Source organism: Mesorhizobium sp. WSM4833 (assembly GCF_055811095.1).
This window is the reverse complement of sequence record NZ_JBVVQG010000001.1, coordinates 66200-177403: the sequence shown is the minus strand read 5'-3', so window position 1 is coordinate 177403 and position 111204 is coordinate 66200. Positions and strand designations below refer to the sequence as shown.

The window sequence follows — 111204 nt, the reverse complement described above, 5'->3', positions numbered from 1 at the left end:
CCGAAGATTTCACAGACCCGCCCGTCAGGGCGCCGAACGGAGGATAGCATGCTTCAGAAAACCAGCCATTTCATGCGGCAGGCCAATCTCATCAATGGCGAATGGGTGCAGGCCGACAGCGGCCAGACGGTCGACGTCAACAACCCTGCCACCGGTCTCAAGATCGGCACCGTGCCGAAGTCGGGCAAGGCCGAGACCCGCCGCGCCATCGAAGCCGCCGCGGAAGCTTTCAAGACCTGGCGCAAGACGACCGCGCTCGAGCGCTCGAAGCTGCTGCGCAAGCTGCACGACGCGATGATGGACAATCAGGACGTACTGGCCGAACTGCTGACCATCGAGCAGGGCAAGTCGCTGTTCGAATCGAAAGGGGAGATCGGCTCGGCCGCGTCCTACATATTGTGGTTCGCCGAGGAAGGTCGCCGCACCTATGGCGACGTCGTGCCGTCGCCATGGGCGGACCGCCGCATCCTGGTGACCAAGGAGCCGGTTGGCGTCATCGCCGCCATCACGCCGTGGAATTTTCCGTCCTCGATGCTGGCCCGCAAGCTCGGCCCGGCGCTCGCCGCCGGCTGCACCGCCGTGGTCAAGCCTGCGTCGCAGACGCCGTATTCGGGTCTCGCCTGGGGCGCGCTCGCAGAGGAAGTCGGTTTCCCCAAGGGCGTCGTCAACATCCTGACCGGTTCGGCCAGCGAGATCGGCGACGAGATCTGCGCCAATCCGCTGGTGTCGAAGATCACTTTCACCGGCTCGACCGAGGTCGGCAAGCTTCTCATCCAGAAGTCGTCGGTCACCGTCAAGAAGGTGTCGATGGAACTCGGCGGCAACGCGCCGTTCATCGTTTTCGACGACGCCGACCTCGAGCGTGCCGTCGCCGGCGCCATCACCGCCAAGTACCGCAATTCCGGCCAGACCTGCGTTTGCACCAACCGCTTCCTTGTCCAGGCAGGTGTCTATGACAAGTTCGTCGAGAAGCTCGCTGCCGCCAGCAACGCGCTGAAGGTCGGCTCCGGCCTCGAGGACGGTGTGCAGCAGGGGCCGCTGATCGACGAGAAGGCGGTCGAGAAGGTCGAGGAACTGATCGCCGACGCCACATCAAAGGGCGGCAAGATCGTTGCCGGCGGCAAGCGCCATGCGCTCGGCGGTTCGTTCTTCCAGCCGACGGTCATCGCCAACGCGACACCCAAGATGCGCTTCATGAAGGAAGAGATCTTTGGCCCGGTCGCACCGGTGTTCAAGTTCGAGACCGAAGAGGAAGCCGTCGCCCTCGCCAACGACACCGAATTCGGCCTTGCCTGCTACTTCTACACCGGTGACCTCGGCCGCGCCTTCCGAGTGATGGAAGGGCTGAAATACGGTATGGTCGGGGTCAATGAAGGCCTCATCACCACGCCGGAAGCGCCGTTCGGCGGCGTCAAGGAATCCGGCCTCGGCAAAGAAGGCGGGCATCAGGGCATCGAGGATTATCTCGACACCAAATATGTCTGCATCGGCGGCCTCGGCCTCTGATAGGCTATCCCTGAGATGGGGAGGCCGATGGCCTGCCCATCTCTCATGGAAAAACCAGCCGAAGTCTTCTGGATCAACTGGCATTTACGGGCATGGCGATGAAGGACGGCGAGGTTTTCGGCACGACGCAGGCTGGCGAGCAGGTGCGTCGCTTCACGATCAGGGGCGGCGGCATCACAGCCAACATCATCGGTCTGGGCGCGATCATCCAGGATTTGCGCCTGACCGGGCACGATGCTCCGCTGGTGCTCGGCTACGACAGTCTGGAAGGCTACGAGACGGATACGGCCTTCTTCGGTGCGGTCGTCGGCCGCTATGCCAACCGCATCCGCGACGGCCGCTTCACCATTGGCGGCAGCCGCTACCAGACCGAGCAAAACTTCCTCGACAAGCATACGCTGCATGGCGGCTCGCAAGGTTACTCCCACCGGGCGTGGACGGTTTCCTTGCATGGCAGGGATTTCGTCACGCTGACGCTGCACGATCCCGACGGCACGATGGGTTTTCCCGGCGCGCTCGACGTCACCTGCACCTACCGGCTGAAGATCCCCGGCACGCTCAGCGTCGAGCTGACCGCCACCTGCGAGGAGCCGACGCTGTGCAATCTCACCCAGCATTCCTATTTCAACCTGGATGATGGCGGCGCAGGCGACATTCTCGACCACAGGATGATGCTGAATGCCGGCGCCTACCTGCCGGTCGATGGCGACATGATCCCCACAGGCGTGGTCAAGCCGGTTGACGGCACGCCATTCGATTTCCGCCAGGCGCGGCCGCTGCGCATGGAAACCGAGGGTGATCAACTGCCCTACGACCAGAATTTCTGCCTTGCTTCGGCACGCGGGCCGCTCAAGCAGGCGGCATGGACGCAAGGCGCCAGTTCCGGTGTCGAGATGGAGGTCTGGACCACCGAGCCCGGCGTCCAGCTCTATACCGGCCAGTATGTGACGCCGCGCACCGGGCTGGAAGCGCGGAACTACAAGGCCTTTTGCGGCTTCTGCCTGGAGCCGCAGATTTGGCCGGACGCGCCGAACCGGCCTTATTTCCCGCAAGCAACGCTGTGGCCGGGCGCGATCTACCACCACGTCACGGAATACAGGTTCCGCCTGCCCTAGTTTTTCCGACCTTAGCCTTCGAAAGCCGCCCGCAGCGTCTCGAACGGCGCCAGCGCGCCGCGCACTTGCACCACGGCGGCGGCGACACGATGCGCACGGCGCGCGGCTTCCTGCGGGTCGTGGCCGGCAAGACGAGCCGCAAGATAGCCGCCGTTGAACGAATCGCCGGCGCCGGTCGTATCGGCGGGGGCAACGACATGGATCGCCGGGACTTCGCGTAGTGTTTCTCCTTGGGCAATCAGGGCGGGCTGCTCGCCGTTCTTGACGACGACCTCGCTAACCAGTTGCCTGAGTCGCTCTGCGGTCGCTTGCGGTGTTGCATCGCCAAACAGCATCTGCTCGTCGGGGAAAGTCGGCAATGCGATGTCGGTGGCGGCAAGGGCTTCGACGATCGCTGCCTGTGCATCCTCGCGATTGCGCCAAAGCCGCGGCCGGTAGTTGGGATCGAAGGCGACAAGTGAACCGGCCGAGCGCGCCTTGGCGACGGCCGCCAGCAATACGGCGCGCGCGGCCTCATCCAGAATTGCCAAAGTGATTCCGGAAAAATAGACAAGCGCCTGATTTACCAGGTTTTTCGACAATGCAGCTGGGTCTGAGGCGAGCTGCCGCGCGGCGGCGTCGCCGCGCCAGTAGGTGAAGGAACGCTCGGCCCCGGTCAGCGTGATGGCATAGAGGCCAGGCCGTGCGCCCGCTATGATCGGGCTGGAGCCGATGCCGATGCCGTTCTGGCCTAAGAAATCGATCTGGGCTTGCGAGAACGGATCGTCGCCGAAGGCCGAGACATAGGTTGCCGGCCGCTCAGTGCTCAGCGCGTGCAGCGCCCACAGCGTGTTGAACGTGTCGCCGGCAAAGCCCATGCGCCAGTTCGGTCCGGTCTGGCCCGACAGTTCGAGCATGCATTCGCCGATCGAGGCGACGCCGGTTCCCGCCATCTACAATCCTCCAGTGCTTCCCGGTGCTGTAGCTTTTTGCCATCGGCAGCGCCATGCTTGGCAAGCAGGGTTTTTTCCGCCACAGCGTTTTCCCACAGGCTGGCGGGATGCGATCCGTTCGGCAGAGCGTTGTCTGCAGAAGAGGAACCGGTTTGGCATCGATATGGCGTTATCTTCTGGCGGGTCTTGGTCTGGCTGCCTTGCTGGTCGGCATTCTCGCGGTCGTCTTCCTGACGGCGCCGCGTTCGTCGCTGCCAGCCGGCCCGGATGTCGCGCGGACGAAGAAAACCGACAACGGGCTGTACGTGGCGAGTTTCGTGCCGGAACGGGGCGTGGTGCGGCAGGGCGAACTGGAATCCTGGCTGCTGACCCTGAAAACAAAGACAGGGGCTTCGGTGGAGCGCGCCGCGATCGCCATCTCCGGCGGCATGCCGCAACACAATCACGGCCTGCCGACCAGCCCGCAGGTCACCGATTACCTGGGCGAAGGCCGTTACCGCATCGAGGGGCTGAAATTCACCATGAGCGGCTGGTGGCAACTTCGTTTCGCCATCTCATCCGGCGCCGGCTCCGATACCGTACTGTTCAACGTGGTGCTGTGAGCGATCGATGAAGCGCCTTTTCCGCTTTCTGGCGCTGATGGTCGCCGTCGTCCTCGTGGGCTGCGGCAAGCCTGATTTTTCCGACGCAGAAAAGAAGACTATCGCTTCGCTGGCGCTGTCGTCGCTGCCGGCGCTCAAGGCCGACACCACCAATCGTTTTGCCGACGTGCCGGCCGCCGCCGCACTCGGCTCGACGCTGTTCTTCGATCAGGGCATGAGCGGTGACGGGTCGGTATCCTGTTCGACCTGCCACAAGATCGACCGCCAGTTCCAGGACGACCTGCCGCAGGCGGTCGGCGTCGGCCACACCAACCGGCGCACCATGCCGCTGGCCGGCGTGGCGCACGATCCCTGGTTCTTCTGGGATGGCCGTCGCGACAGCCTGTGGGCGCAAGCGTTGACGCCGCTCGAAAATCCGCTGGAGCAGGCGGGAAACCGCGCTGCCTACGCGCATTACATCAAGGCGCGCTTCGGCGAGCGCTATGAGCGCATTTTTGGGCCGCTGCCCGATTTTTCCGGCATGCCGTTGAATGCCAGCCCACTTGGAAACGATGCCGAGAAAGCAGCCTGGAATGCCATGAGCAGCGCGCAGCGCGACGCCATCAACGGTGTCTTCGTCAATATCGGCAAGGCGATTGCCGCCTTCGAACGCTCGATAGCGCCCATGCCCGCGCGCTTCGACCGCTTTGCGCTGGACCTCGCCACCGGTGCCGAGCCGAAGGGCGATGCTGTCTTTTCCAAACAAGAAATCCTTGGGCTTAAACTGTTCATCGGCAAGGCCAATTGCGTGACCTGTCACAACGGCCCGCGCTTCACCGACAACAGCTTTCACAACACCGGCGTGCCGCCTGTTGCGGGCCTGCCGCCGGATCGCGGCCGCATCGATGCCGTGCACCAAGTCGAGGCCGACCCGTTCAACTGCCTTGGCGCCTATCGGGACGGCGACGTTGCCGCCTGCGGCGAACTGCGCTTCATGGTCAAGAATGCGCCACAACTCATCCGCGCCTACAAGACGCCGTCTCTGCGCGGTGCGGCAACGCGACCGCCCTATATGCATGCCGGGCAGTTTTCGTCGCTCGACGAGGTCGTGGCGCATTATGCGAAGGCCGCGCCCAGCGTCGAAGGGGTATCAGAGGTTCACCCGTTGGAGCTTTCAGACCGAGAACGCGCTGCTCTGGTGGCGTTCTTGAAGACGCTTTCGGAGTGATCTACCGATCCTTCACGGTCTCCATCGCCACAAAGGTCGAGGTCTGGGCGACATGGGGCAGGGCCGAGATGCGCTCGCCGAGGACGCGGCGGTAGGCGGCGATGTCCCTGGTGCGGACTTTCAGCAGATAATCGAAGCTCGACGCCATCATGTGGCACTGTTCGATCTCCGGCACAGCCTGTACGGACCGGTTGAAGGCGTCGAGCGCGGCGGATCTGGTGTCGGACAATTTCACCTGGACGAATGCAACATGGCCTTCGCCCATGCGCTCGCGGTCGACGATCGCCTGGTAGCCTCTGATATAGCCGTCCTTCTCAAGCCGCTTCACCCGCGCCTGCACCGGCGTCTTCGACAGGCCGACCTTTGCGGCCAGTTCTGACATGGAAAGCCGGCCATCGCTTGCAAGTGCGGCCAGGATATTCCGATCTATGCGGTCCAATTGGTCTTCTGCCATCGAAATTGCAGTCCAAATGTCAATTATATGCCGCTATGATAGATCAAATGACCTACAATGTCGATTTCTTTGGACCGGCCGAAATTTTGCACTTGTGCTAGCTTGCGCCATTCGGTCCGGTGACCGCCGGCCCGATCCCCTTTGCTCGATCCACGGGACCGCCATGCCAGCGCTCGATGCCATCCGCCAGCAGATCCGCGCCAACTACCTGCCCGACGAAGACGAGGCCGTGAAGCGGCTTGCCGAGGCGACGGGGCTCTCCGGGAAAGACCGCAAGGCGATCTCGGCTCGCGCCGCCGATCTGGTGCGCGCGGTGCGCGGCTCGTCGGATCCAAGGCTGATGGAAGTCTTCCTCTCCGCGTACGGTCTCTCCACCAAGGAAGGCGTGGCGCTGATGTGCCTGGCCGAGGCCCTGCTGCGCGTGCCCGATACCGAGACGATGGACGACCTCATCGCCGACAAGATCGCGCCGCACGACTGGTCGGCGCATTCGGGCGGTTCGAGCTCCATCTTCGTCAACGCCTCGACCTGGGCGCTGATGCTGACCGGCCGCGTCCTCGACGAAGGCGAGGGCGGCATCGAGGGCACGCTGCGTTCTATGGTGCGGCGGCTGGGCGAGCCGGTCATCCGCAAGGCGGTGGCCGCCGCCATGCGCGAGATGGGCGAGCAGTTCGTGCTCGGCCGCACCATCACTGAAGCCGTCAAGCGCGGCCGGCCGATGACCCAGAAGGGTTATCTCTATTCCTTCGACATGCTGGGCGAGGCGGCCCGCACCGAGGCCGACGCCTTGCGCTATCACAAGGCCTATGCCGACGCGATTTCGTCGCTCGATTCCGGCTCCAACGGTCCTGATATCAGGCAGAACCACGGCATCTCGGTCAAGCTTTCGGCACTGCATCCGCGCTACGAGGTGGCGCAGAAGGAAGAGATGCTGCCTGTGATGGCCGAGCGGCTTTTGTCGCTGGCGCTGGCCGCGCGCCACTCGCGCATGGGTCTCAACATCGATGCCGAGGAGGCCGACCGCCTCGATCTATCGCTCGACGTCATCGAGCGGGTGCTGGCCGAGCCGGAACTTGCCGGCTGGAACGGGTTTGGCGTGGTGGTGCAGGCGTATGGGCCACGCGCGGCCTTCGCCATCGACTGGCTCTATGCGCTGGCCAAAAAATACGACCGCAACATCATGGTTCGGCTGGTCAAGGGCGCCTATTGGGACACCGAGATCAAGCGGGGGCAGACGTTGGGACTCACCGGCTATCCCGTCTTCACCCGCAAGGCCAACACCGACGTCTCCTACATGGCTTGCGCCAAGAAGCTGCTTGGCATGACCGACCGCATCTACCCGCAGTTCGCCACCCACAATGCCCACACCGTCGCCGCCATCCTGTCGATGGCTGATAATAACCGCGATTCCTTCGAGTTCCAGCGCCTGCACGGCATGGGCGAGGCGCTGCACGAGACGGTGCGACGGTCCGAAGGCACGCGCTGCCGGATCTATGCGCCGGTCGGTGCGCATTCCGATCTGCTGGCCTATCTGGTGCGCCGGCTGCTGGAGAACGGCGCCAACTCCTCCTTCGTGCACCAGCTGACCGATGAGGATGTCGAGCCGGAGGACATTGCGCGCGATCCGCTCGAGACGGTCGAACGCCAGGGTCCGGCAGCCAATCCGGCGATTGCCCGGCCTTCCCAGATTTTTGGAGCCGGGCGTCGCAATTCGAAAGGATTCGACATCACCGACACGGTGACGCTGGCGGCGATCGACAAGGCCAGGGCGGCCTTCGCCGGGCCGGATCGCTGGCATGCCAAGCCGATTACGGGGGCCGCCGGCTATGGCAAGCAGCGTCCGATCGTCAACCCGGCAAAGCCTTCCGAAGTGGTCGGCACGGTCAGCGAAGCAGCTGCCAAGCAAGTTGCGACCGCCGTGCGCTTTGCGGTGGAAGCGCAACCGGCCTGGGCGAAGCGTCCCGTCGCCGAGCGCGCCGCCATCCTCAACCGTGCCGCCGATCTCTATGAGGCGAATGCCGTCGAGTTCTTTGCACTCGCCACCCGCGAGGCCGGCAAATCGCTGGCCGACGGCGTCGCCGAGGTGCGTGAAGCCGTCGACTTCCTGCGCTACTACGCCACCGAGGCGGGCAATGCGGAGACGGGCACGCAAGCGCGCGGCGCCATCGTCTGCATTTCGCCGTGGAATTTCCCGCTCGCCATCTTCACCGGCCAGATCGCGGCAGCGCTCGTTACCGGCAATTCGGTGATCGCCAAGCCGGCCGAGCAGACGCCGCTGATCGCCTTCCGCGCCGTCGAACTGCTGCGCGAGGCCGGCGTGCCGGAAGACGTCATCCAGTTGCTCCCTGGCGACGGCCCATCGGTCGGCGGGCCGCTCACCGCCGATCCGCGCATCGCTGGCGTCTGCTTCACAGGTTCGACCGAGGTTGCCAAGCTGATCGAGAAGCAGCTGGCCGAGACGGCCGCGCCCGACGCCATGCTGATCGCCGAGACCGGCGGCCTCAACGCCATGATCGTCGATTCCACCGCGCTGCCCGAACAGGCGGTGCGCGATATCCTCGCCTCCGCCTTCCAGAGTGCCGGCCAGCGCTGCTCGGCGCTGCGCGTACTCTACGTGCAGAAGGACGTCGAGAAGAAGATGCTGGAGATGCTGAAGGGCGCCATGGAGGCGCTCAACGTCGGCGATCCCTGGCGGATTTCGACCGATGTCGGCCCGGTTATCGACGACGAGGCGCAAAGCTCGATCCGCGAGTATTGCACGAAGATGGGCCTGCAGGGCAGGCTGATCGCCAAGCTCGAGGCGCCCAGGGAAGGTCGCTTCGTCGCGCCGCATGTCTTCCGGGTCAAGGGTATCGAGGACATGGAGCGCGAGGTGTTCGGGCCGGTGCTGCATGTCGCCAGTTTCGACGCCGACCAGATCGACGCCGTCATCGCCGCCATCAACCGCAAGGGTTATGGCCTGACCTTCGGCCTGCACACCCGCATCGAGGGCCGCGTGCAGCATTTCGTCGATGGCATCCATGCCGGCAACATCTATGTCAACCGCAACCAGATCGGCGCCGTCGTCGGTTCGCAGCCGTTTGGCGGCGAGGGGCTTTCCGGCACCGGGCCGAAGGCCGGCGGTCCGCACTATCTCCGCCGCTTCCGCAAGGGGCCGGAGGCCGGCACCCATGTGCAGGATGGCCACAAGGTCACGGCGACCGAGCTTGCCGACAATCTGCCTGATCCCACACTTGGCGGCTGGTCGACGCGTCCGGACCGAATCGCCATTCTGAGGAAGCATCTGCGCGGCAAGGGTGCTGCGGCCATTGGTGCGGCCGCCGGCATCGATTTCGGCCAGGTCGACCTGCCCGGGCCGACCGGCGAAGCCAACACGCTCTCGCTGTCGCCACGTGGACGGGTGCTGTGCCTCGGTCCCGATGGTGATACGCTGCTGGCGCAGACGATCCAGGCGCTCGCCGCCGGCAACGCCGTGCTGGCCGTTGCGCCGGGTGCACCGGCAGCCCTTTCCGCTCTGACCGGCAAGGGCCTCCCGCTGGCCGCCCTCGACGGGCGGCCTGATCCGGTCGAGGCACGCTCGCTGCGCGTCGATATCGTTGCTTTTTCCGGCACACCAGAGGCCGCGCGCATCGTGCGCAGGGTTATCGCTGATCGCTCAGGCCCGATCGTGCCGCTGGTCAGCGAAGTGTTGAACCCGGCGGCTTATGCACATGAGCGGGCCGTCTGCGTCGACACCACCGCCGCGGGCGGCAATGCGAGCTTGCTGGCCGGAGCCTGACTCCGGCCGGTCGTTAGAGCCATTCACCGTTTCGTGGAAACGGTGAATGGCTCTATCTCTTTCGGTTTATGCATGTCGTTGTCCCAAAACGGGACCACTTTTGGGCGACATGCATTACGCGCCTTCGACGACCGAAAAACCCTCGAACTGGGGGTGGCCGAGATAGTGGACCTTCGTCGTGCCGACATTCCTGTGGGCGGCGCGGAAATTCTCGGACTTGGTCCAGGCGATGAAATCATCGTGGCTCGCCCACACCGTGTGCGATGCAAACAGCGTGTAGCCTTCGGTCTCGTTGACCGGGCCTCGCAGCAGGTGGAATTCGCGGAACCCCTTCATCTCCGCAAGGCTGGAATCGCGGTTCTTCCACACGGCCTCGAAATCGTTCTCCGAGCCGGTCTGCACCTTGAAGCGGTTCATGGCGATGTACATGGTGGTTTCCTCTCACAGGGATGTTGATGATTTGCGGCCGCAGCGTTTTGTTCTGCGCACATTCAAAATGGGCCGATTTCGGTTTCGAACTCCAAACTTGCGCTTGCTGCCTGTGGTGGAATCGAAGGGAAGGGGGCCGCTTTGCGGATAATGCCAAGCGCCGCCTGATCGAAAGCCGCCGACCCTGAGGTCTCCAGGATGCGCAACTTATTTATGTTGCCCTTCCTGCCTATGACGAATTTAACAACCGCATTGTTGCGTGCTGCCAGTTGTAGGGACGGCGGCAGAGTGCGATTGACGCTGCCGAGCTTTCTAAAGACATCGCCGCGGTAGTTATCTTCCGCGGCAGTGCCTGCCTCGTTTTGCCTTTTGCCCTTGCTGGCCGCTTGCGCCGACAGGTCCTGGCCATCCGCCGTGCCGCGCTTTTCATCCGCCGTCTTTGAAGGGGCAGCTGCCGGACTGGGCCTCGCGCTGGGGATCGGCGGCTGTTCTGGAACGGCGACAGCCGGTTGCGGGCTGGGCACCAGTGCAACGTTTATTGCCGTCGGGTCCTTGTCCAGCGCGCTGCCGACCACGTTGGTGCCCGACTGATCACTGCCTTCCGGCTGCTCGGCATTCTGGGAACTCGAAATCCCCGAAGGCGAGATCAGAAAAGCCGCCGCCACGGCGGCGTGGAGCGCGCAGGAGACGACGATCGCCGCCGTCCATTTGCGGTTCCAGGCCGATGGCCGCGGCAGCGCGAGCGGCTCGGTTGGCTCTATCGCCAGCTCGGCGCCGGCTTCGGGGAGGGGGCTGATATCCTGCATGTCTCGCCGCGAGACCTGCAGCGACAAGAGCAGAATTGTCAAATCAAGATCGTTCGCTCGCAGCGGCAGTCGGCAGTGGCCGGCAGCTGGCCACGCCGCTTTGTTTTGCAGGAATGCGGGATGCAGTCCCACCTCAGACGCCGAAGGCGATATCGGTCTTGGTGTCCGTCTTCAGCTTTCGCATGCAGGCGTTCGGTTCGACGCCGGTACCGGTGCATTCGGTCGCGCTGTTGATCAGCACGCGGCTGACTTTCGAGCACTCGGTGCCGGCCAGATCGAAACGCGTCACCTTGGTCTTGCCGGCCGGCAATTCCTTGAAATCGAGCACGGTCAGCCGGTCGACGACGCCTGCCTCGTTGAACAAGGCGATCTCGAAGGCAGCCTTGCCGAGATTGTTGTTGACCACGAACGTCAGGCGGCAACCCTTGTCGGAAGGTTGCGCACCATTGAGTTCCAGGGTGAGCGCGGGGACCGGCGCGGACTCTTGCGCCCACGCCGAAACCATCGCAAGCGACATCGCCAGCATCGAGGTCAGCAGACGAAGGGGTGTCGTCAAGCTCGTCATGGCAATCAGCCTCCAAACCGCATCGTTGCCGCCAGCTTCAGCGTTATGCCGGGCTCGTAGGCCGCGAAAACCGGCTGCGGCGGCTGGCCGGCCGTGGTCAGGTTGAGCGGGTTGGCGTATTTGACATCGAACAGATTGTCGGCGCGGAAATCAATCTTCAAATTGTCCGTCGCCTGGTAGCTGGCAAAGGCATTGACCAGCGTGTAGTCCTCGGCGATCGGATTGCCCTTGGGCTTGCCATTGTATTGCACTTCGCCGCCGACGGTCAGCTTGTCCTCGAGGAAGCGCAAGCCGAGCTGCGCGGTGACCTGGGATGATGGGATCGTGGCGAGATCCGCTTCCACACCCTTGTAGGAAATGGTGTGACCATTGGTGATTGAAGCCGAGAGCCCGGCATAGCCCCATCCGGCATCATAGACGCCCTCCAGTTCGAAGCCGTCGATCTTGGCCTTGGCAAAATTCTGGTACTGGAAGCATATCGGGATACCGGGTCCGCTCGGGCAACCGGCTGTCGGGTCAAACCGCGACAGGGTAACGCCATCGATGTAATCTTCGACATCATTGTTGAAATACGCTGCCTTGATGCGCAGCGCATCGCCGGCTTCGAGGATGTCGTTCTGCTTGTAGTTGACGCCGAATTCGACGGTCTTTCCAGTCTCCGGCCGCAGATTGGGATTGGGCAGGAACGGAAAGCTGACGCCTGCCGGATGATTGCCGCTGATCAGCGTCTCGGTGATCGATGGCGAGCGATAGCCCTCGGCATAGGTGCCATAAAACTGAAGGCCGGCAAGGCCTGCGGATTCGAACGGGGAGACGCCGACGGTGATGCGCGGCGACAACCGGTCCCCCGACGTTTCGTGTGTGTCATCCTTGAGGCTGTAGTTGTCGTAACGCAGCCCGGCGATGACTTCGAGCCACTGCCAGGTGAGCTTGTCCTGGACATAGGCGCCCGAAACGTTGCGCTTGCCCGAAGGCGTGTAGAAACTGTCGCCACCAGCCGCGCCGCCTGTCTTGACATTGTCGCCGGCCCAGTCGCCGCCATAGGCCAGCTCGTGCGCGATCCCACTCGTCTCGAACCGGGACGTGTTCCAGAGGTCGATGCTGGTCGTGCCGATGTCGAATGTCGACGTCGAGCCAGCCGGCAAGACAACGGGAAGGCCGGTGACCGGATCAAAGCGGTTTTGCGGGACAAGGCTGGTCAGATCGAGGTTGGTCTTGTTGTAGGAGGTGTTGATGTGGAGATCGAGCCAGCTCTTGTCCTCATCCGTGATGTTGTAGCGCGCCGTGAAGGTGTTCGACTTCAGGTCGACGTCATTGACCGGCGCACCGCCGCTGATCTCGTTCCAGCCATCGCTTGAGCCGACCCAGCCGAGCTTCAGTTCGCTGTTGTCGGTCGGGCGTATGCTGGTCTTGAGCAGTCCGCTCAGCACGTCGAAGCCGGTGCCCTTGACGGTGTCGCCGCCGCCATCCTTGTAGTCGTCATAGTCGCGGTAGACGATGTTGCCCAGCACGTCCCAATTCTCGTTAATGCGGTAGGCGCCGGATGCACTTGTGGTCCAGCCCTTGCCGTTGCTCTCATAGCGTCCCGTGACGGAACCGGCCCATGTCTCGTCAGGCTTGAGGAAATCCTCGGCATCCTTGGTGTCGAAGAAGACGACGCCGCCGATGGCGCCCGAGCCGTAGGTGTTGGCTACAGGACCACGGATAACATCCACGGATTTGACGAGTTCGGGGTCGATGTAGAAGGTCGACTGCGTGCCGTGGTCGGAGCGCTGGAAATTCTGTCGTGCGCCGTCGACGATGACTGCGACGCGACCGAAATCCTGCAGGCCGCGGATGTTGATGCTGGTGCTGACGCGCCTGGCGTCGGCCTGCGCCGCGACACCGGGCACGCCGAGCAGCATCTCATTGGGCGTCGTCGCCATGCGGCGGTCGAGCTGTTCCTGGCCGACATGGCTGGCCGATGCCAGCGATTCGATCGCCGTCTCGCCGGTGCGGCTGATGACGAGGATCTTGTCGAGCAGCGTTGCTCCCGCTGGTGCTGCCTTTTCCTCTTCAGCCTTCTTCGTTTGATCTGTCGTCTGCGCCGCCTGCTGGGCGTTGGCCAGTTGCGCCGATAAGGCAATCGCCGCCACACTTGCCAGCAATGCCGCCGCGCCGTTCGCCGCCGACCGGCCGCGCCATTCCCAAGTCACAAACCCCATGCCCCAACTCCAAAGTCCAGGTTTCATGCTGGCTGGCCCGGGGCTGGCTGGCATTTTTGATCGTCGCGACGTCTTAAATGTTGACTCATTTAATCCGGTATTGCACTGACTAGTAAACATGATTATTCAAGTCAAGAAATGAATCGGATTACGCAACGCCTAGCCAGACGCCCGGCACAGGAAAGGGATCGATCCAGATGAACACCCACAATCCCAACGATTTTCGCTATCGCGTCCGCCGTTCCGACGATGCCTCCCCCCGTTTCGACCGGGTTCCGCTGGCGGTACGAACCCTTTCCAGCAACACCCTGTTCCAGGGCGAGCACGAGATAGGCATCGAGCATCACGGTGCACTCTACCGGCTGAAGATCACCCGCCAGGGCAAGCTCATTCTCAACAAGTAAGACAAGGCAACAGGGACCGAGACATGGATCAGCGCGTAAAATCCGCCCCGCATGAAATCCGGCGGGCACGGACAGACAATCCGAAGACGCGCGAGCGTGATCTGGCTGCCCATCTCGGCATTTCGGAAGCCGAACTGGTCGCGGCGCATTGCGGCGACGGCGTCGTCCGCATCGAGCCGCGCGTCAACGATCTTCTGACCGGCCTCGAGGCCGTCGGCGAGGTCATGGCGCTGACCCGCAATGAAAGCGCGGTGCACGAGAAGATCGGCGTCTATGACAAGGTCGTCACCGGCACCCACAATGCCATGGTGCTTGGCGAAAACATCGACTTGCGCATCTTCCCGAAGGTCTGGGCACACGGCTTTGCCGTCGAGAAGCGCGACGGCGACGAAATCCGCCGCAGCCTCCAGTTCTTCGATGCGGCAGGCGAGGCCGTGCACAAGGTGCATCTGCGGCCGGCCTCCAGCCTCTATGCCTATCAGAAGCTGGTCGCCGCGCTCGAATCGTCCAACCAGGAACCGACGGTCGACATCTCGGGGCCACTCCCCGATGACGAGATCCATGGCGACGAAGCGGCCGCCAATCTCGACGATCTGCGTGACCGCTGGAGCCGGCTGACCGACGTGCACCAGTTCTTTGGTATGCTGAAGACGCTGAAACTAAGCCGCCGGCAGGCGGTGCGCCTGGTTGGGCAGGACTATGCCTGGCAGCTCGACAATGAGGCGGTCCGGGCCATGTTTCATCATGCCGCGGAGGGCGAGATGCCGATCATGTGCTTTGTGGGAAACCGCGGCTGCATCCAGATCCATTCCGGTCCGATCAAGTCGATCAAGCCGATGGGACCATGGATCAACGTGCTGGACGAAACCTTCCACCTGCATCTGCGCACCGACCACATCCACGAGGTCTGGGCCGTGCGCAAGCCGACCAAGGACGGTCATGTCACCTCGCTCGAGGTCTATGACGCCGACGGCAAGATGATCATCCAGTTCTTCGGCAAGCGTCATGAAGGCGAAAGCGAGCGGGACGACTGGCGCTTCCTGGCGGAAAACCTGCCGCGCATCCCAAGCCCGACCGCAGCCTGAGAAAAAATGCTATGAGTGTTTTCCCAAGATTGTCGGCTGTGCGCGAATTTATTTTGGGGCCGGTGATCGGTCTCTCCATGGCTGCTATCGCACTGCAACCCGCCAGCGCCGCGGAAGGCACGGCCGTGTTTGCCGATCCTTCAAAGATCGTGGCCATTGGCGGCTCGATCACCGAGATCGTCTATGCTCTCGGCCAGGAAAAGCATCTGGTGGCACGCGATTCCACCAGCCGGTTCCCAAAGGCGGCGCTTGAGCTGCCCGATGTCGGCTATATGCGCGCGCTGTCGCCGGAGGGTGTGCTGTCGGTCGATCCGACCGGCATCCTGGCGCTGCATGGCAGCGGCCCCAAGGAAGCAGTCGATGTCTTGAAGAAGACGAGCGTGCCGTTCATCGAGGTGCCCGAGCACTACAGCCACGAAGGCATTCTCGAGAAGGTCCGCATCGTCGGCAAGGCGCTCGGCGTCGACGCCAAGGCCGAGGTGCTGGCCAAGGAGCTCGATGCCAAGCTCACGGCCGCCGAGAAGCAGACGGCCTCGATCAAGGAGCGCAAGCGCATCCTTTTCGTGCTGTCGATACAGGGTGGCAAGATTCTGGCGGCCGGCAGCGAGACCGCCGCCGACGGCATGGTCAAGCTGGCCGGCGGCGTCAACGCGGTCGAGGGCTTTTCCGGCTACAAGCAGATGTCCGACGAGGCGATCATAACCGCCAGGCCTGACGTGATCTTGATGATGAGCAATGCCGGGCCTCCGGTTTCGGACAACGAACTGTTCGGCAATCCGTCGATCGCCTCCACGCCGGCCGGAACGGCGCACAAGCTGATCCGCATCGACGGCGCCTATCTGCTCGGCTTCGGGCCGCGCACGGCTGATGCCATCCACGACCTCGCTGTCTCGCTTTATGGCGGGCAGGTCACGGACTGAGCAGGCAGATCATGGTCGATCGATCGATCGCCGGCCCGGTGATGGCAAGCGTATCCGAAGGCGACCGGTCGGGCCGCGCCCGCATCGTCATCCTTCTGCTGTGCCTGGGGCTCGCGGCTGCCGTTTTTCTGTCGCTGACATCGGGGGCTTCGGACGCATCGGCCGCCAACGTCATCGGGGGCTGGCTGTTCGGCGCAGTGCCTGACGACGCCGCGTTGAGCGCCCGCGACAGCCTGATCGTCTATGACATCCGCCTGCCGCGCGTCATCCTCGGCATGATGGTCGGCGCGGCGCTCGCCGTCTCCGGCGCGGTCATGCAGGGGCTGTTCCGCAATCCGCTGGCGGACCCCGGCCTGATCGGCGTCTCGGCCGGCTCCAGCCTCGGCGCGGTTGCCGTCATCGTGCTCGGCGCGACGATATTGGCTCCGGTGACAGCCTTACTCGGCACGCTTGCCCTGCCGCTGGCGGCCTTCTGTGGCGGGCTTGCCACCACGCTGGTGCTTTATCAGGTCGCGACGCGGCGGGGGCAAACCTCGGTTGCCACAATGCTGCTCGCGGGCATCGCGCTGGCGGCGCTCGCCATGGCGCTGACCGGCATCCTTATCTTCATGGCCGACGATCGCCAGTTGCGCGACCTGACCTTCTGGCAACTCGGATCGCTCGGTGGTGCGACCTGGGCGAAGATCGCGTCGGTAGGGCCGATCATCGTCCTGGCGCTGGCGGCGATGCCGTTCCTGGCACGCGGCCTCAACGCGCTGGCGCTTGGCGAGGCGACCGCCGGTCATCTCGGCATTCCGGTGCAGCGGCTGAAATACACGGCCATCGTCGGCGTCTCCGCCGCGGTCGGCGCATCCGTCGCCGTCAGCGGCGGCATCGGCTTCGTCGGCATCGTGGTGCCGCATCTGCTGCGCCTGCTGATTGGTCCGGACAATCGCTATCTGCTGCCGGCGTCGGCGCTGCTCGGCGCCTCGCTGCTGCTTCTGGCCGATGCGGTCGCACGCACCATCGTTGCGCCGGCCGAACTGCCGATAGGCATCGTCACCGCGATAGCGGGCGCGCCGTTCTTCCTTTGGATCCTGCTGCGCAAGCGCGGCGTGGTTGATTTGTGAGGCTTGATGATCGAGGCAAAGGATGTTTCGGTTGATATCGCCGGCAAGCCTATCGTCAGTGGTGTCGATTTCCACGCGCGGCCCGGCGAGATCGCCGCCGTCGTCGGCCCCAATGGTTCGGGCAAGACGACCTTCCTCAAAGCGCTCTCCGGCGAGCTCGCCTATACCGGCCGCGTTGCCCTCAACGGCCGAGATCTCTCGACGATGAAGCCGGCCGAGGCAGCCGTCCATCGCGCGGTGCTGCCGCAGGCGACGACGCTGTCGTTCCCGTTCACCGTGCGGGAAGTGGTCAAGCTTGGTCTTGTCGGCGGCCGTTCGGGCGCCTTGCCGGGCGAGGATGCGCGGCTGCCGGAACGGGCACTGGCGCGTGTCGATCTCGACGGCTTTGCCGGCCGTTTCTACCAGGAGCTTTCGGGCGGGGAGCAACAGCGCGTTCAGTTGGCGCGCGTGCTGTGCCAGGTCTGGGCGCCGGTGCTCGACGGCAAGCCGCGCTTTCTGTTCCTCGACGAGCCAGTGTCCAGCCTCGACATCAAGCACCAGCTGATCATCATGAACATTGCCCGCGACTTCGCCAGGAGGGGCGGTGGCGTGGTCGCCATCCTGCATGACCTCAATCTGACGGCCATGTATGCGGAGCGGATCTTCGTCATGCATCGCGGCCGGCTGGCCGCCGCCGGATCGCCGCGGGACGTGCTGAGCGATGATCTGATCGAGAAAGTGTTCGACTGCCGGCTCAGGGTCGGCGTGCTGCCGGCGGGCAATATGCCGTTCGTGCTGCCCCAGTCGGCGGTCTATTGATATTCAGGTGAGGCCGGGCCTGCGAATGGCGGTTTCCTGCGCTTCTCCCGCCAATTGTCGAAGTCGGCGCCGCCCCTCATTGCCCTGCCGGGCATTTCTCTCCGTAGAACGGGGAGAAATACGCTAGGCAGCCGGGGCGCGGCGCTCCATCAGCATGTCGATGCCGAGCAGGTTGCGCACATTCGGCCGCGCCGCTACCAGATCGGCGATCGTATAGCGGGCGAGCACTGCGAAAAACGCATTCAGGGCCTCGCGCAGTGCCGAGTTCAGCGCGCAGTTGTCGACGAGCGGGCATTCGGCGGCATCGTTCTCGAAGCATTCGGCCATGGCGAAGCTCTCTTCCGTCACGCGCACGACATCGAACAGGCTGATGGCTTCGGCCGCCCGGCCAAGCTTGACGCCGCCATTCCTGCCACGCACGGTCTGGACGAGGCCGTGCTCGACCAGCGGCTGCAGGATCTTGAACAGGAAAAGCTCCGATACAGAATAGGCGGCCGCGATCTCGGGAATACGGCTCAATCGGTCGTCATTTGCCGCGCAATACATCAAGATGCGCATGGCATAGTTGGTCTGGCGCGTAAGCCGCATATTGTCCTCACAAGGCACTGGGGCGGTGCAACCCACGCCAGATCTGGAAATTTTGCTGATGCGGCTTTGACCCGAAATTCCGGATTCGCCACATTGGCCCAGGCGGAATATGGCCTATACCTTGGAATAATTCCAGACTAGCTTGGCGCGATAGATGAATTTTCTCCTCAACTTTGTGTGCGCAGCCGGGCAAGATGCCGGGCGAAACCGGCTGTCGCGGGTATTTCGGCCGTCGGAACACTAGATAGGCTGAGATCGACGAGGAGCGGCTCACCCATGTCACAATCGGCTTCGCCCTTGACGCCGGTCCGTTTCGATGCCGAAGCGGATGCCAAGCTTTCCGCGTTGCGGCGGACGAAATTCCTCGCGGCGGCCGCGCTGGCGCTTTGCGTACTGGTGTTTGCGCTCGCCAAATCGTTCGAGCACATCCATGCGTGGCTCGGCTTCGTCGCTGCCTTTGCCGAGGCGGCGACCATCGGCGGCCTCGCCGACTGGTACGCGGTGGTGGCGCTGTTTCGAAGGCCGCTGGGGCTGCCGATCCCGCACACCGCCATTATCCCCGAGAACCAGAACCGCATCGCCGACAATCTCGGCCGCTTCATCGAGGTCAACTTTCTGGCGCCCGAACCGGTGCGTGAAAAGCTTGCCGAGGTCGATTTCTCGGCACTCGTCGCCGATTGGCTGGCCGATACGGAGCGCGCCGCCGGCCTGTCGCGCTTCATCGTGCGGCTGGTGCCGCAGACGCTTGCGGCGATAGAGCAATCCGGCCTGCGCGGCTTCGTCACCAGCCGCATGCTCGAACAGATCGAAAAGGTGCCGCTGGCGCCGCTGGCCGCCGAACTGCTCTCGGCGCTTACCGATGATCGCCGCCATCAGAAATTGTTCGACGAATTCACCAAGGTGATCGGGCGGTTCCTCAATGACGAAAAAGCGCTGGCAACGATGCGCGAAAAAATCCGCGAGGAACTGCCGTCGCTGTTCAACCTGTTCCGCGCCGACGCCTATCTCCTGAAGAAGATCGTCGCCTCGGCGGGCTCGCTGCTCGACGAAGTGAGGGCCGATCCCGACCACCCGATGCGCGCCGAATTCGACGGCTTCGCCCAAGGCTTCATCGATAAGCTGAGGACATCGAAACAATACGCCAAACGGGCCGAAAAGCTGAAGCGCGACTTCCTGGGCCGGCCGGAGGTCAAGGGATTGGCCGGCGACATGTGGGCAAGCCTCAGCCAGTTCATCGAGCAGGATGCCAAGGCGCCGAATTCGGTCATCCGTGCGCACCTCGCCAACATGTTCGTCGAGGTCGGCCGGCATCTTGCCGGCGATGCGCAGATCCGGGCCGACATGAACCAGGGGTTCGTGGTGGCGCTGGCGTCGTTCGTGGAGAGCCAGAAGGCCGGCGTGTCGACATTCATCGCCGACCAGGTCAAACGCTGGGACCTCGCGCAACTGACGCGGCTGATCGAGATGAACATCGGCCGGGACCTGCAGTACATCCGCTTCAACGGCATGATCATCGGCGGCCTCGCCGGTGTCGTGCTCTATGTGGCCGAGCGGCTGTTCCTCGTGAATTGATGCGCGGCCAGACTGGCGCTCATTCCTCCGCGTCCGAATGGACTCACGGCACGCGAGTGTTATTCTCCATCCGAGGGTGCCCGCATCCGCGGCAAAGGGGAGCAAACAAGCATGGCAAAACAACCGGAATCCGATTCCTTCATGGACATGTTCGGCAGGTTCGGCCGCGACCTGAAGGTGCCGAATGTCGATGTCGAGGCGATCCTCGCCCATCATCGCAAGAACCTCGAAGCGCTGGAGAAATCGGCACGAGCCGGTGCCGCCGGCGCCACCTCGCTGTTGTCCCGGCAGCGCGAGATGCTGCAGGATACGCTGCGCGAGGTCACCGATATGGCGCAAAGCTACAGGGCGCCGGGCAATCCGCAGGAACTGATGGCCAAACAGACGGAGTTTGCCAGAAAGTCCTTCGAGGCCGCGTTGAAAAATGCCGGCGAAGTGGCTGAACTGGTCAAGAAATCCGGTGCCGAATCGGTCGACATCCTGCGCACCCGCATCAAGGAGGCGATGGAGGAAATCCGCGCCGGCTACGAGAAGAAGTAGCGGATGTGGCCGGGACCGGTTCATGGCTGCCGGCCGCCCTGAAGCCCGGAAAGCCCGAGTTGGCCTGCGACTGCGCCGGCGGCGTGGCTCGATTGCGGCCGAGATCGACGGAACGGATTCGCGTAGAGCGAATTGACAGAGGCCGTCAGTTCGTGGTCCGGAGGCTCTGGAAGCGATCGGGAAACCAGGAATGAACGAAATACGGCCTAAAACGCCGCCTACCTACGAGCAGTTGAGGACGATGGCCGGGCTGGAACTCGGCGTGTCGGAGTGGACGACGGTCGACCAGAACCGCATCGATCAGTTCGCTGAATGCACCGGCGACCATCAATGGATTCATGTCGACCCTGAAAGGGCGCGGCGGCAAAGCCCGTTCCGCACGACGATCGCGCATGGCTATCTGACGCTGTCGATCATCGGCGCGCTGGCGCTCGGCATGGGCATCGTGCCCGAGAATACGCAGGCCGCCTTCAATTATGGCTTCGACAAAGTACGCTTCCTGGCGCCGGTCAGGGTCGGCGCCCGCATCAGACTGCGCATCACGCTGCTGTCCATGGAGGACAGGGGCCCGGGCCAGTATCTGATGAAGGCGGCCAACACGGTCGAGATCGAAGGCGAGGAAAAGCCTGCCTTGACGGCGGAAACGCTGGTCATGCTCTATGAACGCCGCAAGCGGGCAGGTGCCTGAGCCTGTTTGGAATTCTACTCTCTGAGCGGTGTGCGCGTCACGAAGCCCTGGATTCTGCGCGGCCTGTGGCGCGGGCCGAGAGCAGTGCGAGGAACAGCGCAGCCAGCGCCAGCACCGTCGCCGTCTGAAAGGTGACCTGCATTCCCCGGGCGGCGGCCTCGGAACTCAGAAGACCAATGCCTTCGTGCCCTTCGGCCGATGCGACGGCGAATATAGCGCCCATCAACGAGGCGCCGGTGATGAGCCCGAGATTGCGCGAAAGGTTGAGCAGACCGGAGACGACGCCGCGCTGACCCGCGTCAACGCCGGTCATGACGGCTGCATTGTTCGACGTCTGGAACAGCGCGTAGCCGATGCAGGTGACGGTGATCGCAACGACATAGCCGGCAATGCCGAATCTGGTCACGGCGAGCGACAGCAGGAACGTGCCTGTCGTGAGGCTGAGCAGGCCTGCGACCATCATCCTATGAGCGCCGAAGCGGTCGGTCAGGCGTCCGGCCACCAACGCCGACAAGGTCGAGACGAGCGGGCCGGTCGACAGCACCACACCCACCATTGCAGCATCTAGCCCGAGCCCGCGCGACAGGTAGAACGGAGCCACCACCAGCGTCGCCATCATCACCGTGGCGACGACGAGGCTCATGGCGAGACTGGCACTCAGCTGAAGATCGCGGAAGCTGGCAAGCCGGATCAAGGGGTTTTTCACTCTCGCCTGCGCGGCGGCGAAAAGAAAAACGCCGGTGCCGGCGGCGATCAGCAGGCCGATGTTGAGCGTGCCGAAATTGCCTCTGCCCAGCGTCATCGCCAGCGCATAGGCGGCCAACGTCAGGGCCAGCAGGGCGGTGCCCACGACATCGAACGTGCCTCGGTCGAGCCGCGCGGTTTTATTGCGTGCCGGCAGGGCACGCCAGGCAAGAACGAAGGTGAGCACTCCCAGCGGGACATTGACGAGGAAGATTGCCCGCCAGCCGAAGCCGGTGATCAAAAGGCCGCCGAGCGAGGGGCCAAGTGTCGTGCCGATCGCGGACATGGCGCCGAGCAGGCCCATGGCGCCGCCGATTCTGTCTTTGGTCACGGTTTCGGCGACGAAGGCCAGCGTCAGCGCCATCATCAGCGCTGCGCCAAGTCCCTGCACGGCGCGTGCGGCAATCAGCAGCCAGAGTGTCGGCGCCAGGCCGCAGAGCACCGATGCGGACGTGAACAGCGCGATGCCCCCAAGCAGCAACGGTCGGCGCCCGAACATGTCGGCCAGCCGGCCGGCGCTGACGATCAGTGTGGTGATGGCGAGGAGATAGGCCAGAACAATCCATTGCACGGCCTGGAACGTCGCGCCGAAATTCTGCATCAGCGACGGCAGCCCGACGCTGGCAATGCTGGTTCCCAGCGACGACAGCAGTGTGGCGAGCGACAGGCTTGCCAACGCCCAGCCGGCGGATTGCATCCGTGGTGGCGCCGATGTCAGCGCGTCCGGATTTTGCTCAGCGATTGCCACGGCGATCTCCTTCCATCAGTCCCACAACCGGAACTGCTGGAGATCTAGTTCCTTGGCCAATGTGGCGGAAGGCGCAGCATTTGCATCTTATTCGTGCGTTTGGCGCCATATCATGTCATGATCTGCCGATGACATCACCCGATCTCAACTTACTGTTCCCTCTCGACGTCCTGCTGACCGAAGGCAGCGTGGCGCGCGCCGCCAGCCGCCTACGCCTCAGCCCTTCGGCGATGAGCCGCACGCTGGCGCGACTGCGCCAGGCGACGGGCGATCCGCTGCTGGTTCGCGCCGGTCGAGGCCTTGTGGCTACGCCGCGTGCGGAAGAACTGCGACAGCAGGTAGGCCCTGTCGTCCAGGATGCGGAGGCGATCCTGCGCCCTGCCACCTTGCTCGATCTCCCGAACCTGGACAGGGTCTTCACGCTGCGCACCAATGAGAGCTTCGTCGAAGAGTTCGCACCTCGTCTCGTTGCCCGTATCCAGGCCGATGCGCCCGGCGTGCGGCTGCGCTTTGCACCGAAGTCCGACCGGGACGTCATGTCGCTGCGCGACGCGGCGATCGATCTGGACATAGGCGTCGCTGGCGAGACCGGCCCGGAGGTGCGCATCCAGGCGTTGCTTCGCGACCGCTTCATCGGCGCTGTGCGAACGGGCCATCCCTTGACCGAGGGCGCGGTGACGCCTGAGCGCTATGCCGCAGGCCGACACATCAGCGTTTCACGGCGTGGCCGCGAGAAAGGGCCGATCGACGAGGCTTTGAACCGGCTCGGGCTGCGGCGGACCGTCGTGTGCATGGTTTCCGGTTTCTCGGCAGCCCTTGCCATGGCCCGCACATCAGACCTGATCGCCAGCGTTCCGGAGCGGCATACCGAGGGCGCACGCGCCGGCATGCGCAGTTTTCCCCTGCCGGTTGCCACCGCGGAAGTCACCATCTCCATGCTCTGGCATCCGCGCCTCGATGCCGATCCGGCGCAACGCTGGTTGCGCGACTGTGTGCGGGAGGTGTGTGCGGCGTCGCGCTAACAACGATGAGAAGCCTGCGCCAACCGCCCAGGCTTCTCATCTGTCCAGTCTATTCGGTTTGGCGTTTCTGCAAATGCCTCAGTGCGCTTAGTGTGAGCGTCGCCATGACCGAACAGTAGGCGACCAGCGGCCACGCCGTGTCTCCGCCGAGCAGGACGACGAACAACGTGCCGAAGATGCCGACGACAAGGCTCTGGATGCAGAAGTAGAGTGCGACTGCGGTTCCCGCGACATCGCCAAACGCCTCGAGTGCACCGTTTGCGGTGACTGAGACAATGAAGACGATACCCACGGCAACGACCCACATCGGCAAGATAAATGTCGCGAAGGACGGCTGTGCGAACAGTTGCCCCACTGCCAATAGCGCTGCGCCGAACAGCAGCATCGCCATGCCTCTGATGGCACCGCCGGCGATGCCCCAGCTTGCAATGAACCTTCTGGCGAAGCGGGTGGTGACGATCATCACCAGCGCCGCGGTGGCGAAGGCTAGACTGAAGCCGAACTGTGAAAAGCCGGCGCGATCCATGAGCACCCGTGGCGCAGTCGAAAAGAACACGAAGAAGGCGCCCATGGCGGCACTGAATGCAAGCGTGTAGGTCCAGAAGGCAAGACTGGAGAGAATGGGTCGAAGCGCCATTCGCCTGGTATCGCCATTCGAGGGGCGGGTTTCGTGCCATTTCGGCCATGCGTTGAGGGTAGCTGCCGTGGCCAGGACTCCGAGCGTCAGGAAGATCGCCCGCCAGCCGAAATTGTCGGCAATCAACGCACCGGCAACCGGCCCCAACGCCGGCACGAAAGCCAACATCGAGCTGAACAGGCCGTAAATGACGGCACTTTCGGGTCTTTGCGCATAGACGTCGCGAACCGTTGCGAAGGTTGCAACGAGAATGGCGGACGCACCAATGGCCTGCACGACGCGCAGGACGACGAAGACAGCGGCCTGCGAGGTGCTGGCGAGCAGAAAGGAAGCGCCTGAAAACAAAAGCGCGCCACCGATCAGCACCGGGCGCCTGCCGATCCTGTCGGAAATCGGGCCGAAGACGACTTGGCCGAGCCCAAGACAGATCATGTAGAGGCTCAGCGTCAGCTGGATGACATCAGGCGATGTCTCGAGGATTCCCGGCATCGCCGGGACAATCGGGAGGTAGATGTCCATGGCCAGCGAGGCCAGGATGTCGAAGGGCGCCATCAGCACCATGGCTGCTGGCAGGGAAGTGGTCCATGTCGGGTTTTTTGGAAGAGGCATGATTGAACATCCGCTCAAATGGCTACATTTGGCGGCGATCTGCCGTTCTCACTGAAGATGGGAAATGACGGGCCGCCGCAACAACGAAGTGCTGTTGCGGCCTACTTGTCTGCTGACTTGCTGGTTCCCATAACCGCTATCCCGGAAAATGACGGCGCAGACATTCTCTCGAGTGCGCTCGCGTTTCCCTAGCAGCCGAAGGTTGCCCAGGCAACAGGATCAGCTTGATGCGCGTCAACGCGCCATCGCCGCCTCGAGCACCCTGAAAATCCGCTCGTCCGCGCATTGGGCAACGTTGAAGCGCAGGAAACGGCCAGCCGTTCCGGACAGGCTGAATGCGTTGCCGGGCGCCAGCACGATGTTGTCGGCCAGAGAGCGGCGGGCGACTTCGGCCGCATCGACGCCGTCCGGCAGGCTGCACCACAGGAAGAGGCCAGCCGGCTGGTCGATCCACGGCGTGATGGCGATCGCTTTCAGGTGGGCGGCCGTCTCGCCCATGGCGCGCGCAAGCTTCGCGCGCAGCAAATCCATGTGCTTGCGGTAGCTGCCGTCCTTCAGCAACGTCAGCACCAGTTCGGCCGCGAGCCGGCCACCGCCGAAGGTCGTGGCGATCTTGAGGTCGGTCAGGGGCTCGATCCAGTCGCGCGGTGCGGCGATGAAGCCGCAGCGAACCGATGCCGACAGTGTCTTGGAGAAGCTGCCGATATGGACAACGCGGTTGAGACCATCGAACGCCGCCAGCCTGGGGGCGGGCGCATGTTCGAAATCGGCGAAGATGTCGTCCTCGACAATGGTCAATTGCGATTGATCGGCGAGTTTCAGCAGCCGGTGCGCGGTGACTGGCGACAGCACCGCGCCGGTCGGATTGTGGATGCCGGAATTGGTGATGTAGAGGCGTGGCCGATGCTCGGCCAACGCCTGCGCGAACAGATCGATATCCGGCCCCGACGGCGTGTAGGGAACGCTGACGACCTTAGCCCGGTGAGCGCGCAACAGGGCGTGGAAGTTGAAGTAGCAGGGGTCGTCGACCAGCACGGTGTCGCCGGGCTCGATCAGGAACCGGCACAGGAGGTCGATGGCCTGCGTGCCTGATTCCGTCAGCATGATCTGCTCGGGCGAGGCCTCGATGCCATGCCCGGCCATGCGCCGCGCCAGCAATTGCCGCAGCGGTGGCAGGCCGAGCGGCGTGCCGTAATCGGCCAGTGCGACATCGTCGGCACGCGCCACCGTGCGCAGTGCCCGGCGCAGCCCTGCCTGTGGCATCCATGAAGCGGGCAGCCAGCCGCAGCCGGGCTTCAGCATGTCATCGCCGGCCTCCAGGGACTGGCGCGAGATCCAGAGCGGATCGACGGCGCGGTCGAGGCGGGGGCCGATTTCGGCCAGCGACAGCGGCGCCAGCGATCCGGCGGCATAGAAGCCGGAGCCCGGCCGCGAGCGGATCGCGCCTTCGGCGGCGAGCCGCTCATAGGCTTCGACCACGGTGGATTTGGACACTCGCATGGATTTGGCAAAGGCGCGGATCGACGGCAATTGCCCTCCCGGCGTCAGGCTGCGCGCCGCGATCCGCTGGCGGATCGTCGCCATGACGCCTTCGACCAGCGTACCGCCGCTCTCGCTTCCTGTAGTCTGCTTGTCCATCCGTACTGCTCTGCTGACCATGACAGTTTTGCATAATTGTACCGCATTGTCTCTGGCGATACTACCGGCTCCGCGCGATACGGAGCCGACAAACGGAGCATACGATGGACAAGACCGCGAGTGGCTGGATGAATGGATTCATCGGCGTGTTGATCTTCAGCGGCTCGCTGCCGGCAACGCGCGTGGCGGTCAGGGAATTCGATCCGACATTCCTGACCTCGGCCCGGGCGGCGATTGCCGGACTGCTTGGCCTTGCGCTGCTGCTCCTGTTTCGGCAGAAACGCCCGGAGCGCGGCGATCTGCTGTCGCTGGTGATCGTGGCACTTGGCGTGGTTGTCGGCTTTCCCTTGCTGACCGCGCTGGCGCTGAAGCACGTCACCACGGCCCATTCCATTATCTTCGTCGGCCTGCTGCCGCTGGCCACTGCGATATTCGGCGTGCTGCGCGGCGGCGATCGGCCGCGCCCGGCGTTCTGGTTGTTTTCATGCATAGGCAGTGCGCTGGTCGCGGGCTTTGCGCTGACGCAGGGCGTGACTGCCTCGCCGGTCGGCGACGGTCTGATGCTGGCTGCCATCATCGCTTGCGGCCTCGGCTATGCCGAGGGCGCCGCGCTGTCGCGCAGGCTCGGCGGCTGGCAAGTGATCTGCTGGGCGCTGGTGCTGTCGCTCCCGGTCATGCTGGTGCTGACGCTGATGACCATGCCGCCGTCGTTCGACGGCGTCGGCGTCAGTGCGTGGATGGGGCTTGCCTATGTCTCGTTGTTCAGCATGCTGATCGGCTTCGTGTTCTGGTATCGCGGGCTGGCGCAAGGCGGCATCGCCGCGGTTGGACAGTTGCAGCTGCTGCAGCCATTTTTCGGGCTGGCACTGGCAGCGACGCTGCTGCACGAGCAGGTCAGCCCGCTGATGGTGGTCGTTACGCTTGGCGTCGTGCTTTGCGTCGTAGGCGCCAAGCGATTCGCGAAGCAGGAATTGCCACGACGCGCGATTGCCTGACGACGGTGCCGTCCTCGCCTAAAACTTCGTCACCACCCCAATACCAATGCCCTCGAAGCCGCCCATCGCCATCAGGGCCGCAGGCGCCTCGTCGAGGCTGATCCTCTTGCCGACCAGCAGTTCGGGCTTCAGCTTGCCGTTGCGGATCATGTCCATCATCGCCTGGTAGCGGTAGGCCTGCATGCCGTGGCTGCCGAGGATTTCGAGCTCGAAGGCGATCACCTTGTCCATCGGCACCTGCGGCCGGGCATGCTCGCCCAGCATCAGGCCGACCTGCACATGGCGGCCGCGCCGGCGCAGATTGGATATCGAATTGAACGAGGTGGTGGGGTGGCCGAGCGCGTCCATCGACATATGCGCGCCGCCATTGGTGATCTGCTTGACCGCCTTGACCACGTTCGGCGTTGTAGATGCATTGATGGTGGCGACGGCGCCGATCTTTTTGGCGAAATCCAGTTTCTCGTCGGTGAGATCGATGGCGATGACATTGGCGCCCATGGCGCTGGCAATCATAATCGCCGACAGGCCGACGCCGCCGCAGCCATGCACCGCGACCCATTCGCCCGGCTTCACTCGGCCCTGGTCGACAATGGCTCGAAACGAAGTGACGAAGCGGCAGCCGAGGCTGGCGGCGGTGGCGAATTCCATCTCGTCGGGCAGGCGCACAAGATTGGTGTCGGCATGTTCGATGGCGACATATTCGGCAAACGAGCCCCAGCCGGTGAAGCCAGGCTGTGTCTGGTGCTCGCAGACCTGGTGATTGCCCGAATTACACTCGAAGCAGCGGCCGCAGCCGACGGCGAACGGCACTGTGACGCGCTCGCCGGCCTTCCAGCGCGTGACCTGCTTGCCCGCGGCGACGACGATGCCGGCAAGTTCGTGGCCCGGCACGTGCGGCAGCGTGATGCCTTCGTCATGACCCATCCAGCCATGCCAGTCGCTGCGGCACAGACCGGTCGCCTCGACCTTGATGACGACGCCATCGGCTGCCGGCTTCGGATCAGGAATGGTCTGGATCCTCGGCGCTTCGCCGAATTTCTCGAAGACGACGGCTTTCATCGATAACTCCAAATAATTTCACGGACCACGCGCATCGAAGCGCGAAGATAGCCGATTCCTTGGCGCGGCGAGTCCGAAATTGATGCTGTCGATCAGGCCTGGGACGCGGGAGCCGTGTCGAGCAGCGGCTGCCAGGCTCGGAACCAGTCGTCGGCCTCGGCGTCCCATGGCCAGATGCCTTCAGTCGTCGGAAAAATCAGCTGCACGACACGGAAATCCGGGCCGTCGTAGAACCAGAGATCCCAGCCGAAATGCTCGGGGTAGTGCTCGATATGAACAGCGCCGAACTGGCAGTCGAAGTCTTTGACGAAGCCGGACGTTCGCTGTCCTGGTTCGAAAACCTCGCCTGAGTGGACCCGTCTGCAATACTCGTTGATGATGGACTGCGAGATTTCAGGCCTCAGACCTATCACGACCAATTCTGGAGCCCCGAAATTGTGCTCGATACCGACTGAATAGGCGAAGGGCGCCAGGTCGCCTTCCTCCAGCACGTACAGGATATGGCAGCCATAGGCCTCGATGTCGGCAAGCGCCTTTACTTCCTCTGGATCGGTGGCTTCTCTATTCGGCATCGATCTGGTTCTGGGGCGCCGCTTTCTGGAAGGCCGGCAGCGCCATGCAGGCGGCGTTGATGCGCGCGATCGTCGGGTAGGGCGTCAGATCGACGCCAAAGCGGGCATTGCTGGCAATCTGTGCGGCGAGGCAGATGTCAGCCAGACCCGGCGCGTCGCCATGGCAGAATGTTCCGGTCTCCGCCGACAAGGCCAGGATCTTTTCAAGCGGCTGAAAGCCCTCGTTCACCCAGTGGCGGAACCAGTTGACGACGTCCTCGTCGCCGGCGCCGAACAGCGTGCGCAGCGAGGTCAGCACGCGCAGATTGTTCACCGGGTGGATGTCGCAGGCGATCATCTGCGCCAGCATTCTGACCCGTGCCCGACCGGCCGCATCCCCTGGCAATAGCGGTGGTTCCGGGCTGGTCTCGTCGAGGAATTCGATGATCGCCAGCGATTGCGTCAGCAGCGTGCCGTCGCCGAGCACCAGCGCCGGCACCAGCCCTTGCGGATTGACCGCGAGATAGGCTGGTTCGAGGTGCTCGCCATGGCGCAGATGATGCGGGATGTAGTCGTAGCTCAGCCCCTTCATCTCCAGCGCGATCCGCACCCGGTAGGAGGTGGAGGAGCGATAGTAGTTGTGCAGGACGAGTTTGCTCATGCGCTCACTTCGGCTGGCCGATGGTCACTTCGATGGTGCCGATGCCGTCGACGCCGCCGGTCATCGTGTCGCCGGGGCCAACCGCGCCGACGCCTGCCGGCGTACCGGTGAAGATCAGGTCGCCGGGCTCGAGCTCCATCGCCTCGCTGCAGATCGACACGATATCCGGTATCGGCCAGATCAGTTCGGCGAGGTCGGCATCCTGCCCGACCTTGCCGTTGACGGCGAGCCAGATGCGGCCCTTCTGTGGGTGGCCGGATTCGTGCGCTTGCACCAACGGGCTGCAAGGGGCGGAGCGGTCGAAGGCCTTCGACCAGTCCCAGGGCCGGGCGGCCTTCTTGGCCTCGTCCTGCAGGTCGCGGCGGGTGAGGTCGATGCCGACACCATAGCCCCAGACATGGTCCAGCGCCTTGTCGCGGGGAATGCGGAAGCCGGCTTTGCCGATCGCGGCCACCAGTTCGATCTCGTGGTGCAGATTGGCCGTCAGCGGCGGGTAGGGGATAGCGGTGCCGGAATCGACCACCGCGTCGGCCGGCTTGGTGAAGAAGAAGGGCGGATCACGCTCGTCATTGCCGAATTCGCGGGCATGCGCCGCGTAGTTGCGGCCGACGCAGTAGATACGGCGCACCGCAAAACGATCGGACGAGCCGGCAACGGCCACCGATGCGGTTGCGGGCAGGGGAAGGACGAATTCTGTCATCAAGGGTCTCTGCTTGGTTGCCGGAACATTCGACCGATTTGGGGGCCTGGACAAGGCGATTTGGTCGAGAAAGTGCCGGCGGCACTTTCCGCCGGAGATGGCGATATACTATTTGGCAATAATCTGGCCATGGTGGAGAGGTTATTCTAATCGCTCACGAACTGAAATGAACCCCATGACCGCAACCCACGATCGCGCCCGGTTCCTGATCATCGACGACCATCCGCTGTTTCGTGAGGCGCTGCACAGCGCCGTGCAGATGGCCTATCCGGAAGTCGACACGGTGGAGGCGCGCTCGATCACCGAGGCGCTCGATCTTCTGGCCGATGCCAAGCCGTTCGACCTCGCGCTTCTCGACCTCTCGATGCCCGACGTGCACGGTTTTGACGGCCTGCTGCAACTCCGGACCCGCTATCCGCGCCTGCCCGTGGTGATCGTCTCTGGTTACGAGGAGCCGAAGATCATTTCCGAAGCGCTGTCCTATGGCGCTGCCGGCTTCATCCCGAAATCGGCGCGCAAGAGCGACCTCGCCGCAGCCATCCGCTCGGTGATGGAAGGCGCGATCTATGTGCCGGAGACCTATGAAGGCCGGCCGCCGGATGCCGACAGCGCCGACCGCGCCGACATGGTGCAGCGCCTGTCGACACTGACGCCGCAACAGCTGCGCGTGCTGCAGATGCTGCGCCAGGGCCTGCTCAACAAGCAGATCGCCTACGAGCTGCAGGTGGGAGAGACCACGGTGAAAGCGCATGTCTCGGAAATCCTGCGCAAGCTCAATGTCTACAGCCGCACGCAAGCGGTGATCGAGGTGTCGAAGCTGGACAATGCGGAGTTGTTTCGCGATCAGGCTGGGTTTTGAGGGCGGGCGTCCACCGTCATGGCTCATGACAGCGAAAGTCTCATCAGCGGGCGGGCCGCATCGCGGTGCGCGATGGCTTGGAAACCTGCGCTCTCGAAGGTCGACACGTAGCCGCTACCCGTTGCGCTCGGCGACTTGCCGCCATCGAGCGGCATCGCCTCGATCGCCTTCGCGCCATGTCGTCTTGCGTGAGCGATGCTCGCCTCGATCAGCGTTCGCGTCATCCCGCGGCGACGATAGCCCTTGCGGACGTAGAAGCAGGAGATGAACCATGTCTCTTCCCTGCGATCTTCTGCCCCGATCCATCTTTTCTTCAGGTAAGGCACGGCTTCGATGGGCGTGATTTGGCACCACCCGACGGCCATTTCTCCATCGAAGGCCAAAAGGCCCTGAGGCACATCGCCCGATAGCGCCGCTTGCTGAAATTCGTGCCGATTCCGATCGGGCGGCTGCTTTCGGTAAGCCGGGCCGATCCTGCCATACATGCACCAGCAACGACCGACAGGCCCGCTCGCCGAAAACAGATCCACGAGTGCCGGCCAATTCTGTCGAGAAAGCGGTTCGACTCGAAAGCTCATTGCCCACAAACGCCGACAGTCGCCATCGGGTTCGGTTGCCGCGCAGCAATGTCCGCTTTCTCGTCCATCGCGACGGCGCCGAAGCGGAGCTGTTTCGCGATCAGGCCGGGTTTTGGGTTCGCCCAAAGCGATGGTCAAGCGAGCGTGGTTAAAAGTGCACTGTCACCGCAATTCGCAATTGCCAGAAAGTCAGTCCATTTTTCGGTTCGAAAGTGCGTTAAAAACATTGTTGTAGACGTTGCTAATTTCCCAGCCCCTACTCTCAAAATAACTCTCAACAACCTCAAGGACCCAATTCGCGAACTCAGGTCCGTCCATCCACCTTTTCCTCACTACAAGACCCCAGAGTAGAAAAATAAATCTACGGTCGTATGAATATTCGTGGGATATCTTCCGGGAAAATAAATCAACGAATTCGCCGTATTTTTCCTTAGAATCCTCATCAAATTCAGATTTCAAGTTTGAACGTATGAAATCCAAAAATACAGAGTATCTCAATCTTTCTACTTCAGATATGCCAATATCGATTGCCGCGAGAATTTCTGCGACAGTTTCTCTGACAACGATCTCGATAGGAAATTTACCTACTATATCTACTATATCCAATTTTTGTTTTCCCGTTACGACCCATCGCCGGCTTAATATTTGACGCCCAGAGAATTCATCACGCTGCGACACGATGAACACGGTCCCATTTGCGCCCCTGTCGGTCCAGGCAGGGTCCTGCCGATGGATGCGGTACCTACCGACAGGTTCTGGGGGTTTTCTCCTGCATTCATTGCTTTTGATATAGCGTCAATTTCGCCGCAACAGCCATGCGCTTGTGATTTTTGTGTCACATTTGCGAACGCCTCGTCCACTGTCGAATTTGTTGATCGCTGAACCCCAAGTTTTTCAGCGGCCCGCAAACTTAGTCCTGGATAGGCAGCGCCGGTTTCGGACGATACCGCGAATGATGCCGCTCCCTGCTTAACCCCCAAAGATTCGGCAGAGAGCGCCGCTTTTGACGCAAGTGTTTTGGCTATCGTCAACTCAGAAACGGTAGCGAGCGCCTTAACCCCAAGCCCGCCTGGTATGACGCCAAAACGCCATCAGCTGTATCGGCTCTTCCTGATCTGCTAAGGTTGTATTTTCCCAAGGCCTTTCGGGTAACTTCCGGTGAAGCGCCATCTAATACGCTGAGGTCACCGTCGGCGTTTCGGAGAGCTGACGCCAGCCTGTCCGCTTGCTTGTCCTGTTCACGGGCTTGCTTCTCTGCCGCCGCTCTGTCCTTGGCGACTTGCGCGGATGATGGTGTGCTAGCGACGTGCCCGTTGTTGTCGGCGTTATTGACCGGATCGTTCTGGGCATACGCATACCGGTTGGTGCCGACGCCTGCTTTGGTCGGATCCCAGTCATCCGGTGAAATAAACCGCCCCAGCACCGGGTCCATGTACCGAGCATTGAGATACAGCAGGCCGGTCTCGGGATCGAAGCGTTCGCCGATGTAGTTCTTCTGCGTCTGGAAGCCGGTGTTGAGGCTTTCGCCATAGGTGGCGTAGCTGGTGGCGTCGACGACGGTGCCCGACATGTCGGTGACTTGGCGCACCGAGGCGAGATGTTCGCGGTGCAGGAAGTATTTGGTGGTGCCGACGACCTTGATGTCGGGATGCGGATAGCGCGTGTAGATCTCCGCGCCCGGTGTTGCCGGATTGATCTCGACATTGGCGTCGGGATAGAGCGTCGTGGCGAAACTCGATGACTTCTTGGCCCGCGCACCATCAGGTCCATAGGCGAAATTGACGGTGTTGGAGGCGCGGGTGACCGTCTTGAGGCGATTGGCCTCGTCCCACACAAAGGTGCGGCAGAAGGCGTCATAGGTAAAGGTTTTGACGAGACCATTCGGGTCTGTCTTCGTTTCCGGCAGGCCGCACACGGCATTGTAGGTGGTGGTCGAAACAAAGCGCGCGTCGGCGACCTGTCCGCCGGAGGACGCGCTCCTTTCAAGACGATCGGAATAGCGCGTGAGAAGTGATCAGGCCAGCAAATGCGCCAGCAGCGCCCTTAGTTGGGCCGGCTTCAGCGGCTTGCGCATCAGTTCGATGCCGCCGGAGCGGGCGGCTTTGGCGACCGCTTCCGAACTGTCGGCGGTGACGATCAGCGCCGGCACGGCGCGGCCGAGATAGTCGCGGACCTCGGCGATGGTCGTGGTACCGAGATCGCCGCCGTCGAGATGCTGGTCGGCAATGACGATGTCGGGCACCCAGTCGGTGTCGCCAAGCATGTCGAGCGCATCGTCGGTCGAGGTCGCGGCCCGCACCAGGCATTGCCAGCGTTCGAGCAGGAAGGTCATGGCCTGCAGCACTTCGATATCGTTCTCGACCAGCAGCACCTTGGTGCCGAACAGGCCATAGCCGCGCGGCCGTTCCATGTCGGCAACGCTGGCGATGGCATCGGCTGGCGCACCGATGCCGACGGGTACATCGATGTGGAAGATCGTGCCGCGTCCGACCTTCGACGAGAATGTCACGGGATGACCGAGCGCGCTGGCCATGCGGCGCACGATGGCGAGCCCGAGCCCGAGACCGCCACCGTCCAGTTCGGCATTGGCCGGCGAGGTGCCGCGGTGGAACTCCTCGAACACCGCCTCGCGCTGGTCGTCGGGAATGCCGCAGCCCGTGTCGGCGACGTCGATGCGGATGGTGTCGCCGCGATGCCTGGTGCCGACAAGCACGCCGCCCGAGCGTGTATAGCCCAGCGCGTTGGAGAGAATGTTCTGCAGGATACGGCGCAGCAGCGTGCGGTCGGAGCGGACCACGGCATGGACCGGCCGGAATTTCAGCGACAGGCCTTTCATCTCCGCCACCGGCAGGAAATCCGAGCGGAGCGACGAGAACAGCGCCTCCAGGCTGACGTCGCTTATGTCGGGCTGCACCACGCCGGCATCGAGCTTGGAGATGTCGAGCAGGGTTCGCAGCAGGTCCTCCATCGTCTCCAGCGAGCGCTCGACCTGCCGCACCAGTTTCTTGCCCTCGTCGCTGGTCTGAACTTCGGCGAGGGCCGAAACCGAAAGGTGGGCGGCATTCAGCGGCTGCAGCACGTCGTGACTGGCAGCGGCGAGGAAACGGGTTTTTGACAGGTTCGCCAGTTCGGCGTTTTCCTTGGCGGCACTGAGGTCAATGTTCGACTGCTCCAGCCGCCGCAAGGTCGAGTGAAGTTCCTCGGTACGTGTACGCACCCGGTTTTCCAGCGAGATCGTGGTCTGGAACAGCGAAAAGGCGTTGCCTTGCTGGTCCATCGAGCGCTCGACGCGGCTGACCAGTGCCGCGTTGATCTTCTTCAGCTTTTCAAGATCGTTTATGTCCCTCAGCGGCATCTCGTTGCGCCGTCCTATTCCGCCGCCTGGCGCTCGCCGAAGGCGATGCCGGTGAAAGTCTGGTTCAGATGCATCGACCGGTACTGTTCGCCATAGGTGCCGAAGCCGATGACATTGTTGACCCGGTAGAGTTCCGAGATCTCGCGAAACACCTGCCGATTGCGTGCGTCCAGCCGGCGCAGCACGCAGTCGAAGCCGAGGATCATGTCGATACCGCCAAGCCTCTCCTCGACGTCGCGCAGGGCGGCGCGCGTCGATTCGACCATGTCCTTGGGCTGAGCGATCGACAGCACGACGCCATCGTCTATGGCGCAGAAGAACGACAGCGAGCCGTCGGCATGCATCTTCTGGATCGACCGGCAATAATATTGTCCGCCCACCTTCACCACCACGGGATGCGAGGCGAAGCTCAGTGGCGTCAGCATCTGCGCGACGATACCGACGGACGCGGCATATTCCTGCGCCGCATTGGTGGCGTTGAACTCGCGCACGATGCGGTGATCTGGATCGGAAGCCGTCACCACCAGTTTCTCATCGGTGGGAACGAAATTGTCGGTCTTGAAGACATGGAAGGGAATTTCGGTCGATATCAGCACGATGATGGCGCTGTCGGAGGTGACCTTGCCGTTCGAGATCAGGCGCGTCGTCTCGAATTTCAGATCGTCGCCGGCGGAGCCGCCAAGCAGCGGAATGTCATCGAGGCCCCAGTGGATGGCTGAACTCACCGCTTCTTCGGCATAGGAGAGCCCGTCGATGAAGCAGAGCGCGAAAGTGCCTTTGGTCCGATCGCAACCGAGGCGTGCGCGCAGCGATCGCCGCAGGGTCTCGACCTCGCCGGTGATCCTGTCCATACCCGACGAGGACAGATTTTCGACCATCACGCTGACGGCGGTAAACGCGGGGGACGGAAGCAGCATGGCCAGCACATGACCATCCTCGAGACCTTGCGGCGTGATCTCGCCGGCAGTCGAGCAGCCGGCGTGGTGGAGCGCCGGCGCGTGGGTCATGAGCGCCTGGGAAAGGGCGCTGGCTTCGACCAGGCTCTGGGAAAAGAACAGCAGGGCAAAGCCCGCGTCTATGGCGGCTGCTTCCAGTGCGATCGCCTTGGCGAACGCCTCCATGTCGGGCTCGTCCGTGGTGAGCGCCGACAGGCCGCATGCATAGCGCGTCTGTGAATTGGCCAGCGATGTTCTCCGCATTTCCTCCGACGCTTTTTGTGCGCGGCTGTTTTAAATGCTTCTGGCGCGCGGGCGTCGACCGACATTGTTGCCTTCAATCGGCGGTTTGGCAATGGGGCCACCGGCACCGCATGTTTGGGCGCGGCCATGACCGAAAGTACAATGTGCCGCGTTTGCGACGTGCTGTTTTTTGTCCGATGTGCGGTGTACCAATAACGCATGGCCGATGCGCCAACGCCGCGTTGGCAACGTGATGACCAAGGTTGATACCCAGGGAGGGACCATGTCGGACGTTTCGTTGATGGTGAACGGAAAGCGGGTCAGCGGTGCTGCCGAGGACCGAACACTTCTGGTTCACTTCCTGCGGGAAAATCTCGGCCTTACCGGCACGCATGTCGGTTGCGACACCTCGCAATGCGGTGCCTGCGTCGTCCACGTCGACGGCAAGGCGGTCAAATCCTGTACGATGCTCGCGGTGCAGGCCTCCGGCTCGACCGTGTTGACGATCGAGGGCCTGGCCAATGGCGCCGACCTGCATCCGGTGCAGGCCGCCTTCAAGGAACATCACGGGCTGCAGTGCGGCTTCTGCACGCCGGGCATGATCATGACGGCGACCGACATGATCGGTCGCCACCCCGAAGGGCTCGACGAGGCGACGGTGCGTGCCGAGCTCGACGGCAACATCTGCCGCTGCACCGGCTACCACAACATCGTCAAGGCGATCCTCGCCGCATCGACGACGATGAAGGGGTCGAAGGGTAAGGCGAAACAAGCGGCTTGAACGAGGCAGTAGGGCAATAAGGCAGTAGGGCAGTAGGGAATCGGAGCCAATTTTTCCCTACTGCCGTACTGCCCTACTCACCTACTCCCCTACAATCTCGGGAGGAATTTCTGATGGGCATTGAAGGTGTTGGCGCTCGGGTCGCGCGCAAGGAAGACAAACGATTCATCACGGGCGCCGGCCGCTATGTCGACGACATGGTGGTTCCCGGCATGAAGCACGCCGCCTTCGTGCGCAGTCCGCACGCGCATGCGCAGATCAAGAAGATCGATGTGAAGAAGGCCCAAGGCATGCCCGGCGTCATCGGCGTGCTGACCGGCAAGGAACTCAAGGCCGATGGCATCGGCAATCTCATCTGCGGCTGGATGATCCACTCCAAGGACGGCTCGCCGATGAAGATGGGGGCATGGTCGCCACTCGCCTTCGACCGGGTCCGTTATGTCGGTGACGCCGTCGTCATTGTCGTCGCCGAGACCAAGGGGCACGCGCGTGACGCCGCCGAGGCGGTCGAGATCACCTACAAGGAGTTGAAGGCCGTCGTCGACGCCTCCAAGGCGATGGACAAGGGTGCGCCGCAGATCCACCCCGAAGCGGACAACAATCTGATCTTCGACTGGGACATCGGCAATGCCGACGACACGGAAGCGGCCTTCGGGAAGGCAGCCCATGTGGTCAAGATGGACATCATCAACAACCGGCTGGTGCCTAACGCCATGGAGCCGCGCGCCGCACTTGGCCATTACGACAAGGCCGAGGATCACTACACCTGCTGGACGACCTCGCAGAACCCGCATGTGGCGCGGCTGGTGATGAGCGCCTTCTACAATGTCGCGCCGGAAAACAAGCTGCGCGTGATCGCGCCCGATGTCGGCGGCGGTTTCGGCTCGAAGATCTACATCTATCCCGAAGAGATCGTCTGCCTGTGGGCGTCGAAGAAGACCGGCGTGCCGGTCAAATGGGTGGCTGACCGGACCGAGAGTTTTCTGACCGACGCGCATGGCCGCGACCATCACACCCATGCTGAAATGGCCTTCGACAAGGACCACAGGATCCTCGGCCTGAAGGTCGAAACCCAGGCCAATCTCGGCGCCTATATGTCGCTGTTTTCGTCGGCGACGCCTACCTACCTCTATGCGACGCTGCTGTCGGGCCAGTACAATATCCCGGCCATCCACGCCAATGTGAAGGCGATCTATACCAACACCGCGCCCGTCGATGCGTATCGCGGGGCAGGGCGGCCGGAAGCGACCTTCGTCATGGAGCGCATGATGGAGACGGCGGCCCGCCAGTTCGGCGTCTCGCCGGCCGAGCTGCGGCGCAAGAACTTCGTCACAGCGTTTCCGCATCAGACGCCGGTCATCATGTGCTATGATGCCGGCGACTATGCCGCTTCGCTCGATGCGGCAATGAAGGCGTCGGATTATGCCGGCTTTGCCAAGCGCAAGGCCGCCGCCGCCAAGAAGGGGCTGCTGCGCGGCATTGGCATGAGCTGCTACATCGAAGCCTGCGGCATCGCGCCGTCTGCTGCCGTCGGCTCGCTCGGCGCCGGTGTCGGCCTTTGGGAATCGGCGGAAGTGCGCGTCAACGCGGTCGGCACGATCGAGGTGCTGACTGGCTCGCACAGCCACGGCCAGGGCCATGAGACGACCTTCGCGCAACTGGTCAACGAGCGCTTCGGCGTGCCGCTCGATTCGGTCTCGATCGTGCATGGCGACACCGACAAGGTGCAGATGGGCATGGGCACCTATGGCTCGCGCTCGGGTGCAGTCGGCATGTCGGCCATCGTCAAGGCCCTCGACAAGGTCGAGGCCAAGGCCAAGAAGATCGCGGCACACCTGCTCGAAGCCGACGAAGGCGATATCGTCATCGAGAATGGCGCGCTGAAGGTCGCCGGCACCGACAAGAACGTGCCGTGGTTCCAGATGGCGCTGGCCGCCTACACTGCCCACAACCTGCCGGGCGGCATGGAGCCCGGGCTGAAGGAGACGGCGTTCTACGATCCGTCGAATTTCACCTTCCCGGCGGGCTGCTATATCTGCGAGGTCGAGGTCGACCCGGAAACCGGCGTCACCGAGATCGTCCAGTTCGTCGCTGCCGACGATTTCGGCAACATCATCAACCCGATGATCGTCGAGGGCCAGGTGCATGGCGGGCTGGCGCAAGGCATCGGCCAGGCGCTGCTCGAAGGCGCCCATTATGACAATAGCGGCCAGCTTTTGACCGCGAGCTACATGGACTACACCATGCCGCGCGCCGGCGATCTGCCGTCGTTCAAGGTCTCGACCTCGAACACGCCATGCCCGGGCAATCCGTTGGGGATCAAGGGCTGCGGCGAGGCCGGCGCCATCGGTTCGCCGCCGGCGGTGATCAACGCCCTCACCGACGCCATCGGCAGCAACGATCTTGCCATGCCGGCTTCGCCGTCCACCGTCTGGGCCGCGATCCGCGCGACGAAACACTGAAAGCGAATAGCGAATAGGGAGTAGCGAATAGGGAAGAGAAGGCGGTGCGACTGGATAGATCCTATTCGCTATTCGCTACTCCCTATTCGCCCATTCACCCAAGGGAGAATTCCATGTACGCAGTCAACTATCACCGCGCCGCCTCGGTCGCCGATGCTGCCAAGCTGGTCAAGACAGGCGACGCCAAGCTGCTTTCGGGCGGTATGACGCTGATCCCGGCGATGAAGACGCGGCTTGCCGCGCCGTCGGACCTTGTCGACCTGTCGCGGATCGCGGAGCTGCAGGGCGTCAAGGTGTCGGGCAAGACCGTCACCATCGGCGCCGCCACCACGCATCACGCCGTTGCCAATGACGAGAAGCTGAAGAAGGCCTGTCCGGCGCTTGCCCATCTGGCGTCACTGATCGGCGATCCGGCGGTGCGCCACAAGGGGACGATCGGCGGCTCGATCGCCAACAACGACCCGGCGGCCGATTATCCGGCGGCGCTGCTGGCGCTGGGCGCCACCATTATCACCAACAAGCGCGAGATCGCTGCCGACAAATTCTTCAAGGGTCTGTTCGAGACCTCGTTGAAGGAAGGCGAGATCGTCACCGCGGTCACCTTCACCGCGCCGGCCAAGGCGGCCTATGAAAAGTTCCGCAATCCGGCATCGCGCTACGCCATCGTCGGCGTGTTCGTTGCCAAGGGCAAGGATGGCGTCAGCGTCGCCGTCACTGGAGCCGGCGATGACGGCGTCTTCCGCTCGAAGGAGATCGAGGCAGCATTGGCCAAGAATTTCGCGGCCTCGGCACTGGAAGGTGTGAAAGTGCCGGCGAAGAATCTGATGACCGACATCCATGCCTCGGCCGATTATCGCGCCAATCTGATCGCGGTGATGGCCAAGCGCGCGGTTGCGGCAGCCAACGCCTGAGAAACTGTTTGGAAACTCTACTCCGGCGGCCATCTGATGGCGTTTTCTGTGCTTCCGGTGCTCACGTACCAAAAGTACGCTCCGCTCCGGTTCTCGAAACCACCACCATATGACTCGCCAGGGCGAGTTTCGAAACAGTTTCTAATACGATCAGTCGCAGACAAGGCAAGGGGCCTCCGTGACCCCTTTTTCTCGTGCGGCGGCCTGCATCCGTTCAGTTGCTGATGGATCGCTGCCGCACTGCTTGAAGCAAATCCCCGCCGAGCCGGAGGCCGGACCTGATCCGGCAGCAATCTCGCACTTGCACAAATTCATATTGCACTGCAATATGGACTGGGCGGGAATGCGAGCTGGGTTCGAAATGTACCGTCGTACCCTTCGCATACCTATTGCGAGAGGATCGGCATGACCGACATTTCCGCGACGCATGTCGTTCCGTCCCGATCCGCCGCCGACAGATCAACCAGAACAAGACTGGCCTATCTCGACGGCTGGCGCGGGCTTTCGATCGCGCTGGTTCTGATCGGCCATTTCTTTCCGGTTCCGGGAATCAATCTTGGCGTGCTGGGCGTCGAATTCTTCTTCGTGCTCAGCGGCCGGCTGATGGGCGAGATCCTGTTCATCGAACGCTACCCGCTGAAAAAATTCTTCAAACGCCGCTTCTCCCGCATCTATCCGGCTCTTCTGGTCTTCGTAGTCGTCGCGATGATCGCGCTCTCCGGCACGTTCCTCGCCTTCAAATGGAAGGCCGCGCTGACGGCGCTGACATTCACCTACAATTATGCCGGCATTCTCGTGGCTCGGGCAGGGGCGCTCGACCATATCTGGTCGCTCTGCATCGAGGAGCACGCCTACATCATCCTGGCGCTGATCAGCGTCATCGTCTCAAGTCGCTCTCGCGTGGTCGTGCTGCTCCTGGCGCTGGCCTTGCTGGCCATGGCCAATGGCGCGGTTTCGTACTGGGTCTTGGGGATGGACTACGAAACCACTTATTGGCGCACGGATGTGCACATCGCGTCGATCCTGCTGTCGGCTTCGATCTGCCTGCTCAAGGCCGACGGCAGGCTGCCGGCGTTTTTGAGAGGCAAGCATGTGGCCCTGGTGGCGACGGTCTGTGCCGTTGTCCTGTTCCTGGATCGGGTGCCGACGCCGATGCACTATCTCTTCGCGGTGCCGCTGCTGGCTCTGGCCGTCAACGCACTCGATTTCAGCCCACGGTATTTTTCCGGATTGCTGTCGTCCTGGCCGATGGCGACGCTGGGGCTGTGGTCGTACTCGCTCTATTTATGGCAGCAGCCGTTCTACAAATTCGTCTATGAGCAAGGCAGCGCGCCGATACCGATGCTGGCCGCGGTCTTCGCTTGCGCGGCCTGCAGCTACTACCTCATAGAGCGCCCGGCGCGCGAATGGCTCAACCGTAACTGGTGAATGCCGTCGTGCCCGGCCAGATGATCGTGAGTGCAGGAGGAGGGATCGCGCTTCATAAGCAGACAGTCAATTAATTGTTTCTAATTTAACTTTCGGGAAAGCAATGACCTGCTTTCCGATCTAGGCCAGTCTCATTAGACATTGGTCTTATGGCAGGCATTCCTTATTGCCTCACCGGCTTACCGCCTAGTTTGTTCGCAGGACACATCTGAGAAGATGGTTCGAAGACGCATCTGGGAGGATGGAATGGATACGACCGGGGAAAGGGTGGGCGGCTGGCTCGACCGCTCACGCACCGTCGCCGAGCCTGGCTTCAGCAGGTGGATGGTGCCGCCGGCGGCGCTCTGCATCCACCTTTGCATCGGCCAGGCCTATGCGTTCAGCGTTTTCAACTTGCCGATGTCTAAGCTGATCGGCATCACCGACTCGGCGCCCGACGACTGGAAATTGACCGGCCTCGGCTGGATTTTCTCGATCGCGATCCTGTTCCTGGGCATTGCGGCGGCGTTCGGCGGTGGCTGGCTGGATCGCGTTGGTCCGCGCAAAGCCATGGTCGCTTCTGCCTGCTGTTTCGGCGGCGGCTTCATAGTCTCGGCGCTCGGCGTCTATCTGCACCAATTGTGGATCATCTATCTCGGCTACGGCGTGCTGGGCGGCATCGGTCTCGGCCTCGGCTATATCTCGCCGGTCAAGACGCTGATCACCTGGTTTCCGGACCGGCCGGGCATGGCAACCGGCATGGCGATCATGGGCTTCGGCGGCGGCGCCTTCATCGCCTCGCCGCTGTCGGTTTATCTGATGAAGCTGTTTTCGACGCCTGAGCACATCGGCGTCGCCGAAACCTTCCTGGTGCTGGGCATCGTGTATTTCGTCTTCATGCTGATCGGCGCCGTTATCGTCAGGGTGCCGCCGGAGGGCTGGAGGCCTGCCGGATGGACGCCGCCGGCGGCACAGAATGCGATGGTGACGACGTCCAATGTCCATCTCGACGATGCGTTGAAGACGCCGCAGTTCTGGCTGCTGTGGGGCGTGCTGTGCCTTAATGTGACGGCAGGGATCGGCGTGCTCGGCCAGGCCTCGGCGATGAGCCAGGAGATGTTTCCGGGACGCATCACGCCTGCCGCTGCCGCCGGCTTCGTCGGCCTGCTGTCGATCTTCAACATGCTCGGCCGCTTCTTCTGGGCCTCGACCAGCGATTATATCGGCCGCAAGACAACTTATGCCATCTTCTTCGCGCTGGGCGTCGTCCTCTATGCGGCGGTGCCGTGGACCGGCCAGACCGGCAGCGTTTTCCTGTTCGTGCTGTTCTACGGGATCATCCTCAGCATGTATGGCGGCGGCTTCGCCACCATTCCCGCTTACCTGCGCGACGTCTTCGGCGTGCGTTACGTCGGCGCCATCCACGGCCGATTGCTGACCGCGTGGTCGGTGGCGGGCGTGCTTGGCCCGGTGCTGGTGAATTATATCAGGCAGTACCAGATCGACAGCGGCGTTGCGAAGGCCGACGCCTACACGGTCACCATGTACATCATGGCCGGCCTGCTGGTTGTCGGCCTCCTGCTCAACCTGATGATGCGGCCCGTCAATGCGCGCTTCCACATGAAGACCGAACCAGCGGTGGCTTAGAGTCAGTTCCATCCCGATAGAATCGGGATGGGCTCTATCTTATTGTTTGAGCATGATCTTTTCCGAAAACCGGAGTCCACTTTCGGGATCAGCTCTGAGGAGACCGACCATGGCGCAAGACAACGAGAATTCGATCAAACTCACGCTGGCCTGGCTGCTGGTCGGCATCCCGTTGGTCTGGGGGTTCTGGATGACGCTGGTGAGTGCGACAGCCCTGTTCCAGTAGTCCTCGTCTTCGTGCGCGGATCTGCCTGGTCTGTCAGGCGCTGATCTGCCTGACGTAATAGCGCACCGCTTTCTTGCCGCCATGGATGACGGCGTCGCCGGCCTCGACGAAGCCGAGCGCGGCGTGAAAGGCATCCGAGGCGGGGTTCGGCGGGGCGGTGTTGACTTCGCAGGTGACCAGCGTGTGGCCGGCGCGCTCAACATGGCCGAACAGGTCCTGATAGAGCCGGCGGGCGTGGCCGCGGCCGCGTGCGTGCGCCGCCACGACGACCCGGTCGACATAGACGAAGCGCTCATAGCGTTCGCGGAACCACAGGAAATTCGGGCTGTCGTAGCGGGCGTCCTGGTCGAAGGTCATGATGAAGGCTTCGAGATCGCCGATGCGCCTGGTGTAAAATGCTTCGCCAAGCAGGAAGGACAGCCGCTCAGCCTCCAGCCACGACAGTTCGGCGGCATGCTCGTTGTTGAGCGCCAGGATCGCCGCTTCGTCTTGGGCCGATACACGGGCTATCGGGGCAGGGCTCGAGGTCATGCCTTGGCTGCCGCGATCGTTGCCGCTACCAGCGCTGTGTCGGTCAGCGTGTTGCGGTACTCGCGATCGAGATCGGAACCACCCATGCCGACATGGGGATTGCGGTAGTCCATGGCACTCGGCACATCCTTTAGGGCGGCAAAATGCATTTCGGACAGGCCGGTTCTGCTGCGCACTTCGGCAATGTTGTGCACATCCAGTCCGCCGCAGCCGAGGATGACGATGCGGTCGCCGGCCTGCCGCACCAGATCCGCCAACAGCGGCAAGCCTTCGATGGCAGTGTCACGCTGGCCGCTGGTCAGCACGCGGCCGACCTTGCTGCGGATCAGCGATTCGAGCGCCTCGGCCGGCTCGCGCGTCATGTCGAAGGCGCGTGGCAGGTGACGTTCAAGGGGCCGGCGGCCTGCGTCAGTTCGCTCATGCGCGCCTCGTCCATGGTGCCATCGGCGTTCAGGCAGCCAAACACCACGCCGGGCACGCCGAGTTCGCGCAGTGCCGAGACATCTGCCAGCATCGAGGCATATTCGGTCTCACTGTAGAGAAAATCGCCGCCGCGCGGCCGCACCATGACATGAAACGGCACGTTTGCCTGCTCGATGGCGGCGCGGATCGTGCCGAGGCTTGGCGTAATCCCGCCTTCGACGAGGCTGGCGCACAGTTCGACCCGGTCGGCGCCGGCGGCTTGCGCCGCGAGAAGGCCGTCAATGCCTTCGACACAGATTTCGATCAGCGGCAGGCGGAGAGCTTTGGTCAAGGGGCGATCCATTCCATGATTTCCCGGCCAGCCCTACCACCGCGCCGGTTGCTGCGAAAGCGCGAACAGACTTTCGCGCCGGGCACGGACTTCGCGGTTATTGGCGCAATTCCGTGTTCTTGGCGCCTTGCTCGACCTGATCGATCACCAGAAGCTTCACCTCGATATCACCGATATTGGTGGCCTGATGCCACTGGCCGATCATTTCGATGATGAAATCGCCGGCCTTGTAGGTGTTGCTGTCGCCGGTCTCGACATTGGTGACCTTCAGCGTGCCGGCCTGGACATAGGCATAGCGCGGGAAAGGGTGCCTGTGGACCGGCAAGGTCGCGCCCGGCGCGATGTCGTAGGTCGAGACCAGCACCTGCACGTTCTTCTGCGGCAGCGTGATCGGTTGGCCGGACGCGGTCGTCGTGCGCGACGCAAGAGGGGTCACGACGACAGGCGTGCCGCTGCTGTCCAGCGCGTGGGCCGGGTTCGCGGAAAAGGCTGCCGCGAGCAGCAGTCCGGACATCAAAATTTTTCGCATGATTCGCATCCACCCCTGGCGTCAACATCGCGCAGTGGCCACCAGCACGCAAGGCAGCGCCTTGGGCACCTGCCTGCCGGCCAAAAATATTTTTGTCGCCCCTCTTGAAGGAAAAAAACACGATTACCAGATCGTTTTCCGTCGAGGCTTCGGCTCGACATACTGGCGTCGCAGCGACGCTGCGACAGCCTCGTAATCCATGTTGCTTCACGGAGGATATGGCTATGAGAAGCTCTGATTATACCCCTCTTTACCGCACAACGGTCGGCTTCGACCGTCTCTTCGATATGCTCGAAAAAAGCGTACGCTCCGACTGGCCTCCCTACAATATCGAGAAGACCGGCGAGAACGACTATCGCATTACGATGGCTATCGCCGGCTTCGCTCTCGATGAGGTCGAACTCATGCAGAACGGCCCCGAATTGTCTGTCGTCGGCCAAAGGAAACCCGACCAGGAAAATCGGGAGGTCCTTCATCGCGGCTTGGCGACGGGCAACTTCAAGCAGGTGTTCAAACTTGCCGACCACGTAAAGGTCAAGGCGGCCAACCTCGAGAATGGCTTGCTGTCAGTGGACCTGGTCCGCGAAGTGCCCGAGGAACTCAAGCCTCGGCGCATTGAGATAGGGTCCGAAGCCAAAGCGGTTTCGCTCGAGCAACCCGGCAAGAAGCAGTTGATCGACTCGGATGCGGAGCCTCAACGCGAGGTCGCCTGATTCCCTGGACCTAAATCTACGGTCCGCCTCCCGGTTCGGCCGGGAGGCACAGATCGCGGAGAATGGAGATGAGAACCGACACTTACAGTTTTCACCAACCTGAACCGAAAAATCTTGCCGCGGAATCCGCCGGATTGCGGACAGATGATGTGCTGAACGAGGAGACGATGACGATCGGTGCAAAGCGGGCTTTGCTCGCTTTCTGGGCTTCCGACGTTCATGCGGTTCCTGACAATCCCGCGTTGCGGCAATTGGACAACGGCGCCATCGTGGAAGTCAGCGACATACTTCGCGCCCTCCGCCTTCTGGACGAAACCGGGCGGGAACCGCGTGTTTCAAAGGAGTCGGGAACCGTCAGCCTGTCTTTCGACCGACGCCGCAAGAAGAGCCGGCTCGGTTGGATGCGGCGCCCCTGGCGAGATGACGATGATGATCCGCCGCCAATCCCGGCCTTTGCGACGGTGCCGCCCGGGCGTGGAGGCGGCGGCATGTTGGCCGAGCCGGAGCATGCAATCGCATGATGACCCAAGCCAGCAACAACCCACCTGCGGAATGGAGGATCACATGAGTTACAGGACGTTCGACCGACCGGTCCTGGTCAAGAATGGCGAGTTCGTTCAAGAAATAGGGTGCCTCGACGATGCGTTCGACTTCTTTGAGGAGTGGCCAAGGGAACGGCGAGGTCCGATTTTCGAAACGGCCTTTCGAGCTTGCCAGCGTGCTCACGACGGCCAGGTTCCGCTGACGGTGGCGCGCGATGCCGTCGCCGGCTTCGCAAGATCCGTCAAAATCTTGCAGGACCCGCTTGCCCAATTCCCTTGGATGGACGGCACAAGGTCAGGTCGTGGTGGGGTAATCGCTTAGCCTTGATAAGGGGCGGCCCCATCAGGATGGTCCGGCTGCATGGTCGTCGTTTCCGCATCGCTACAAGGTGAGCTGCCCTGCCAGCTCACCTTTGGCGGGCGGTTGTTGTTCGCGCCGTTAGTACGGTTTTTTGGCGGGCGCGTCCGCGTCGCCATCAGCGGCATGCGACACTATCGCAGATTATGCCACGGCCCTCAGCGGAGGCTCCGCCATTGTCCCCAGGCCGTCGCATTCCGTGCAGGCCCCCGTTTTTCCGGGGCAGCCACCCCGATGGGTTCCCTGCGGGCAGCAGTGCCCGTTTGACGCATACCATTTGGAGCAGTCGAAAATCCTGCCGCTGCCATGACAGCGCAGGCATTCCATATTCGATGAAGTCATACCCAATTCTTGCCCAACCCAAACGCACTCGCCCCATGCCGCAAGTAACAGGAATCATTGCGCTTTCAAGCACACTGCCCTGACTTAAATTGGGGGGATCGACGGATGGCCGGCATCGATGGCGAACTATCGTTGCGCCGTAATTACGTTGCTCGTGAAAATCTTGCTCGTCACAAGCCGGGTTGGGCATTGGTCGGCACCAGCAGGCTGCGCCGCCTTGTCCGGTTCCTTGTCGGCAGTGACAGCGACTACGTCGCCGGGCTGCGCGTTGGCGGCCTGTGTGGCCGTGGACGCGAAGAGGACCGTCTGAGTGATGAGAGCCGAAACCGCGGCAACCTGAACCAGCACGGCGGCAAGGGCGATCTTCTTGAGCATGCGAGAAAACGCTTTTTGGCGCTCCCGGTTCCCCCATTCAGGTTTTCGGCTTGCTGCGGGAACAAGGGACCGGCAGTGCGGTTAACTCGATTATGCCGAGCAAGATCAAAGAACCACCATCGAAGCCCGAACCGGAGAAGCTACCTGTCCGACGTCGGGACAAAGAAGCCCCGCCAGAGCTTGAACATGTCGACCCGCCACCACGAGATGTGCGAGAGGCACCGGCACCCAACCCGAACGGTGACAAGAGATGAAATCCTGATGAGATCGCGGTGAAGAGATCGCCGTGATCGAAGCGCGCTGCATAGCGGCGCCAGGTCAAGTTGAGGATCAACCTGCGGCTGCCTGCGGTTTTCCAGACATGCCATAGATCAGCCCCTATGGGCGACCTGACCGTCTCAACGCTTTGAAGAATTTGGCTCCCCGGGCCGGATTCGAACCAGCGACCAACCGGTTAACAGCCGGTTGCTCTACCACTGAGCTACCGGGGAACGGAGGCTCTTATGTGAGTGGCGCAGCCTATAGCTGCCCTTTTCGGCTTTGCAAAGAAGCTTTTCACATTTTTCCGAGGCTTTTTCGCGCAGGCCTTTCTCGCAATCGTCGAAGGATGCCCTCATATTAGCCGTCTTGGCAGGGATATGGAACCGAAAGCGCGGCGGCGGCTTTGGTTTGAGCATGCTTGCGAACGATCGAAACGGGTCAATCTTTCGAGACGATGACAGCACAAGACAACCAGATGCCGGCGCGCAAAATCTCCGTTTTCGGGCGCGAGTTCAAAATGCCGCGCTCGCGCGGGCTCAGAATCACGATCGGCATCCTGCTGACCATCGGTGGCATCCTCGGTTTCCTGCCGATCCTCGGCTTCTGGATGGTTCCGCTCGGATTGCTGGTGCTGTCCTATGAATTCGCCATGGTCCGCCGTCACCGGCGTCGCTTTGTCGTCTGGTGGGAACGGCGTCGCCGGCCCGATTGACCGCCGATAGCGCAAGGTGGTGTTTCAGTGGGCGGCCTGCTCTTCCAGTGCCTCACGGATCTGCTTGAGAACAGCCGCGGCCGAGGCAAGCCTTGCCCTGTCATGCGGCGACAGGATGCGTTTCTTCTCCCATCAGGCTATGCTTAACTGTCCGCTAATAAAGCGGTCCGATGATTTGCCGGACGCCGTCCGGACTGACGCGAGGAAACCGTTCGGAATGCAAGGTGGCCGCTTGACGGCATTTTCGCCGCAACCTATTGGAACCGGGTGGAACGCCGGGAGCAATGAGGCCTCGTGGCGGAGTGGTTACGCAGAGGACTGCAAATCCTTGCACCCCGGTTCGATTCCGGGCGAGGCCTCCAATGCCCGGGCCCCCGCGCGGCAGCGCAGGGGCCTGAAGTTCCTGACACAATGGACCGCGGTTCTGGCGCGGCAAGCGGACTGGTTGGGACATGAGCGCTGATTTCTCCGAACTACGCGTCAAGATGGTCGACGGCCAGGTCCGCACCACAGATGTGACCAGCGCGCCGCTGCTCGATGCAATGCTTGTCGTCCCAAGAGAGATGTTTGTCGGCGCCGCCCAGCGCGATCTCGCCTATATCGACGAGGACATCCGCATTGCAGCCGGCGCGGACGGTTCGCGCTACCTGATGGAAGCGTCGCCGTTGGCCAAGCTTATCCAGCTGGCCGAGATCAACCCGACCGATTCGGTGCTCGATGTCGGTTGCGGAACGGGCTACGCCTCGGCCATCCTGTCGCGGCTGGCCGGGTCCGTAGTGGCGCTCGAAAACGATTCGGCGCTGGCGGAAACCGCCAGATCGACGCTTTCGTCGCTTGGCTGCGGCAATGTGACCGTCGTCCAGGGCGCGTTGCCGCAGGGGCATGCCGCCAAGGCGCCTTATGATGTTATCTTTATCGGTGGCAGTGTCGCGGAAGTGCCGGCCCCGTTGCTCGACCAGCTTGCCGAAGGCGGCCGACTCGTCGCCGTCGAAGGGCAGGGCAATTCCGGCGTGGCCCGTCTCTTTTTCAAGGCCGGGGGGGTTGTAACCGGAAGACGTGCATTTAATGCGGCAATTAAGCCACTACCGGGGTTTGAACGCATTCGTGCTTTCGAATTCTGAATGATTTGGCCTTGCAGCAGAGGCTTTGTCATGGTCGCTTGCATTTGAACGATCGCTGCTGATGCCAAACTGGGGGCACTTTGGGGGTGAGCAGCAGGGAACACGAACACGCGGCGCCGGCTGATCTATGAGAGAAGCAGGCGCGGCGCGGTTCCCATGGAAAACGAATGAGGGTTTAACCGTGCCGTCTTTACGCAAGTCACTTTTCACCGCCGTCCTCGTTTCGGCGACCATGCTGTCCCCACTGGCCGCTTCAGCCGAAACCATCTCCGGCGCGCTTGCAAAGGCCTACCAGTACAATTCTTCACTGAATTCGGCCCGTGCCGGCGTTCGCGTCACCGATGAGGGGGTCGCCATCGCCAAGTCGGGCTACCGCCCGGTTGTCACCGGCTCGGCGGATATCGATTATTCGAGCAGCCATCTCAACGGCACCAATTCAAGCGTGCGGCTGACCACCGGCAATTTTGGCGTTCAGATCGACCAGACGCTGTTCGACGGCTTTCAGACCAGGAACAATGTTGCTGCCGCTGAAGCGCAGGTCCGGGCCTCGGTCGAAAGCCTGCGCAACACTGAAGAGGGCATCCTGTTCAGCGCGGCGCAAGCGTATATGAACGTCATTCGCGACCGGCAGGTCGCCGTGCTGACCGAGCAGAACCTGCAGTTCCTGACCGAGACGGCGCGCGCGGCGCGTTCGCGTTTCGAAGTTGGTGAAGGCACACGCACCGATGTCGCCCAGGCCGACGCCTCACGCGCCGCCGCCGTGGCATCGCTGAGTGCTGCCCGGGCGCAGGCGCTGGCAAGTGCGGCGCTCTATCGCCAGATCGTCGGCGACGAGCCGGGCAAGCTCAAGGGCGCTTCGCCGGTGGCAAAGCTGTTGCCGTCGAGCCTCGCCGCCGCCGTCGGGGTGGCCTCGAACGAGCATCCGGCCATCCTTGCCACGCAGCATCTGGTCGACGCCGCCGCGTTTTCGGTGAAGTCGGCCGAAGGCGCGCTGTTGCCGCAGCTGTCGGCTTCCGCCGGCGTTTCGAGCGCCTATCGCAATACCTCGCCTTTGCCAGGCGTCGGTTCGCAGGATGGCACGACCAATTCGGCCAGTGTCGGGGCAACGCTGACCATCCCGATCTATTCAGGTGGCCGCACCTCGGCGATCGTGCGCCAGAACAAGGAATCACTCAGCCAGGCCCGCATCCAGGTCGACGTCAGCCGCGACCAGGTGCGCCAGGCCGTAACCGCCGCCTGGACCGAGTACACCGCCGCGCAGCAGCAGCTGACGGCCAACAGGCAAGTGATCGAAGCCGCGAAGCTGGCACTGAACGGTGTCATCGAAGAGCGCAATGTCGGCCAGCGCACCACGCTCGACGTCCTCAATGCGCAGGCGACGGTCATCACCGCCCAGATCAACCAAGCCGGTTACGAACACGATGTGGTGGTGGCGAGCTACGCCATCCTGCAGGCGACCGGCCGTCTGTCCGTCGACCGCCTTGGCTTGCAGGTAGCGAAATACAAGCCTGAAGAGCACTACAACGCGGTCAAGGACAAGTGGTACGGACTGCGCACGCCGGACGGCCGCTGAGGCGTTCGGCCTGAACTGGCCGTGTTCCCGGTTTGAGCAGGATCTTTCGCGCTGCGGCTCTCGGGTTCAGATGGCGCTAATCTGTTGAAATCCCACAAGTCCCCAGATTGGGGATTCTCGTGCGGCGATCCGTCGGTTACGCTGTGGCCATGATTCGATCCGGCTCTGCCGGAGCGGAAAACCCAACAGGGGTCACAAGGGCGGCGGATGTGACGATGGCAACGGCAAGCAGCGCACAGCGCGAACCTTCCATGGAAGAGATACTGGCTTCCATCAGGCGGATCATCGAGGACAGCGACGGCGGCCGCAAGCAGCCGGGCGACGCCGATGAGCTGAGCCAGGATCTGGAGCGCGCGTCGAGCGCCTATGCAGCCCCCGACGTGGAAGCTTTTCGTGCCGACCTGCATGCCGCCCCCGAGGGCAGGAAGCCTGTCACGCTGGCGGAAGTCCAGTCACAGCTGCCGCCGGCCGAGCCGGTGGTGGCGCGCATGGAAACGCCGGTGCGCCCCGATCCCAGCCCGGCAAGGCCATCGATGACACTCGCCGAGGTCAGCGCCGGCGTTGCAGCGGAGCCAATCACGGCTGAAGCGCCAATATCGCGTCCTGTCGCCGATGCTTCCATCGCCGATTGGCGTCGCGAGATCGCCGCGGTTGGCGAGCAGGCGAGGGCGGCGGTGCCAGACCGGAGCGAAGCCCGCAAGACGGCTGCCCAGCCGTCGATGGAGGCTCCAGGGGATGAACCGACCGCGAAACCGGCTACCGAGCCGTCTCGTCCGGATGCAAGCGTGGTGCGGCCGGTGGCGGCCAGCGACGCGCCGCGTCCGGCGATCGTTTCCGAGCACACCGGCCGTCAGGTCGCGGCTGCCTTTGGCGAGCTTTCCGACGCGTTTGCCAGCCGCAGCAAGAAGACATTCGACGAGATGGCCGAAGAGATGCTGCGGCCGATGCTGCAGGATTGGCTCGACAACAATCTGCCGACACTGGTCGAAAGGCTGGTGCGCGAGGAGATCGAGCGCGTGGCGCGCGGGGCGCAGTAGTTCCCCATGCCGATTGCCCAGAGGAAACGGCGCCTTCGTGGCGCCGTTTCTTTTGGTGAAGTCGTTGTCGGCAGGACGACGGATCGCTTTGCGTTGAAATGACTGAGGCCGCGCCTATCTGGTTGTGAGGGTCCGAGACAGCCCTTGCGGTTGACTTGGCCAAAACCTTCCGATTTACACCGGACCAGCAAAACTCCCGACAGCGCGGACCATTTTCCCATGCTTGAAAAGACCTACGACGCCAAAACCGTCGAGCCGAAGATCGCCAAAGTCTGGGAAGAGGCCGACGCGTTTCGCGCCGGTGCCGGGGCCGAGGAGGGGGCGGAGGCCTTCACCATCGTCATCCCGCCGCCGAACGTCACCGGCTCACTGCATATGGGACACGCGCTCAACAACACGCTGCAGGATATATTGGTGCGCTTCGAGCGCATGCGCGGCAAGAACGTCTTGTGGCAGCCGGGCATGGACCATGCCGGCATTGCCACGCAGATGGTGGTCGAGCGGCAGCTGATGGAAAAGCAGATCCATCGCCGCGACCTGACCCGCGAACAGTTCATCGAGAAAGTGTGGGAGTGGAAGGCCGAATCCGGCGGTGCCATCTTCAACCAGTTGAAGCGGCTCGGCGCCTCGGCCGACTGGTCACGCGAACGCTTCACCATGGACGAAGGCCTGTCCAAGGCGGTGCTCGAAGTGTTCGTCACGCTCTACAAGGAAGGGCTGATCTACAAGGACAAGCGTCTTGTGAACTGGGACCCCAAGCTGCTCACCGCGATCTCCGATCTCGAGGTCGAGCAGCAGGAGGTCAATGGCAATCTCTGGCACTTCCGCTACCCCGTCGAAGGCAAGGTCTTCGACCCGGAAAACCCGAAAACCTTCATCACGGTGGCGACGACGCGCCCGGAGACGATGCTGGGCGATACGGCCGTCGCGGTGCATCCCGACGACGAGCGCTTCCGGCATCTTGTCGGCAAGAACATCGTCCTGCCGATCGTCGGCCGCAGGATTCCCGTGGTGGCGGATGAGTATTCCGATCCGGAAAAAGGTTCGGGCGCGGTCAAGATCACGCCGGCGCACGACTTCAACGATTTCGAGGTCGGCAAGCGCCACAAGCTGCCGGCGATCAATATCCTGACCACGGAGGCGGCGGTAAGTCTCAGGGACAATGAGGATTTCCTTGCCGGTCTCGAGGTGACGCCGGAGCGCCAGGCGGTCTGGGACGAACTCGACGGCCTCGATCGCTTCGTCGCGCGTAAGAAGATCGTCGAGCTGATGGAAGAGGGCGGCTTCCTCGAAAAGGTCGAGCCGCATCGCCACGCGGTGCCGCATGGCGATCGCGGCGGCGTGCCGATCGAGCCATTCCTGACCGAGCAATGGTATGCCAATGCGGCGGAGCTGGCCAAACCGGCGATCGCTTCAGTGCGCGAAGGTGGCACGAACTTCGTGCCGAAGAACTGGGAAAAGACCTATTTCGACTGGATGGAGAACATCCAGCCCTGGTGCATCTCGCGCCAGCTCTGGTGGGGCCACCAGATTCCGGCCTGGTACGGGCCGGACGGGCGCGTCTTCGTCGAGAAGACCGAGGAAGAGGCGCTGAGCGCCGCGATCGAATTCTATCTGGCGCTGGAAGGACCGTGGAAGGCCTGGGTCGAGGACAAGCTGGAGAACTTCAAGCCGGGCGAGATCCTGACCCGTGACGGGGACGTGCTGGACACCTGGTTCTCGTCGGCGCTGTGGCCGTTCTCGACGCTGGGTTGGCCCGATGAGACTCCCGAGCTGAAGACCTACTACCAGACCGACGTGCTGGTGACAGGCTTCGACATCATCTTCTTCTGGGTCGCCCGCATGATGATGATGGGCCTGCACTTCATGGACGAGGAGCCGTTCCACACCGTCTATGTCCATGCGCTGGTGCGCGATAAGAACGGCGCCAAGATGTCGAAGTCGAAAGGCAACGTCATCGATCCGCTCGACCTGATCGACGAATACGGCGCCGATGCGCTGCGCTTCACGCTGACGGTGATGGCGGCGCAGGGCCGCGACGTGAAGCTCGATCCGGCGCGCATCGCCGGCTATCGCAATTTCGGCACCAAGCTGTGGAACGCGACGCGTTTTGCCGAGATGAACGAGGTCGCGCGCAATGACGATTTCTGGCTCAACGACGCCAAACTGGCGGTCAACCGCTGGATCCTCACCGAGCTGACGCGGGCGGCGCGCGAGATCACGGACGGCATCACCTCATACCGCTTCAACGAGGCGGCGGGTGCCGCCTACCGCTTCGTCTGGAACCTGTTCTGCGACTGGTATCTGGAACTGTTGAAGCCGGTGTTCATGGGCACCGACGAGGCGGCCAAGGCCGAAAGCCGAGCCTGTGTCGCCTTCGTGCTCGACGAGATCTACAAGCTGCTGCATCCGATGATGCCGTTCATGACCGAGGAACTGTGGGCGCAGACCGCTGGCGAAGGCAAGCAACGCCCCTCGCTGCTGTGCCATGCCGCGTGGCCGTCGCCGGATTTCGAAGACGCCGAGGCCGCCGCGGACATCAATTGGCTGGTCGACCTCGTCTCCGGCATCCGCTCCGTGCGTTCGGAGATGAACGTGCCGCCGGCAGCCATCGCACCGCTCGTCGTGGTCGGCGCCAACGATGTGACACGCGAGCGCCTCGTTCGCGAGGATTCGGCGATCAAGCGGCTGGCGCGGGTCGGCGACATCTCGCTTGCCGATGTCGCGCCCAAGGGTTCGGCGCAGATCGTGCTCAACGAGGCGACGATCTGCCTGCCGCTTGGCAGCCTGATCGACCTCGCCGCCGAGGCTGCACGGTTGCAGAAGGAACTGGCCAAGGTGACCGAGGAGATCGCACGCCTGCACAAGAAACTGTCGAACGAGAGGTTCGTGGCCAGCGCGCCGGCCGAGATCGTCGATGCCGAGCGTGAAAAGCTCGCCGAATACCGCGATGCACAGGACAAGCTGTCGATCGCGTTGGCCAGGGTTCGCGACGCCGGTTGAGGATAGATTCGCGAGACTTTAGACCCCTCTAAAATGCTGGTTTTCAGCCTCGAAAATCAGCATTCCGTTGCGTTAATATTGACGTAAACGGAAGTTTTAGCCCCATTGTTGCCATAATGTAACAATGGGGCTCCTGGAGCCCAAAAAAGGCCTGTTTTCGAGCCTTTTTGGATGGTTCTCCCTGTTTTTTGAGAGCCGCTCAGCCTTCACAGACCATTTTTCGGCCTTGCCGCACCCGGTTGCATTTCCTCGAAAATGCGGCTGGCCAGTGTGTACATGTACGCCCGCGAATTCGTTGTTGCACCGTTAACCTGAATTGGTTCTAGCTTGGTGCACTCGAATTCGGGGGAGGACATTTCATGACTATTCTGCGACTGAAGGCGCTGCTGGGGGCGGGCTGCTTTTCGCTGGCTTTGATCGGGACGGCGATGAATCCGGCACATGCCGGCGGCCTGGAGCGTGCTGGCTACGATATCGACCTGTTGTTCGATCCGGCTCCGTTCGCGACCGAAGCGGAAGCGACCTATGTGATGCCGGATCGCAAGTACAAGAATGCGCGCGGTCCGGGCGGAGCCGATCTCGGTTTGGGCACCTCGGCCGACGGAGCCGAAGGCTATTGGGTTCCGCGCATTGGAGCTAAGGTCCAAGTTGTTCAAGGCGTCGACTGCATGGTCGACTATTCGCAGCCCTGGGGTGCACATACGGCGCCGGGAAATGCGTGGAACGGTGCGTTTTCGAATATCGAAACCGATATCAAGAGCGACAACTACGCGGCTACCTGCTCCTACAAGATGGACGCCGGCAAGGGCCAGCTTCGGTTCATAGGCGGCGTTTTCTACCAGAAGATCTATGGCTTCAAGGAGAACTACACAGATATCGGCTTCGGCACGATGGTCGGTCGTGTCGATCTGGAGGCAGATGGCTGGGGCTGGCGTGCGGGCGTCGCTTATGAAATTCCAGATATCGCGCTGCGCGCCAGCCTTGTCTACAATTCACAAGTGAAGCTCGACAATATCTCCGGTACTCTGAACATCGGCGGCATCGTATCTGTACCGATTTACGGTGCGGAGGAGTCAATGCCGGATTCACTCGAATTGAAACTGCAGTCGGGCATCGCACCCGGCTGGCTCGCTTTCGGTTCGATCAAGTGGGTCAATTGGAGCGTCCTGCAAAGCGTTCCGATCTGTGCCCAAGGTACACCTTCCTCATTCTGCGTAACGAATGGTCTGGGCCAACTAACTTCACTCGACTTGATGTATCGTGATGGCTGGACTGTCACGGGCGGTATCGGCCACAAGTTCAATGATCAGTGGAGTGCCGCCGGGCAGCTTTCCTGGGATCGTGGCACGTCGCATGGTTATGGTGCACAGACCGATACCTGGACGCTGGGTGGTGGCGTTGCCTATACGCCCACGCCGAATATCGAGGTTCGTCTGGCAGGCGCGGTCGGTGTGCTGACCAGCGGCCACTCAGGGGAGTTGGCTGGCGAGAACGGCTACATCGCGGGCACCGATGACAGCTATGACTTCGGCAACGATCTGGTCACGGCAATTTCTGGCGGTATCAAGATCAAGTTCTAACCTGTTGAGAATTTTACAAAAAGGCCGGGCAATACCCGGCCTTTTTCATTTGGGCGGCTCTTGCCCGTGCGCCATTCCTATAGGCCGCGTGCACATAAGCCGCGCTGTTGCCGCCCTCCTGCTATTGTGACGTTTTGGCAACAGTTTCTGAACAACCCCTGCGCTGGAAGCCGGGCTGAGGAAATTGCCCATTTCCCGCCATAAACCCGGCGCACCTCGATCTTGTCTCGGGACACGCGCCAAAAGGCTCGGCGAGGGGGCAGGCCGCTCCGCCCCATTTGCAGGGAAGATGGGGCAAGGAAGAGTATGGACGCCAAAGTCATCTCCAAGGCTAAGCTCCCTAGCCGCTATGTGACCGTCGGTCCGGCGCGTGCGCCGCATCGTTCCTATCTCTATGCCATGGGTTTGTCGGCGGCCGAGATTGCGCAGCCGCTGGTCGGGGTCGCCTCCTGCTGGAACGAGGCGGCGCCCTGCAACATTTCGCTGATGCGCCAGGCGCAGGTGGTCAAGAAGGGCGTCGCGGCCGCCAGCGGCACGCCGCGCGAATTCTGCACCATCACCGTCACCGATGGCATCGCCATGGGTCACCAGGGCATGAAGTCGTCGTTGGTGTCGCGCGAGGTCATCGCCGATTCGGTCGAGCTCACCATGCGCGGCCATTGCTATGACGCGCTGGTTGGGCTCGCCGGCTGCGACAAGTCGCTGCCCGGCATGATGATGGCCATGGTGCGGCTCAACGTGCCGTCGATCTTCATCTATGGCGGTTCGATCCTGCCCGGCAGCTATCGCGGCCGCCAGATCACCGTGCAGGATGTTTTCGAGGCGGTCGGCCAGCACTCAGTCGGCACGATCAGCGATGACGAACTGCTTGAGATCGAGCAGGTCGCGTGTCCCTCGGCCGGTTCCTGCGGCGCCCAGTTCACCGCCAACACCATGGCGACCGTCGCCGAGGCGATCGGCCTGGCGCTGCCCTATTCCTGCGGCGCGCCGGCACCCTATGAAATGCGCGACCGGTTCAATTTCGCCTCGGGCGAAAAGATCATGGAGCTGATCGCCAGAAATATCCGGCCGCGCGACATCGTCACGCTGAAGGCGCTGGAGAATGCGGCGACCGTGGTCTCGGCTACCGGCGGTTCGACCAACGCGGCACTGCATCTGCCGGCGATCGCGCACGAGGCCGGCATCAAGTTCGACCTGTTCGACGTGGCCAAGATCTTCGAGAAGACGCCTTACATCGCCGACCTCAAGCCGGGCGGCAAATATGTCGCCAAGGACATGTTCGAGGCCGGCGGCATTCCGCTGCTGATGAAGACCCTGCTCGATCACGGCTATCTGCATGGCGATTGCATGACGGTGACTGGCCGCACTTTGGCCGAAAACATGCAGCACGTTGTCTGGAATGAGCATCAGGATGTGGTCCGCCCGGCCAACAGACCCATTACCCAAACCGGCGGTGTCGTGGGCTTGAAGGGAAACCTGGCCCCCGAAGGCGCGATCGTGAAGGTCGCCGGCATGGCGGAGTTGAAATTCTCCGGTCCGGCCCGCTGCTTCGATTCGGAAGAGGAATGTTTCGAGGCGGTGACGCATCGCAACTACAGGGAAGGCGAGGTTCTCGTCATTCGCTACGAAGGACCGCGCGGCGGCCCCGGCATGCGCGAAATGCTGTCGACGACGGCAGCACTTTACGGCCAGGGCATGGGCGGCAAGGTGGCGCTGATCACCGACGGGCGCTTCTCGGGCGCGACGCGCGGTTTCTGCATCGGCCATGTCGGCCCCGAAGCAGCCGTGGGTGGCCCGATCGGACTGCTCAGGGATGGTGACGTGATCTCGATCGACGCGGTGAACGGCACGATCGATGTGGCGTTGTCCGATAGCGAACTGGCGGCGAGGGCAAAGACATGGAAGGCGCGCGCGACCGATTATCAGTCGGGCGCGATGTGGAAATATGCACAGACGGTAGGGCCGGCGCGCGATGGCGCGGTGACCCATCCGGGCGGTGCGAAAGAAACACACTGTTATGCGGACATCTGAGTTGTTGAGGTCATCTGTCTTTTCGGCACTGGTCGTGGCCGCCACGTTTGGCGCGACCTTTGGCGCCGTCGGCCAGGCCATGGCCTTCGACGACAAGGTGTTCGACGACAAGACCGGGGTGAAGCCGCAATCGAGCCCCTGGGCGGTCTTCCAGTTCGGCTTCTCCGCCTACAAGAACGGCCACAAGGAGCAGGCTGCCGAGGCCTACAAATACGCCGCCGAAAACGGCCAGATCGGCGCCACCTGGAAGCTTGCCCGCATGTATGCCGAGGGCGACGGCGTGGCGCGCGACGACTATGAGGCGTTCAAGTTCTTCTCCGAGATCGTCGACCAGGATGTCGAGCCCGGCTCGCCCGAGGAAAGCTATGTCTCCGATGCGCTGGTGGCGCTTGGCGACTATTTGCGCACGGGCATTCCCGGCAGCCCGGTCACCGAGAACGAGGTGGCGGCCCAGGAATACTACATGCGCGCGGCTGCCAACTACCGTAACCCGAACGCACAGTTCGAGATGGGGCAGATGTTCCTGAAGGGCGAGGGCGGGGTGAAGGCCAGTGTCAAGCAGGCCGGGCGCTGGTTCCAACTCGCCGCCGAGAAAGGCCATGCCGGCGCCCAGGCGACGCTGGGCCATCTGTTGTTCCAGAGCGGCAAGATCGTTCGCGGCCTGGCGATGATGACGGCAGCGCTCGAACGCGCTTCGCCGGCTGACCAGCCCTGGATCCGCGGCATGCAGGAAGAGGCATTTGCCACCGCCGGCGAGGCCGACCGTCGCACCGCCATCTCGCTGGCCGATGATATCCTCACCAAGGGCAACAACGCGGACCAGTAGTTTTGCTGGCGGCTGAACTGCCGATCTCCCCCACGAAGCGGGAGATTGGCTCAGTTCGCGATCGGCTCCGTCGGCACCATGCTGGGCGCCGGCGTCGAGATCGGCGTGACATGGGGGTGTGGCGCCAGCGTGTTTTCCGGGCAGCTATCCCCGATCTTCGTCCACGAGGTGTTGTTGAGCACCATATCGCAGCGGGCCAGATGGCTCTGCTCGGCCACCGTCAGGCAGGCGACCTGACCGATCTGGTAGGATTTTCCATTGGCCAGGCATTCCTGGTCGGCAAATGCCGTACCAGGAACGGCCATGGCAAATGCCAGGCCAATGGGACAAAGATGAAATCGTGTGCTCATGGAACCCCAGCCGCCATGCTGGTCTGCAATGAACGGCGCGAAATGTGGCGATATGAGGGTTCAGCGCAGACGGGCCCGGCGAGGGTTCTCTCAAGCCGGCTGAAGCGCGAGATCGATCGCCACCGGGACATGGTCGGACGGTTTTTCCCAAGCGCGCACATGCTTTTCGATAGAGGCCGATGAGAATCGGTTGGCGGCTTCCGGCGACAAAAGCAGGTGGTCGATACGGATGCCGTTGTTCTTCTGCCAAGCGCCGGCCTGATAGTCCCAGAACGTATAAGTGTCGCGCGCGTCGGTGACCGCGCGCACCGCCTCGGTGAAACCAAGATTGAGCAGCCGACGGAAGGCCTGTCGCGTCTGCGGCTGGAACAGGGCGTCGCCCAGCCAATTCTCCGGAAACCGCGCGTCGATCGGCTCGGGAATGACGTTGTAGTCGCCGGCGAGCACCAGAGCCTCCTCAAGTCTCAGCCGTTCTTCGGCCCAGCGCTCAAGCCGCGCCATCCAGGACAGCTTGTAAGGAAACTTCTTCTCGTCATCGATCGGATTGCCGTTCGGCAGATAGAGCGAGGCGACACGCAAGGCGCCCTTGTCGGTTGAGAAAACGCCTTCGATGAAACGCGCCTGTTCATCGGCATCGTCGCCGGGCAGGCCCCTGATCACCTCGTCGAAGCGCAGCTTCGACAACAGCGCGACGCCGTTGAAACCCTTTTGGCCATGGGTTTCGACATTGTAGCCAAGCGCCTCGATCTCGGCGCGCGGGAACTGCTCGTCGACCGTCTTGATCTCCTGCAGGCAGACGATGTCGGGTGCGCTCTCGGTCAGCCAATGGGTCAGGTTGCCGATGCGGGCGCGGACACCGTTGATGTTCCAGGTGACGATTTTCATGGCGGTCTCGATGCTGTTCAGTTGGGCTCTTGCGGCGGATGGCGTTCGACGAGGCCGATCGTATTGCCAGCCGGGTCCTTTAGGAAGGCCATCCATTCGCTTTCCCCCGCTGGACCGAACTGGCCGTCCGTGTCGCGATGGACAAGCGTTGGCGGCGCGGTGAAAGGCACGCGGGCGGCAGCAGCCGAGGCATGGAACTGATCAAGGCCCGATATGTCGAGATAGACGGTTCCGGCCGGTACGCCGTCGGTGAACAGCAGCCTGATTTCTCCGGCCATGATGAAGGCGATGCCCGGCGGATCGAAGCGTGCATGGACAGCCATGCCCAGCACGTCGCGCCAGAAAGCCAGCGTCACGTCGAGGTCACGACCAGCCGACAGCGCGATCTGACGGACCGCACCGATGGCAGGCATTCTATATGGAGAAACTCGTGCCGCAGCCGCAGGAGGCGACGGCGTTCGGATTGCGGATCTGGAACGACTGGCCCATCAGATCGTCAACGAAATCGATCACAGAGCCGCCCATATAGACCAGCGACAAATCGTCGATCAGCACGGTGGCGCCGTCCTTCTCGATGGCTACGTCGTCGTCGTTGCGCGTATCGACCAGATCGAACTTGTAGGAAAAGCCCGAGCAGCCGCCGCCTTCGACCGAAACGCGCAGCGCCGTCTTGCCGGCTTCGTTCGAGACAATCCTGGCGATCCGCTTGGCGGCGGCCTCGGTCATATCGACTTTCATGGCAGTCTTGGCATCAGCGCCCATGGGCGTCACCTTGCTTTCGGTTTCACATGATAGGTATGAAGCGCGAGGGGCCAAGTCAACCTGGCTAAGTCAAACGCGGCAGCATCAGCCATGACCAGTGAGTTGGGCGACATCGGATTCGGCTATCGGCCACGCGCCGCCTATGCCTGCGATCCGGCAAACTCGCGCGGACGGCTGTTCGACGAGGTGGAGAGCCCGACCCGCACGCCATTCCAGCGGGACCGTGACCGTATCATCCATTCGACGGCCTTCCGGCGGCTGAAGCACAAGACGCAGGTCTTCATCGCCCATGAAGGCGACCACTATCGCACCCGGCTGACCCATTCGATCGAAGTGGCGCAGATAGCGCGCGCCCTGGCACGGGCGCTGCGCGGCGACGAGGATCTGGCCGAGGCGGTGGCGCTGGTGCATGATTTCGGCCACACGCCCTTCGGCCACACCGGCGAGGACGCGCTCAACGAGAAGATGGCCGCCTGGGGCGGCTTCGACCACAACGCCCAATCGCTACGCATCGTGACAAGGCTGGAGGCGCGCTACGCCGAATTCGACGGGCTCAACCTGACCTGGGAAACGCTGGAAGGCCTGGTCAAGCACAATGGGCCGCTGACGGATGCCAACGGCAAGGGTCTGAAAGGGCCGGTGCCACAGGCGATCCGTGATTATTCGCAACTGCACGATCTCGAACTTGACCGGTTCGCCGGCATCGAGGCGCAATGCGCGGCGATCGCCGACGATATCGCCTACAACACGCATGACATCGACGACGGGTTGAGGGCAGGGCTCTTGACGCTGGACATGCTGGAGACGGTTTCGCTGCCGGGAACGATCCTGAAAGGCGTGCGCGAACGCTATCCCTCCCTCGATGCCGTGCGCACCGGCCACGAACTGATGCGGCGGCAGATAACGGCCATGGTCGAAGACGTGATCAGGTCGACGACCGCCAATCTCGATCGCATCAGGCCGCCGAGCGCCGATGCAGTGAGGGCAGCTGGCGAGACGATGGTGGTTTTCTCGGCCGAAATGGCTGCCCTGGAGAAGGAACTGAAGGCCTTTCTGTACAAGCACCTCTACCGGCACGCGGAGGTTATGCGGGTGCGCGCGGATGCCGAGCAGATCGTCAAGGATCTGTTCGACGCCTATTTCGCCGATCCGCGCGCCATGCCGGACGGCTGGCGCGAGGGGCTGGATCGGGCCGATGATCGCATCAAGGCGCGCAGCGTCGCCGACTTCCTGGCGGGTATGACCGACACCTACGCGCTCAAGGAACACCGGCGTTTGTTTGACCATACGCCTGAATTGGGCTAGGGCGGGCTCGATTTTGCCGGCCAACGGGCCGGATTCGCTGCAAAGCCGCCAGAGCCAGACCCCAGAGTCAGACAAATGAACATCTTCGCCGATTTCACCGCGCGAATCATAAAAGCCGTCGAAGCGCTTGATTTGAAAGACAAAGACGGCATTTCGCCTGACCTGTCGCGCATTGCCGTGGAGCCGCCGCGCGACGCCAGCCATGGCGACCTGGCGACCAATGCGGCAATGGTGCTGGCCAAGCCGACCGGCCAGAACCCGCGCGCGCTGGCCGAAAGACTGGCGCAGGCGCTGCGCGACGACAAGGATGTCGCGGCAACAGAGGTGGCCGGCCCCGGTTTCGTCAATCTCAGGCTGAAGGACGGCTTCTGGCAGACACATCTGACCGCACTGCTCGGCGAGGGCCGCAACTATGGCCGCTCGACGGTTGGCGGCGGCAGGAAGACCAATGTCGAATATGTCTCGGCCAATCCGACCGGACCGATGCATGTCGGCCATTGCCGGGGTGCTGTCGTCGGCGACGCACTTGCCAATCTGATGGCCTTCGCCGGTTACGACGTGACCAAGGAATACGTCATCAACGACGCCGGCTCGCAGATCGACGTGCTCGGCCGTTCCGCATTCCTGCGTTACCGCGAAGCGCTGGGTGACGACATCGGCGAGATTCCGGCCGGGCTTTATCCGGGCGATTACCTGGTGCCAGTCGGCCAGGCGCTGGTCGCGGAATTCGGCCGCTCGCTTCTGCAGATGCCCGATGACGAGGCGCTCGCCATCGTCAAGGACCGCACCATCGATGCGATGATGGCGATGATCCGCGAGGACCTGGCGATGCTCAACGTGCATCACGACGTGTTCTTCTCCGAGCGCACGCTGCACGCCGACAATGCCAGGAAGATCCGCTCCGCGATCAACGATCTGACGCTGAAGGGCCATATCTACAAGGGCAAGCTGCCGCCGCCCAAGGGCGAGAAACCCGACGATTGGGAGGACCGCGAGCAGACGCTGTTCCGCTCGACCGCGGTCGGCGACGACATGGACCGGGCGCTGGTCAAGTCGGACGGCTCATTCACCTATTTCGCCGCCGACGTTGCCTATCTCAAGGACAAGGTCGATCGCGGCTTCGTCGACCTGATCTACGTGCTCGGCGCCGACCATGGCGGCTACGTCAAGCGGCTGGAAGCCCTGGCGCGGGCGATTGCCGGCGAAGAGGTCAAGCTCACCGTGCTGCTTTGCAATCTGGTCAAGCTGTTTCGCGAGGGCGAACCGGTGCGTATGTCGAAGCGGTCGGGCGATTTCGTGACGCTGCGCGAAGTGGTGGAGGAGGTGGGCCGCGACGCGATCCGCTTCATGATGCTCTATCGCAAGAACGATGCGCCGCTGGATTTCGATTTCGCCAAGGTGACCGAGCAGTCCAAGGACAATCCGGTGTTCTATGTCCAGTACGCCTCGGCGCGCTGTCATTCGGTGTTCCGGCAGGCGAGCGAGCAACTGGGCGAAGCCAATTTCGACCGCAACAGCCTGGCATCCGCCGCGGCATTGCTGACCGACGAGGGCGAGATCGGCCTGATCCGCAAGCTTGCCGAATACCCGCGGCTGATCGAGTCCGCCGCCCTTGCGCTCGAGCCGCATCGGCTGGCATTTTACCTCTATGATCTGGCTTCCAGCTTCCACGGGCACTGGAACCGTGGCACGGATAATCCGGACTTACGTTTTGTTAAGGTTAACGACCGACAATTGACGCATGCCAGACTAGGGCTGGTGCAGGCTGTTTCGGACGTTTTGACGTCCGGCCTGACGTTGATCGGGGCCGCCGCGCCCACTGAAATGCGTTAGGTTTGACTAAATAACCTGTCACCTTTTGCCCACATTGCGCTGGTAAGGGCCAACCCTACGCGACGTCCATGGCGTCCGAATGAGTGCGAGTTCGGGAACAATAATGGCAGACAGAACCCAGCTGAGAGTAGCCGACAACAACGACATCGCTGAGGATGATCCGTTCGCGGAACTGACCAGGATCATGGGATTCGACCCGCGCCAGCCGGTCAGGCCGCAATCGCCCGCCCAGCCGCAGGCCCCAGCCGCCGATCACGGGCTCGAAGAGGGCGATTTCGATATCGATCTCGAGAAAGAAATGATGGGCGAGTTCGGCGCTGACGACAGCGACGCCGCTCCGGTTGTCCAGGCTCATGAGCCGACTTTCGTGCATGAGCCGGCATTCGAAGCGGCTGACGCCGGCGCGATGGACGACGAGCTTTCGGTGTCGCTCGACGACGATTTCGAACTGGACATGGCTGAGATCGACGACCACGTCGCCGGCGCCAGCCATGCGGTCGCCGCTGAGGCCGTGCCGTCCGTCGAGCCCGCTTTCGCGTCCGATATTGGCGTTGCCGTCGCCGGTTCGCTCGAGGACGTGTCCCCCTTCGAGGACGATCAGTCGATGGCGGACGAGCTTGCCGCCTCGCTCGACCAGGACCTTCGGATCGATGAGGAAGCCGAAGAGGCCCTGTACAGCGTTGCCGATACGCCCGCTTCTGTCGAGCCGGTTGCCTCCGATGACGAATTCGACGATGCGGTGGCAATGTCGCTTGAAGACGAGCTGATGCTCGACGACCATTCGGCGGCGGAACAGTCATTCATGGCCGCAGATCCCCTCGAGCATGCCATGCCGGAGCAGGCGGCGGCGCTTGACGGCCAGGCAATCTCCGACGAGAGCTTTGCTGGCCTCGACGATGCCATGGCCGATGTCGACATGGATTTCGACGTTCGCGCGGATGAGCCGATCGCCTTCGACGAGCCGGAAGCGCATGAAGTGCTTGCCGATGCTGCGGACTCAACAAGCGAGATTTCCAGCCCTGAAGGCCTGTCGGACGATGCCTTCGACCTGAACTTTGAAGATTCGTTCGCCGAAACGGTCGAAGAGCCGGTCGCCGAAGTTGCTGCCGCTACGATCCAGCCGGCGGCGCCAGAAGCCAATGTCGCGCCGGCGGTGCACGCCCCGATTGCGGACGAACGGAGCCTGGAAGACGAGTTGAATGCGCTGCTGGGCGCCATGACTTCCCGAACGGCGCCGGCGGCCAGCGAGTCGGTCACGGCTCAGCCGGCTGTCGCTGCCCCGCCGCCTGTTGCCGAGCCTGCCGAGGAACCGGCCGACCTTGTCGGCGACCTCGACTGGGATCTTGACGAAACCACGCCTGAGCAGAATCGACATGTTGGCACGGCCCAAGCGGCCGACGCGGATATTGACGATCTTATGCTTGATGAACTCCAGGATCCGAACTCGGACACCATTGGCGATGTCGATTTCGACGATGATGCGTTGGACGCGGCTTTGGCCCAGGGCCTTGATCCGCGTGACGAAGCCGCTCCCCGGGACAATTCGGCGGATTCTTTCGATTGGCTTGCGGAGCGTTCCCAACCGACAGAGCCGACGCGTTCGTGGAGCCGCGTGACGCCGGTTCCGCAGCAGCCGTCATTCAGCACGCAGCCTACGTTTAGCGCTCAGCCGGCCGCTTCGGTGGCATCATCCATGGCCGCAGCGCCGGCAGTCGCCGCCATGACGTCCTATGGTTCGTCCGAGCCGGTCGAAACCTTGGCTCCCGCTGCCCCAGTATCGGCGCCGCAATCGCGCCAGCCGGCGCGTTACGAAGACATGCCCGATGTCGAGACGGTCGATGTGCCCGAGCGTGTCGTGGCGCTGGCGGACGATCTCGATATCCCCGAACTGCACTTCGAGGAAGACCAGCCGGCGTCGCCTGGCTATGACGATCTCGATGCCGAGTTCTCCAGCCTTCTCTCCGAGATGAACGCGGTGGAGGTCGCTGCCGCTCCCACAGGCAACGCGGCCGGCGCGTCTTACGATGATGGCTCCTATGCCGCGGGCTTCAAGCCGGGCTATGACAGCCTCAAGCCGGGCTATGACGGGGTCAAGCCGAGCTATGACGGGGTCAAGCCGGGCTATGATGGGATCAAGTCGGGCTATGAGCCGGAAGCGCGAACCTATGCGGCGCGGCCGATGGAAATGTCTGCCCGCGCGGCGCCGCCCACGGGTTATGCCGACGCCTCGGGCTACGACCTCGACAACCTGCCGGGGAGCCAGCCGGCTTCCCAAGCCGATGATTTCACCGTCGATGAACTCGACTACGATCCCGAACTCGACGAGGAGATGGCTGTTCCGGGTCTCGGCGAGCGTGAGGCCGCAAGGCCGTCGCGCGGACGCGGCCTGTTCATCGCCGCGATTGTCGGCGCGGTCGCGGTCGCGGGCGGTCTCGGTGCCTTTGCGCTGTCCTTTGGCGGCAAGGGCGGCAGCGAAGCGCCCGTCATCGTCAAGGCCGACAACGCGCCGATCAAGGTCAAGCCGGAGAATCCGGGCGGCGCCGTGGTGCCCAACCAGGACAACAAGGTCTACGACGCGGTCAGGGGCGCCAAGCCCGCCGAGCCGGTCCAGGAAAAGCTGGTCACCAACACCGAAGAGCCGGTGGACGTGCAGGCGAAGGACCCGGCCCGCGCCATCGATCTTTCGCCGGACCAGAATGCAGCCGGCGCTGGAACCGATGTCGGCAATGCCGCGCCGATGGCCGGCGCTGCTTTGGCCGACAATACGGCGCCAGCTCCCAAGTCCGAGGACCGCATCGCGCAGGTGCTGCAGGATGCAGACAAGGGTACAAATGCCGATGTCGTCGCCATTGCACCGCGCAAGGTGAGGACTATGGTGGTCAAGTCGGACGGTTCGCTGGTGCCGCGTGAAGATCCGGCGGCGCCCGCCGCTCCGCAAGTGGCCGCTACCGAGCCGGTCGATCCGGCGCCGCAGCATGTCGCCCCGGCGGCGCAAGCCGATGCCGACCAGACCGGTACCGTGGCGCCTGCCGCCGCCCAGGCGGACGACGAGCCGGCCCTCAAGCCGGTGGCCAAGCCGAAGGCCGAGGCCAAGGCCCAATCGGCCAACACGCCGGCAAAGGTTCCGCTCGCGCCGCAGCGTCCGTCCGACCAGCCGGTCGATGTCGTCGGCGAGGTCAAGCCCGATCAGGTTGCGTCCATCGATCCGGCATCGACCGCGGCCGGCGGTGGCTCGTGGTCGATGCAGATCGCCTCGCAGCCGACCGTCGAAAGCGCCCAGTCCAGCTATCAGGATCTGCAGCGCCGCTATGGCAGCGTGCTTGCCGGGCGTACCGCCAACATCGTCAAGGCCGAGATCGCCGGCAAAGGCACGTTCTACCGCGTGCGCGTTCCGGCCCAGTCACGCAATGACGCGATCAATTTGTGCACCAGCTACAAGGCCGCCGGCGGCAACTGCTTCGTCTCGCGCTAAAGCCGGAGCCAACCGATTGAAAGCCGGCGCGGTCCACCGCGCCGGCTTTTTTCATGGGGAAAGCAGATCCGGCGTTGCCCTGGATGAATCCCTGGCGATTCCCTTTGATCGCACAAAGCCCTAAACTGCCGACATGACCGAATCAAAATCCATGATCCTCGGCTGCGCCGGGAAATCGCTCACCCGCGAAGAAATCAATTTCTATCGCAATGAATGCCCGTGGGCCTTCATCCTGTTTGCGCGCAACATCGGCGAGACCGAACAGATCCGCGATCTGGTCGCCGAGATGCGAGACTGCATAGGGCGTCCGGACGCGCTGGTGTTCATCGATCAGGAAGGCGGCCGTGTGCAGCGCTTGCGGCCGCCGCTGGCGCCGAACTATCCAGCCGGCGGCGCGCTGGGCGCGCTGTGGCGCGACGATCATGATGCCGGCGCCCGCGCGGCCTGGCTGATGGCGCGGCTGCATGCTTTCGACCTGTTACGCTACGGCATCACAGCCGATTGCCTGCCGGTGCTCGACGTGCCGATCGAAGGCGCCAGCGATGTCATCGGCGCGCGTGCCTACGGCAAGGACCCGCGACCCGTGATCGAGCTCGGCCGCGCAGCCGCGGAAGGGCTGATATCGGGCGGCGTGCTGCCGGTCATGAAGCATATTCCGGGCCATGGACGTGCCTTTGCCGACACGCATTTTGAACTGCCAGTGGTCAATGCCTCGCTCAGTGATCTGCAGCGGCATGATTTCGCCCCGTTCAAGGAGCTTAGCCACCTGCCGATGGCGATGACAGCGCATGTCGTCTACAGCGCGATCGACCCGAACAATCCGGCGACCACCTCCGGCAAGGTCATCGACGAGATCATCCGGCGCGAAATCGGCTTCGACGGACTGCTGATGAGCGACGACACATCGATGAAGGCACTTTCTGGGGATTTCCCGACAAAGGCGGCCTCGATCCTTGCGGCGGGCTGCGATCTGGTCCTTCACTGCAACGGCGTTTTCGAGGAGATGGCCGGCATCGCATCGCGCACCACTGGGCTTGAGGGCACGTCGCTGGAGCGCGCCAAGCGGGCGCTGACCTATATAAAGGACCGTGACACGGTCGAAGAAACCGAAATACGCGCCGAATTCGCCACCTACTTCGATGCGGTGGCATAGCAAGGGAAAGTGACAGGCAGTGGCGGAGACATTGGAAAGCAAGGCCGCGAAGGCCGCACCGATGGACCGTCTGTGGGCCGAAAATGACGATTCACGCGTCACCGGCGACCCGTCGCTGGTCGTCGACGTGGCCGGCTTCGAAGGTCCGCTCGATCTTCTGCTGCATCTTGCCCGCACCCAGAAAGTCGATCTGGCGCGCATTTCGATCCTGGCGCTGGTCGAGCAATATCTGACCTTTGTCGAGACGGCGAGGGCGCTCAGGCTGGAGCTTGCCGCCGACTATCTGGTGATGGCGGCATGGCTGGCCTTCCTCAAGTCCAAGCTCCTGATCCCCAAGCAGCCAGGCGACGAGGGCGAAAGCGGCGAGGAACTGGCGGCGGTGCTGCAGTTCCGACTGAAGCGGCTGGAAGCCATGCGCGACGCCTCGGCGCGTCTGGTCAACCGCAACCGGCTCGGCCGCGACGTGTTCGCGCGCGGCATGCCGGAAATGGTCATCATCGAAAAGCGCAACGCCTATTCTGCCTCGCTCTACGATCTCTTGACCGCCTATGCCCAGCAGCGCCAGAAGCAGGCGATCAACAATGTGACCATCGCCAGGCGCGGTGTCTGGTCGCTCAAGGACGCGCGCGACATCCTGACCCGCCTTGTGGGAGCCGTGAGCGACTGGACGACGATGGAGAGTTTTCTGATCGCGTACATGACCAGTCCCGAGGAGCGGCGCACGGCGATCGCGAGCTCGTTCGCTGCCACGCTGGAACTGGTGCGCGAAGGCAAGATGGATGTACGGCAGGATCAGACGTTCGCGCCGATCTACCTGCGCGGCCGAACGCAGACAATCAAGGCAGTCGAGGTGGCATCATGAGCGAACGCGCCAACGCTTCGGTTGTCCCGTTCAAGATCGGCGATGAACCCGAAGAGGGCCCGCTTTCCCAGGATCCGGCCGAGCAGCAGCTACAAAACCCGGCCGAACGGCTGCATCTGGCCGAGGCTGTGCGCATGGCCGAGGCGATCGTGTTCGCCAGCGCCGAACCCGTCAGCGAAAAGCAGCTTGCGGCACGCCTGCCGGACGGCATCAACATCGCCCTGGCCATGGCCGAACTGCAGCAGATCTATGCGCGGCGCGGCGTCAATCTGGTGCGTGTCGGCGATGCCTGGGCGTTCCGCACCGCCGGCGACCTGGCTTTCCTGATGAGCAGGGATACCGTCCAGCAAAGGAAGCTCTCCCGCGCGGCTCTCGAAGTGCTGGCGATCATTGCCTATCACCAGCCGGTGACGCGTGCCGAGATCGAGGACATCCGCGGCGTCGAAACCTCGAAAGGCACGCTCGACACGCTGCTGGAAACGGAATGGGTGCGCATGCGCGGCCGGCGAAAGACACCCGGACGCCCGGTCACCTACGGCACCACGGAGACCTTCCTCGACCATTTCGCGCTGGAAGAGATCCGCGATCTTCCCGGCATGGAGGAACTGAAGGGGGCCGGCCTGCTTTCGGGCCGCATGCCGTCGAATTTCTCCATTCCGCAGCCTCCGGCCGATCCCGATGCATTGACCGACGACGAGGATGCGCTGACCGATATCGATCTCGAGGAACTCGGCCTGCTGACGCCGCGCGTCACGGAAGATTGACTGGCATTGGCGGCCGATCTGTCGAGGATGCGCGGATTCGTAGCGGGGCCGCCGCGTCGAAAATGCGTGACATCCGCCACCCTTTCATAAACTCTGTCGCAGTTGTGTTTGAATCCCAACGCGAAAACGCATAGATCATCGCCAGGGAAAACATTCGAGAGAGATTTGCTATGGGTTCATTTTCGATTTGGCACTGGATGATCGTGCTGGTGATCGTGCTTTTGGTGTTCGGCCGCGGCAAGATTCCCGAGCTGATGGGCGACATGGCCAAGGGCATCAAGAGCTTCAAGAAGGGCATGGCCGACGACGACGTTGCCGAAGACAAGCGCACCGTCGAACATCGTGCCGACGAGACCGTTGCGGCCGCGAAGGAAAAGGCCAGCAAGAGCTGAGCCCAAAGGTTCTAGTCGGAACAGAGTGTCATGTTTGAAGTCGGCTGGACCGAAATGCTGGTCATCGCGATCGTCATGATCGTGGTCGTCGGGCCCAAGGATTTGCCCAATATGCTGCGCACCTTCGGTCGCACGACGGCGAAGCTGCGCGCCATGGCATCCGATTTCCAGAAACAGTTCAACGAGGCGCTGAAGGAAGCCGAGCTCGACGACGTCAAGAAGTCCGTCGACGAGCTCAGGGGCATGAGCCCGATGGCCGAGATCAGGAAGCAGCTCAATCCGTTCGAACAGGCCGCGGCCGACGTTCGCTCCGGCGTCGACGCGGCGATGAAGCCGAAGCCGGTAGCCGATCCGGCAACGCCAGCCGCTTCGACCCCGCAGGCGGCCGAGCCGCTGAAGAACGGTGCAACGACCATGCCCGGCGTCAACGGACCGGAAGCAGCGCCGGCAGCGCCGATTTTCCCGGCGATGACCGACGAATCGGTGGTGACGTCATCAGTGCCGACGACACCCGTCGTGGCGCCGAAGGCGTCCACGGCGAAGAAGGCAGCCAAGCCTGCACCGTCAAGGGCGACGCCGGCTATAAAGGCTTCGGCAAATGGCGCTAAAGCTCCTGCAAAAACGGTCACCGCTAAGGCCACGCCTGCGCCCAAGGTGCCAGCGAAGCCCGCGACGGCGGCAATGCCTGAAACGCCCAGGGCCAAGACGCCCGCTGCGGCCAAGGTGATCGCGTCCAAGACCGTAGCGACCAAGACGGGGGCGAAAATCGAACCGAAACCTGCTGCGGCCAAGAAGCCGGCGGCCAAGAAGACGGCTGGAGCCGCCAAGTGAGCGTTTCGGACACCGAAAAGGACGAGATCGAGAAATCGTCGGCGCCGCTGATGGAGCATCTGATCGAGCTGCGCCGGCGGCTGATCTGGTCGCTGGGCGGTTTCTTCGTTGCCTTCCTGGTCTGTTTCTTCTTCGCCAAGAAGCTGTTCAACCTTCTGGTCGTCCCGTTCAAATGGGCGACGCAGTGGGCAGGCCTCGATCCGCACAAGGTCGAGTTGATCTACACGGCGCCGCAGGAATTCTTCTTCACGCAGGTCAAGCTCGCCATGTTCGGCGGCATGGTGATCGCCTTTCCGCTGATCGCCACGCAGATCTACAAATTCATCGCGCCCGGCCTCTACAAGAACGAGCGCAACGCCTTCCTGCCGTTCCTGATCGCGTCGCCAATCCTGTTCCTGATGGGTGCGTCGCTGGTCTATTTCTTCTTCACGCCGATGGTGATGTGGTTCTTCCTCGCCATGCAGCAGGCCGGCACCGACGATCAGGTGCAGATTTCGCTGCTGCCAAAGGTGTCGGAATATCTCAGCCTGATCATGACGCTGATCTTCTCCTTCGGCCTGGTGTTCCAACTGCCGGTGGTGACCAGCCTGATGACACGCGTCGGCATGCTGTCGTCCAAGGGGCTGGCCGAGAAGCGCAAATGGGCGATCGTCATCGCCTTCGTCGTCGCGGCGGTGCTGACGCCGCCCGATCCGATGAGCCAGATCGGCCTCGCCATTCCGACCATCCTTCTCTACGAGGTCTCCATCTGGGCTGCCCGGCTGATCGAGCGCGATCAGGAAAAGCAGCGCGTGGCACGCGAGAAGCAGGACGCGGCGGAAGAGGTCGCCGAGAAGAAGCCGGCGGACGCGTCCTCCACCTGAACGGCGCCGCCGCGTCTGGTCAGCCTCGATAGGAATTTTTTCTTGACCTGGTGAGGGCAGCTATGCTATGATTCTCGGTATGGTGCCGACTTGCGCCAGCGACCCGCCGTAGAGGCGGGTTTTTCATTTCAGGCTCTCCTCCGCCCTCAGCCGAAAGCGCGTCAAAGCGTGATCGCATGCTTGCGTTCCCCATGCCCCATCTTGCATCGATCGAGGATGCGGTTTACGCCCTCTGGAACGCATCGCACTGAAAGCGATGCGTTTCAGTTTTGTTTGAAGCATGTCGTTGTCCCAAACCGCTGCGCACTTTGGGCGACATGCTACCCCGGAGCGTTCAAACCATGCTTGACATCAAATGGATTCGCGACAACCCGAAGGCCCTTGTCGAGGCGCTGGTGAAGCGCTCGTGGTCGGCTGACGAGGCGCAGTCCACGGTCGGCGGGCTGATCGCCTCGGACGAGGCGCGGCGCGAACACGTTACCGAGCTACAGACCAAGCAGGAGCGCCGCAATGCCGCGTCGAAGGAGATCGGTAACGCCATGCGTTCGGGCGATGCCGCCCTGGCCGAGACGCTGAAAGCCGAAGTCGGCGAGATCAAGGTCTTCATCCAGAACGGCGAGGCGCGCGAACGCGAGCTCGACAAGGCGCTGAACGACGCGCTGGCGGTGCTGCCCAACGTACCGTTCGACGACGTGCCTGTCGGCAAGGACGAGCACGACAATGTCGTCAAGCACATCGTCGGCAAGGTACCGACGCGGCCGAACTGGGTGAAGGAGCACTTCGAGATCGGCGAAGCGCTCGGCATGATGGATTTCGAGCGCGCGGCAAAGCTGTCGGGCTCGCGCTTTACGGTGCTGAAAAACGGACTGGCGCGGATGGAACGCGCGCTCGGCCAGTTCATGCTGGACCTGCATACGACCGAACACGGCTACGAAGAAGTGATCCCGCCGTTGATGGTCAAGGACGATGTTTTGTTCGGCACCAACCAATTGCCGAAGTTCGAGGAAGATCTGTTCTTCACGCCGCACGGGGAGGGCAGGCTTGGCCTGATTCCCACCGCCGAGGTCCCACTCACCAACCTTGTGCGTGAGGAAATCACCGCGCATGAAAAACTGCCGCTGCGCTACACCGCGCTGACACCGTGCTTCCGTTCGGAAGCGGGCTCGGCCGGGCGCGACACGCGCGGCATGCTGCGCCAGCATCAGTTCTACAAGGTCGAGCTGGTGTCGATCACCGATCAGGAATCCTCACTTGCCGAGCATGAGCGGATGACGCAATGCGCCGAGGAAGTGCTGAAGCGGCTCGGCCTGCCGTTCCGCACCATGACGCTCTGCACCGGCGACATGGGTTTTGGCGCACGCAAGACCTATGACATCGAGGTCTGGCTGCCCGGCCAGAACGCCTATCGCGAAATCTCGTCCTGCTCGGTGTGCGGCGATTTCCAGGCACGCCGCATGGACGCCCGCTACAAGGACAAGGACGGCAAGGGCAACCGCTTCGTCCACACGCTCAACGGCTCGGGCACAGCCGTTGGCCGCGCGCTCATCGCCGTCATCGAAAACTACCAGAACGAGGATGGCAGCGTAACCATTCCTGAAGTGCTGCGGCCTTACATGGGCGGTCTGGAAAAGATCGAAGCGAAATAATGCGTATCCTCCTGACCAATGACGACGGCATTCATGCCGAGGGCCTGGCGTCGCTCGAACGCGTCGCACGTACGCTGTCCGACGATGTCTGGGTGGTGGCGCCCGAGCAAGACCAGTCCGGCTATGCGCATTCGCTGTCGATCTCGGAGCCGCTGCGGCTGCGCAAGATTGGCGAGAAGCATTTTGCCGTGCGCGGCACGCCGACCGATTGCGTCATCATGGGCGTCAAGAAGATCCTGCCTGGCGCACCCGACCTGATCCTGTCCGGCATCAATTCGGGCGCCAACATCGCCGACGATGTCACCTATTCCGGCACCGTCGCCGGCGCCATGGAGGGCGCGCTGCTCGGCATTCGCTCGATCGCGCTCAGCCAGGGGTACAGCTATGTCGGCGAAGATCGCGTCGTGCCCTACGAGACGACGGAGGCGCTGGCGCCGGCGCTGCTGAAGAAACTTGTCGCGACGCCATTGCCCGACGGCGTGCTGCTCAACGTCAATTTTCCCAACTGCACGCCCGAGGAAGTCGCAGGCACGGTGGTCACCTCGCAGGGCAAGCTCGTGCACTCCCTGTGGGTCGACGAGCGCCGTGACGGGCGCGGCCTGCCTTACTACTGGCTGCGTTTCGGCCGCGAGCCGGTCGAAGGCAAGCAAGGCACCGACCTCTACGCCTTGCGCAACCGGCTGGTGTCGGTGACGCCGCTGCAGCTCGACCTTACCGCCCATGAAATCCGTGACCAACTGAGCAAGGCGCTCGCATGAACCAGGGCCTCCCGATCGACGACCGCGAAGGTTTTGCCGCCTTTCTGCTGCGTCTGCGCGGCCGGGGGACTGTGCCGAAGGCGCTGATCGCGGCCTTCGAGGCGACGCCGCGGCGCGGCTTCCTGGCGGCCCAGTTCCATCAGATCGCCTGGTCGGACCGCATGCTGCCGATCGAATGCGGCGAGGCGATCGAAGGCGCCGACATGCAGGCGGCGGTGATCGCCGCACTTACCATCGAGCAGGGCAACCGCGTGCTCGAGATCGGCACCGGCTCGGGCTACACCTCGGCGGTGATGTCGCGGCTGGCCGCTCGGGTCATCACCACCGATCGCTACAAGACGCTCGCCGAGCAGGCGCGGCAGCGCTTCGAGGCGCTCGGCATCGGCAATGTGATCGTGCGCCACGCCGATGGTTCCGGCGGGCTGCCGAATGAAGGGCCATTTGACCGCATCGTCGCCTGGGCCGCCTTCGACAGCCTGCCGCGTTTCCTGCTCGACCAGTTGTCGAGCGGCGGTATCGTCATCGCTCCGATCGGCCCCGAAGAGGGCGAACAGGTGCTGGCCAAGCTGACCAAGGTCGGCAGCCGCTTCGAGCGTGAAGACATCGGCCTCGTTCGCCTGCAGCCGATCCTGCGCGGTGTTGCCGCTATTATCTAGCGCGGATGTCGATGTTCGGCCGCGTCGTGCGCCCGTCTTCGACCCCGGCTGGCCTGACCCGAAATCTTCGCACGGCTCGCTCTCTAATATTTTAAGAAAAATTGCGTCGGATTCCATGAGGTTAACCGTCGAGTAACATTAACGCGCTTTAATCATGCCTAGTTTGTACCGGGTATGTGCGGGTTAGTGCGATGCAACTCAGTGTTTTGAAGACAAACGGTCGCAATCTGGCGCGAGGCTGCGCCATTCTGATGGTCGCGGGTGCTGCTGCGGGGTGCAGTTCCCAGGTTTCGCGGTTCAATGGCGTCGACGACGTCTTTACATCCTCGACCAACAATCAGCGCGCCATCATCAACAAGCAGGATGCCGTACAGCAGCCCTATCCGGGCGATGTCGCCGCCGCTCCGATCGATGGCAGCCATACACAATCGGTCAGCCGCTCCAGCCTCGAGCCGGTCTCGACGCGGCCGCTGCCGCCGCCCGTTGCCCAAGCGCAGCAGGCGCCGGCATCGAAGCCGGTGCGCACCGCATTGGCCCCGGCACCGCATGTCGACAGGACCACGACCGGCACCGTCGCTCCGGCGGCGTCGCCTTTCAAGGTTTCGCAACCTGACGAACCCCGCGTGGCTGCTTCCGGCACTCCGCATGCAACCGAGATCGTCGTCAGGGACGGCGAAACGATCGGCGGCCTGGCGCAGCGGTACAAGGTGCCGTCCGACGTGATCATGAAGGTCAACGGGCTGAGCGCGACCAAGGGGCTGAAGACCGGCCAGAAGCTGGTCATCCCGGCCTATGCCTATTCCAGCAAAGGCGAGGCGAAGGTCGCGGATGCCAAGCCGGCGAAAGACGGCAAGCACAACCTGCCGGCCACTGCGCCGGACAAGGTCGCCGTTCTGCCGCAGCAGCCGAAGCCTAAGGAAGGCAAGTCCGCCGCTCAGGTCGACGCGTCGGCCGCAGCAAACCAGCCCAAGGAGCCCAAGCCGCAGGTTGCCAAGACGACCGGCGCTGCCGGGACCTACACGGTCCAGTCGGGCGACACGATGTCTTCGATTGCCAGGAAGACCGGCGTCGGCGTCGTTGCTCTAAAGCAGGCCAACGGGATGAAGGACGGACTGCTCAAGATCGGCCAGACCCTGAAGGTGCCGGCCGGCGGAACCGCGACCGTCGCCGCTGCCAAGCCGGCCAAGGTCGATCCGGTGACGACGGCCACCACGCAGCCCGCGGCAAAGACCACGCCGTCTGAAACGCTGGCGTCCTACACGCCGCCGAAAAAGGATTCGAAGGTCATCCAGCAGGCCGAGGCCGACGATGCCGTCGCGCCAGACGCCACCGGCATCGGCAAGATGCGCTGGCCGGTGCGCGGCCGCGTGATTTCCGGTTTCGGCTCGGGCAAGGACGGCGTCGATATCGCCGTGCCGACGGGCACGCCAGTCAAGGCGGCCGAGAACGGCGTCGTCATCTATGCCGGCGACGGCCTCAAGGAATTCGGCAACACGGTCCTGGTGCGCCACGAGAACGGCCTGGTCACCGTCTACGGCCACGCCAGCTCGATCGAGGTGCAGCGCGGCCAGAAGGTCAAGCGCGGCCAGGAGATCGCGCTGTCGGGCATGAGCGGCACGACGGACTCGCCGAAGCTGCACTTCGAAGTGCGCAAGAATTCGGCGCCAGTCGATCCCTCCGGTTATCTCGAATAGTCGGGGCTGTTTCGAATAGAAGAAAAAAAGCAATTTGCGGGCCGTCTGACCTCCAGTCCGGCCCGCCGGCTCAGCCCGTTCCGAAAGGAGCGGGCTTTTTCAGTTCCGGTGCGACGCGCCAGTCTTCAAGCTTCAAAGATGGTCGCGCAGAGTGTCGGCGATCATGACGCCAAGGCTGCTGGCCTTGACGCCGAGAAGCGTCTCCGCGTCGGAGGAATCGACCAGCAAGGGTTTGTCGAAGAGGTAGCTCATCTCGATAAGCTCATGCATGCCCAATGCTTCCATTTCGGAGATGGAATAGGAGCGTGTTCCTGGAATTTCACGGTGAAGCATTGCCGCGGTCGCCCGGATGAGTTCCCGGGATGGGGCGTGTTGCGATGGAACATGGAACGCCCGTCCCCATTCGCCCGTGTAGCGCGAGGCAGCGACCAGTGTCCTGGCCACGTCCTTCGTGAAGGACCAGGCGTGAGTTGCGTCGAGGTCGCCAATGAAAGCCGTCGGTTTCCCTTCGATTATGGAGGGCAGCGCGACCAGTGAGAAAGAGCTGATCGCGCCATGTCCAAGATAATCGCTGGACCGCACTTCGACGGCCGGCACGTCCGCACGGACCGCCCGCTGCCACATGATCGTCCGCGCGGTTCCTTTCTTCGAAGTCGGATCCAGAGACAGGTCGGAGTGAAGCGGGCTTTCGGCATCTTTGCCATAGCCATAGAGGTTTCCGAGCACCACAAGCTTCGCTCCGACCGCTTCGGCAGCCCGCACGGTGCCGTCGATGATTGGGAAAAAGTCGGTCGGCCAGCGGTGATAGGCAGCCATGGCGCACATGAAGATCGCGTCGGCGTTTCGGCTGATACGCGCCAGTTCCGCGGCATTGGTGGCGTCGGACTGCACGGTCCGGACGTTTTGCAGCGCGTTCGAACCGACACTCCGGCTCGTCAAGACAACATCATGGCCTTCTTCGCCCAGAAGCCGCGCGGTCTCGCGACCAACCGGGCCTGCTCCCACAACAACATAGAAACTCATGGCATAACCTCTCATCCAAGTTTTATGGAGAGGCGTAGGTACATAGCCACGGCATTGAAAATCGCGCGGGAATTGCCAAGTCTTGAACAGGTTTTGCCATGAATCGAGAAAGCATGCTCTCGCAAGTCGCCCCGGCCCGATCCCCGTCCGACGTAACATTGGCCTCCCGGCATGTCGAAGCCGGGGTCCATCGTCTGCTCCGGGCGCCACACCATCGCATCATGGTGCATGCAAGTGCCGCGACGCGCTCCTACTGCCATGAGGTTCGACGATATTTCGTCAGGCGCGCCGGCGATATCGACCTGGTGCCCGCCGGTCAGGAGGGTGGGTTCGAGGCTGAGACCCCGTTCGACACGATCGAGATCGCGTTACAACCGGCCTTGATGGAAAGGGTGGCAGCCGAACTTGGCGGCAAGGCGCGCGCATTGCCGCTCGGCACACGTCACCTGCTTCGTGACCAGCGCATCGAACACCTCGCGCGAGCACTGGAGAGCGATCTCAATGCGAAGGCGCCGGGCGGGTCGTTGTTTGTCGACAGCATCGGCGCCGCGCTCGCTGTGAGGCTGCTTGGCCTCGATGAACCTGATATCGATCGCGCGAACCGGTTGTCGGATACTCAGCTCAAGCGCGTGCTGGAGCATATCGAGGTTGCGCTGCACGAGCCTCTCTCGATCCATCGACTGAGCCGGGTTGCCGGCGCCAGCAGTTCGCACTTGCGGACATGGTTCAAGGCGGCGACCGGCTTCACCCTGCACCGCTACGTGCTACGGCGTCGCGTCGAACGCGCACGCGTCCTGCTGCAGCAAGGCGATCTCAGCACAAGCGAAGTGGCGGAATTGACGGGCTTCGCGCACCAGTCACATCTGGCGCATTGGATGCGGCGTGAGATCGGCCAAACGCCGCGTGATTTGCGGCGGTCGCAGCCGCCCAAATGATCTTGTCATCGGATGGCGTTGGCGACGCTATCCAACGCATCAGTCCTTCAGCGGTTTGCCGAGCCGGCCAGCCAAATCCTGGGTGAACTGCCAGGCGACGCGGCCCGAGCGGCTGCCGCGGGTGGTCGCCCATTCCAGTGCTTCGGCGCGCAGCGTGTCGGGATCGATTGTCAGCCCGTGATGGCGGACGTAGCCATCGATCATGTCGAGATACTCGTCCTGCGAACATTTGTGGAAGCCGAGCCATAGCCCGAACCGGTCGGACAGCGACACCTTTTCCTCGACCGCTTCGGACGGGTTGATCGCGGTCGAGCGTTCATTGTCGATCATGTCGCGGGGCAACAGATGGCGGCGGTTCGAGGTGGCGTAGAAGATGACATTGGCTGGACGGCCCTCGACGCCGCCTTCGAGCGCTGCCTTGAGCGATTTGTAGGAGGTGTCGTCATGGTCGAAGGAGAGGTCGTCGCAAAACAGGATGAAGCGGAAGGGCGCCGCCTTCAGCAGACCCATCAGCTTCGGCAGCGTGTCGATGTCCTCGCGGTGGATTTCGATCAGCTTCAACGGCAGGTCGGACCTGGCCTTGGCGTTGATTTCCGCATGCACGGCCTTGACCAGCGACGATTTGCCCATGCCGCGCGCGCCCCACAACAACACATTGTTGGCCGGGTAGCCGGCAGCGAAGCGTTCGGTGTTGTCGACAAGGATGTCGCGGACACGGTCGACGCCACGGATCAGTCCGATGTCGACGCGGTTAACCCTGTGCACCGGTTCCAGATAGCCCGGATCGGCCTGCCAAACGAAGCAATCGGCCTCGCGGAGGTCGGTTTGAGGCACCGGCGGCGGAGCGAGGCGGCTCACTGCTTCGATCAGCCGGTCGAGTTTCTGGTTCAGGGCCTCAATGCTGCTGTCGGTCATGTCTGTCTTTTGTTTTCGCGTTTTTGATGTCTTGGGGCGTGAAGCTGCCCGATTCCGCCTGATACAAAACCGGTTGCAACCTTTTGTTCGAGCGTGATCTTTTCGCGATCATGCTCTAACACGGCTCAACAGGCCGGAAAAGCAGCCGATTTGGCCGGCCGCGCAGTTGCATTGACAACTTTACCGACTATATTCCGGCCAAATTTCAAGGGGCCGCCAGATTGGCGGCTGTTTTCAAAATTCAGGAGTACCTCGATGTTCGTGACACCGGCATACGCCCAAGGCGTCGGCGCTTCTCCCGACATGTTCATCAGCATTTTGCCGTTTGTCCTGATTTTCGTGATCATGTATTTTCTGATCATCCGGCCGCAGCGCACGCAGCTGAAGAAGCGCGGCGAGATGCTGGCCGCGGTCCGTCGCGGCGACACGGTCGTCACCGGCGGCGGCTTCGTCGGCAAGGTGACCAAGGTGATCGACGACAACGAGCTCGAGGTCGACCTCGGCAATGGCTTGAAGGTGACGGCGCTGCGCTCGACGATCGCCGATGTGCGCGTCAAGGGCGAGCCGGTGGCCAACCAGAACGCCAAGAAATAATCCAATTTTAGGCGGAGCGATCCGCGGACACGCTCTGACGGACGACGCCATATGTTGTATTTCTCGCGCTTCAAGATGATCCTGATCTGGGTGGCCGTGGCCATCACGGTGATCCTCGCCGCGCCCAACCTGTTCTCCGCCAGCACGCTGGCGCAGCTGCCCAACTGGGTGCCGAAGCGGCAGATGACGCTCGGCCTCGACCTGCAGGGTGGTTCGCACATCTTGCTGGAAATGAACCAGAACGATCTGATCAAGGACCGGCTGGAGACGACGCGCGACGAAATCCGCACGCTGCTGCGCGACGCCAAGATTGGCTATACCGGCCTTGCCGGCACCGGGCGGACCCTGCAGGTTCGCATTACCGATCCCGCCCAGATCGATGCCGCCAAGACGGCGCTGAAGACGCTGACCGATCCGGTCGCCGCCGGCCTGTTCACCGGCGGTTCCGTGCAGGAAATGACGCTCGACGATTCCGAGCCCGGCCTGCTCAAGTTCAACGTCACCGATGCCGGCATTAAATACCGCACGTCGACCGCGCTGACGCAGTCGATCGAGGTGGTCGAACGCCGCGTCAACGAACTCGGCACGACCGAACCCATCGTGCAGCGGCAGGGTGACGACCGTATCCTTGTCCAGGTGCCGGGTCTTCAGGACCCGCAAAGGCTGAAGGAAATCCTCGGCCAGACCGCCAAGCTGACCTTCCAGATGGTCGACCAGTCGATGCCGGTGCAGGACGCGCTCAACGGCCGTCCGCCTGCCGGCTCGTCGGTGCTGTATTCGCAGGACGATCCGCCGGTTCCGTATCTGATCGAGAACCGCGTCATCGTCTCGGGCGAAAACCTCGTCGATGCGCAGGCGACCTACAATTCGCAGAACAACGAGCCGGTGGTGTCGTTCCGCTTCGATTCGAAGGGGGCGGCGCGCTTCGGCCAGGCCACGGCGCAAAATGTCGGCAAGCTGTTCGCCATCATCCTCGACAACCAGGTGATTTCGGCGCCGCAGATCCGCGAGCCGATCCTCGGCGGCACCGGCCAAATCTCCGGCAATTTCACCGCCCAGAGCGCCAACGATCTCGCCGTGCTGCTGCGCGCCGGCGCACTGCCGGCGACGTTGACGGTGATCGAAGAACGTACAGTGGGTCCGGGCCTTGGCCAGGATTCGATCCATGCCGGCAAGGTCGCCGGCATCATCGGTTCTATCCTCGTCGTTGCCTTCATGTTCGTCGCCTACGGCTTCCTCGGCTTCCTCGCCAACATCGCGCTGGCGGTGCACGTGGCGATGATCGTCGGCGTGCTCTCGCTGCTTGGCGCGACGCTGACCTTGCCTGGTATCGCCGGTATCGTGCTGACCATCGGCATGGCGGTCGATTCCAACGTGCTGATCTACGAGCGCATCCGCGAGGAGCGGCGCGCCGGCCGCTCGGTCATCCAGGCGATCGATACCGGTTTCACCAAGGCGCTGGCGACCATCGTCGATTCCAACATCACCTCCCTGATCGCCACCGTGGTCCTGTTCTATCTTGGTACCGGTCCGGTGAAGGGCTTTGCCATCACCTATGCCATCGGCATCCTGACGACCGTCTTCACCGCCTTCACCTTCACCCGTCTGCTGGTCTCGATCTGGCTGCGCCGGGCTCGCCCGAAGGAATTGCCGAAGGCGCCGGTGACCTTCGTTCCGCCCGGCACCAAGATCCCCTTCATGGGCATCCGTCGCTGGACGTTCACGCTGTCCAGCGCACTTTCGATCCTGTCGGTGGTGCTGTTCATGACCGTCGGCATCAACTACGGCATCGATTTCAAGGGCGGTTCGCTGATCGAAGTGCAGGCCAAGAGCGGCAATGCCGATCTCGCCGACCTCCGCGCGCGGCTGACCGAACTCAACATCGGTGAAGTCCAGGTGCAGCAGTTCGGTACGCCGAACGACGTGCTGATCCGCGTCGGGACGCAGGATGGTGGCGAAAATGCCGAGCAGACCGTCATCGACAAGGTGCGCGGCGAGCTGCAGGATAATTATGACTTCCGCCGCGTCGAAGTGGTGGGACCGACCGTGTCCGGCGAGCTCGCCAAGCAAGGCACGATCGCCATGCTGATCGCGCTGCTCGGCATCCTGATCTATGTCTGGTTCCGCTTCGAATGGCAGTTCGCGGTCGGCGCCATTGTGGCGACGGTGCACGATGTGGTCATGACGCTCGGCTTCTTCGTCATCTCCGGGCTGGAGTTCAACCAGTCGTCACTGGCGGCGATCCTGACGATCATCGGCTATTCGCTGAACGATACGATCGTGGTCTATGACCGTGTCCGAGAGGATCTGCGAAAATACAAGCGCATGCCGCTGCCGCAACTCCTGAACAACGCCATCAACGAGACGCTGTCGAGAACGACGCTGACCTCGGTGACGACGATCCTGGCGCTGCTGGCGCTGGTTCTGTTCGGTGGCGAGGTGATCCGCTCGTTCACCATGGCCATGCTGTTCGGCGTGATCTTCGGCACCTATTCGTCGATCTTCATCGCCGCACCGCTGCTGATCCTGTTCAAGCTGCGGCCGCAGGCTTCAGCCGACGAGGAGAAGCCGGTCAATGGCGGCAAGGCGGTCGCGACCTGACGCGCCCCCCCGAAGAGGTTTAACGGTGACCAGCAAAGGCATCGTCATCCGCGAGGCGCATTTCCCGGGCCGCGCGCCGATCGAAGCCTACGGCAATGGCGGATTCCGCTTTGCCGACATGTCGCATCGCGGTTCGCTGCTCTGTCTGCCATCCGGCATCCATGGCTGGGAGCCGGTGGATCCCTTGGCGCTGACGGTGGCGGATTTTGACAGGCTGCTGTCCGAGGCCGACAAGATCGAGATCCTGCTGGTCGGCATGGGCAGGGATCTTCGGCCGTTGCCCGCTGCATTGCGGGCCGCGCTGAAGGCCGCCGGCATTGCATCCGACCCGATGTCGACGGGTGCCGCGGTGCGGACCTACAATGTCCTTCTGGCGGAAGAGCGCGCCGTGGCCGCCGCGCTCATTGCCGTCGATTGATATGCCTCGAAGCGCTGAAATCGTCATGGACGCGGTGCGTGCCGCCGACCATGATCGCTATCTGACCGCGCTCTACGCGCCGGACGGCAAGCGCTACGCGCTGTTTTCGCTCTACGCCTTCAACGCGGAGATATCAGGTATTCGCGATCGCATCCATGAGGCGCTACCGGGCGAGGTGCGGCTGCAATGGTGGCGCGATGTCATTGCCGCCGGCGGCGAGGCCGGCGCCGGCCATCCCACTGCCGAAGCCGTGAACGCTACGATAGCGACATTCGGCCTGCCGAAGCCGGCCTTCGAGAACATGCTCGATGCGCGCATCTTCGACCTCTACGACGACCCGATGCCGTCGCGCACCGATCTGGAAGGCTATTGCGGCGAGACGGCCGCAGCACTCATCCAGCTTGCGGCGATGGTGCTCGACCCCGGCGAGGCGCCGCGCTTTGCCGAACTGGCGGGCAGGGCAGGCTGCGCACAGGCGATGACCGGCCTGCTGCTGCTGTTGCCGCTGCACCGCCAGCGCGGACAATGTTTTGTCCCGGCCGACATTCTGGCGGCAGCGGGATCGTCGCCGGAAGAATTCGTCACCGGCGACGGCGGACCCGGCGCCAAACGCGCGGTGGCGGCGATGATGGCGCTGGCACGGGAACATCTTTCCGCCTTCGAGCAAGGCGCACCGGCTCTCCCGGTCTCGCTGCGCCCGGCATTCCTGCCACTTGCCCTGTCACGCGCCTATCTCGGCAAGATGGAGAATGGCTCGCCGCTCGAAGGCGTGGCGCGGCTGTCGGCCTTGCGCCGGCATTGGCTGCTGCTGCGTCGTGCGAGCAGGGGCTGGCCTGCTCTTTGACGTAAACGTCAATCATGTTAAGACGTCCCCGCGCCAAACTGTTGCCGAAGACAACAGACCGGCTCGGAGGAGATGAATGAGCTTACCCATATTGGTGGCGATCGTTACCTTCGGCATCGCACTGTCGGTTGCGGCGGTGCATTTCACCGGCGGCAGCAAGACGGCGACGCTCAGTGGCACCGATCAGGCAGTGAGCCGATTCGCCGAGGATTTTCCCGACGAGATCGTGGCGGCGGTCCGCCTGACAGCAGATGCCGGGACCGCGTTCCTGGATATCGGGCGAGGGCGCTTCGGGATCGTTCACAGCGTAGGCGACTGCTTCTTGACCCGCATCGTCACGCCTCAAGATGTCACGATTTTGGACGCTGGAGACGGGAATACGGTCTCGCTGCGGCTCGCCGATTTCACCTGGAAGGGCGGCCGCTTCCGCTTTGCCAGCGCAACGGATGCGCAAGGCTTGCTGAAGGCGCTTGAGCCGCAGAGTTTCGGCGGAGAGGCGGCATGATGGACGACTACAATTTTCCGCAGGTCACTCAACTGGCCATCCCGTTCTTCGTTGTCGCGATCCTGATCGAGCTTTGGTTGGTGCGCACCGGCCGTGCCAAGGGTTCGTTCGAAACGCGCGACACATTGACCAGCCTGATGATGGGTACCGGCAATGTCGTTGCCGGGCTGCTGCTTGGCGTCGTGTCCTACTGGGCGTTGCTGTGGCTCTGGCAGTTCCGCGTCTTCAATCTCGGCCTGTCGATCTGGATTTTTCTGGTGGCCTTCCTGCTCGATGATCTGCGCTACTATTTCTATCACCGCATCGCGCACCGGGTGCGCTGGGTTTGGGCCGAACACGTCAACCACCATTCCAGCCAGCACTACAATCTGTCGACAGCGCTGCGGCAGAGCTGGACGGGCCTGTTCACCTTCATGTTCATGCTGCAGGCGCCGCTGGTGCTGCTCGGCTTCCACCCGGCGGTGATTGCCTTCACCTTCGGCTTCAATTTGGTCTGGCAATTCTGGATCCACACCGAGACCATCGGCAAGATGTGGGGCTGGTTCGAGTTCGTCTTCAACACGCCCTCACACCACCGCGTCCACCACGCCACCAATCCGCGCTATCTCGACGCCAACTATGCCGGCACGCTGATCATCTGGGACCGGATGTTCGGCACGTTCGTCGGGGAACTGGAGGAGGACAGGCCGCGCTACGGCATCGTCAGGAATCTCGGCACCTTCAATCCGCTGAAGGTGGCTTTTCACGAGTGGATCGGCATGTTCCGGGATGCCTTTGCGCCGGGTCTTTCGCTCAGCGATCGCCTGAACTATCTGATCAAGCCGCCCGGCTGGAGCCATGACGGCTCGCGCGAAACCTCGGAGAGTTTGAAGGCGGCCTATGTCAGGCGAAATCCGGGTGAGGCGGGAAAGCCGGGATTGCCGATGGCTGGTGTCGAGCCGGCTGAATAATATCGCCTCAGGATGGTTCGTTCGACCCGCCGTCGCGCATCAGCGTCTCATAGTCGCGACCGCCATAGAAGATGTTGACGATGCGGATGACATCGTTCTCGGTCAGGTGGTGATGACGGCGGAATGCTCGGAATGGGACGGGTCGTAATCCCCGAACGATATCGTCGCGCGAGCGACCGCCACGAGGCGCATTGCCGATACTCTGGCAGCGCTCTTCTATCCGATCCACGAAACCGTTGGCGATGTTTTCGCTGCCGCTGCTCTCAAGGATGTAGGCGCCAATTGCTTCAAGATCGGAGATCGCGCTTTCGCTAAGAACGACGGCGGGACGCTGGATCATCGCTCTCCCTCGTCAGTTGCGAAATCCGGCTCTTTACCCGGTCGATCGCCTCATCGAGCGGAACAGCGGGTCTTTTGTCTTCGATCGACGCCTTCACCCGCGCCCTGATGGACGCCATGCGTTCAGCGTGCTCTTCCTCCTCGCGCTGGAAGGCAGGGCGGCGCGGATGACTTCACTGGCCGAACCGAAGGAGCCGTCTTCGACTTTGTCCCGGATCATGGGGTCCAATCAGAACGCGAAGCTGTTTATTCCGCCGCTTCGGCCGTTTCCGGTTGCGCCGGAAGTCCCAGCCAGTGCCGGCAATCGGCGCGTGCGCGCGATGTGATGGCGTGCCGCTTGGCAACGGTCTTGTCCTTGCCGCGCATGCGTTTGCCCTCGGCCTTCGGAGCTTCGATGGGTGGGAACAGGCCGAAATTGACATTCATCGGCTGGAATGAGCGCTTTCCCGGCTCGTCATCGGAGACAATATGACCGCCGGTGATGTGGTTGAGCAGAGCGCCGAAGGCCGTGGTCAGCGGCGGCAGGGACGGAGCAAGGCCGAGCCGCTCCGCTGCGGCGAAGCGGCCGGCGAGCAGGCCGATGGCCGCACTTTCGACATAGCCTTCGCAGCCGGTGATCTGGCCGGCGAAACGCAGGCCGGGCCGCGACTTCAGTTGCAGCGAAGCGTCGAGCAAGGTCGGCGAGTTGATGTAGGTGTTGCGGTGCAGGCCGCCGAGACGGGCGAAATCAGCGTTTTCGAGACCCGGTATGGTGCGGAAGATGCGCACCTGCTCGGCATGCTTCAACTTGGTCTGGAAACCGACCATGTTGTAGAGCGTGCCCAGCGCATTGTCCTGCCGCAACTGGACGACGGCATAGGCCTTTACCGTCGGATTGTGGGCATTGGTCAGCCCCATCGGCTTCATAGGCCCGTAGCGTAGCGTCTCGACACCGCGCTCGGCCATGATTTCGATCGGCAGGCAGCCGTCGAAATAGGGCGTGCCTTCCCATTGCTTGAATTCGGTTTTCTGGCCGTCGACCAGCGCTTGCACGAAGGCAAGGTACTGGTCCTTGTCCATCGGACAATTGATGTAGTCCTTGCCGGTGCCGCCTGGCCCGACCTTGTCGTAGCGCGACTGGAACCAGCAGGTATTCATGTCGATCGTGTCGAAATGGATGATCGGCGCAATGGCGTCGAAGAAGGCGAGCGCATCGGCGCCGGTCGCTTCCGCGATCGACTGGGCAAGCCCGGGGGCGGTCAACGGACCCGTGGCAACGATCGCCTGGTCCCAATCCGTCGGCGGCAGACCTGGCACTTCCTCGCGCTGGATGGTGATCAGCGGGTGTGCTTCGAGTTTTTTCGTCACGGCATCGGCGAATCCGTCGCGATCGACGGCCAGCGCGCCGCCGGCCGGAACCTGGTTGGCGTCGCCGGCGCTCATGATCAACGAGCCGGCCAGCCGCATTTCGGCGTGCAACAGGCCGACCGCGTTGTTGTCGGCGTCGTCGGAGCGGAAGGAATTGGAACAGACGAGCTCGGCCAGGCTATCGGTCTTGTGCGCATCGGTGCCACGAACGGGCCGCATTTCATGCAGGATGACGGGCACGCCGGCTTGCGCTGCCTGCCAGGCGGCTTCGGAACCGGCGAGGCCGCCCCCGATGATGTGGATTGGGTTTTTGCTCATGAGCGCCGGAATAATCGCTTGGTGCGGCGATTGCAATTGCCGTGCGCGGTGCGGGGCAAACAGCTGCTGATGGGAGCGCCTCCTGAAAACAACAACACCCGCCGGGGGAGGAGGTCCGGCGGGTGTCGTTTTTGGGGTCGACCTTCGGGAGGAGGTGAAGGCCGGCCATATTCGTCATCGCCGGGGAGGAGGTCGGCTTTGACGAAATTCCTTTCGCCATTTTTAGAAGGGGCGAAACCTCTGGAGCAAAATTCGTCTTGCCCCTGGGAAACAGCGCCCGCCGCGGGAGGAGGTGCGGCGGGCGCCGTTTTTGTGGCCGACCCTCGGGAGGAGGTGAAGGTCGGGCCGATTCGTCATCGCCGGGGAGGAGGTCGGCTTTGACGAAAACTCTTTCGCTGTTTGAAAAGGAGCGAAACCTTTGGGGCAAAATTCGATTTGCCGGGAAACAACGCCCGCCGCGGGAGGAGGTGCGGCGGGCGCCGTTTTGGTGGTCAACCCTTGGGAGGAGGTAAGGGGTGACCGTATTCGTCAAGATCGGGGAGGAGGTCGACCCTGGCGAAATTCTGTCTAGATCGCCTGGCGGGCGATGATCTTGATTTCGTCGCGGACGATACCGAGATCATGCAGCTGGCGGTTCGAAAGGCGACCCAGCTCGGTAACCGTCTCGCGATAAACGCGCCAGTTACGATAGTTGCGGATCAGGTTCATTGTCGTTCTCTTTTTCAAAACTGGTTCGGACCATTCGCGGTCCGAAGAATTAGACCGCCTTGCGAGCGACGTAAGGAATGTCGCTGCGGCTGATGCCGAGGTCGGTCAGTTCACGGTTGCTCAGGCGGCTCAGCTCGGACACGGTGTCCCTGTAGCGGCGCCAGTTGCGGTAGTTGCGGATCAGGTTCATGGTAGTTCTCGTTTCGTCTTTCTTGCGGATCATTCCGTTTGTGTACGAACTATAAATAGGCGGACCCATATCGATTTAAAAGCGCTATGGCTGCATGGCAGCAATGCAAATTGTGCAATGCAGCATTAACGCGCGTTCACGGACCTGACACAAAGAAACCCGAATCGAAAAATGCCTTAGCGCCAACGGCTTGACCGGATCGGCTGCAAAAAAGACCAAACTGGGGGGAGAAGCAGCATGGCGAGCTATTCGTCGCGGGTCAGGGCGGATATCGCGCGCTGGCAGCAGGCCGGCATGATCGACCCCGCGACGGCCGATTCGCTGGCGCGCGATGTCGAGGCCAACGAGCGCAAGTCGCTGAGCTTCGGCTCGATCCTGGCTATGATGGCCGCCTTGCTGTTCGGCGCCGCCATCCTGATTTTCGTCGCCGCCAATTGGGACGCGATCCCGAGGCTGGCGCGCGTGGGGGCGCTGTTTGCCGTCATCCTTGGCGGCTATGTCGGCGGCGCGGTGCTGAAGGCCCGCGACCATGCGGCAATCGGGGAAGCGCTGTGGATCGTGGCGGCCGCGGCTTTCGGCGGCTCGATCGCGCTGATCGGCCAGATGTATCATCTCTCGGGCGACGAGGCCTCGGCTCTGGTGACCTGGGGCGCCGGCACGGCGCTGGCGGCGGTTGCGCTGCGATCGAACCCGCTGACGGTGGCTTCGGTCGGCATCGCCGATGCCTGGCTGTTCCTCAAAGGCTTCGACTATTACAGCCGCAGCGATTTTCCGCACGGCTTCGTCGTGATGGCGATCGTGCTGTTTGCCGTCTCGTTCTGGACCCGCAGCCAGGCCGCGCGCCACCTGATTATCCTGTCGGTGCTGTTCTATCTCATGCTGCTGGTCACCAACCACGACACGCTGCAGGTGGCGATCCCGCTGGTCGTCGCCTCGGCGCTGCTGTTCGCGGCCTCGGTCTTCGCGCCTGGCCCGGTCGACCGGGTCGTGCAACTCGGCGGCCGCTTGCCCTTGCACGCGCTGCTCGGCTTCCTCACCGGCCTCGCAATGATCCAGTTCGAACTCGCCGACGAGAGCACCTACAACAGCGGTTTTGCCCTCGCTTCGGCGATCGCGCTGGTCGGTGTTGTCGCCGCGATTGTGCTGGCAGGACGGGAGAGCCGTGGGCTACGCTGGCTTGCCTATCTCGGCTTCGCCTTCGAACTCGCCATCATCTATGTCGTGACCCTGCAATCGATGCTCGATACGGCCGGTTTCTTCCTGGCCGCCGCGGTGCTGCTCGGCATCCTCGCGATCGTCATCATCCGCGTGGAAAAACGCATGAAGGGCCCAGACGCCAAGGGAGCCACGGCATGATCACCGGGAAAAGGCTTGTCATCTCGGCGCTGGTGCTGGCGCTCGTCCAGATAGGCTTCCTGAGCTGGATCATCGCCGGCCGGGCGGCGATCCTGCGCAACGGCAAGGAAGTGCTGCTGAAGATCGAACCCGTCGATCCGCGCGACCTTCTGCGCGGCGACTATATTATCCTGGGCTACGAGATTTCGCGCATAGCGGTGAAAATGATCGCCAACATTCCGCCCGACAAATTTTCAAGCGACGATACGTCGATTGTGGTGCGCCTGAAGAAGGGCGCCGACGGCTATTGGCAGCCGACGGCCGCCTGGTTCGGCAAGGCGCCAACGATGGCAACCGCCGACGAGGCCGATATTCTAGGCCACATCGCCGAAGGCTGGGACCTTCGCGGCGAAGAGGCGACCATCGCGCCGGACTATGGCATCGAGCGTTTCTATCTGCCGGAAGGCGAGGGGATGGCGATCCAGAACGACATGCGGGTGCGGCCATTCGGCATCCGTCTTGCGCTCGCCGGCGACGGCACCGCGCAGATCAAGGCGCTGGTCGACGGCGACAAGACGCTGTTCGAGGAACCACTCTACTAGGTCCCTTATTTCCGATGGTGTGAAGCATGCCAGTTAGCCTGTCGACGCGTGACGACATCAACCTTGACACTGTCTTCCGCGTCGCCTGGAAGAAGGACACGGTGGAGATCAGCGAGAAGGCCTTGCAGCGCATCGCCGAATGCCGCGCCTCGTTTCTGAAGCTGATTGAATCCGATCCGCCACCGGTCATCTATGGCGTCACAACCGCCATGGGGGAATTGGCAAGCCGAAAGCTCGAACCTGACGAGCGTGATCGCCATGCGCGCATCAAGGCGTTTGCCGCCGCCACCTCGTTCGGCGATCCCTTGCCGGATCGCGTGGTCAGGGCGATCGCGCTTGCCCGTCTGACAAACTTCATCGAGGGCAACGCCGCCACCACGCCGCGCATCGCGCTAGCCGTGGCCGCGATGCTCGACGGTGAGCCGATGCCTGTCGTGCCGGCCTCCGGCCAGGGCGGCGCCGGTGAGATCCTGGCGCTCTATCCCTTGTTTGCAGAACTTTCGACGCGCTTCGACCTCGAGGTCAAGGAACGCGGCTCGCTCATCAACGGCTCGCCCTGCGCCGCCGCTTTGGTGGCCGACGCAGCGCTCGCGGGGCGCCGCCGCATCCGCATGGCGCAAAAAGTGTTCGCGCTGTCGATCGAAGCGTTTCGCGCGCCGCTCGAGCACTATGACGCGGCGCTGGACACGCTCTGGGGCGATGAGCATGAAACGGCTGCCCTGCAGGGATTGCGGGAGTTTCTGGTTGGCGCCGGCGATGGGCGACGCAACTATCAGGCGCCGGTCAGCTACCGCATCGTGCCGCGCGTCCTCGGCCAGGCGCATCGTGCGCTGGCGACGGCCGAGCGGGCGGCCAATGTGTCGCTGGCCTCGGTATCGGACAATCCCGTCTACATCCCGCCCGACGATGCACATCGGCTCGGCCGCTGCATCTCGACTGGCGGCTATCACAATGCGATGGCAACGCCGGCGCTGGACGATCTGGCGGCGATATGGGCCGACATCTGCCTGCTCTGCGACCGCCACGCCTCGAAGCTTCTGAACGGCAAGGTGTCGCTGCTGCCGGATCTGCTGATGACCGGACGTAACTCAGCCGACAGCGATGGCCATGGCAATGTCGGCTATGTGCCGATGGCGATCACCGGCTATCTCGAGCAGGCCAAGCTGGCCGCACAGCGCACCTTCATTCCGGGCACGGAATCGGCTGGCGCGGGGCAGGACGACGTCGCCACGACGGCGTTCTTCGCATGGACCAAGGAAGCGACCGCCGGCCGCTGCGTCGATGCCGCCATGGCGATGCTGGCAATGATCGCCTCGCAGGCGCTGCACGTCACCGAACGGACGCCGCCGCCGACACTGCGTTCCTTCGTCGATCAAATCAGAGCTATCGTGCCGCCTGTCGGCGCCGATCGCGTGCTGGGGCCGGAGCTTGCCAGGTTGGCGGAATGGTTCACTGAGAAAGTGTTCGAGGCGTAGAGATGCCGACAAGCTGTAGCCGGTGAAATTGGTGCGCCTGAACGAACCTGCCGAGCTTCAGGTGGCCTGCCACCCGAAGCTCGAAGAGCGAAGGGTGGTGCGGACGACGGGAATCGAACCCGTACGATCAGAGATCGAGGGATTTTAAGTCCCTTGCGTCTACCAATTCCGCCACGTCCGCAGGCCAGCCCTTTTCAGACGCCAGACACAGGCCGTCAAGTCGTGTTGTTGAGCGTTCGCCGAACGTGCAAACAGACCGGGCGGCTTGATGATACTGGCGCGATCACGGAATTATCGGCGCGGCGGGTAGTGGTAGGATGCCTGTGTGGTGGATTTGATCCGCCAAGGCCGGCGCCTCTCAGGCCCAACCCATTCCCCCCGCCCACTGGGAGCGTCGGCCACCCTTCCATGAAGAGAGCCCCTCAAGTGGTCGCCTGGGCCGGCAGCGTCGCGATTGTGGGCCTGGTCAGAACTTGTAGCTCAAATTGATCCCGACCGTATTCAGCTTCACGTTCTGATCGCGATCGTTAAAGGGTTCTGCCACCTCGTAGTGCTCGGAGCCGAAGTCATAGTAGCGATACTGCGCGCCGACGACGAACTTGTCGGTCAGCGCGTAGTCGACGCCGGCACCCACGGTCCAGCCGACATTCGTGCGCGTGCTGTCGAACGCCGGACCCGCGACTTGCGATGTTTCGATGCCGGCAAAGGCGACGCCGCCAATGCCGTAGACCAGCAGGCGGTCCATGGCGTAACCCGCCTTGGCGTTGACCGACCCGAACCACTTGATGTCGGTGCCGAATGTGCTTCCCAGCGCCGATACCGTCGTGCCGCCGACCGAGGAATAGTTGAGGTCCGCCTCGGCGCCGAGCACCGCCTGGTCGAATTGCCACAGGCCGGCGACGTGGCCGCCGACAAAACCGCCGTCAATGTCGGGCGCGATGGAAAATGGCGCACCTTCTGTCACCGATACATCGGATTGGCCCCAGCCATAGCCGGCCTGCAGACCAGCGTAATAGCCCGTCCAGTCGAATCCGGGCGCGGTCATCGGCACGTCGACCGCCGGGTCGGCTGCAAAAGCCGGCACGGCCAGAACGGCAAGGAAACCGGCACTAGCGACCATCAATCGACGCATCGAACTCCCCGAAATGACGGTTCAGAAAGATCCTCGTCAGAAGGATAACCGCATTCGCCGCAATCGCAATCCCCCTGTCGCCGTACAGAATCCTCTATTTGGCATCGATGAAGTCCAGCACAGCCTGGCTATATTCATCCGGCGCTTGCAGCATGGCGAAATGACTGGCGTTGGGCAGGACGATCAGCTTCGCACCTGGGATGGCGGAGGCGATATAGTCGGTGTGTTCGCGCTTGATCGCCTCATCGTGGTCGCCGGCAACGATCGCCGTCGGCGTGGTTATCTGGGCAAGCTGTTCCTTGCTCCACGCCGGCTCGCTCTCCCACATGTGGCTCATCTGCGCCACGAAGGCGTCATACTGGTCCGGTGTTTTCGACATCTTCTTGTAGTCGCGGCCGGAGCGGTCGATGTAGGCGGCAAAGGTCTTGTTGGTCATCACGCCCGGATCAAGGCCGTCGGTGGTTACGTTGGCGGCTTGCGCGAACAGCCTTGTCAGCCGCTCCGGATGATGCAGTGCGATGTCGATACCGATGATGCCGCCATCGCTCCAGCCGACAAGCGCGGTCTTGTCGATCTTCAGGTGGTCGAGCAGCGCCAGATAGTCCGATGCCATCAAGTCGTAGCCATAGGGCTGCTCGGTGCGGGTGGAGCGGCCGTGGCCACGGCTGTCGGCGACGATTACCTTGTGCGTCTTGGAAAGCGTGGCCACCTGGCTGGCCCAGATGTCGCCGTGGCCGAGGCCGCCGTGGATGAGCAGCACCGGATCGCCCGCGCCGAAAACGGCGTAGTACATCTGGATGCCGTTCACCGGCGCGTATCCGCTCTGATCGGGTTTGGGCATGGCCGCTGGTTCCGGCAAGGTCTGCCAACGCTCCTCGGCCACGGCAGAAGTGGTCGACGCTGCGAACAAGATAACGATGGCGAACGCTTTCCAAAAACGGGTCATGTCTTCCCTCATATGGTTCGGTTCGCGGTCAGCATCGCCTTCCAGCCGGATTAGTCAACAAGCTCGCCCTGACGCGGTGTGTCGGACCGACGGCTCTGGCGGCGCCCGCCGACATTTGCGAGACTGGCGGCAACCGAGGAATCGCCAATGACGAAAGCAACGCCCGCAAAACCCAGACCGTGGACCGAGATGGCGACACATCTGGTCGATGTCGCCGTGGGGCGCAAACCCGCTGACCTGGTCGTGCGCAACGGCCGCTGGGTGAACGTTCATTCGGGCGAGATCATCGCCGGCACCGACATCGCCATTGCCGGCGGGCGCTTTGCCTATTGCGGGCCCAATGCCAGCCATGCAATCGGCCAGGGCACCAAGGTGGTCGATGCCGGCGGGCGTTATCTGGTGCCCGGCCTCTGCGACGCGCATATGCATGTCGAGAGCGGCATGGTGACGGTGACCGAGTTCTGCCGGGCCGTCATTCCGCACGGCACTACCTCGATGTTCATCGACCCGCATGAAATCGCCAATGTTCTGGGTCTGCCCGGCGTGCGGCTGATGCATGACGAAGCGGTCGCCATGCCCATCAACGTGCATGTGCAGATGCCGTCCTGCGTGCCTTCGGCGCCGGGGCTGGAACATGCCGGCGCCGAGCTGACGGTCGCCGATGTCGCGGAAGCGATGACCTGGGAGAACATTATCGGCCTGGGCGAAGTGATGAACTTTCCCGGCGTCGTCGCCAATGATCCGGTGATGTCGGGCGAGATCGCGGCGACGGTTCATGCAGGCAAAACGGTCGGCGGGCATTATGCCTCGCGCGATCTCGGCCTGCCGTTCCATGGCTACGTCGCCGGCGGCCCCGAGGACGACCATGAGGGCACGCGCGCCGAGGACGCCATCGCCCGCGTGCGCCAGGGCATGAAGGCGATGCTGCGGCTGGGCTCGGCCTGGTACGACGTTGCCTCGCAGATCAAGGCGGTGACGGAGGGCGGAATCGACCCGCGCAACTTCATCCTGTGCACCGACGACAGCCATTCCGGCACGCTGGTCCAGGAAGGCCATATGGACCGCGTGGTGCGCCACGCCATCCAACAGGGATTGAAACCGGTGACGGCGATCCAGATGGCGACGCTCAATACCGCCCAGCATTTCAAACTGGAGCGCGAGATCGGCTCGATCGCGCCGGGCCGGCTGGCCGACCTGCTGATCGTCTCGGATCTCGCCGCAATGACCATCGACGAGGTCTATGCACGCGGCGTCAGGGTGGCCAAGGGCGGCAAGCTCGAAATCGACATTCCGGCCTATGATTACCCCCGGACGGCGAAGAACACCGTCAAGCTCGGCAAGAAGTTGAAGGGCGACGACTTCGATATCGCCGCCCCCAAGGGCGCCAACGAGGTTCGGGTGCGTGTCATCGGCGTCATCGAGAACCAGGCGCCGACGCGCGCGCTGGAGGCCGATCTGCCGGTCGAGGACGGGCTGGTCGCCATGGACCGCCGCAACGACATCTGCCAGATCGCGCTGGTCGAGCGTCACAGGGGCACGGGCGGCGTCACCAACGCCTTCGTTTCGGGCTTCGGCTATATGGGCGACTGCGCCATGGCGTCCAGCGTGGCGCATGACGCCCACCACATCATCTGCGTCGGCACCAACAAGCAGGACATGGCGCTGGCGGTAAACCGTCTGGGCGCGGTCGGTGGCGGCGTCGTGCTGTTCTCCAAGGGCAAGGAACTGGCGCTGGTCGAAATGCCGATCGCAGGCCTGATGTCGGACGAACGGGCGGAAATCGTCGCGGCCAAGGCCGAGAAGCTCACCGAGGCGATGCGCAAGATGGGCTGTTCGCTGAACAACGCCTACATGCAGCACTCGCTGCTGGCGCTGGTCGTCATTCCGGAGCTCAGGATCTCCGATGTCGGCCTGATCGATGTGACGACATTCCAGAAGGTCGATCTGTTCGTCTAGGATTGTTGATATTCAGGCCATGCCGGCCTGCAAGTAGCGATTTTCTGCGCTTCCGGTGCTCACGTACTTAAGTACGCTCCGCTCCGGTTCTCGAAAACCACCACTTTCGGCTCGGCCTGACCCGAATCTCAACAATCCTAGGGCCAATGCCGCCCGCTGGCTCACCCGCCGGTGGCGATGGTCAGCACCTTGAACGGCGTGGTGATGACGATCTCTGCGACCGAGCCGACGGCCTTGCCGAGGCCCTGGCCGAGATTGTTGAGCTGTGTCGGGTCGGGTTCGTCCGAGGCGAGGCCCGCCGGCGCCCGCAGCCGGTCGCCGAGCAGTTGCACCAGCATCGGGTTGTCGGCGAATTTGGCGTGGTTGAGGCGGTCGCCGCCCTTGGCCTGGGAAAGATCGACCACCGACACGCCATAGCTGGCGAGGTCTGCAGCGTTGCCGTAGTCGCCGACGCGCGGCTTGTCGCCCGAGATCAGGGACGAGAGCTTGAGAGCCCGGTCATCCGCAGAGAGCAGGATGGCGAACGGCTTGTCGGGTTTGCCGTAGCGGATCATCTGCTTCTTGAAGACGTCGACATCGATGTCGGGCGAGGCCAGGATGACATAGCCGAGCTTGCCGCCGAGATCCCGGTCGCCGGTGATGGCAAGCTGGCGCAGCGCCTCCATGGTCACCCAGGTTCCCATCGAATGGGCGATGATGTCGATGCTCTTGACCTTGGTCTTGGCCAGCATCCGGAGCGTCGCCTCGAGGTCGTCGCGCGCTGCGTTGGCGCTTTCCTTGTCGTAGATATAACCCGTGGTCTTGCCGCTCGAAGCCCAGGAGAACAGCACCGGGGTGCCGGGATATTTGGTGTCGTGGGCGATCTGCGTCAGCCGGTAGATGCCGTCGTCAAAACCGTTGTTGAAGCCGTGCACGAAAACCAGCGCACGGTCGCCGCGCATGGAAATGTCGGCGCCGACCGCTTTGGCGAACTGGGGCGCGCCCTCATAGAAAGTGACGTCCTTGGCGGTAAAATCCTTGGCAGGATTGCTGTTTGCCGATCCCTTGGCCCGCTCGATGGCGCCGACCTGATGGCTTTTGGGAACGGTGACGTCGACACGGGCAAAGCTGGTGGTCAGCGAGCGATCGCCGTCGTAAACCTGTCGCGGCTCTTTTGTTGCCCTCTGGCGGGTGGTGGCGACGAAGATTTCATGCGTGGCCGCGATGTCGGATGCGGGCACCGAGACCGTCGTCCTGTTGAGCAGGTCGTGCGTTTTCCCGCCAGCGCAGCCGGTGACAGCGAGCGCCAATGCAACGACGAGGTAGCTCTTCGAACGCACGGTCACACGCAGGCTCCCGCAAAAGGGGACGTCAAACGCGTGACGTCGCTGGCTATTCCGATAAGGCCAGAGACCGGCGCGGTCCAGTTCAAAGTGAATCCATACGTCCGCGATGCCGGGCAGGCATGGCCGCGAGACCGCACCTATTGGCCAAGCAGGCTGATGCGGTCGGTGACATCACGGTCGCTGGCAAAGCCGTCATCCTCGCGCAGCCGCTGGCCGATCATCTTCACCAGCGCCGGATTGTCGGCGAATTTCGTATGGTTGAAGCTGTCCGATCCCTTGACCTTGGAGAGGTCGACGACCGTCACGCCGTAGGAGGCAAGATCGGCGGCATCCTTGTAGTCGCCGACGCGCGGCCGCGAACCGGCGATCAGGCCGGAGAGCCTGAGCGCCCGATCGTCGTCGGACAACAGCAGGATGAACGGCTTGTCGGGCTTGCCATAGCGCCGCATCTGGCTCTTGAACACGTCGACATCGATGTCGGGCGAGGCCAGCACCACGTCGCCGAGCTTACCGCCGAGATCGCGATCGCCGGTGATGGCCATCTGGCGCAGCGTTTCCATGGTGACCCAGGTTCCGAGCGAATGCGCGACGATGTCGATGCGCCGCGCGCCGGACTGCTCCAGCATCCTGAGCGTCACTTCCAGTTGGTCGCGGGCAGCGCTGGCGCTTTCCTTGTCATAGACATAGTCCGTGGTCCTGGCGCCGGATGCCCAGGAAAACAGCACGGGCGTGCCGGGATAGCCGGAATCATGGACGATCTGGGTCAGGCGATAGACGGCGGCATCGAAGCCGGTGTTGTAGCCATGCACGAAGACCATGACGCGGCCGCCGCGCGCCGCGATGTCGGCGTTGAGCGCGCTGGAGAATTTCGGCTGCGTGTCGTAGCCGACGACCTCGGAGGCCATGAAATATTTGGCCGGGTCGTCCGACTTGCCGCGCGAGCGGCGCTCGATCTGGCCGGTCTTGTGAAGCCCCGGAACGGTGACGTTGACGCGGGCATAGTTCAGCGTCGCCGACCGTTCGCCGTCGAAAACCTTGTTGGGATCGTCGGATTTCTTGCGCGTCGTGGCGATGAAGATCGAGTGGTTGCCGGCGATCTCCGTCACCGGCGCGGACACCATGGCGCTGCCAAGCAATTCCTGTGTTTGCTGGCCGGCGCAGCCGGCGACGAACAAGGCCAGGACAACGGTAAAAATCTTCTTCAAAGGCACGCCTGAATTTCCAACTCCGGCCGAAAGGCCTGTCTATCCTCACGATACCTCCCGGACAGGCAGAGTGCGGCAGAACTAAGTCCTGTCGAGTCGAAATGTGATCGGCGCCCCGCTGCGGCCATCGCAGTGTTGCGCGAAAGCCAAAATGGCGGGAAACGGCTGCGTGATGTGCGCAATGAGCGGCGTCGCCGCCGGCCCTCCAATCCCCGCAGAGATAGCGATTTCATACCGCCCGATGCGAGGGGGCATGAGAATGCACCCGCAAGTAGCTGAAAATATTTCGCAAAATTTCCGCCCGGAAGGACGTAAATGATGGACGATGGCGCTGCGGAGCCGGATATGTGATAGGCGGGCTCGCGCCGCACCTGGTCATGGCGCTCAACAACCGAACGTTCGCGACCCGATTAATGATAGAGATCCGCGGACAGCATGCAACGCAAGGTGATTTTCCCCAGGGGTGGTTTCCGATGAACAGTTTCTCTTCCCGCGTTGCTGCCGCTGCCGCCGCGATCCGCCAGATCTTCCCTGAAACGCCGCTACAGGAAAACGACTATCTGTCGAAAAAGACCGGTGCGCGGGTGCTGTTGAAGCGCGAGGATCTGTCGCCGGTCCGCTCCTACAAGATCCGCGGCGCCTTCAATTTCTTCCGCAAGACGCTCGCTGCGGGCAACGAGGCCGAACTGTTCGTCTGCGCGTCCGCCGGCAACCACGCGCAGGGCTTTGCTTTCGTCTGCCGCCATTTCGGCAGGCGAGGCGTCGTGTTCATGCCGGTGACGACGCCGCAGCAGAAGATCGACAAGACCAGGCTGTTCGGCGGCGATTTCATCGAGATCAGACTGGTCGGCGATTTCTTCGACGATTGCTATCGCGCTGCCCTGGAATTCACCGACAGTTCCGGCGCCCATATGGTGCCGCCCTTCGATCACAAGGACATCATCGAGGGCCAGGCAACCGTCGCCTACGAGATCGCGGACCAGATGCCGGGCGCCCGCATGCCCGATATCGTCATGCTGCCGGTCGGCGGTGGCGGACTTGCCGCGGGCGTCACCCACTATTTCGCCGATCAGGGCAGGGAAGCACGCTTCGTCTTCTGCGAACCGGCAGGCGCGCCGAGCCTGCGCGAGAGCCTCGCGGCGGGGAAACGGCTCAAGCTCGCCAAGGTCGACAATTTCGTCGATGGCGCCGCGGTGGCCGAGATCGGCCGCGAGCCGTTGCGTCATCTCAAGGATTTTCCGGCCGACACGGTGCGGCTGATCCCGGAAAACAGGCTCTGCGCCACCATGATCGAGATGCTCAACGTCGAAGGCGTCGTGCTGGAGCCGGCTGGCGCGTTGGCGATCGATGCGCTCAAGGATTTCTCCAAGAAGGAGATCAGGGGCAAGACCATCGTCGCCGTGGTTTCGGGCGGCAATTTCGATTTCGAGCGGCTTCCGGACGTCAAGGAACGGGCGTTGCGCTTCGAGGGTTTGAAGAAATACTTCATCATCCGTTTTCCGCAGCGGCCGGGCGCGCTGCGCGATTTCCTCGAACTGCTCGGACCCGACGACGACATCGCCCGTTTCGAATATCTGAAGAAATCGGCGCGCAATTTTGGTTCGGTGCTGATCGGCATCGAAACCAGGGACCGTCGCAATTTCGATCGGCTCAAGGCGAAGTTCGAGGCCGAGGGCGTTCAGTATCAGGACATCACCGACAACGAGACACTGGCCGGGTTCATCATATGAGCGATCGGATGATTGATCCGGGAAAAATCTTCGTCGCGCTGTTTTCCGGCATCAATGTCGGCGGCAACCGCATCGTCAAGATGGCGGAGCTGCGGTCGTTCTTCGAGGGCCTCGGCTTTTCCGACGTCGCCACCTACGTGCAGAGCGGCAATGCCGTGTTCCGGGCGAAGAAAGGCGACGCGGCGGCACTGGCGAAACTGCTCGAAGCAGCCTTCGAGACGAAATGGGGGTTCCATTCGCGCATCATGGTGCGCGATCTCTCCTGGTTCGAGAAGCTGGTGCGCGAAAATCCCTATCCGGAAATTGCCGCGGACCACACGAAGCTGCACGCCTATGTGCTGGAACGCGAGCCGACCGCCGATGAGGTGGCGCGGCTGACCGAAAAGTGCACCGGCCCCGAACGCTTCGAGATCAAGGGCGATGTGCTCTACCTCAGCGCACCGAATGGGCTGGGCAAATCGGTGTTTGCCGGGCTGATCCCGCGCACGCTGAAAGTGCCGGGTACCGCGCGCAATTGGCGCTCGGTGCAGGCGCTGCTGGAGATGGCCGCACACGCCGGTGAGAAGTAGTTGGCCGGCTAGGCGGGAGTTGGCTTCCAGTCGAAAGTCAGTTCTTCGCGGAAAGCAAAGCGCTTGATGTGATCGGCGACAACGCTTTCCAGGCGCTCGATCGATCCTGCTTCTTCAGTCGACACCGTGATATGCAGCGCTGCGGCATCGGCAGCCATGACGGTACGGCCCATTGAGAGATCGATGGTGCCATGGGTGGGATCGAACTCGACCGGGAATTTGTGTGCCCAGTGCTTGCACAACTGCTGCAAGTAGCGGCTGGCATGTTCGGTGGCGACGTCGGCATGGCTGGTCGGCATGAATTCTCCTGGGCAAGCGCCCTTTTGCATGGCTGGGCGCCGGCCCAAGCCTGGCGCCTCAGCCAGACAGATAGGCGCCGCCCCTGAAAAACCAAACGGTAGCGGGGCCGTCAGCCTGGCATTGTCCGCTCAAGACAGCGTGATCGGCTACCAGCTTCCGGTGTTCGCCATCGAAGCCCAAGGCTCGGCCTTGGCCTTGGCCGGGCCTTTCTGCAAAAGCTCGATCGAGATGCCGTCCGGCGACTTGACGAAAGCCATGTTGCCGTCGCGCGGCGGCCGGTTGATGGTGACGCCATTGTCCATCAGATGCTGGCAGGTGGCGTAGATGTCGTCGACCTCATAAGCGAGGTGGCCGAAATTGCGCCCGCCCTTGTAGTCTTCGGGATCCCAATTGTAGGTCAGTTCGACCAGCGGTGCCTTTTCATTGATGCCGCTCTCCTCGTCTTCCGGTGCGGCGAGGAAGATCAGCGTGAAGCGGCCCTGCTCGTTTTCGTAGCGGCGCACTTCCTTGAGGCCGAGCTTATTGCAGTAGAAGTCGAGCGAGGCATCGACGTCGGCGACGCGGATCATGGTGTGCAGATAGCGCATGTGATTTCCTCGATAAATTGCGTTGCGGCGCAACATAGGGTCGGCCCTGTCAAAGGGCAATCGTGCGGCGGTGCGCAATGCCGGCAAAGAACAAATCCGGTATTGCCCCAATGAACCGTGAAAAAAGGCACGGCAGGTCTTGCACACACCGGAAGCCGCAGTGTTAATCTGTTGGCAAGAATCAGTTGCGGTGTTCTTGAAAAGAGGGGGCATTCTTATGGGGGAAAAGGCCTCTTTCATGGGGCGGGACGGAACCCTTGGCGACGCCTTGCAGCGTGACGAAGGCGGCGACGCTTCTGATCTGCTCGAAGTAGCCGGCGCCATCAAGTGGTTCGATGTGGCCAAGGGTTATGGTTTCATCCTCCCGGATGACGGCATCTCGGGCGACATCCTCCTTCATGTGACATGTCTTCGAAGAGACGGCTTTCAGACGGCGCTGGAAGGCGCACGCGTGGTCTGCCTCGTCAAGCATGGCGAGCGCGGATTGCAGGCCTTCCGTGTGCTCTCCATGGATGTCACCACCGCGGTCCATCCGGCCGAGATGCAGGAGCAGCGCACCCATGTCGCTGTGACGCCGGAGAGCGGTCTCGAACGCGCCTTGGTAAAATGGTTCAACCGCACCAAGGGGTTTGGTTTTCTCACCCGCGGCGAGGGTACCGAGGACATCTTCGTCCATATGGAGACCTTGCGCCGTTACGGTATCACCGAGCTTCGGCCCGGACAGGTCGTGCTGGTTCGTTTCGGGCGCGGCGACAAAGGCCTTATGGCCGCCGAAATTCACCCCGATATGGGGACCTTGCCGGTCTCGCACTAGGGCGTTTCCGGCCGAGGATCTCGAATGGCTTACAGGAACTGGCTGACCGCGGGCGCGATGTGCGCGATTGCCTTCGTCGCCGCCGCCGGTGGTTACTTCTATTCCGAAAAGCCAACCTCGGCGGACAGCCGGGCAATGATCCTTCCGGCCGATCCAGCGCCATTGGTCGTGGTGACGAAAGGCGGTGATCGCTCTTTCTCCATCGAAGTCGCCGACACCGCCGCGGAGCGCGAGGCTGGCTTGATGTATCGCCAGGATATGGCGGACAACCACGGCATGCTGTTTGTCTTCGAGGTCCCGCAGCAGGTTGGCTTCTGGATGCACAACACCCCGATGCCGCTTGATCTGATTTTTGTCGGCCAGGATGGCAAGATCCGGGCGGTCAAGCACGGCGAGCCGCAATCAGACGCCGTCATTTCGCCTGGTGTACCGGTGCGTTTCGTGCTTGAGCTCAAGGCAGGCACTGCCGCCAGGAACGGCATCGAGTATGGCGACCTTTTGCGCCATCCGGCGGTGGGCACGGTGTCCGGCCCCGGCATGCCACCAGCCGACAATGGCGATGCACCCAATGGCGGTGGCGGTTGAGCACACAGGCGGGATCGCAGATGCAGTCTTTCACCCATGACGGCTTCGACCTTGCTTTCCTCGAGCGCCAGCCGGAATCGGGCGAGGGCGATCCGGTGCTGATGATCCACGGCTTCGCTTCGAGCCACTATGTCAACTGGGTGTCGCCCGGCTGGTTCAAGACGCTGAACGATGCCGGTTACCGCGCCATCGCCTTTGACAATCGCGGCCACGGCGCGTCGTCCAAGAGCTATGATGAGGCGGACTATACGCCGGTCAAGATGGCCTCCGATGCCACTGCCTTGCTCGACCATCTCGGCATCGAGCGCGCCCACGTCATGGGTTATTCGATGGGCGCGCGCATCGCGGCGTTCATGGCGCTGTCCGATCCGGACAAGGTGGCGACGCTGGTCTTCGGCGGCCTCGGCATCGGCATGATCGACGGTGTCGGCGATTGGGATCCGATTGCCGACGCGCTGCTTGCCGAAGATCCGGCCGCGACCAGCCATCCGCGCGGCCGGTCGTTTCGCGCCTTCGCCGACCAGACCCGCAGCGATCGCCGTGCCTTGGCGGCTTGCATCGCCAAATCGCGCGAATTGCTGAGCGAGCAGGATGTTGCCCGCATCGCCCAGCCGACGCTGGTCGCCGTCGGAACCACCGACGACATAGGCGGCTCGCCCGATGAGCTTGCAGCGTTGATGCCGAACGCCAGCGCTTTTCATATCGAGGGCCGGGACCATATGCTGGCCGTCGGGGACAAGACCTTCAAGCAGCGCGTGCTGGAGTTCTATGCCGAAAATCCGCTCTGAGCGGAGGGCCAGGGCAGCGAGAAGCAGTGCCGTAGTCGGGGACGAGGCTGCTTGGCATCGTGATAGGCGCCTATCCTGATTGTCCTTAGCCGTTTGCAAGGGCCGCCAGCGATCGCGCGATGTTTTCCCGGGCCTGCGGTTCGAAGCGCTGGCGAAACTCTTGCGTGTGGAAGATATGCGGGCGGGCGAGGAAACTCTTCAAGACCGCACTGCGTCCGGCTCGCCACATCGGCTCCTCCACCCAGTGGTACTCGCGCCGCACGGCGCGCTCATAGGCGTCGAAGGCGTCCGGTGCGGCACCCAGGATCGACAGGTCCATATCCAAGAAAAGACTTGCGTCTCGTGTGGCCGTCGCGTCGTCGAACGGCGGGACCTGGTGCGTGGCGGTGGCGACGATCATTGCCGAGATGCGGTCGAGACGTGAAGGATCTGCGCGGCCCGCCAGCTTTTTTTCGGCAAGGGCGGCACTTTGCGCCTCATTGTCCTTGGCCTTGCTGTCATAGACGGCATCGTGGAACCAGATCGCCGCTTCGATCGCCTCGGGATCGGCCAGCAACCTTCGATAGTCGCCAGCCAGCGCCAGCATCGCCTCGATATGGGCAAGGTTGTGGTAGTGGCGGCCCTGTGCCCGGTAGAGCCCTGAGAGCTCGCTTTTCAGCGCGTCGTCGATCAAGGGTTCGTTTTCCATGGCTGCTTGAATTCCCGCGAACCAAATCCATTTGACAAAGCACTAAGGAAAATTGAGTTCAATCGTGCTATGATCTGGCTTATATGTGCGGCCAGGCAACAGGCAAGCACAACAGGCAGGCCAGGCGGGACGCAGGACGAGACGGCGATGAACAGCATCAGCATTTCCCGACACAGCGCATTGAAGCCGGTCGATCCGATCTGGCGTTCGATCCGGGACGAGGCCATGGAGGCTGTCAACCGCGACCCGCTGCTCGCTGCATTTCTCTATTCGACCATCCTCAACCAGGACAGCCTGGAAGAGGCAGTCATTCATCGGCTGGCCGAGCGGCTGGCGCACCAGGACATCGGCTCCGATCTCATCCGCCAGACCTTCAAGTCCATGCTGGCCGACGACAAGGAGTGGCCGACGACGGTACGTGTCGACATCCAGGCCTATTACGATCGCGATCCTGCCTGCGACCGCTTCATCATGCCGGTGCTCTATTTCAAGGGGTTCCACGCCATCCAGACGCATCGGCTGGCGCATTGGCTGTGGAACCAGGGGCGCAAGGATTTCGCGCTCTATCTGCAGAGCCGCTCGTCCTCGGTCTTCCAGACCGACATCAACCCGGCCGCCCGCATCGGCAAGGGCATCTTCATCGACCACGCAACCGGCCTCGTGGTCGGCGAGACCGCGGTCATCGAGGACGATGTTTCGATCCTGCATGGCGTGACGCTGGGCGGCACCGGCAAGGCCGGCGGCGACCGCCACCCCAAGATCCGCTACGGCGTGCTGATCGGCGCCGGCGCCAAGATCCTCGGCAACATCGAAATCGGCCATTGCTCGAAGATCGCGGCAGGCTCGGTGGTGCTGTCGCCCGTACCGCACAACAAGACGGTTGCCGGCGTGCCGGCCCGCGTCGTCGGCGAGACCGGCTGCGATCAGCCGTCGCGCCAGATGGACCAGCTTTTGCCGTCGCAGACGATGGATCAGGTCGTCAGTTTCGACATCTGATTGTCATATGTCCGCTGCCTGAGGCCGTGGGCAGACATGGGCGATTGTTCTCGCCCAAGGTCTTTTGAGATTCAGGTCAGGCCGAGCCGAAAATGGTGGGTTCCGAGAACCGGAGCGGAGCGTACGTTTGGGTACGTGAGCACAGTTCTACCGCGACGCGGTAGAACGGGGAAGCGCAGGAAACCGCCATTTGCAGGCCGGCCTCACGTGAATATCAACAGACCTTAATCAGGCCGCTTGCCTTTACATCGCCATTGTCGACGTGCCAGAAGCGCGTTCGAACGAGCAAGCCCGATGATCGGAGAAGACTGTTGAAGCCGGACGAAATCAGAAAGCTGGACGCCTATTTCAAGCGCGTCTTCCAAAACCCCAAGCTTGAGGTCAAGGCGCGGCCGCGCAAGGACGATTCGGCCGAGGTCTATGTCGGCGACGAATTCCTCGGCATCGTCTTCAAGGACGAGGACGACGGCGACTACAATTTTTCGATGGCGATTCTCGACATCGATCTGGCCTGAGCCAGAAAATCTTGCGGTCGGCCGGCTTCATGCGGCCGGCCAGCCGGTTCCCTTGAAGCGTTCTTAACGTCCCGCCTTCAGAACGCGCCCGGCTTCGGTGGCGATTGCCGCATCGAGCGCCTGCCAATCGCCCAGAAACTCCTTTGGGAAGCGATAGGTGAGGCTGAGTTCGTCGCCGACCTGGATGTCGCGCTCGCAAGGCGCCAGCGATTGGTCGGCACCCGGCCCGCTCAGGCAACGGGCCACGAACGGCTCCTTGCCGGGGCGATTGCCGACAACCAGCACCTCGTTCAGATAGCCTGATTTCTCGTTGAAACCATAAATCATCGTGCCGCCAGGCCCGGCAGTGCCGGGTCGGGTGATCAGCGCGCTGTAGATCGGCGCGAAGCGGCCGCTCATGTCACGCGACATCATCTGCTGTTCGAAGGACAGGAAGACGATGCTTTTGGCTGTTCCCGTATGGTTGAAATCATCCCGCGCGGCCTCGCTGTAGCCGTCCATCTGAGGATAGCGCAGATAGAGGTCGAGCCGCGAGGCGATGCCGTCGCGCCGGGCCTGGGCGAAACGGATGGCATTGGCCGGGACCGTGATGACATTGTTGCCGATCACCACCTGGTGGGCTGTTGCGTCGTCGGTGTATCCGGCCATGGCGATCGAATGGCCGAACCATTTGCCGGCAAGGCTGATCGCCACCGACAACAGGGCGAGCACCGCGAACCCGTAGAGCACCCGCTTCATCAGCCTGGAATCGACCACGGTGAGTTCGTTGGCGAGCGCTGCCTGCTTCATCTCAGTCCTCGGATCTCGGGCCGCCCGTCCGCCTCCAGTGTCCCCGGGCGGCACACATCGCACGGCATGGCTCTTGCAGCCTGCATGGAACGACTGTGCAATTTCATGGTAAACGGAAAGTTAAGATGGGACCGCTGGAACTCACACTCTTTGCTTTTGCCGTCGGGTTGACGGCCTGCGGGCTGGCCGGATCGGCCATGGAACTGGTGTCGGGCCGCAAGGTCGCCTTCACCGAACCCTATGTGTCGCCGTCACATGTCTTGCGCTCGCTGCTCGCCACGGCCTGTGCGGGACCGTTCATGCTGGTCAACGACGCCATCGATGCCCGGCGTCAGCGCCGCATTTCAACGTTGGCGCTGATGTCCTGCGGCTGCACGGCAATTGCGTGGACCTTGGCGCTGGGCGTCGTCGTGCTTGCCATTGCCTCATGGTCGGTCCGTCTCCTAGGGTCCGAGCTGCCAGCTTGAGACGATTCGGAGACCAGAAATGCCGCTTTATGCGATCGATGGAACAGAGCCCAGCTTCGCCGATGCGGACTCGAACTGGATCGCACCCGATGCGACGCTGATCGGCGACGTCAGGGTCGGACGCGATGCCGGCTTCTGGTTCGGCGCCGTCATCCGCGGCGACAATGAGCCCATCGTCATCGGTGCCGACACCAACGTGCAGGAACATACGGTCATGCACACCGATCCCGGTTTTCCGCTGACGATCGGCGAAGGCTGCACGATCGGCCACCGCGCCGTGCTGCATGGCTGCACGATCGGCGACAACAGCCTGATCGGCATGGGCGCCATCGTGCTGAACGGCGCGAAAATCGGCAGGAATTGCCTGGTCGGCGCCGGCGCGCTGGTTACCGAGGGCAAGGAATTCCCGGACAATTCGCTGATCGTCGGCTCGCCCGCCAAGGCGATCAGGGTGCTGGACGACGCGGCCGTGGCAAGGTTGCGCGACTCGGCGGCGCATTATGTCGCCAACGGCAAGCGCTTCAAGGCGGGGTTGAAGAAGGTTTGAGGCTAGCCTGGCATTTGCTGGTTTCTTAGCGCCTCAACTCACTGTCCGTCAGTTGCGCCCAGCCATCGCATCGCGCAGCAAGGAAGCACCGGCTTCAAAGCCGGCAATCTCGGCTTCCTTGATCGCGGTCCTGTAGTCATCGATGCGGGTTTCGAGCGCCGGGTCGGCGCCCGCCGCCAAAAGCAGGCGGATCGCATCGACACTGCGGATGGCCACCGAATAGTGCAGCGGAGTCCAGTCGTTGACGCCCCGCATGTTGGGGTCGGCGCCAGCTTCGATCAGCACCCGCACGATGTCCAGCCTATTGGCGCGATCGGTGGACAGCGCCGCAATGATGGACGGAAACCCGCCATGATCCTGATAATTCGGATCCGAGCCCGCCTCCAGCAAGATCGAGATGAAGCTGACGGGGCTCCAATAGATCGCATATTCCAGCGGATGCCCAAGGCCGAACTCAAACGGCATGCGCTCGTCGAACCATCGGGAAGAGCCGCCCAAGGCTAGACCGAGGCCGTCGAAGTCGCCGGCCTTGAAGGCATCGTCGATCGCCTTGAAGAGGCGATGACGCTCGCATCGATCTTCCGGGATTTCCAACATCGCCGTGTTCCAGAAGGCGAAAACCAACGGCCTATATTGCCCCGATCCCCTGCGCGTGGAAAGGCGGTCGTCCGATGCGTCCAGTAGGTCGACGATGCGCATACCATTTCACGGATTGCTGATATAAGTCATCGCTGAATAATAATCTGCATCGCGGAGGTAGCTTTCCGGCATGCCATTCCAGCTCAGTGAGCAAACGCAGCAAATTCTTTCGCTAATTTGCATTCTGTTAGCTGGCGTCTTCATTGGTATGGCCTTGGAACGTCTCCTATCGAGGAAACGGAGGCAGGCATGGAGGGAGAGCAATAGCAGGCGCTGGGCGAGAGAGCGCAGAGGGGGCGACATTCTTAGCGGCCTATGGGTTGCCCCGAAGCCTGTTTCCGCGCCACCGAAACCGACTGATCCTGCTGACCAGTTGCGGATCGTCATGGGTGCGAGCTTCACTATTCAACCGCTCCTCAACAGGAGTGAAGTGCGCGTCTTCAAGGAACTTGATCGCATGGTGATCAGCTGCAATCCGGGATGGCAGGTGATGGCCCAAGTGTCACTGGGCGAAATTTTGCGCAGCGCGAACGCTGACGCCTACAGCTGCATCAACTCGAAACGAGTGGACCTTCTTCTTGTGGACGAGACTTGTCTGCCTCGACATGCGCTCGAATACCAAGGCCATGCGCATCACCAAGGCACAGCAGCAGCACGTGATGCGGTCAAAAAGGAAGCGCTGCGACGTGCTGGCATCAGTTACCATGAGATCGTCGGCGGTCACACGACACCTTCGGAACTCAGGCGACTGGTTGAGAGGCTGGTGGACAAGCCCACCGCACCGCAATAGCTGACCTTTTGCAACGCAGATTTCTCGGAACCTGATTGGTTTTCGAACGGCCATAGCCAGAAATGGCGGAGCCGGCCCGGGGGCGGGGGCCGGGCCAGTGACCCCCGCGGGGGGGGCCGGGGGGGGGGGGGGGCGCGCCGGGGTGGCGCGGGG

Annotated in this window: 110 protein-coding genes, 3 tRNA genes and 1 pseudogene; 69 read left to right on the top strand and 45 right to left on the bottom strand. The window is 62.7% G+C overall.

Going from position 1 to position 111204, the window contains the following annotated elements:
* Window positions 1-48: 48 nt before the first annotated feature.
* Both AC0L2D_RS00910 and AC0L2D_RS00905 read left to right on the top strand, forming a co-directional pair.
* Complete coding sequence (locus tag AC0L2D_RS00910) at window positions 49-1506, top strand: NAD-dependent succinate-semialdehyde dehydrogenase (protein WP_013531228.1); 1458 nt, start codon at window positions 49-51, stop codon at window positions 1504-1506.
* 92 nt (window positions 1507-1598) lie between these two features.
* Complete coding sequence (locus AC0L2D_RS00905; RefSeq protein WP_024501271.1) at window positions 1599-2621, top strand: aldose epimerase family protein; 1023 nt, start codon at window positions 1599-1601, stop codon at window positions 2619-2621.
* 11 nt (window positions 2622-2632) lie between these two features.
* On the opposite strand, the gene AC0L2D_RS00900 is transcribed toward AC0L2D_RS00905, so the two are convergent.
* The gene (locus AC0L2D_RS00900) at window positions 2633-3553 is read right to left on the bottom strand and encodes a sugar kinase (RefSeq protein WP_473540131.1); all 921 of its coding nucleotides are present in this window, start codon (window positions 3551-3553) and stop codon (window positions 2633-2635) included.
* Between the two features lie 152 nt (window positions 3554-3705).
* On the opposite strand from AC0L2D_RS00900, the gene AC0L2D_RS00895 reads away from it, so the two are divergent.
* Both AC0L2D_RS00895 and AC0L2D_RS00890 read left to right on the top strand, forming a co-directional pair.
* Window positions 3706-4155 carry a FixH family protein gene (locus tag AC0L2D_RS00895; RefSeq protein ID WP_024503807.1) on the top strand — a complete coding sequence of 150 codons (450 nt, stop codon included), beginning with the start codon at window positions 3706-3708 and terminating at the stop codon, window positions 4153-4155.
* Between the two features lie 7 nt (window positions 4156-4162).
* The gene (locus AC0L2D_RS00890) at window positions 4163-5362 is read left to right on the top strand and encodes a cytochrome-c peroxidase (RefSeq protein WP_473540130.1); all 1200 of its coding nucleotides are present in this window, start codon (window positions 4163-4165) and stop codon (window positions 5360-5362) included.
* 1 nt (window position 5363) lies between these two features.
* On the opposite strand, the gene AC0L2D_RS00885 is transcribed toward AC0L2D_RS00890, so the two are convergent.
* On the bottom strand, window positions 5364-5816 hold the full coding sequence (locus AC0L2D_RS00885; protein ID WP_473540129.1) for an Lrp/AsnC family transcriptional regulator: 453 nt from the start codon (window positions 5814-5816) through the stop codon (window positions 5364-5366).
* A gap of 163 nt (window positions 5817-5979) precedes the next feature.
* On the opposite strand from AC0L2D_RS00885, the gene putA reads away from it, so the two are divergent.
* Entirely contained in the window at window positions 5980-9594 is a 3615-nt protein-coding gene (putA, locus tag AC0L2D_RS00880) for a bifunctional proline dehydrogenase/L-glutamate gamma-semialdehyde dehydrogenase PutA (RefSeq protein ID WP_473540128.1), read from the top strand.
* A 114-nt stretch (window positions 9595-9708) separates the two neighbouring features.
* Here putA and hmuQ read toward each other — a convergent pair whose 3' ends face one another.
* The 4 genes from hmuQ to AC0L2D_RS00860 form a co-directional block, all read right to left on the bottom strand.
* The gene (gene hmuQ, locus AC0L2D_RS00875; RefSeq protein ID WP_027039045.1) at window positions 9709-10023 is read right to left on the bottom strand and encodes a heme-degrading protein HmuQ; all 315 of its coding nucleotides are present in this window, start codon (window positions 10021-10023) and stop codon (window positions 9709-9711) included.
* Window positions 10024-10085: 62 nt separating this feature from the next.
* Window positions 10086-10961: an energy transducer TonB gene (locus AC0L2D_RS00870; RefSeq protein ID WP_473540126.1), complete on the bottom strand. Its 876-nt coding sequence runs from the start codon at window positions 10959-10961 to the stop codon at window positions 10086-10088.
* A 1-nt stretch (window position 10962) separates the two neighbouring features.
* On the bottom strand, window positions 10963-11394 hold the full coding sequence (locus AC0L2D_RS00865) for a hypothetical protein (RefSeq protein WP_473540125.1): 432 nt from the start codon (window positions 11392-11394) through the stop codon (window positions 10963-10965).
* 5 nt (window positions 11395-11399) lie between these two features.
* Window positions 11400-13598, bottom strand: coding sequence for a TonB-dependent hemoglobin/transferrin/lactoferrin family receptor (locus AC0L2D_RS00860; protein WP_473540124.1), 2199 nt, complete (start codon window positions 13596-13598; stop codon window positions 11400-11402).
* Between the two features lie 197 nt (window positions 13599-13795).
* On the opposite strand from AC0L2D_RS00860, the gene hemP reads away from it, so the two are divergent.
* From hemP to AC0L2D_RS00835, 5 genes are read left to right on the top strand one after another with little or no spacing between them, the layout of a single operon-like run.
* Window positions 13796-14002 (top strand): hemin uptake protein HemP, encoded by a 207-nt coding sequence (gene hemP, locus AC0L2D_RS00855; RefSeq protein WP_063172343.1) that lies wholly within the window; start codon window positions 13796-13798, stop codon window positions 14000-14002.
* 23 nt (window positions 14003-14025) lie between these two features.
* Window positions 14026-15087: a hemin-degrading factor gene (locus tag AC0L2D_RS00850; protein WP_224675391.1), complete on the top strand. Its 1062-nt coding sequence runs from the start codon at window positions 14026-14028 to the stop codon at window positions 15085-15087.
* A gap of 11 nt (window positions 15088-15098) precedes the next feature.
* Window positions 15099-16007 (top strand): heme/hemin ABC transporter substrate-binding protein, encoded by a 909-nt coding sequence (locus AC0L2D_RS00845; protein ID WP_473540123.1) that lies wholly within the window; start codon window positions 15099-15101, stop codon window positions 16005-16007.
* Window positions 16008-16018: 11 nt separating this feature from the next.
* Window positions 16019-17116, top strand: a complete 1098-nt coding sequence (locus AC0L2D_RS00840; RefSeq protein ID WP_473540122.1) for a FecCD family ABC transporter permease — start codon at window positions 16019-16021, stop codon at window positions 17114-17116.
* Between the two features lie 6 nt (window positions 17117-17122).
* Complete coding sequence (locus tag AC0L2D_RS00835) at window positions 17123-17914, top strand: heme ABC transporter ATP-binding protein (protein ID WP_024503815.1); 792 nt, start codon at window positions 17123-17125, stop codon at window positions 17912-17914.
* A gap of 123 nt (window positions 17915-18037) precedes the next feature.
* Here the strand turns inward: AC0L2D_RS00835 and rirA are convergent, their stop codons facing one another.
* Window positions 18038-18502 carry an iron-responsive transcriptional regulator RirA gene (rirA, locus tag AC0L2D_RS00830; RefSeq protein ID WP_473540121.1) on the bottom strand — a complete coding sequence of 155 codons (465 nt, stop codon included), beginning with the start codon at window positions 18500-18502 and terminating at the stop codon, window positions 18038-18040.
* Between the two features lie 276 nt (window positions 18503-18778).
* Here rirA and AC0L2D_RS00825 point away from each other — a divergent pair, with 276 nt between their 5' ends.
* The 3 genes from AC0L2D_RS00825 (at window position 18779) to AC0L2D_RS00815 (ending at window position 21302) form a co-directional block, all read left to right on the top strand.
* Window positions 18779-20074 carry a DUF445 domain-containing protein gene (locus AC0L2D_RS00825; RefSeq protein ID WP_013531246.1) on the top strand — a complete coding sequence of 432 codons (1296 nt, stop codon included), beginning with the start codon at window positions 18779-18781 and terminating at the stop codon, window positions 20072-20074.
* Window positions 20075-20185: 111 nt separating this feature from the next.
* Complete coding sequence (locus AC0L2D_RS00820) at window positions 20186-20614, top strand: phasin family protein (RefSeq protein ID WP_024503818.1); 429 nt, start codon at window positions 20186-20188, stop codon at window positions 20612-20614.
* Between the two features lie 190 nt (window positions 20615-20804).
* Entirely contained in the window at window positions 20805-21302 is a 498-nt protein-coding gene (locus tag AC0L2D_RS00815) for a MaoC family dehydratase (RefSeq protein ID WP_013531248.1), read from the top strand.
* Between the two features lie 37 nt (window positions 21303-21339).
* On the opposite strand, the gene AC0L2D_RS00810 is transcribed toward AC0L2D_RS00815, so the two are convergent.
* Complete coding sequence (locus AC0L2D_RS00810; RefSeq protein ID WP_473540119.1) at window positions 21340-22794, bottom strand: MFS transporter; 1455 nt, start codon at window positions 22792-22794, stop codon at window positions 21340-21342.
* A gap of 128 nt (window positions 22795-22922) precedes the next feature.
* On the opposite strand from AC0L2D_RS00810, the gene AC0L2D_RS00805 reads away from it, so the two are divergent.
* Entirely contained in the window at window positions 22923-23816 is an 894-nt protein-coding gene (locus tag AC0L2D_RS00805; protein WP_473540118.1) for a LysR family transcriptional regulator, read from the top strand.
* Window positions 23817-23865: 49 nt separating this feature from the next.
* Here AC0L2D_RS00805 and cml read toward each other — a convergent pair whose 3' ends face one another.
* Both cml and AC0L2D_RS00795 read right to left on the bottom strand, forming a co-directional pair.
* Entirely contained in the window at window positions 23866-25062 is a 1197-nt protein-coding gene (cml, locus tag AC0L2D_RS00800; RefSeq protein ID WP_027160454.1) for a CmlA/FloR family chloramphenicol efflux MFS transporter, read from the bottom strand.
* A 234-nt stretch (window positions 25063-25296) separates the two neighbouring features.
* Window positions 25297-26700: an aminotransferase-like domain-containing protein gene (locus tag AC0L2D_RS00795; protein ID WP_473540117.1), complete on the bottom strand. Its 1404-nt coding sequence runs from the start codon at window positions 26698-26700 to the stop codon at window positions 25297-25299.
* A gap of 104 nt (window positions 26701-26804) precedes the next feature.
* On the opposite strand from AC0L2D_RS00795, the gene AC0L2D_RS00790 reads away from it, so the two are divergent.
* A complete protein-coding gene (locus AC0L2D_RS00790; RefSeq protein ID WP_027160452.1) occupies window positions 26805-27695 on the top strand; it encodes a DMT family transporter in 891 nt (296 codons plus the stop codon).
* An 18-nt stretch (window positions 27696-27713) separates the two neighbouring features.
* On the opposite strand, the gene AC0L2D_RS00785 is transcribed toward AC0L2D_RS00790, so the two are convergent.
* The 4 genes from AC0L2D_RS00785 to AC0L2D_RS00770 form a co-directional block, all read right to left on the bottom strand.
* Window positions 27714-28754: a zinc-dependent alcohol dehydrogenase family protein gene (locus tag AC0L2D_RS00785; RefSeq protein WP_473540116.1), complete on the bottom strand. Its 1041-nt coding sequence runs from the start codon at window positions 28752-28754 to the stop codon at window positions 27714-27716.
* 92 nt (window positions 28755-28846) lie between these two features.
* Window positions 28847-29326: a DUF4262 domain-containing protein gene (locus AC0L2D_RS00780; RefSeq protein ID WP_473540114.1), complete on the bottom strand. Its 480-nt coding sequence runs from the start codon at window positions 29324-29326 to the stop codon at window positions 28847-28849.
* Window positions 29316-29966 carry a maleylacetoacetate isomerase gene (gene maiA, locus AC0L2D_RS00775; RefSeq protein WP_024503824.1) on the bottom strand — a complete coding sequence of 217 codons (651 nt, stop codon included), beginning with the start codon at window positions 29964-29966 and terminating at the stop codon, window positions 29316-29318. Before maiA ends, AC0L2D_RS00780 begins: the two co-directional genes overlap by 11 nt.
* Window positions 29967-29970: 4 nt before the next feature.
* Window positions 29971-30666, bottom strand: coding sequence for a fumarylacetoacetate hydrolase family protein (locus AC0L2D_RS00770; protein WP_473540112.1), 696 nt, complete (start codon window positions 30664-30666; stop codon window positions 29971-29973).
* Window positions 30667-30841: 175 nt separating this feature from the next.
* Here AC0L2D_RS00770 and AC0L2D_RS00765 point away from each other — a divergent pair, with 175 nt between their 5' ends.
* Window positions 30842-31525: a response regulator gene (locus AC0L2D_RS00765; protein ID WP_024503826.1), complete on the top strand. Its 684-nt coding sequence runs from the start codon at window positions 30842-30844 to the stop codon at window positions 31523-31525.
* A gap of 23 nt (window positions 31526-31548) precedes the next feature.
* Here AC0L2D_RS00765 and AC0L2D_RS00760 read toward each other — a convergent pair whose 3' ends face one another.
* The 5 genes from AC0L2D_RS00760 to AC0L2D_RS00740 form a co-directional block, all read right to left on the bottom strand.
* The gene (locus tag AC0L2D_RS00760) at window positions 31549-32055 is read right to left on the bottom strand and encodes a GNAT family N-acetyltransferase (protein ID WP_473540110.1); all 507 of its coding nucleotides are present in this window, start codon (window positions 32053-32055) and stop codon (window positions 31549-31551) included.
* Between the two features lie 237 nt (window positions 32056-32292).
* Window positions 32293-32709: a hypothetical protein gene (locus AC0L2D_RS00755; protein ID WP_127370482.1), complete on the bottom strand. Its 417-nt coding sequence runs from the start codon at window positions 32707-32709 to the stop codon at window positions 32293-32295.
* 421 nt (window positions 32710-33130) lie between these two features.
* A complete protein-coding gene (locus tag AC0L2D_RS00750; protein WP_473540108.1) occupies window positions 33131-34018 on the bottom strand; it encodes an RHS repeat-associated core domain-containing protein in 888 nt (295 codons plus the stop codon).
* Window positions 34019-34117: 99 nt separating this feature from the next.
* Window positions 34118-35458 carry a hybrid sensor histidine kinase/response regulator gene (locus AC0L2D_RS00745; RefSeq protein WP_013531263.1) on the bottom strand — a complete coding sequence of 447 codons (1341 nt, stop codon included), beginning with the start codon at window positions 35456-35458 and terminating at the stop codon, window positions 34118-34120.
* A 14-nt stretch (window positions 35459-35472) separates the two neighbouring features.
* On the bottom strand, window positions 35473-36657 hold the full coding sequence (locus AC0L2D_RS00740) for an FIST signal transduction protein (RefSeq protein ID WP_050580471.1): 1185 nt from the start codon (window positions 36655-36657) through the stop codon (window positions 35473-35475).
* A 262-nt stretch (window positions 36658-36919) separates the two neighbouring features.
* Here AC0L2D_RS00740 and AC0L2D_RS00735 point away from each other — a divergent pair, with 262 nt between their 5' ends.
* The 6 genes from AC0L2D_RS00735 (at window position 36920) to AC0L2D_RS00710 (ending at window position 44070) form a co-directional block, all read left to right on the top strand.
* Window positions 36920-37417, top strand: coding sequence for a (2Fe-2S)-binding protein (locus AC0L2D_RS00735; protein ID WP_013531265.1), 498 nt, complete (start codon window positions 36920-36922; stop codon window positions 37415-37417).
* A gap of 113 nt (window positions 37418-37530) precedes the next feature.
* Entirely contained in the window at window positions 37531-39879 is a 2349-nt protein-coding gene (locus AC0L2D_RS00730; protein ID WP_473540107.1) for a xanthine dehydrogenase family protein molybdopterin-binding subunit, read from the top strand.
* A 113-nt stretch (window positions 39880-39992) separates the two neighbouring features.
* Window positions 39993-40790 (top strand): FAD binding domain-containing protein, encoded by a 798-nt coding sequence (locus tag AC0L2D_RS00725; RefSeq protein WP_063172334.1) that lies wholly within the window; start codon window positions 39993-39995, stop codon window positions 40788-40790.
* Between the two features lie 405 nt (window positions 40791-41195).
* Window positions 41196-42218, top strand: a complete 1023-nt coding sequence (locus AC0L2D_RS00720) for an acyltransferase family protein (protein ID WP_013531268.1) — start codon at window positions 41196-41198, stop codon at window positions 42216-42218.
* A gap of 246 nt (window positions 42219-42464) precedes the next feature.
* Window positions 42465-43844 carry an L-lactate MFS transporter gene (locus tag AC0L2D_RS00715; protein WP_473540106.1) on the top strand — a complete coding sequence of 460 codons (1380 nt, stop codon included), beginning with the start codon at window positions 42465-42467 and terminating at the stop codon, window positions 43842-43844.
* Window positions 43845-43953: 109 nt separating this feature from the next.
* Window positions 43954-44070, top strand: coding sequence for an MFS transporter small subunit (locus AC0L2D_RS00710; RefSeq protein ID WP_013531270.1), 117 nt, complete (start codon window positions 43954-43956; stop codon window positions 44068-44070).
* Window positions 44071-44103: 33 nt separating this feature from the next.
* Here the strand turns inward: AC0L2D_RS00710 and AC0L2D_RS00705 are convergent, their stop codons facing one another.
* The 3 genes and pseudogenes from AC0L2D_RS00705 to AC0L2D_RS00695 all read right to left on the bottom strand — a co-directional run bounded on the left by AC0L2D_RS00705 (window position 44104) and on the right by AC0L2D_RS00695 (window position 45884).
* Window positions 44104-44601: a GNAT family N-acetyltransferase gene (locus tag AC0L2D_RS00705; RefSeq protein WP_063168154.1), complete on the bottom strand. Its 498-nt coding sequence runs from the start codon at window positions 44599-44601 to the stop codon at window positions 44104-44106.
* Window positions 44598-45367, bottom strand: a pseudogene (locus AC0L2D_RS00700) (copper homeostasis protein CutC). Before AC0L2D_RS00700 ends, AC0L2D_RS00705 begins: the two are co-directional and overlap by 4 nt.
* 85 nt (window positions 45368-45452) lie before the next feature.
* Complete coding sequence (locus AC0L2D_RS00695) at window positions 45453-45884, bottom strand: cupin domain-containing protein (RefSeq protein ID WP_024503833.1); 432 nt, start codon at window positions 45882-45884, stop codon at window positions 45453-45455.
* Between AC0L2D_RS00695 and AC0L2D_RS00690 the strand changes: the two genes are divergently transcribed.
* The 4 genes from AC0L2D_RS00690 to AC0L2D_RS00675 all read left to right on the top strand — a co-directional run bounded on the left by AC0L2D_RS00690 (window position 45802) and on the right by AC0L2D_RS00675 (window position 47461).
* Window positions 45802-46080 carry a hypothetical protein gene (locus AC0L2D_RS00690; protein ID WP_164753782.1) on the top strand — a complete coding sequence of 93 codons (279 nt, stop codon included), beginning with the start codon at window positions 45802-45804 and terminating at the stop codon, window positions 46078-46080. The two genes, AC0L2D_RS00695 and AC0L2D_RS00690, sit on opposite strands and share 83 nt — an antisense overlap.
* A gap of 28 nt (window positions 46081-46108) precedes the next feature.
* Window positions 46109-46597 carry an Hsp20 family protein gene (locus AC0L2D_RS00685; RefSeq protein ID WP_013531273.1) on the top strand — a complete coding sequence of 163 codons (489 nt, stop codon included), beginning with the start codon at window positions 46109-46111 and terminating at the stop codon, window positions 46595-46597.
* Window positions 46598-46665: 68 nt separating this feature from the next.
* Complete coding sequence (locus AC0L2D_RS00680) at window positions 46666-47118, top strand: hypothetical protein (RefSeq protein WP_473540105.1); 453 nt, start codon at window positions 46666-46668, stop codon at window positions 47116-47118.
* Window positions 47119-47161: 43 nt separating this feature from the next.
* Window positions 47162-47461 carry a DUF982 domain-containing protein gene (locus tag AC0L2D_RS00675; protein ID WP_473540104.1) on the top strand — a complete coding sequence of 100 codons (300 nt, stop codon included), beginning with the start codon at window positions 47162-47164 and terminating at the stop codon, window positions 47459-47461.
* A 504-nt stretch (window positions 47462-47965) separates the two neighbouring features.
* Here the strand turns inward: AC0L2D_RS00675 and AC0L2D_RS00670 are convergent.
* On the bottom strand, window positions 47966-48214 hold the full coding sequence (locus AC0L2D_RS00670; protein ID WP_275952890.1) for a hypothetical protein: 249 nt from the start codon (window positions 48212-48214) through the stop codon (window positions 47966-47968).
* A gap of 416 nt (window positions 48215-48630) precedes the next feature.
* Window positions 48631-48705: transfer RNA gene (locus tag AC0L2D_RS00665), tRNA-Asn, on the bottom strand.
* Window positions 48706-48929: 224 nt separating this feature from the next.
* On the opposite strand from AC0L2D_RS00665, the gene AC0L2D_RS00660 reads away from it, so the two are divergent.
* From AC0L2D_RS00660 to AC0L2D_RS00620, 9 genes are all read left to right on the top strand, one after another.
* Window positions 48930-49187, top strand: coding sequence for a hypothetical protein (locus AC0L2D_RS00660; RefSeq protein WP_024503836.1), 258 nt, complete (start codon window positions 48930-48932; stop codon window positions 49185-49187).
* 288 nt (window positions 49188-49475) lie between these two features.
* Window positions 49476-49549, top strand: a tRNA-Cys gene (locus tag AC0L2D_RS00655).
* 90 nt (window positions 49550-49639) lie between these two features.
* On the top strand, window positions 49640-50308 hold the full coding sequence (locus AC0L2D_RS00650; protein WP_024503837.1) for a protein-L-isoaspartate O-methyltransferase family protein: 669 nt from the start codon (window positions 49640-49642) through the stop codon (window positions 50306-50308).
* Window positions 50309-50489: 181 nt separating this feature from the next.
* Window positions 50490-51881, top strand: coding sequence for a TolC family outer membrane protein (locus tag AC0L2D_RS00645; RefSeq protein ID WP_013531279.1), 1392 nt, complete (start codon window positions 50490-50492; stop codon window positions 51879-51881).
* Between the two features lie 215 nt (window positions 51882-52096).
* Entirely contained in the window at window positions 52097-52918 is an 822-nt protein-coding gene (locus AC0L2D_RS00640; RefSeq protein ID WP_473540102.1) for a PopZ family protein, read from the top strand.
* Window positions 52919-53137: 219 nt separating this feature from the next.
* A complete protein-coding gene (locus AC0L2D_RS00635; RefSeq protein WP_473540101.1) occupies window positions 53138-55921 on the top strand; it encodes a valine--tRNA ligase in 2784 nt (927 codons plus the stop codon).
* A gap of 359 nt (window positions 55922-56280) precedes the next feature.
* Window positions 56281-57501, top strand: a complete 1221-nt coding sequence (locus AC0L2D_RS00630; protein WP_063172327.1) for an OmpP1/FadL family transporter — start codon at window positions 56281-56283, stop codon at window positions 57499-57501.
* 306 nt (window positions 57502-57807) lie between these two features.
* The gene (ilvD, locus tag AC0L2D_RS00625) at window positions 57808-59532 is read left to right on the top strand and encodes a dihydroxy-acid dehydratase (RefSeq protein WP_473540100.1); all 1725 of its coding nucleotides are present in this window, start codon (window positions 57808-57810) and stop codon (window positions 59530-59532) included.
* Window positions 59519-60358, top strand: coding sequence for a tetratricopeptide repeat protein (locus tag AC0L2D_RS00620; RefSeq protein ID WP_013531284.1), 840 nt, complete (start codon window positions 59519-59521; stop codon window positions 60356-60358). Before ilvD ends, AC0L2D_RS00620 begins: the two co-directional genes overlap by 14 nt.
* 50 nt (window positions 60359-60408) lie before the next feature.
* On the opposite strand, the gene AC0L2D_RS00615 is transcribed toward AC0L2D_RS00620, so the two are convergent.
* From AC0L2D_RS00615 to erpA, 4 genes are all read right to left on the bottom strand, one after another.
* Entirely contained in the window at window positions 60409-60663 is a 255-nt protein-coding gene (locus tag AC0L2D_RS00615) for a hypothetical protein (RefSeq protein WP_244506831.1), read from the bottom strand.
* A 135-nt stretch (window positions 60664-60798) separates the two neighbouring features.
* Window positions 60799-61593, bottom strand: coding sequence for an exodeoxyribonuclease III (xth, locus tag AC0L2D_RS00610; RefSeq protein WP_013531286.1), 795 nt, complete (start codon window positions 61591-61593; stop codon window positions 60799-60801).
* Between the two features lie 17 nt (window positions 61594-61610).
* Window positions 61611-62006 (bottom strand): VOC family protein, encoded by a 396-nt coding sequence (locus tag AC0L2D_RS00605; protein WP_063172326.1) that lies wholly within the window; start codon window positions 62004-62006, stop codon window positions 61611-61613.
* Window position 62007: 1 nt separating this feature from the next.
* On the bottom strand, window positions 62008-62355 hold the full coding sequence (gene erpA / locus AC0L2D_RS00600; RefSeq protein WP_013531288.1) for an iron-sulfur cluster insertion protein ErpA: 348 nt from the start codon (window positions 62353-62355) through the stop codon (window positions 62008-62010).
* Between the two features lie 90 nt (window positions 62356-62445).
* Between erpA and AC0L2D_RS00595 the strand changes: the two genes are divergently transcribed.
* The 13 genes from AC0L2D_RS00595 to AC0L2D_RS00535 all read left to right on the top strand — a co-directional run bounded on the left by AC0L2D_RS00595 (window position 62446) and on the right by AC0L2D_RS00535 (window position 78584).
* Window positions 62446-63660, top strand: a complete 1215-nt coding sequence (locus AC0L2D_RS00595) for a deoxyguanosinetriphosphate triphosphohydrolase (protein WP_013531289.1) — start codon at window positions 62446-62448, stop codon at window positions 63658-63660.
* A 75-nt stretch (window positions 63661-63735) separates the two neighbouring features.
* Window positions 63736-65493, top strand: coding sequence for an arginine--tRNA ligase (argS, locus tag AC0L2D_RS00590; protein WP_013531290.1), 1758 nt, complete (start codon window positions 63736-63738; stop codon window positions 65491-65493).
* Window positions 65494-65596: 103 nt separating this feature from the next.
* Window positions 65597-68965, top strand: coding sequence for an SPOR domain-containing protein (locus AC0L2D_RS00585; protein WP_473540099.1), 3369 nt, complete (start codon window positions 65597-65599; stop codon window positions 68963-68965).
* A 133-nt stretch (window positions 68966-69098) separates the two neighbouring features.
* Window positions 69099-70118, top strand: a complete 1020-nt coding sequence (gene nagZ, locus AC0L2D_RS00580) for a beta-N-acetylhexosaminidase (protein ID WP_013531292.1) — start codon at window positions 69099-69101, stop codon at window positions 70116-70118.
* A 61-nt stretch (window positions 70119-70179) separates the two neighbouring features.
* On the top strand, window positions 70180-70980 hold the full coding sequence (locus AC0L2D_RS00575; RefSeq protein WP_013531293.1) for a segregation and condensation protein A: 801 nt from the start codon (window positions 70180-70182) through the stop codon (window positions 70978-70980).
* On the top strand, window positions 70977-71744 hold the full coding sequence (gene scpB / locus AC0L2D_RS00570; RefSeq protein ID WP_275952911.1) for an SMC-Scp complex subunit ScpB: 768 nt from the start codon (window positions 70977-70979) through the stop codon (window positions 71742-71744). The genes AC0L2D_RS00575 and scpB overlap by 4 nt, the downstream gene beginning before the upstream one ends.
* A gap of 170 nt (window positions 71745-71914) precedes the next feature.
* Complete coding sequence (locus AC0L2D_RS00565) at window positions 71915-72136, top strand: twin-arginine translocase TatA/TatE family subunit (protein ID WP_013531295.1); 222 nt, start codon at window positions 71915-71917, stop codon at window positions 72134-72136.
* A 30-nt stretch (window positions 72137-72166) separates the two neighbouring features.
* Entirely contained in the window at window positions 72167-72967 is an 801-nt protein-coding gene (gene tatB / locus AC0L2D_RS00560; protein ID WP_473540098.1) for a Sec-independent protein translocase protein TatB, read from the top strand.
* Window positions 72964-73830 (top strand): twin-arginine translocase subunit TatC, encoded by an 867-nt coding sequence (gene tatC / locus AC0L2D_RS00555; RefSeq protein ID WP_013531297.1) that lies wholly within the window; start codon window positions 72964-72966, stop codon window positions 73828-73830. The genes tatB and tatC overlap by 4 nt, the downstream gene beginning before the upstream one ends.
* Window positions 73831-74171: 341 nt before the next feature.
* Window positions 74172-75476, top strand: coding sequence for a serine--tRNA ligase (serS, locus tag AC0L2D_RS00550; RefSeq protein ID WP_024503849.1), 1305 nt, complete (start codon window positions 74172-74174; stop codon window positions 75474-75476).
* Window positions 75476-76234, top strand: coding sequence for a 5'/3'-nucleotidase SurE (gene surE, locus AC0L2D_RS00545; protein WP_024503850.1), 759 nt, complete (start codon window positions 75476-75478; stop codon window positions 76232-76234). The genes serS and surE overlap by 1 nt, the downstream gene beginning before the upstream one ends.
* Complete coding sequence (locus tag AC0L2D_RS00540; protein ID WP_027160428.1) at window positions 76231-76890, top strand: protein-L-isoaspartate(D-aspartate) O-methyltransferase; 660 nt, start codon at window positions 76231-76233, stop codon at window positions 76888-76890. Before surE ends, AC0L2D_RS00540 begins: the two co-directional genes overlap by 4 nt.
* 191 nt (window positions 76891-77081) lie before the next feature.
* Window positions 77082-78584, top strand: a complete 1503-nt coding sequence (locus AC0L2D_RS00535; protein WP_063168116.1) for a peptidoglycan DD-metalloendopeptidase family protein — start codon at window positions 77082-77084, stop codon at window positions 78582-78584.
* 132 nt (window positions 78585-78716) lie between these two features.
* Here AC0L2D_RS00535 and AC0L2D_RS00530 read toward each other — a convergent pair whose 3' ends face one another.
* On the bottom strand, window positions 78717-79607 hold the full coding sequence (locus AC0L2D_RS00530; protein WP_473540326.1) for an NAD-dependent epimerase/dehydratase family protein: 891 nt from the start codon (window positions 79605-79607) through the stop codon (window positions 78717-78719).
* Window positions 79608-79720: 113 nt separating this feature from the next.
* On the opposite strand from AC0L2D_RS00530, the gene AC0L2D_RS00525 reads away from it, so the two are divergent.
* The gene (locus AC0L2D_RS00525) at window positions 79721-80542 is read left to right on the top strand and encodes a helix-turn-helix domain-containing protein (protein WP_473540097.1); all 822 of its coding nucleotides are present in this window, start codon (window positions 79721-79723) and stop codon (window positions 80540-80542) included.
* Window positions 80543-80581: 39 nt separating this feature from the next.
* Here the strand turns inward: AC0L2D_RS00525 and AC0L2D_RS00520 are convergent, their stop codons facing one another.
* The gene (locus tag AC0L2D_RS00520) at window positions 80582-81457 is read right to left on the bottom strand and encodes an ATP-binding protein (RefSeq protein WP_024503854.1); all 876 of its coding nucleotides are present in this window, start codon (window positions 81455-81457) and stop codon (window positions 80582-80584) included.
* A 255-nt stretch (window positions 81458-81712) separates the two neighbouring features.
* On the opposite strand from AC0L2D_RS00520, the gene yajC reads away from it, so the two are divergent.
* From yajC to AC0L2D_RS00490, 6 genes are all read left to right on the top strand, one after another.
* The gene (gene yajC / locus AC0L2D_RS00515) at window positions 81713-82051 is read left to right on the top strand and encodes a preprotein translocase subunit YajC (protein WP_013531305.1); all 339 of its coding nucleotides are present in this window, start codon (window positions 81713-81715) and stop codon (window positions 82049-82051) included.
* Between the two features lie 51 nt (window positions 82052-82102).
* A complete protein-coding gene (gene secDF / locus AC0L2D_RS00510) occupies window positions 82103-84652 on the top strand; it encodes a protein translocase subunit SecDF (RefSeq protein ID WP_063172318.1) in 2550 nt (849 codons plus the stop codon).
* A gap of 25 nt (window positions 84653-84677) precedes the next feature.
* Window positions 84678-85070, top strand: a complete 393-nt coding sequence (locus AC0L2D_RS00505; protein ID WP_027160422.1) for an Mth938-like domain-containing protein — start codon at window positions 84678-84680, stop codon at window positions 85068-85070.
* Window position 85071: 1 nt separating this feature from the next.
* A complete protein-coding gene (locus tag AC0L2D_RS00500; protein ID WP_164753889.1) occupies window positions 85072-85914 on the top strand; it encodes a phytoene/squalene synthase family protein in 843 nt (280 codons plus the stop codon).
* A 94-nt stretch (window positions 85915-86008) separates the two neighbouring features.
* Entirely contained in the window at window positions 86009-86419 is a 411-nt protein-coding gene (locus AC0L2D_RS00495) for a hypothetical protein (protein WP_337123853.1), read from the top strand.
* Complete coding sequence (locus AC0L2D_RS00490) at window positions 86416-87369, top strand: sterol desaturase family protein (protein ID WP_337121933.1); 954 nt, start codon at window positions 86416-86418, stop codon at window positions 87367-87369. The genes AC0L2D_RS00495 and AC0L2D_RS00490 overlap by 4 nt, the downstream gene beginning before the upstream one ends.
* A gap of 7 nt (window positions 87370-87376) precedes the next feature.
* Here AC0L2D_RS00490 and AC0L2D_RS00485 read toward each other — a convergent pair whose 3' ends face one another.
* The 5 genes from AC0L2D_RS00485 to AC0L2D_RS00465 all read right to left on the bottom strand — a co-directional run bounded on the left by AC0L2D_RS00485 (window position 87377) and on the right by AC0L2D_RS00465 (window position 90271).
* Window positions 87377-87709 (bottom strand): type II toxin-antitoxin system RelE/ParE family toxin, encoded by a 333-nt coding sequence (locus AC0L2D_RS00485; RefSeq protein ID WP_127368530.1) that lies wholly within the window; start codon window positions 87707-87709, stop codon window positions 87377-87379.
* Window positions 87710-87802: 93 nt separating this feature from the next.
* On the bottom strand, window positions 87803-87928 hold the full coding sequence (locus tag AC0L2D_RS00480; RefSeq protein WP_224675324.1) for a type II toxin-antitoxin system ParD family antitoxin: 126 nt from the start codon (window positions 87926-87928) through the stop codon (window positions 87803-87805).
* Window positions 87929-87954: 26 nt separating this feature from the next.
* Window positions 87955-89373, bottom strand: a complete 1419-nt coding sequence (trmFO, locus tag AC0L2D_RS00475; protein ID WP_473540095.1) for a methylenetetrahydrofolate--tRNA-(uracil(54)-C(5))-methyltransferase (FADH(2)-oxidizing) TrmFO — start codon at window positions 89371-89373, stop codon at window positions 87955-87957.
* Between the two features lie 567 nt (window positions 89374-89940).
* A complete protein-coding gene (locus AC0L2D_RS00470) occupies window positions 89941-90081 on the bottom strand; it encodes a DUF1127 domain-containing protein (RefSeq protein WP_013531314.1) in 141 nt (46 codons plus the stop codon).
* 49 nt (window positions 90082-90130) lie between these two features.
* Complete coding sequence (locus tag AC0L2D_RS00465) at window positions 90131-90271, bottom strand: DUF1127 domain-containing protein (RefSeq protein WP_013531315.1); 141 nt, start codon at window positions 90269-90271, stop codon at window positions 90131-90133.
* A gap of 237 nt (window positions 90272-90508) precedes the next feature.
* On the opposite strand from AC0L2D_RS00465, the gene AC0L2D_RS00460 reads away from it, so the two are divergent.
* From AC0L2D_RS00460 to AC0L2D_RS00450, 3 genes are read left to right on the top strand one after another with little or no spacing between them, the layout of a single operon-like run.
* Window positions 90509-91627, top strand: coding sequence for a DUF2157 domain-containing protein (locus AC0L2D_RS00460; RefSeq protein WP_473540094.1), 1119 nt, complete (start codon window positions 90509-90511; stop codon window positions 91625-91627).
* Complete coding sequence (locus AC0L2D_RS00455; protein WP_473540093.1) at window positions 91624-92208, top strand: GDYXXLXY domain-containing protein; 585 nt, start codon at window positions 91624-91626, stop codon at window positions 92206-92208. Before AC0L2D_RS00460 ends, AC0L2D_RS00455 begins: the two co-directional genes overlap by 4 nt.
* Window positions 92209-92234: 26 nt before the next feature.
* Entirely contained in the window at window positions 92235-93683 is a 1449-nt protein-coding gene (locus AC0L2D_RS00450) for an aromatic amino acid lyase (protein ID WP_473540092.1), read from the top strand.
* A gap of 95 nt (window positions 93684-93778) precedes the next feature.
* On the opposite strand, the gene AC0L2D_RS00445 is transcribed toward AC0L2D_RS00450, so the two are convergent.
* The 3 genes from AC0L2D_RS00445 to AC0L2D_RS00435 form a co-directional block, all read right to left on the bottom strand.
* Window positions 93779-93864: transfer RNA gene (locus AC0L2D_RS00445), tRNA-Leu, on the bottom strand.
* A 285-nt stretch (window positions 93865-94149) separates the two neighbouring features.
* Entirely contained in the window at window positions 94150-94815 is a 666-nt protein-coding gene (locus AC0L2D_RS00440; protein ID WP_027160415.1) for an outer membrane protein, read from the bottom strand.
* Between the two features lie 94 nt (window positions 94816-94909).
* Complete coding sequence (locus tag AC0L2D_RS00435) at window positions 94910-95761, bottom strand: alpha/beta fold hydrolase (RefSeq protein ID WP_127369395.1); 852 nt, start codon at window positions 95759-95761, stop codon at window positions 94910-94912.
* A 147-nt stretch (window positions 95762-95908) separates the two neighbouring features.
* On the opposite strand from AC0L2D_RS00435, the gene ade reads away from it, so the two are divergent.
* Window positions 95909-97717: an adenine deaminase gene (gene ade, locus AC0L2D_RS00430; RefSeq protein ID WP_024503864.1), complete on the top strand. Its 1809-nt coding sequence runs from the start codon at window positions 95909-95911 to the stop codon at window positions 97715-97717.
* Window positions 97718-97878: 161 nt separating this feature from the next.
* On the opposite strand, the gene AC0L2D_RS00425 is transcribed toward ade, so the two are convergent.
* Window positions 97879-99042, bottom strand: a complete 1164-nt coding sequence (locus tag AC0L2D_RS00425; RefSeq protein WP_024503865.1) for an alpha/beta hydrolase — start codon at window positions 99040-99042, stop codon at window positions 97879-97881.
* A gap of 137 nt (window positions 99043-99179) precedes the next feature.
* Window positions 99180-100253: an alpha/beta hydrolase gene (locus AC0L2D_RS00420; protein ID WP_473540091.1), complete on the bottom strand. Its 1074-nt coding sequence runs from the start codon at window positions 100251-100253 to the stop codon at window positions 99180-99182.
* Between the two features lie 467 nt (window positions 100254-100720).
* Between AC0L2D_RS00420 and ilvA the strand changes: the two genes are divergently transcribed.
* Both ilvA and AC0L2D_RS00410 read left to right on the top strand, forming a co-directional pair.
* Complete coding sequence (ilvA, locus tag AC0L2D_RS00415; RefSeq protein WP_013531325.1) at window positions 100721-101977, top strand: threonine ammonia-lyase IlvA; 1257 nt, start codon at window positions 100721-100723, stop codon at window positions 101975-101977.
* 8 nt (window positions 101978-101985) lie between these two features.
* Window positions 101986-102546 (top strand): DUF1697 domain-containing protein, encoded by a 561-nt coding sequence (locus tag AC0L2D_RS00410; protein WP_473540325.1) that lies wholly within the window; start codon window positions 101986-101988, stop codon window positions 102544-102546.
* Between the two features lie 8 nt (window positions 102547-102554).
* Here AC0L2D_RS00410 and AC0L2D_RS00405 read toward each other — a convergent pair whose 3' ends face one another.
* Window positions 102555-102845: a DUF2218 domain-containing protein gene (locus AC0L2D_RS00405; protein ID WP_473540090.1), complete on the bottom strand. Its 291-nt coding sequence runs from the start codon at window positions 102843-102845 to the stop codon at window positions 102555-102557.
* 147 nt (window positions 102846-102992) lie between these two features.
* Complete coding sequence (gene gloA, locus AC0L2D_RS00400; protein ID WP_063172309.1) at window positions 102993-103433, bottom strand: lactoylglutathione lyase; 441 nt, start codon at window positions 103431-103433, stop codon at window positions 102993-102995.
* A gap of 217 nt (window positions 103434-103650) precedes the next feature.
* Between gloA and AC0L2D_RS00395 the strand changes: the two genes are divergently transcribed.
* From AC0L2D_RS00395 to AC0L2D_RS00385, 3 genes are read left to right on the top strand one after another with little or no spacing between them, the layout of a single operon-like run.
* On the top strand, window positions 103651-104247 hold the full coding sequence (locus AC0L2D_RS00395) for a cold-shock protein (protein ID WP_063168103.1): 597 nt from the start codon (window positions 103651-103653) through the stop codon (window positions 104245-104247).
* A 24-nt stretch (window positions 104248-104271) separates the two neighbouring features.
* Window positions 104272-104832 (top strand): DUF192 domain-containing protein, encoded by a 561-nt coding sequence (locus AC0L2D_RS00390; RefSeq protein ID WP_473540089.1) that lies wholly within the window; start codon window positions 104272-104274, stop codon window positions 104830-104832.
* Window positions 104833-104852: 20 nt separating this feature from the next.
* A complete protein-coding gene (locus AC0L2D_RS00385) occupies window positions 104853-105620 on the top strand; it encodes an alpha/beta fold hydrolase (RefSeq protein ID WP_064993643.1) in 768 nt (255 codons plus the stop codon).
* A gap of 85 nt (window positions 105621-105705) precedes the next feature.
* On the opposite strand, the gene AC0L2D_RS00380 is transcribed toward AC0L2D_RS00385, so the two are convergent.
* Window positions 105706-106308, bottom strand: a complete 603-nt coding sequence (locus AC0L2D_RS00380) for an HD domain-containing protein (protein WP_473540088.1) — start codon at window positions 106306-106308, stop codon at window positions 105706-105708.
* Window positions 106309-106455: 147 nt separating this feature from the next.
* Here AC0L2D_RS00380 and cysE point away from each other — a divergent pair, with 147 nt between their 5' ends.
* A complete protein-coding gene (cysE, locus tag AC0L2D_RS00375; RefSeq protein WP_013531333.1) occupies window positions 106456-107304 on the top strand; it encodes a serine O-acetyltransferase in 849 nt (282 codons plus the stop codon).
* Window positions 107305-107615: 311 nt separating this feature from the next.
* A complete protein-coding gene (locus tag AC0L2D_RS00370) occupies window positions 107616-107819 on the top strand; it encodes a DUF3126 family protein (protein WP_013531334.1) in 204 nt (67 codons plus the stop codon).
* A gap of 63 nt (window positions 107820-107882) precedes the next feature.
* Here AC0L2D_RS00370 and AC0L2D_RS00365 read toward each other — a convergent pair whose 3' ends face one another.
* On the bottom strand, window positions 107883-108608 hold the full coding sequence (locus tag AC0L2D_RS00365; RefSeq protein WP_473540087.1) for a hypothetical protein: 726 nt from the start codon (window positions 108606-108608) through the stop codon (window positions 107883-107885).
* Between the two features lie 125 nt (window positions 108609-108733).
* On the opposite strand from AC0L2D_RS00365, the gene AC0L2D_RS00360 reads away from it, so the two are divergent.
* Together AC0L2D_RS00360 and AC0L2D_RS00355 are read left to right on the top strand one after the other, a co-directional pair.
* Complete coding sequence (locus tag AC0L2D_RS00360) at window positions 108734-109075, top strand: DUF6949 family protein (protein WP_063168099.1); 342 nt, start codon at window positions 108734-108736, stop codon at window positions 109073-109075.
* 19 nt (window positions 109076-109094) lie between these two features.
* A complete protein-coding gene (locus AC0L2D_RS00355) occupies window positions 109095-109622 on the top strand; it encodes a gamma carbonic anhydrase family protein (protein WP_473540086.1) in 528 nt (175 codons plus the stop codon).
* Between the two features lie 48 nt (window positions 109623-109670).
* On the opposite strand, the gene AC0L2D_RS00350 is transcribed toward AC0L2D_RS00355, so the two are convergent.
* Entirely contained in the window at window positions 109671-110219 is a 549-nt protein-coding gene (locus AC0L2D_RS00350) for an ankyrin repeat domain-containing protein (RefSeq protein ID WP_473540085.1), read from the bottom strand.
* Window positions 110220-110391: 172 nt separating this feature from the next.
* Between AC0L2D_RS00350 and AC0L2D_RS00345 the strand changes: the two genes are divergently transcribed.
* Window positions 110392-111051 (top strand): DUF2726 domain-containing protein, encoded by a 660-nt coding sequence (locus AC0L2D_RS00345; protein WP_027160404.1) that lies wholly within the window; start codon window positions 110392-110394, stop codon window positions 111049-111051.
* Window positions 111052-111204 lie beyond the last annotated feature (153 nt).

Bases quoted from the DNA above. Each gene is read 5' to 3' on its own strand.
- AC0L2D_RS00910 (WP_013531228.1), top strand. From the start codon at position 49: ATGCTTCAGAAAACCAGCCATTTCATGCGGCAGGCCAATCTCATCAAT.
- AC0L2D_RS00905 (WP_024501271.1), top strand. From the start codon at position 1,599: ATGGCGATGAAGGACGGCGAGGTTTTCGGCACGACGCAGGCTGGCGAG.
- AC0L2D_RS00900 (WP_473540131.1), bottom strand. From the start codon at position 3,553: ATGGCGGGAACCGGCGTCGCCTCGATCGGCGAATGCATGCTCGAACTG.
- AC0L2D_RS00890 (WP_473540130.1), top strand. From the start codon at position 4,163: ATGAAGCGCCTTTTCCGCTTTCTGGCGCTGATGGTCGCCGTCGTCCTC.
- AC0L2D_RS00885 (WP_473540129.1), bottom strand. From the start codon at position 5,816: ATGGCAGAAGACCAATTGGACCGCATAGATCGGAATATCCTGGCCGCA.
- putA (WP_473540128.1), top strand. From the start codon at position 5,980: ATGCCAGCGCTCGATGCCATCCGCCAGCAGATCCGCGCCAACTACCTG.
- hmuQ (WP_027039045.1), bottom strand. From the start codon at position 10,023: ATGTACATCGCCATGAACCGCTTCAAGGTGCAGACCGGCTCGGAGAAC.
- AC0L2D_RS00865 (WP_473540125.1), bottom strand. From the start codon at position 11,394: ATGACGAGCTTGACGACACCCCTTCGTCTGCTGACCTCGATGCTGGCG.
- AC0L2D_RS00860 (WP_473540124.1), bottom strand. From the start codon at position 13,598: ATGGGGTTTGTGACTTGGGAATGGCGCGGCCGGTCGGCGGCGAACGGC.
- hemP (WP_063172343.1), top strand. From the start codon at position 13,796: ATGAACACCCACAATCCCAACGATTTTCGCTATCGCGTCCGCCGTTCC.
- AC0L2D_RS00850 (WP_224675391.1), top strand. From the start codon at position 14,026: ATGGATCAGCGCGTAAAATCCGCCCCGCATGAAATCCGGCGGGCACGG.
- AC0L2D_RS00845 (WP_473540123.1), top strand. From the start codon at position 15,099: ATGAGTGTTTTCCCAAGATTGTCGGCTGTGCGCGAATTTATTTTGGGG.
- AC0L2D_RS00840 (WP_473540122.1), top strand. From the start codon at position 16,019: ATGGTCGATCGATCGATCGCCGGCCCGGTGATGGCAAGCGTATCCGAA.
- AC0L2D_RS00835 (WP_024503815.1), top strand. From the start codon at position 17,123: ATGATCGAGGCAAAGGATGTTTCGGTTGATATCGCCGGCAAGCCTATC.
- rirA (WP_473540121.1), bottom strand. From the start codon at position 18,502: ATGCGGCTTACGCGCCAGACCAACTATGCCATGCGCATCTTGATGTAT.
- AC0L2D_RS00825 (WP_013531246.1), top strand. From the start codon at position 18,779: ATGTCACAATCGGCTTCGCCCTTGACGCCGGTCCGTTTCGATGCCGAA.
- AC0L2D_RS00820 (WP_024503818.1), top strand. From the start codon at position 20,186: ATGGCAAAACAACCGGAATCCGATTCCTTCATGGACATGTTCGGCAGG.
- AC0L2D_RS00815 (WP_013531248.1), top strand. From the start codon at position 20,805: ATGAACGAAATACGGCCTAAAACGCCGCCTACCTACGAGCAGTTGAGG.
- AC0L2D_RS00805 (WP_473540118.1), top strand. From the start codon at position 22,923: ATGACATCACCCGATCTCAACTTACTGTTCCCTCTCGACGTCCTGCTG.
- cml (WP_027160454.1), bottom strand. From the start codon at position 25,062: ATGCCTCTTCCAAAAAACCCGACATGGACCACTTCCCTGCCAGCAGCC.
- AC0L2D_RS00795 (WP_473540117.1), bottom strand. From the start codon at position 26,700: ATGGACAAGCAGACTACAGGAAGCGAGAGCGGCGGTACGCTGGTCGAA.
- AC0L2D_RS00790 (WP_027160452.1), top strand. From the start codon at position 26,805: ATGGACAAGACCGCGAGTGGCTGGATGAATGGATTCATCGGCGTGTTG.
- AC0L2D_RS00785 (WP_473540116.1), bottom strand. From the start codon at position 28,754: ATGAAAGCCGTCGTCTTCGAGAAATTCGGCGAAGCGCCGAGGATCCAG.
- AC0L2D_RS00780 (WP_473540114.1), bottom strand. From the start codon at position 29,326: ATGCCGAATAGAGAAGCCACCGATCCAGAGGAAGTAAAGGCGCTTGCC.
- maiA (WP_024503824.1), bottom strand. From the start codon at position 29,966: ATGAGCAAACTCGTCCTGCACAACTACTATCGCTCCTCCACCTCCTAC.
- AC0L2D_RS00770 (WP_473540112.1), bottom strand. From the start codon at position 30,666: ATGACAGAATTCGTCCTTCCCCTGCCCGCAACCGCATCGGTGGCCGTT.
- AC0L2D_RS00765 (WP_024503826.1), top strand. From the start codon at position 30,842: ATGACCGCAACCCACGATCGCGCCCGGTTCCTGATCATCGACGACCAT.
- AC0L2D_RS00745 (WP_013531263.1), bottom strand. From the start codon at position 35,458: ATGCCGCTGAGGGACATAAACGATCTTGAAAAGCTGAAGAAGATCAAC.
- AC0L2D_RS00740 (WP_050580471.1), bottom strand. From the start codon at position 36,657: ATGCGGAGAACATCGCTGGCCAATTCACAGACGCGCTATGCATGCGGC.
- AC0L2D_RS00735 (WP_013531265.1), top strand. From the start codon at position 36,920: ATGTCGGACGTTTCGTTGATGGTGAACGGAAAGCGGGTCAGCGGTGCT.
- AC0L2D_RS00730 (WP_473540107.1), top strand. From the start codon at position 37,531: ATGGGCATTGAAGGTGTTGGCGCTCGGGTCGCGCGCAAGGAAGACAAA.
- AC0L2D_RS00725 (WP_063172334.1), top strand. From the start codon at position 39,993: ATGTACGCAGTCAACTATCACCGCGCCGCCTCGGTCGCCGATGCTGCC.
- AC0L2D_RS00720 (WP_013531268.1), top strand. From the start codon at position 41,196: ATGACCGACATTTCCGCGACGCATGTCGTTCCGTCCCGATCCGCCGCC.
- AC0L2D_RS00715 (WP_473540106.1), top strand. From the start codon at position 42,465: ATGGATACGACCGGGGAAAGGGTGGGCGGCTGGCTCGACCGCTCACGC.
- AC0L2D_RS00710 (WP_013531270.1), top strand. From the start codon at position 43,954: ATGGCGCAAGACAACGAGAATTCGATCAAACTCACGCTGGCCTGGCTG.
- AC0L2D_RS00705 (WP_063168154.1), bottom strand. From the start codon at position 44,601: ATGACCTCGAGCCCTGCCCCGATAGCCCGTGTATCGGCCCAAGACGAA.
- AC0L2D_RS00695 (WP_024503833.1), bottom strand. From the start codon at position 45,884: ATGCGAAAAATTTTGATGTCCGGACTGCTGCTCGCGGCAGCCTTTTCC.
- AC0L2D_RS00685 (WP_013531273.1), top strand. From the start codon at position 46,109: ATGAGAAGCTCTGATTATACCCCTCTTTACCGCACAACGGTCGGCTTC.
- AC0L2D_RS00680 (WP_473540105.1), top strand. From the start codon at position 46,666: ATGAGAACCGACACTTACAGTTTTCACCAACCTGAACCGAAAAATCTT.
- AC0L2D_RS00675 (WP_473540104.1), top strand. From the start codon at position 47,162: ATGAGTTACAGGACGTTCGACCGACCGGTCCTGGTCAAGAATGGCGAG.
- AC0L2D_RS00670 (WP_275952890.1), bottom strand. From the start codon at position 48,214: ATGCTCAAGAAGATCGCCCTTGCCGCCGTGCTGGTTCAGGTTGCCGCG.
- AC0L2D_RS00660 (WP_024503836.1), top strand. From the start codon at position 48,930: ATGACAGCACAAGACAACCAGATGCCGGCGCGCAAAATCTCCGTTTTC.
- AC0L2D_RS00650 (WP_024503837.1), top strand. From the start codon at position 49,640: ATGAGCGCTGATTTCTCCGAACTACGCGTCAAGATGGTCGACGGCCAG.
- AC0L2D_RS00640 (WP_473540102.1), top strand. From the start codon at position 52,097: ATGGCAACGGCAAGCAGCGCACAGCGCGAACCTTCCATGGAAGAGATA.
- AC0L2D_RS00635 (WP_473540101.1), top strand. From the start codon at position 53,138: ATGCTTGAAAAGACCTACGACGCCAAAACCGTCGAGCCGAAGATCGCC.
- AC0L2D_RS00630 (WP_063172327.1), top strand. From the start codon at position 56,281: ATGACTATTCTGCGACTGAAGGCGCTGCTGGGGGCGGGCTGCTTTTCG.
- ilvD (WP_473540100.1), top strand. From the start codon at position 57,808: ATGGACGCCAAAGTCATCTCCAAGGCTAAGCTCCCTAGCCGCTATGTG.
- AC0L2D_RS00620 (WP_013531284.1), top strand. From the start codon at position 59,519: ATGCGGACATCTGAGTTGTTGAGGTCATCTGTCTTTTCGGCACTGGTC.
- AC0L2D_RS00615 (WP_244506831.1), bottom strand. From the start codon at position 60,663: ATGGCCGTTCCTGGTACGGCATTTGCCGACCAGGAATGCCTGGCCAAT.
- xth (WP_013531286.1), bottom strand. From the start codon at position 61,593: ATGAAAATCGTCACCTGGAACATCAACGGTGTCCGCGCCCGCATCGGC.
- AC0L2D_RS00605 (WP_063172326.1), bottom strand. From the start codon at position 62,006: ATGCCTGCCATCGGTGCGGTCCGTCAGATCGCGCTGTCGGCTGGTCGT.
- erpA (WP_013531288.1), bottom strand. From the start codon at position 62,355: ATGGGCGCTGATGCCAAGACTGCCATGAAAGTCGATATGACCGAGGCC.
- AC0L2D_RS00595 (WP_013531289.1), top strand. From the start codon at position 62,446: ATGACCAGTGAGTTGGGCGACATCGGATTCGGCTATCGGCCACGCGCC.
- argS (WP_013531290.1), top strand. From the start codon at position 63,736: ATGAACATCTTCGCCGATTTCACCGCGCGAATCATAAAAGCCGTCGAA.
- AC0L2D_RS00585 (WP_473540099.1), top strand. From the start codon at position 65,597: ATGGCAGACAGAACCCAGCTGAGAGTAGCCGACAACAACGACATCGCT.
- nagZ (WP_013531292.1), top strand. From the start codon at position 69,099: ATGACCGAATCAAAATCCATGATCCTCGGCTGCGCCGGGAAATCGCTC.
- AC0L2D_RS00575 (WP_013531293.1), top strand. From the start codon at position 70,180: ATGGACCGTCTGTGGGCCGAAAATGACGATTCACGCGTCACCGGCGAC.
- scpB (WP_275952911.1), top strand. From the start codon at position 70,977: ATGAGCGAACGCGCCAACGCTTCGGTTGTCCCGTTCAAGATCGGCGAT.
- AC0L2D_RS00565 (WP_013531295.1), top strand. From the start codon at position 71,915: ATGGGTTCATTTTCGATTTGGCACTGGATGATCGTGCTGGTGATCGTG.
- tatB (WP_473540098.1), top strand. From the start codon at position 72,167: ATGTTTGAAGTCGGCTGGACCGAAATGCTGGTCATCGCGATCGTCATG.
- serS (WP_024503849.1), top strand. From the start codon at position 74,172: ATGCTTGACATCAAATGGATTCGCGACAACCCGAAGGCCCTTGTCGAG.
- surE (WP_024503850.1), top strand. From the start codon at position 75,476: ATGCGTATCCTCCTGACCAATGACGACGGCATTCATGCCGAGGGCCTG.
- AC0L2D_RS00540 (WP_027160428.1), top strand. From the start codon at position 76,231: ATGAACCAGGGCCTCCCGATCGACGACCGCGAAGGTTTTGCCGCCTTT.
- AC0L2D_RS00535 (WP_063168116.1), top strand. From the start codon at position 77,082: ATGCAACTCAGTGTTTTGAAGACAAACGGTCGCAATCTGGCGCGAGGC.
- AC0L2D_RS00530 (WP_473540326.1), bottom strand. From the start codon at position 79,607: ATGAGTTTCTATGTTGTTGTGGGAGCAGGCCCGGTTGGTCGCGAGACC.
- AC0L2D_RS00525 (WP_473540097.1), top strand. From the start codon at position 79,721: ATGCTCTCGCAAGTCGCCCCGGCCCGATCCCCGTCCGACGTAACATTG.
- AC0L2D_RS00520 (WP_024503854.1), bottom strand. From the start codon at position 81,457: ATGACCGACAGCAGCATTGAGGCCCTGAACCAGAAACTCGACCGGCTG.
- yajC (WP_013531305.1), top strand. From the start codon at position 81,713: ATGTTCGTGACACCGGCATACGCCCAAGGCGTCGGCGCTTCTCCCGAC.
- secDF (WP_063172318.1), top strand. From the start codon at position 82,103: ATGTTGTATTTCTCGCGCTTCAAGATGATCCTGATCTGGGTGGCCGTG.
- AC0L2D_RS00500 (WP_164753889.1), top strand. From the start codon at position 85,072: ATGCCTCGAAGCGCTGAAATCGTCATGGACGCGGTGCGTGCCGCCGAC.
- AC0L2D_RS00490 (WP_337121933.1), top strand. From the start codon at position 86,416: ATGATGGACGACTACAATTTTCCGCAGGTCACTCAACTGGCCATCCCG.
- AC0L2D_RS00485 (WP_127368530.1), bottom strand. From the start codon at position 87,709: ATGATCCAGCGTCCCGCCGTCGTTCTTAGCGAAAGCGCGATCTCCGAT.
- AC0L2D_RS00480 (WP_224675324.1), bottom strand. From the start codon at position 87,928: ATGATCCGGGACAAAGTCGAAGACGGCTCCTTCGGTTCGGCCAGTGAA.
- trmFO (WP_473540095.1), bottom strand. From the start codon at position 89,373: ATGAGCAAAAACCCAATCCACATCATCGGGGGCGGCCTCGCCGGTTCC.
- AC0L2D_RS00470 (WP_013531314.1), bottom strand. From the start codon at position 90,081: ATGAACCTGATCCGCAACTATCGTAACTGGCGCGTTTATCGCGAGACG.
- AC0L2D_RS00465 (WP_013531315.1), bottom strand. From the start codon at position 90,271: ATGAACCTGATCCGCAACTACCGCAACTGGCGCCGCTACAGGGACACC.
- AC0L2D_RS00460 (WP_473540094.1), top strand. From the start codon at position 90,509: ATGGCGAGCTATTCGTCGCGGGTCAGGGCGGATATCGCGCGCTGGCAG.
- AC0L2D_RS00455 (WP_473540093.1), top strand. From the start codon at position 91,624: ATGATCACCGGGAAAAGGCTTGTCATCTCGGCGCTGGTGCTGGCGCTC.
- AC0L2D_RS00450 (WP_473540092.1), top strand. From the start codon at position 92,235: ATGCCAGTTAGCCTGTCGACGCGTGACGACATCAACCTTGACACTGTC.
- AC0L2D_RS00440 (WP_027160415.1), bottom strand. From the start codon at position 94,815: ATGCGTCGATTGATGGTCGCTAGTGCCGGTTTCCTTGCCGTTCTGGCC.
- AC0L2D_RS00435 (WP_127369395.1), bottom strand. From the start codon at position 95,761: ATGACCCGTTTTTGGAAAGCGTTCGCCATCGTTATCTTGTTCGCAGCG.
- ade (WP_024503864.1), top strand. From the start codon at position 95,909: ATGACGAAAGCAACGCCCGCAAAACCCAGACCGTGGACCGAGATGGCG.
- ilvA (WP_013531325.1), top strand. From the start codon at position 100,721: ATGAACAGTTTCTCTTCCCGCGTTGCTGCCGCTGCCGCCGCGATCCGC.
- AC0L2D_RS00410 (WP_473540325.1), top strand. From the start codon at position 101,986: ATGATTGATCCGGGAAAAATCTTCGTCGCGCTGTTTTCCGGCATCAAT.
- AC0L2D_RS00405 (WP_473540090.1), bottom strand. From the start codon at position 102,845: ATGCCGACCAGCCATGCCGACGTCGCCACCGAACATGCCAGCCGCTAC.
- gloA (WP_063172309.1), bottom strand. From the start codon at position 103,433: ATGCGCTATCTGCACACCATGATCCGCGTCGCCGACGTCGATGCCTCG.
- AC0L2D_RS00395 (WP_063168103.1), top strand. From the start codon at position 103,651: ATGGGGGAAAAGGCCTCTTTCATGGGGCGGGACGGAACCCTTGGCGAC.
- AC0L2D_RS00390 (WP_473540089.1), top strand. From the start codon at position 104,272: ATGGCTTACAGGAACTGGCTGACCGCGGGCGCGATGTGCGCGATTGCC.
- AC0L2D_RS00385 (WP_064993643.1), top strand. From the start codon at position 104,853: ATGCAGTCTTTCACCCATGACGGCTTCGACCTTGCTTTCCTCGAGCGC.
- AC0L2D_RS00380 (WP_473540088.1), bottom strand. From the start codon at position 106,308: ATGGAAAACGAACCCTTGATCGACGACGCGCTGAAAAGCGAGCTCTCA.
- cysE (WP_013531333.1), top strand. From the start codon at position 106,456: ATGAACAGCATCAGCATTTCCCGACACAGCGCATTGAAGCCGGTCGAT.
- AC0L2D_RS00365 (WP_473540087.1), bottom strand. From the start codon at position 108,608: ATGAAGCAGGCAGCGCTCGCCAACGAACTCACCGTGGTCGATTCCAGG.
- AC0L2D_RS00360 (WP_063168099.1), top strand. From the start codon at position 108,734: ATGGGACCGCTGGAACTCACACTCTTTGCTTTTGCCGTCGGGTTGACG.
- AC0L2D_RS00355 (WP_473540086.1), top strand. From the start codon at position 109,095: ATGCCGCTTTATGCGATCGATGGAACAGAGCCCAGCTTCGCCGATGCG.
- AC0L2D_RS00350 (WP_473540085.1), bottom strand. From the start codon at position 110,219: ATGTTGGAAATCCCGGAAGATCGATGCGAGCGTCATCGCCTCTTCAAG.
- AC0L2D_RS00345 (WP_027160404.1), top strand. From the start codon at position 110,392: ATGCCATTCCAGCTCAGTGAGCAAACGCAGCAAATTCTTTCGCTAATT.